95 protein-coding genes, 2 tRNA genes, 2 pseudogenes, 1 CRISPR repeat array and 1 other annotated feature (2 of these 101 running past the window's edge) are annotated in these 115,343 nt (G+C 41.4%); of the genes and pseudogenes, 19 read left to right on the forward strand and 80 right to left on the reverse strand.

Annotation, left to right across the window (positions count from 1 at the left end):
• From DWY07_RS09585 to DWY07_RS09595, 3 genes are all read right to left on the reverse strand, one after another.
• A protein-coding gene (locus DWY07_RS09585; RefSeq protein ID WP_117808663.1) for a CvpA family protein crosses the window boundary here: on the reverse strand, positions 1 to 523 show its 5' portion. 176 nt of this gene lie to the left of the window's left edge; the window shows 523 of its 699 coding nt (coding positions 1-523); the start codon lies at positions 521 to 523; the stop codon falls past the left edge of the window.
• A complete protein-coding gene (locus DWY07_RS09590; protein ID WP_117785366.1) occupies positions 520 to 1,794 on the reverse strand; it encodes a DUF5711 family protein in 1,275 nt (424 codons plus the stop codon). Before DWY07_RS09590 ends, DWY07_RS09585 begins: the two co-directional genes overlap by 4 nt.
• 70 nt (positions 1,795 to 1,864) lie before the next feature.
• Positions 1,865 to 3,127 (reverse strand): LysM peptidoglycan-binding domain-containing protein, encoded by a 1,263-nt coding sequence (locus DWY07_RS09595; RefSeq protein ID WP_173784138.1) that lies wholly within the window; start codon positions 3,125 to 3,127, stop codon positions 1,865 to 1,867.
• Positions 3,128 to 3,359: 232 nt separating this feature from the next.
• Here DWY07_RS09595 and yyaC point away from each other — a divergent pair, with 232 nt between their 5' ends.
• Entirely contained in the window at positions 3,360 to 3,935 is a 576-nt protein-coding gene (gene yyaC, locus DWY07_RS09600; protein WP_021943380.1) for a spore protease YyaC, read from the forward strand.
• Here the strand turns inward: yyaC and DWY07_RS09605 are convergent.
• Complete coding sequence (locus DWY07_RS09605; protein ID WP_117822879.1) at positions 3,914 to 5,029, reverse strand: hypothetical protein; 1,116 nt, start codon at positions 5,027 to 5,029, stop codon at positions 3,914 to 3,916. The two genes, yyaC and DWY07_RS09605, sit on opposite strands and share 22 nt — an antisense overlap.
• Before the next feature lie 271 nt (positions 5,030 to 5,300).
• Between DWY07_RS09605 and DWY07_RS09610 the strand changes: the two genes are divergently transcribed.
• Complete coding sequence (locus DWY07_RS09610) at positions 5,301 to 5,711, forward strand: CBS domain-containing protein (protein ID WP_117808666.1); 411 nt, start codon at positions 5,301 to 5,303, stop codon at positions 5,709 to 5,711.
• Between the two features lie 72 nt (positions 5,712 to 5,783).
• Here DWY07_RS09610 and DWY07_RS09615 read toward each other — a convergent pair whose 3' ends face one another.
• Positions 5,784 to 7,445 (reverse strand): 2-isopropylmalate synthase, encoded by a 1,662-nt coding sequence (locus tag DWY07_RS09615; protein ID WP_117822881.1) that lies wholly within the window; start codon positions 7,443 to 7,445, stop codon positions 5,784 to 5,786.
• Between the two features lie 108 nt (positions 7,446 to 7,553).
• Positions 7,554 to 7,792: a binding site (T-box leader), on the reverse strand.
• A gap of 135 nt (positions 7,793 to 7,927) precedes the next feature.
• Complete coding sequence (locus tag DWY07_RS13225) at positions 7,928 to 8,077, reverse strand: hypothetical protein (protein WP_021943377.1); 150 nt, start codon at positions 8,075 to 8,077, stop codon at positions 7,928 to 7,930.
• Positions 8,078 to 8,306: 229 nt separating this feature from the next.
• On the opposite strand from DWY07_RS13225, the gene DWY07_RS09620 reads away from it, so the two are divergent.
• Positions 8,307 to 8,981 (forward strand): uracil-DNA glycosylase, encoded by a 675-nt coding sequence (locus DWY07_RS09620; protein WP_021943376.1) that lies wholly within the window; start codon positions 8,307 to 8,309, stop codon positions 8,979 to 8,981.
• Positions 8,982 to 9,119: 138 nt separating this feature from the next.
• Here the strand turns inward: DWY07_RS09620 and DWY07_RS09625 are convergent, their stop codons facing one another.
• Entirely contained in the window at positions 9,120 to 9,776 is a 657-nt protein-coding gene (locus DWY07_RS09625) for an HD domain-containing protein (protein WP_021943375.1), read from the reverse strand.
• A 367-nt stretch (positions 9,777 to 10,143) separates the two neighbouring features.
• Here DWY07_RS09625 and DWY07_RS09630 point away from each other — a divergent pair, with 367 nt between their 5' ends.
• Positions 10,144 to 12,291: a Tex family protein gene (locus DWY07_RS09630; RefSeq protein WP_117822883.1), complete on the forward strand. Its 2,148-nt coding sequence runs from the start codon at positions 10,144 to 10,146 to the stop codon at positions 12,289 to 12,291.
• Between the two features lie 133 nt (positions 12,292 to 12,424).
• Positions 12,425 to 14,146 (forward strand): polysaccharide pyruvyl transferase family protein, encoded by a 1,722-nt coding sequence (locus DWY07_RS09635; RefSeq protein WP_173784140.1) that lies wholly within the window; start codon positions 12,425 to 12,427, stop codon positions 14,144 to 14,146.
• Positions 14,147 to 14,302: 156 nt separating this feature from the next.
• On the opposite strand, the gene DWY07_RS09640 is transcribed toward DWY07_RS09635, so the two are convergent.
• Positions 14,303 to 16,522, reverse strand: a complete 2,220-nt coding sequence (locus DWY07_RS09640) for a transglutaminase domain-containing protein (RefSeq protein ID WP_117822887.1) — start codon at positions 16,520 to 16,522, stop codon at positions 14,303 to 14,305.
• Positions 16,523 to 16,695: 173 nt separating this feature from the next.
• A pseudogene (locus tag DWY07_RS09645) lies at positions 16,696 to 17,387 on the reverse strand (thiamine pyrophosphate-dependent enzyme); the annotation flags it as partial.
• A gap of 281 nt (positions 17,388 to 17,668) precedes the next feature.
• Between DWY07_RS09645 and DWY07_RS13435 the strand changes: the two are divergent.
• From DWY07_RS13435 to DWY07_RS09660, 3 genes are all read left to right on the forward strand, one after another.
• Positions 17,669 to 17,989 (forward strand): LysR family transcriptional regulator substrate-binding protein, encoded by a 321-nt coding sequence (locus DWY07_RS13435; protein WP_278286971.1) that lies wholly within the window; start codon positions 17,669 to 17,671, stop codon positions 17,987 to 17,989.
• Positions 17,990 to 18,949: 960 nt separating this feature from the next.
• Entirely contained in the window at positions 18,950 to 20,041 is a 1,092-nt protein-coding gene (locus DWY07_RS09655) for a fibronectin type III domain-containing protein (RefSeq protein ID WP_117822891.1), read from the forward strand.
• A gap of 196 nt (positions 20,042 to 20,237) precedes the next feature.
• Complete coding sequence (locus DWY07_RS09660; RefSeq protein WP_181983905.1) at positions 20,238 to 21,188, forward strand: PIN domain-containing protein; 951 nt, start codon at positions 20,238 to 20,240, stop codon at positions 21,186 to 21,188.
• Between the two features lie 287 nt (positions 21,189 to 21,475).
• Positions 21,476 to 28,364: a CRISPR direct-repeat array (repeat unit 32 nt; unit sequence ATTTCAATCCACACTCCCGCGTAGGGAGTGAC).
• Positions 28,365 to 28,534: 170 nt separating this feature from the next.
• Here the strand turns inward: DWY07_RS09660 and cas2 are convergent.
• From cas2 to DWY07_RS09730, 14 genes are all read right to left on the reverse strand, one after another.
• Entirely contained in the window at positions 28,535 to 28,825 is a 291-nt protein-coding gene (gene cas2, locus DWY07_RS09665; RefSeq protein ID WP_117823225.1) for a CRISPR-associated endonuclease Cas2, read from the reverse strand.
• A gap of 10 nt (positions 28,826 to 28,835) precedes the next feature.
• On the reverse strand, positions 28,836 to 29,867 hold the full coding sequence (gene cas1c, locus DWY07_RS09670; protein ID WP_117822895.1) for a type I-C CRISPR-associated endonuclease Cas1c: 1,032 nt from the start codon (positions 29,865 to 29,867) through the stop codon (positions 28,836 to 28,838).
• Positions 29,864 to 30,529: a CRISPR-associated protein Cas4 gene (gene cas4 / locus DWY07_RS09675; RefSeq protein WP_117822897.1), complete on the reverse strand. Its 666-nt coding sequence runs from the start codon at positions 30,527 to 30,529 to the stop codon at positions 29,864 to 29,866. Before cas4 ends, cas1c begins: the two co-directional genes overlap by 4 nt.
• Positions 30,529 to 31,440 carry a type I-C CRISPR-associated protein Cas7/Csd2 gene (gene cas7c / locus DWY07_RS09680; RefSeq protein ID WP_117822899.1) on the reverse strand — a complete coding sequence of 304 codons (912 nt, stop codon included), beginning with the start codon at positions 31,438 to 31,440 and terminating at the stop codon, positions 30,529 to 30,531. The genes cas4 and cas7c overlap by 1 nt, the downstream gene beginning before the upstream one ends.
• Positions 31,441 to 33,171, reverse strand: a complete 1,731-nt coding sequence (gene cas8c, locus DWY07_RS09685) for a type I-C CRISPR-associated protein Cas8c/Csd1 (protein WP_117822901.1) — start codon at positions 33,169 to 33,171, stop codon at positions 31,441 to 31,443.
• The gene (gene cas5c, locus DWY07_RS09690) at positions 33,168 to 33,830 is read right to left on the reverse strand and encodes a type I-C CRISPR-associated protein Cas5c (protein ID WP_117822903.1); all 663 of its coding nucleotides are present in this window, start codon (positions 33,828 to 33,830) and stop codon (positions 33,168 to 33,170) included. Before cas5c ends, cas8c begins: the two co-directional genes overlap by 4 nt.
• A gap of 119 nt (positions 33,831 to 33,949) precedes the next feature.
• Entirely contained in the window at positions 33,950 to 36,091 is a 2,142-nt protein-coding gene (cas3, locus tag DWY07_RS09695) for a CRISPR-associated helicase Cas3' (protein ID WP_117822905.1), read from the reverse strand.
• A gap of 476 nt (positions 36,092 to 36,567) precedes the next feature.
• Positions 36,568 to 36,960 carry a pyridoxamine 5'-phosphate oxidase family protein gene (locus DWY07_RS09700; RefSeq protein WP_117822907.1) on the reverse strand — a complete coding sequence of 131 codons (393 nt, stop codon included), beginning with the start codon at positions 36,958 to 36,960 and terminating at the stop codon, positions 36,568 to 36,570.
• 35 nt (positions 36,961 to 36,995) lie between these two features.
• The gene (locus DWY07_RS09705; protein WP_117822909.1) at positions 36,996 to 37,616 is read right to left on the reverse strand and encodes a flavin reductase; all 621 of its coding nucleotides are present in this window, start codon (positions 37,614 to 37,616) and stop codon (positions 36,996 to 36,998) included.
• A 236-nt stretch (positions 37,617 to 37,852) separates the two neighbouring features.
• Positions 37,853 to 38,482, reverse strand: a complete 630-nt coding sequence (locus DWY07_RS09710; protein ID WP_021943636.1) for a manganese catalase family protein — start codon at positions 38,480 to 38,482, stop codon at positions 37,853 to 37,855.
• Entirely contained in the window at positions 38,483 to 38,746 is a 264-nt protein-coding gene (locus tag DWY07_RS09715; RefSeq protein WP_008401169.1) for a spore coat protein CotJB, read from the reverse strand.
• A gap of 3 nt (positions 38,747 to 38,749) precedes the next feature.
• Complete coding sequence (locus DWY07_RS13440) at positions 38,750 to 39,073, reverse strand: spore coat associated protein CotJA (RefSeq protein WP_242996187.1); 324 nt, start codon at positions 39,071 to 39,073, stop codon at positions 38,750 to 38,752.
• A gap of 148 nt (positions 39,074 to 39,221) precedes the next feature.
• Positions 39,222 to 39,539, reverse strand: a complete 318-nt coding sequence (locus DWY07_RS09725; RefSeq protein WP_117822911.1) for a type II toxin-antitoxin system RelE/ParE family toxin — start codon at positions 39,537 to 39,539, stop codon at positions 39,222 to 39,224.
• Positions 39,529 to 39,789, reverse strand: a complete 261-nt coding sequence (locus DWY07_RS09730; RefSeq protein WP_117785330.1) for a type II toxin-antitoxin system prevent-host-death family antitoxin — start codon at positions 39,787 to 39,789, stop codon at positions 39,529 to 39,531. The genes DWY07_RS09725 and DWY07_RS09730 overlap by 11 nt, the downstream gene beginning before the upstream one ends.
• Before the next feature lie 195 nt (positions 39,790 to 39,984).
• Between DWY07_RS09730 and DWY07_RS09735 the strand changes: the two genes are divergently transcribed.
• A complete protein-coding gene (locus DWY07_RS09735) occupies positions 39,985 to 40,563 on the forward strand; it encodes a nucleoside recognition domain-containing protein (protein WP_117808685.1) in 579 nt (192 codons plus the stop codon).
• Entirely contained in the window at positions 40,560 to 41,090 is a 531-nt protein-coding gene (locus tag DWY07_RS09740; protein ID WP_242996189.1) for a nucleoside recognition domain-containing protein, read from the forward strand. The genes DWY07_RS09735 and DWY07_RS09740 overlap by 4 nt, the downstream gene beginning before the upstream one ends.
• Positions 41,091 to 41,121: 31 nt before the next feature.
• On the opposite strand, the gene DWY07_RS09745 is transcribed toward DWY07_RS09740, so the two are convergent.
• Positions 41,122 to 42,927, reverse strand: coding sequence for a metallophosphoesterase (locus DWY07_RS09745; RefSeq protein WP_117822913.1), 1,806 nt, complete (start codon positions 42,925 to 42,927; stop codon positions 41,122 to 41,124).
• 260 nt (positions 42,928 to 43,187) lie between these two features.
• Between DWY07_RS09745 and DWY07_RS09750 the strand changes: the two genes are divergently transcribed.
• Positions 43,188 to 44,804 (forward strand): CTP synthase, encoded by a 1,617-nt coding sequence (locus DWY07_RS09750; RefSeq protein WP_117822915.1) that lies wholly within the window; start codon positions 43,188 to 43,190, stop codon positions 44,802 to 44,804.
• Positions 44,805 to 45,291: 487 nt separating this feature from the next.
• Here DWY07_RS09750 and DWY07_RS09755 read toward each other — a convergent pair whose 3' ends face one another.
• The 3 genes from DWY07_RS09755 to DWY07_RS09765 form a co-directional block, all read right to left on the reverse strand.
• A complete protein-coding gene (locus DWY07_RS09755) occupies positions 45,292 to 47,163 on the reverse strand; it encodes a heavy metal translocating P-type ATPase (RefSeq protein WP_117822917.1) in 1,872 nt (623 codons plus the stop codon).
• A gap of 103 nt (positions 47,164 to 47,266) precedes the next feature.
• The gene (locus DWY07_RS09760) at positions 47,267 to 47,485 is read right to left on the reverse strand and encodes a heavy-metal-associated domain-containing protein (protein WP_008401157.1); all 219 of its coding nucleotides are present in this window, start codon (positions 47,483 to 47,485) and stop codon (positions 47,267 to 47,269) included.
• Between the two features lie 24 nt (positions 47,486 to 47,509).
• Complete coding sequence (locus tag DWY07_RS09765) at positions 47,510 to 47,872, reverse strand: metalloregulator ArsR/SmtB family transcription factor (RefSeq protein ID WP_021943626.1); 363 nt, start codon at positions 47,870 to 47,872, stop codon at positions 47,510 to 47,512.
• A 302-nt stretch (positions 47,873 to 48,174) separates the two neighbouring features.
• On the opposite strand from DWY07_RS09765, the gene DWY07_RS09770 reads away from it, so the two are divergent.
• Positions 48,175 to 48,375 (forward strand): DUF378 domain-containing protein, encoded by a 201-nt coding sequence (locus DWY07_RS09770; protein WP_008401155.1) that lies wholly within the window; start codon positions 48,175 to 48,177, stop codon positions 48,373 to 48,375.
• An 855-nt stretch (positions 48,376 to 49,230) separates the two neighbouring features.
• On the opposite strand, the gene DWY07_RS09775 is transcribed toward DWY07_RS09770, so the two are convergent.
• The 5 genes from DWY07_RS09775 to DWY07_RS09795 all read right to left on the reverse strand — a co-directional run bounded on the left by DWY07_RS09775 (position 49,231) and on the right by DWY07_RS09795 (position 53,414).
• Positions 49,231 to 50,172 carry a type II CAAX endopeptidase family protein gene (locus DWY07_RS09775; protein ID WP_173783670.1) on the reverse strand — a complete coding sequence of 314 codons (942 nt, stop codon included), beginning with the start codon at positions 50,170 to 50,172 and terminating at the stop codon, positions 49,231 to 49,233.
• A gap of 69 nt (positions 50,173 to 50,241) precedes the next feature.
• Complete coding sequence (locus DWY07_RS09780) at positions 50,242 to 50,622, reverse strand: RidA family protein (protein WP_008401150.1); 381 nt, start codon at positions 50,620 to 50,622, stop codon at positions 50,242 to 50,244.
• Between the two features lie 26 nt (positions 50,623 to 50,648).
• Positions 50,649 to 51,761, reverse strand: coding sequence for a 3-dehydroquinate synthase (gene aroB / locus DWY07_RS09785; RefSeq protein WP_117785388.1), 1,113 nt, complete (start codon positions 51,759 to 51,761; stop codon positions 50,649 to 50,651).
• Between the two features lie 94 nt (positions 51,762 to 51,855).
• The gene (locus tag DWY07_RS09790) at positions 51,856 to 52,689 is read right to left on the reverse strand and encodes a S1-like domain-containing RNA-binding protein (RefSeq protein WP_021943623.1); all 834 of its coding nucleotides are present in this window, start codon (positions 52,687 to 52,689) and stop codon (positions 51,856 to 51,858) included.
• Complete coding sequence (locus DWY07_RS09795) at positions 52,686 to 53,414, reverse strand: acyl-ACP thioesterase domain-containing protein (protein ID WP_021943622.1); 729 nt, start codon at positions 53,412 to 53,414, stop codon at positions 52,686 to 52,688. Before DWY07_RS09795 ends, DWY07_RS09790 begins: the two co-directional genes overlap by 4 nt.
• Before the next feature lie 214 nt (positions 53,415 to 53,628).
• On the opposite strand from DWY07_RS09795, the gene DWY07_RS09800 reads away from it, so the two are divergent.
• Positions 53,629 to 53,701 (forward strand) — tRNA-Gln (locus tag DWY07_RS09800).
• A gap of 397 nt (positions 53,702 to 54,098) precedes the next feature.
• Here the strand turns inward: DWY07_RS09800 and DWY07_RS09805 are convergent.
• The gene (locus DWY07_RS09805; protein ID WP_117808690.1) at positions 54,099 to 54,950 is read right to left on the reverse strand and encodes an amidohydrolase family protein; all 852 of its coding nucleotides are present in this window, start codon (positions 54,948 to 54,950) and stop codon (positions 54,099 to 54,101) included.
• Positions 54,951 to 55,232: 282 nt separating this feature from the next.
• Between DWY07_RS09805 and DWY07_RS09810 the strand changes: the two genes are divergently transcribed.
• Positions 55,233 to 55,967, forward strand: coding sequence for an N-acetylmuramoyl-L-alanine amidase (locus tag DWY07_RS09810; RefSeq protein WP_117785320.1), 735 nt, complete (start codon positions 55,233 to 55,235; stop codon positions 55,965 to 55,967).
• Between the two features lie 220 nt (positions 55,968 to 56,187).
• On the opposite strand, the gene DWY07_RS09815 is transcribed toward DWY07_RS09810, so the two are convergent.
• Entirely contained in the window at positions 56,188 to 58,458 is a 2,271-nt protein-coding gene (locus DWY07_RS09815; protein WP_117822921.1) for a glycoside hydrolase family 3 C-terminal domain-containing protein, read from the reverse strand.
• A 187-nt stretch (positions 58,459 to 58,645) separates the two neighbouring features.
• The gene (locus DWY07_RS09820) at positions 58,646 to 59,587 is read right to left on the reverse strand and encodes an acyl-CoA thioester hydrolase/BAAT C-terminal domain-containing protein (protein WP_173783669.1); all 942 of its coding nucleotides are present in this window, start codon (positions 59,585 to 59,587) and stop codon (positions 58,646 to 58,648) included.
• An 809-nt stretch (positions 59,588 to 60,396) separates the two neighbouring features.
• Here DWY07_RS09820 and DWY07_RS09835 point away from each other — a divergent pair.
• Complete coding sequence (locus tag DWY07_RS09835) at positions 60,397 to 60,588, forward strand: helix-turn-helix transcriptional regulator (protein ID WP_226801040.1); 192 nt, start codon at positions 60,397 to 60,399, stop codon at positions 60,586 to 60,588.
• 67 nt (positions 60,589 to 60,655) lie between these two features.
• Here DWY07_RS09835 and DWY07_RS09840 read toward each other — a convergent pair whose 3' ends face one another.
• The 20 genes from DWY07_RS09840 to DWY07_RS09935 form a co-directional block, all read right to left on the reverse strand.
• Positions 60,656 to 61,216 (reverse strand): NUDIX hydrolase, encoded by a 561-nt coding sequence (locus tag DWY07_RS09840; RefSeq protein WP_117808696.1) that lies wholly within the window; start codon positions 61,214 to 61,216, stop codon positions 60,656 to 60,658.
• Positions 61,217 to 61,310: 94 nt separating this feature from the next.
• Positions 61,311 to 62,045: a GntR family transcriptional regulator gene (locus DWY07_RS09845; RefSeq protein ID WP_117822923.1), complete on the reverse strand. Its 735-nt coding sequence runs from the start codon at positions 62,043 to 62,045 to the stop codon at positions 61,311 to 61,313.
• The gene (locus tag DWY07_RS09850) at positions 62,035 to 62,796 is read right to left on the reverse strand and encodes a GntR family transcriptional regulator (protein ID WP_117808698.1); all 762 of its coding nucleotides are present in this window, start codon (positions 62,794 to 62,796) and stop codon (positions 62,035 to 62,037) included. Before DWY07_RS09850 ends, DWY07_RS09845 begins: the two co-directional genes overlap by 11 nt.
• Positions 62,797 to 62,919: 123 nt before the next feature.
• Positions 62,920 to 64,539: a phosphoenolpyruvate--protein phosphotransferase gene (gene ptsP / locus DWY07_RS09855; RefSeq protein WP_117822925.1), complete on the reverse strand. Its 1,620-nt coding sequence runs from the start codon at positions 64,537 to 64,539 to the stop codon at positions 62,920 to 62,922.
• Positions 64,540 to 64,567: 28 nt separating this feature from the next.
• The gene (locus DWY07_RS09860; RefSeq protein ID WP_117785315.1) at positions 64,568 to 64,825 is read right to left on the reverse strand and encodes an HPr family phosphocarrier protein; all 258 of its coding nucleotides are present in this window, start codon (positions 64,823 to 64,825) and stop codon (positions 64,568 to 64,570) included.
• An 18-nt stretch (positions 64,826 to 64,843) separates the two neighbouring features.
• Complete coding sequence (locus DWY07_RS09865; RefSeq protein ID WP_117822927.1) at positions 64,844 to 65,857, reverse strand: SIS domain-containing protein; 1,014 nt, start codon at positions 65,855 to 65,857, stop codon at positions 64,844 to 64,846.
• A gap of 27 nt (positions 65,858 to 65,884) precedes the next feature.
• Positions 65,885 to 66,313 (reverse strand): secondary thiamine-phosphate synthase enzyme YjbQ, encoded by a 429-nt coding sequence (locus tag DWY07_RS09870; protein WP_181983906.1) that lies wholly within the window; start codon positions 66,311 to 66,313, stop codon positions 65,885 to 65,887.
• Positions 66,313 to 67,173 (reverse strand): amidohydrolase family protein, encoded by an 861-nt coding sequence (locus DWY07_RS09875; protein ID WP_347465475.1) that lies wholly within the window; start codon positions 67,171 to 67,173, stop codon positions 66,313 to 66,315. Before DWY07_RS09875 ends, DWY07_RS09870 begins: the two co-directional genes overlap by 1 nt.
• A gap of 18 nt (positions 67,174 to 67,191) precedes the next feature.
• Positions 67,192 to 68,022, reverse strand: a complete 831-nt coding sequence (locus tag DWY07_RS09880; protein WP_117808702.1) for a PTS system mannose/fructose/sorbose family transporter subunit IID — start codon at positions 68,020 to 68,022, stop codon at positions 67,192 to 67,194.
• A complete protein-coding gene (locus DWY07_RS09885) occupies positions 68,012 to 68,806 on the reverse strand; it encodes a PTS sugar transporter subunit IIC (RefSeq protein WP_173783667.1) in 795 nt (264 codons plus the stop codon). The genes DWY07_RS09880 and DWY07_RS09885 overlap by 11 nt, the downstream gene beginning before the upstream one ends.
• Before the next feature lie 22 nt (positions 68,807 to 68,828).
• The gene (locus DWY07_RS09890; RefSeq protein ID WP_008401131.1) at positions 68,829 to 69,296 is read right to left on the reverse strand and encodes a PTS sugar transporter subunit IIB; all 468 of its coding nucleotides are present in this window, start codon (positions 69,294 to 69,296) and stop codon (positions 68,829 to 68,831) included.
• Between the two features lie 36 nt (positions 69,297 to 69,332).
• A complete protein-coding gene (locus tag DWY07_RS09895; RefSeq protein WP_117808704.1) occupies positions 69,333 to 69,743 on the reverse strand; it encodes a PTS mannose transporter subunit IIC in 411 nt (136 codons plus the stop codon).
• Positions 69,740 to 70,867, reverse strand: coding sequence for an SIS domain-containing protein (locus tag DWY07_RS09900; RefSeq protein ID WP_117808705.1), 1,128 nt, complete (start codon positions 70,865 to 70,867; stop codon positions 69,740 to 69,742). Before DWY07_RS09900 ends, DWY07_RS09895 begins: the two co-directional genes overlap by 4 nt.
• A gap of 210 nt (positions 70,868 to 71,077) precedes the next feature.
• Positions 71,078 to 72,181, reverse strand: a complete 1,104-nt coding sequence (locus DWY07_RS09905; protein ID WP_117808706.1) for a GGDEF domain-containing protein — start codon at positions 72,179 to 72,181, stop codon at positions 71,078 to 71,080.
• A gap of 323 nt (positions 72,182 to 72,504) precedes the next feature.
• On the reverse strand, positions 72,505 to 73,074 hold the full coding sequence (locus tag DWY07_RS09910) for an indolepyruvate oxidoreductase subunit beta (RefSeq protein ID WP_117808707.1): 570 nt from the start codon (positions 73,072 to 73,074) through the stop codon (positions 72,505 to 72,507).
• The gene (gene iorA, locus DWY07_RS09915) at positions 73,074 to 74,813 is read right to left on the reverse strand and encodes an indolepyruvate ferredoxin oxidoreductase subunit alpha (RefSeq protein ID WP_021943606.1); all 1,740 of its coding nucleotides are present in this window, start codon (positions 74,811 to 74,813) and stop codon (positions 73,074 to 73,076) included. Before iorA ends, DWY07_RS09910 begins: the two co-directional genes overlap by 1 nt.
• A 189-nt stretch (positions 74,814 to 75,002) precedes the next feature.
• Positions 75,003 to 76,838, reverse strand: coding sequence for a VWA domain-containing protein (locus DWY07_RS09920; protein ID WP_242997335.1), 1,836 nt, complete (start codon positions 76,836 to 76,838; stop codon positions 75,003 to 75,005).
• Positions 76,839 to 77,014: 176 nt separating this feature from the next.
• Positions 77,015 to 77,830, reverse strand: coding sequence for a hypothetical protein (locus DWY07_RS09925; RefSeq protein ID WP_117822932.1), 816 nt, complete (start codon positions 77,828 to 77,830; stop codon positions 77,015 to 77,017).
• On the reverse strand, positions 77,827 to 78,345 hold the full coding sequence (locus tag DWY07_RS09930) for a sigma-70 family RNA polymerase sigma factor (protein ID WP_117808709.1): 519 nt from the start codon (positions 78,343 to 78,345) through the stop codon (positions 77,827 to 77,829). The genes DWY07_RS09925 and DWY07_RS09930 overlap by 4 nt, the downstream gene beginning before the upstream one ends.
• 131 nt (positions 78,346 to 78,476) lie before the next feature.
• Positions 78,477 to 79,325 carry a hypothetical protein gene (locus DWY07_RS09935; protein ID WP_117822934.1) on the reverse strand — a complete coding sequence of 283 codons (849 nt, stop codon included), beginning with the start codon at positions 79,323 to 79,325 and terminating at the stop codon, positions 78,477 to 78,479.
• Positions 79,326 to 79,592: 267 nt separating this feature from the next.
• Between DWY07_RS09935 and DWY07_RS09940 the strand changes: the two genes are divergently transcribed.
• Together DWY07_RS09940 and DWY07_RS09945 are read left to right on the forward strand one after the other, a co-directional pair.
• Entirely contained in the window at positions 79,593 to 80,333 is a 741-nt protein-coding gene (locus DWY07_RS09940) for a GTP pyrophosphokinase family protein (protein ID WP_021943601.1), read from the forward strand.
• Positions 80,334 to 80,402: 69 nt separating this feature from the next.
• Positions 80,403 to 80,476 (forward strand) — tRNA-Arg (locus DWY07_RS09945).
• Positions 80,477 to 80,672: 196 nt separating this feature from the next.
• On the opposite strand, the gene DWY07_RS09950 is transcribed toward DWY07_RS09945, so the two are convergent.
• From DWY07_RS09950 to DWY07_RS09965, 4 genes and pseudogenes are all read right to left on the reverse strand, one after another.
• Complete coding sequence (locus DWY07_RS09950; protein ID WP_117822936.1) at positions 80,673 to 84,485, reverse strand: EAL domain-containing protein; 3,813 nt, start codon at positions 84,483 to 84,485, stop codon at positions 80,673 to 80,675.
• 237 nt (positions 84,486 to 84,722) lie between these two features.
• Complete coding sequence (locus tag DWY07_RS09955; RefSeq protein WP_117808713.1) at positions 84,723 to 86,561, reverse strand: ABC transporter ATP-binding protein; 1,839 nt, start codon at positions 86,559 to 86,561, stop codon at positions 84,723 to 84,725.
• A 38-nt stretch (positions 86,562 to 86,599) separates the two neighbouring features.
• A pseudogene (locus DWY07_RS09960) lies at positions 86,600 to 88,759 on the reverse strand (ABC transporter ATP-binding protein); the annotation flags it as partial.
• A 157-nt stretch (positions 88,760 to 88,916) separates the two neighbouring features.
• Positions 88,917 to 93,419, reverse strand: coding sequence for a chitobiase/beta-hexosaminidase C-terminal domain-containing protein (locus DWY07_RS09965; RefSeq protein ID WP_117822938.1), 4,503 nt, complete (start codon positions 93,417 to 93,419; stop codon positions 88,917 to 88,919).
• A gap of 420 nt (positions 93,420 to 93,839) precedes the next feature.
• On the opposite strand from DWY07_RS09965, the gene DWY07_RS09970 reads away from it, so the two are divergent.
• Complete coding sequence (locus tag DWY07_RS09970; protein WP_117808715.1) at positions 93,840 to 94,094, forward strand: helix-turn-helix transcriptional regulator; 255 nt, start codon at positions 93,840 to 93,842, stop codon at positions 94,092 to 94,094.
• A 78-nt stretch (positions 94,095 to 94,172) separates the two neighbouring features.
• On the opposite strand, the gene DWY07_RS09975 is transcribed toward DWY07_RS09970, so the two are convergent.
• From DWY07_RS09975 to DWY07_RS10040, 14 genes are all read right to left on the reverse strand, one after another.
• The gene (locus DWY07_RS09975; RefSeq protein ID WP_021943596.1) at positions 94,173 to 95,204 is read right to left on the reverse strand and encodes a branched-chain amino acid aminotransferase; all 1,032 of its coding nucleotides are present in this window, start codon (positions 95,202 to 95,204) and stop codon (positions 94,173 to 94,175) included.
• 101 nt (positions 95,205 to 95,305) lie between these two features.
• The gene (locus DWY07_RS09980; protein ID WP_181983907.1) at positions 95,306 to 97,099 is read right to left on the reverse strand and encodes a glycerophosphodiester phosphodiesterase family protein; all 1,794 of its coding nucleotides are present in this window, start codon (positions 97,097 to 97,099) and stop codon (positions 95,306 to 95,308) included.
• A 430-nt stretch (positions 97,100 to 97,529) separates the two neighbouring features.
• The gene (locus tag DWY07_RS09985; protein WP_021943594.1) at positions 97,530 to 98,855 is read right to left on the reverse strand and encodes a phenylacetate--CoA ligase; all 1,326 of its coding nucleotides are present in this window, start codon (positions 98,853 to 98,855) and stop codon (positions 97,530 to 97,532) included.
• A 216-nt stretch (positions 98,856 to 99,071) separates the two neighbouring features.
• The gene (gene rplA / locus DWY07_RS09990) at positions 99,072 to 99,764 is read right to left on the reverse strand and encodes a 50S ribosomal protein L1 (protein ID WP_021943593.1); all 693 of its coding nucleotides are present in this window, start codon (positions 99,762 to 99,764) and stop codon (positions 99,072 to 99,074) included.
• Positions 99,765 to 99,824: 60 nt separating this feature from the next.
• On the reverse strand, positions 99,825 to 100,250 hold the full coding sequence (gene rplK, locus DWY07_RS09995; protein WP_008401096.1) for a 50S ribosomal protein L11: 426 nt from the start codon (positions 100,248 to 100,250) through the stop codon (positions 99,825 to 99,827).
• A gap of 57 nt (positions 100,251 to 100,307) precedes the next feature.
• Entirely contained in the window at positions 100,308 to 100,832 is a 525-nt protein-coding gene (gene nusG / locus DWY07_RS10000; RefSeq protein ID WP_008401095.1) for a transcription termination/antitermination protein NusG, read from the reverse strand.
• Between the two features lie 22 nt (positions 100,833 to 100,854).
• Entirely contained in the window at positions 100,855 to 101,058 is a 204-nt protein-coding gene (gene secE, locus DWY07_RS10005; RefSeq protein ID WP_008401094.1) for a preprotein translocase subunit SecE, read from the reverse strand.
• Positions 101,059 to 101,087: 29 nt separating this feature from the next.
• Complete coding sequence (gene rpmG / locus DWY07_RS10010; protein ID WP_008401093.1) at positions 101,088 to 101,237, reverse strand: 50S ribosomal protein L33; 150 nt, start codon at positions 101,235 to 101,237, stop codon at positions 101,088 to 101,090.
• Positions 101,238 to 101,412: 175 nt separating this feature from the next.
• Positions 101,413 to 101,697, reverse strand: a complete 285-nt coding sequence (locus tag DWY07_RS10015; RefSeq protein WP_078070213.1) for a hypothetical protein — start codon at positions 101,695 to 101,697, stop codon at positions 101,413 to 101,415.
• A 35-nt stretch (positions 101,698 to 101,732) separates the two neighbouring features.
• The gene (locus DWY07_RS10020; RefSeq protein ID WP_117808720.1) at positions 101,733 to 102,209 is read right to left on the reverse strand and encodes a small multi-drug export protein; all 477 of its coding nucleotides are present in this window, start codon (positions 102,207 to 102,209) and stop codon (positions 101,733 to 101,735) included.
• The gene (locus tag DWY07_RS10025; protein WP_117822941.1) at positions 102,202 to 103,020 is read right to left on the reverse strand and encodes an enhanced serine sensitivity protein SseB; all 819 of its coding nucleotides are present in this window, start codon (positions 103,018 to 103,020) and stop codon (positions 102,202 to 102,204) included. Before DWY07_RS10025 ends, DWY07_RS10020 begins: the two co-directional genes overlap by 8 nt.
• 2 nt (positions 103,021 to 103,022) lie before the next feature.
• Positions 103,023 to 103,844, reverse strand: coding sequence for a zinc ribbon domain-containing protein (locus DWY07_RS10030; RefSeq protein WP_226801033.1), 822 nt, complete (start codon positions 103,842 to 103,844; stop codon positions 103,023 to 103,025).
• A gap of 96 nt (positions 103,845 to 103,940) precedes the next feature.
• Positions 103,941 to 105,224: an O-acetylhomoserine aminocarboxypropyltransferase/cysteine synthase family protein gene (locus DWY07_RS10035; RefSeq protein WP_117785298.1), complete on the reverse strand. Its 1,284-nt coding sequence runs from the start codon at positions 105,222 to 105,224 to the stop codon at positions 103,941 to 103,943.
• A 201-nt stretch (positions 105,225 to 105,425) separates the two neighbouring features.
• Entirely contained in the window at positions 105,426 to 105,890 is a 465-nt protein-coding gene (locus DWY07_RS10040; RefSeq protein ID WP_117785384.1) for an HD domain-containing protein, read from the reverse strand.
• Between the two features lie 391 nt (positions 105,891 to 106,281).
• Here DWY07_RS10040 and murI point away from each other — a divergent pair, with 391 nt between their 5' ends.
• The gene (murI, locus tag DWY07_RS10045) at positions 106,282 to 107,061 is read left to right on the forward strand and encodes a glutamate racemase (RefSeq protein WP_117785297.1); all 780 of its coding nucleotides are present in this window, start codon (positions 106,282 to 106,284) and stop codon (positions 107,059 to 107,061) included.
• Between the two features lie 282 nt (positions 107,062 to 107,343).
• Here murI and DWY07_RS10050 read toward each other — a convergent pair whose 3' ends face one another.
• The 7 genes from DWY07_RS10050 to DWY07_RS10080 form a co-directional block, all read right to left on the reverse strand.
• Positions 107,344 to 108,510, reverse strand: coding sequence for a DUF3810 domain-containing protein (locus DWY07_RS10050; RefSeq protein ID WP_117822945.1), 1,167 nt, complete (start codon positions 108,508 to 108,510; stop codon positions 107,344 to 107,346).
• A gap of 257 nt (positions 108,511 to 108,767) precedes the next feature.
• Positions 108,768 to 108,989, reverse strand: coding sequence for a phosphopantetheine-binding protein (locus DWY07_RS10055; RefSeq protein ID WP_008401081.1), 222 nt, complete (start codon positions 108,987 to 108,989; stop codon positions 108,768 to 108,770).
• A 4-nt stretch (positions 108,990 to 108,993) separates the two neighbouring features.
• A complete protein-coding gene (locus DWY07_RS10060) occupies positions 108,994 to 110,469 on the reverse strand; it encodes a class I adenylate-forming enzyme family protein (RefSeq protein ID WP_117822947.1) in 1,476 nt (491 codons plus the stop codon).
• 10 nt (positions 110,470 to 110,479) lie between these two features.
• The gene (locus DWY07_RS10065; protein WP_117808726.1) at positions 110,480 to 111,586 is read right to left on the reverse strand and encodes a hypothetical protein; all 1,107 of its coding nucleotides are present in this window, start codon (positions 111,584 to 111,586) and stop codon (positions 110,480 to 110,482) included.
• 17 nt (positions 111,587 to 111,603) lie between these two features.
• Entirely contained in the window at positions 111,604 to 113,193 is a 1,590-nt protein-coding gene (locus DWY07_RS10070) for an MBOAT family O-acyltransferase (protein ID WP_117808727.1), read from the reverse strand.
• A gap of 54 nt (positions 113,194 to 113,247) precedes the next feature.
• On the reverse strand, positions 113,248 to 114,669 hold the full coding sequence (locus tag DWY07_RS10075) for an SLC13 family permease (protein ID WP_117822949.1): 1,422 nt from the start codon (positions 114,667 to 114,669) through the stop codon (positions 113,248 to 113,250).
• A 125-nt stretch (positions 114,670 to 114,794) separates the two neighbouring features.
• Positions 114,795 to 115,343 carry the 3' end of a HAMP domain-containing sensor histidine kinase gene (locus DWY07_RS10080; protein WP_117822951.1) on the reverse strand. Its footprint extends 840 nt past the window's final position, so 549 of the gene's 1,389 nt are visible here — the last part of the coding sequence; its start codon lies off the right edge, out of view; its stop codon occupies positions 114,795 to 114,797.

Below are 115,343 nucleotides of genomic sequence, written 5' to 3' on the forward strand. Positions count from 1 at the left end.
CAAATATTGCACCTCCGGCTTTGTTAATGCTTTTTACGATTGGTATATAGTTTGCAACATCAAGCACCATAATCAATATATGAAGAAGAAGCAACAGCACCAGGAGTGTAAGCACATAGGAAATTCCCCGCATTACCATCGCTGTTAAAGACTTTGCAATATAACTGCATACATTATCCACCCCACTCTCCAGGAACGTTTCTCCGTTGCAGTTTGCAATCAGCCAGCCTTTCACATTATCCGGAAGGTCCAGATTTTCTATCGTATCAATCTCTTCATTTCTTGTTGCCGTCTTTGTTTCTTCCGGCAGTTCAAATTTTTCTATGATTTTCTGTTCTATGACATCATCCAGAACGGTATACTGACACAACAGTTTATTCACGCCAGGATATAATATAGCAGTAAGAAGAACTGCCAGCACAATTCCTATCGCGCTGGCAGCACTTTTAAAAAAGCCTTTTCTATATCCACGAAATACCAGTAGCAAAATAAATGCCAGAATTCCGAGAACTAACAGATTCATTTTTTCTCCTTTTCGTTCTTTAACTTTAATTTGATCACCTGGGTTTCATTTTCAAATATCGCAATATACTCCAGCTTATTTTTGGATGGCACAATATTGATCAGATTCTTATTAAAGGTCGTTGCAAACTTTCTTGCTCCATTCAGATAATAAATACTGCAGTCGAATTCCCCCGAAATGATAAGTTCATCATCTGTTGCATATATATTGGAAAATGAATTGTTATAATCCGTTTCTGCTGTCAGCTTACCACTCATATCATAGATATAGATATGGTATCTGTTGTCACTATCTTCGTTATCTGCCGTGATATAACCCAGATATTTTGTATTTGCAAATACACCAAGCATCTCACGGTTCTCCAGATTGATCTCCGCTTTTTCACTTGGTTTTTCAGACATGGCGTATACAACGATCTTATTATCACCAAAACAGACAACTGTGTCATTGTCTACAAAATCTATGTATGGAAATATGGTGTCATCAAAGGTAAAGCCACCCATCAGACGATCCGCATTCTCATTCTGTCCCACAGATCCGAAATTATAGGCTGCAAGATAATCCGGCACAGAAGTCCCGTCTACCTTCACATAACTGGTAAATAACTTGGCTCCGTCATCTGATATTGCAATATCCAGCGGATACCCACTGTTCTCGATCGATGTCTTCATCTCATATATACTCTTGCTGTCTTTATCGTAAGCATTGATATAATTTTCTTTTTCTCCCGACAGGATCACTACATAAACGCCCTGTGCTGCCACGTCGATATTGGTAATATCATAGTTCAGTGTCTGGTTACTGACCTTACCGGATTTATTAAATACATACACATCTCTGCCATTCAGATCTGCAACTGCAGCATAGTCTCCATTTACAACTACCTGCGGCATCTTCATGGAATAGCTGCAGTCCCAGACAGTATTACCACTCTGATCAATATAGGATACTCCATCTTTTGTTACCTTCAGGACATTATCACTGAACAATACATAATTGGCTATATTATCTCCGGATGTCTCGGTAGATGTCACCACGTCATATGCTCTATATTCTCTTGTGCTGATGTATCTGCGCACGGATACGATCGTTACCGCTGCAATTAATATCACAAGTAAAAGGATCAGCAGCTTTAATCTTCCTGACATTCCTGGTGTTACTTCTATTATGTTGCTGTCCGTATCCTGTGTCCTGTCCTGTTTTTCAAAACGACGTTTCCCAAAAGCAGGTTTTCTTTTTTTATTCAGTTCTTCAGTTGTTTCTTTTGTCATACTATACCTCTATATTATCTGCAATTTTAAATAAGAGTTTTTCTTTTCACATGTGGACAGTATATCATTTTTAGTTTACAGATGGAATAGCTATTTTTTCCCCCGGATAGATTGTATCTCCTTCTTTAATTCCATTTGCATTCATCAGGGCATCCACATATTCCGGAGACTTGTACATCTTGATCGAAATACTCATCAATGTATCTCCTTCTTTAATCGTATAATACTGCAGAATTCCCTCTGCCATTGTCTCCTGGGTATTTTCCTGAGTATTGTCCTGTGAAGTTGTCTGTTCCGTTGTTATCAGACTCTCTGTATCCGGTTGATCTACCTGCGTTTTGTTCTGTGCCCCATTTGATCCTGTTACTCCTGCCTTATCTGTGCCGACAGACTCTGTCTGCGTTTCCGTAACAGCCGATGTTCCGGCAGTCGTACTGTCTATATCTTTTGTATATATTGTCTGTTCTGTATTGCTGTTTGAAAATACCTGTACCCCGGAATCTCCATTTTCCAGTTCCATTTTTCGGATCGTAGATTCGATGTTCTTCATTTTATCATAGTTTCCGGATACAACAACTCCCATGGATAGTACAAATAAAGCTGCAAAAGAGGCTACTGCATACCGGACATAGGTGCGGTTCTTCTTTGGTTTTTCAGGTGTGTCACCGCGCATGGCGCGGAAATTCTTTACAAGCTCCGCATCCTTCCGTACTGCTGCGTTCTGCTTGTCCTCACAGGACATATTCTTACGGCTGATAATGTAGCTCTGCATTGCTTCATTTCTGACATAATAAATATAGTATCCACGTTGCCGCATCAGCCGGTTCTTCTCACATACATAAAAGGCATCATCACATTCCAGAGAATCCATAACAAACAGTACCTTATCTCTTCCCCGAAAATTTTCCAGATGAAGTCTGGTAATCTTGTCATTGATTTCTGTTGAAAATCCCATCCTGGATAAAAACCATCCCACAACTGACAGATTTTCAAAATATTTATTGATATCCGCATAGAGCTTGCTCCAGATATGATCATCAAATTTAATCTGTTCTACATCAAACTCCAGATTCTGTGCTTCTACCGCTCCACTGATGAACAAGGTCTCTGTATCCCCGTCTTTAAAATATTCTCCAAGCAGGATCGCACCGCGGGAGGTTGTATTTCCCGGCTCTGCAATCTTGCGAAGAAATGTCATTACATAATCTTCTATGTATATCTTCTTTTTATCCGGGGCATTTCCTATCTGTCTGATATTCTTTGGCATTCTGTAGTGACCATCATTTTTTGCATTTTTTTCTGCTGTCGCCTTGTCATATACAATCTCTATCATGATAACACTCCCCATTCTTTTATTTACTTTCGTTCTATCGAAAGTTCTCTATTTTGAGATTAATTCTGATAATAGCATTCCAGATAGCCTGTACTTATCAAATTTTGTCAACAGATCCTGCAATCCATATTTTTTCTTTTTTATTATTTCGACATTTTATTTTTCAGCTTTGTGTAAACTTTATCAATCCTGGTAATACTTTATAGTAAGATACATTTTCTGGAAGGTGTTTATGAATATCAGCAAAAAACAAACGAAACGAAAAACTGAATATTTTGATCCCAGCCGTAGCCATACCTGTAAAGCACTTGGGGATAAGATCATAGAAATGATATATGAAATGGATGGTGCTTCCAAGGATATCATCGTTATCTGCATCGGCACAGACCGCGCAACCGGAGATGCCCTTGGTCCTCTGGTCGGTGATTATATCCTGGCTCACAACACAACCTATCAGGTTGCAGGCACGCTGCAATACCCTGTCCATGCTTTAAATATCAAGGATACCATCGAACACATTTATGCGGACTTTGACAATCCTTTTGTGATTGCTGTCGATGCCTCTCTTGGCATGTCAAAGGACATGGGACTGGTCACGCTCACCAACTCCCACCTTTTTCCCGGAAAAGGCGTAAATAAAAAACTTCCGGCAATAGGCGATATGTCCATTACCGGAATTGTGAATCTGTCTGGTCATACCGGAGCAAATCTTCTCCAGAATACCAGATTATATACAGTTAAACAAATGGCAGAATACATCGGAAAGGCTTTGATCTATGCCGATCATCATCTGTCATCTCCCTTATAAACTTTGATAGCCTCAGATACTGTACTTGCTGATCCTTCTTCCATAATTGAGATCAGATCAGATAATTTCTCTTCTGTACAAAAATCCTTTCCGAGATATGTTTCATATTTGTTCGTGATCATAAGCTCGTATTCAGATATCTTCTTCTGCGTATCACCGAAATCATTTTCCAGTGTATCACGTTCGGATTTCAACCGGTCCAGTTTCTCTTTTCTGCGTCCGGTAATCTCATCCGTAATCAACTGCTTGGTTTCTTTCTCGAATGTACGAAGCGCATCCAGTTTTTCATCACTGATCACTCCACCTGCATCCTCTAATTCCTGAATCTTTTTATCATATTTACCCAATCTGTAAATACTCTCATCCTTATCCTTTGCAATTGAATTCTTGATTGCTTTTACAGCCTTCTCATTGGCTATGATCTTATCGCGGGTTCTTCTTCCCTCCCGGATCAAATCCCTATGTTTCACCTTTGTCAGGTTAAATACAATAAAATAAATAATAAACTCAGCAATTATGATCAATGCTGCAATCAACACGCACATTGCAGTATGACTTCCTGTCTTAAACTTTGTATTCATCAAAACCGCTATCACTGCTGCAGGAATTCCTCCACATGCAACCAAAAGAATTACAAACAGCTCCAGAAATTCGCTCATGCCTTTTGGGGAAAACAGACAATAATACATCTTCGTATTACAAAACGGCGGAACATGGTTCTTTTTGAATAAGGTCTTGATAGTCGCATTCAGCTGACGATTCTCCTCCCGGATATCTGCCGTCTCCTTATTGATCCTATCTTCCATTCTCTGGCTTTTCTTTTTATCCTTCTTCGTCTGCACTTGACGGATCTTGGAATTATTTACATCGATCTGTCTGTCATAGCTTGCAGCGATCTGTTCTTTTCTTTTCTTTAACGTGGCACTGATCTCATCGCCGGTCGCCCGTTCTTCCCGGACGATTGCCCGTTTATTCTTCTTCTGGAGCAGTTTGATCTCCTCCAGCTTATCTTTTAAATCTTCTAATTCGGAGATTGTATCACGTGCTTCAATCAGGTATTCCTGATCTTCATCATATACGTTATCCGCAGCCATAGTTTTCCTCCTGTCTGTAAATGTACACGCACAAGCCTGCACTATATTTATTTTAACAAATAACCCCTTATTAAACAACCAGAAGTTTTTTCTCTGGTTTCTCTGTAATCTGTCACACTTTTTTCAAACAAAATTAAGAGAATGTAAATTGCAAACCGTGTCCACTTCTTCTATAATAGAAAAAACAACTACCGGTACAACAAAAACAATACCGGCAGATATGACTTTTAAACAGCATATATTTTACATAAAGGAGGATTTAACCTGACCTATGAATATTTTATTTTTTCTGACTCCCAAGAGCGAGGTTGCATTTATAGAAAATACATTTACTTTAAGACAGATTCTTGAAAAGATGGAGATCCATCGATATTCAGCAATCCCGATTCTGTCGGGTAACGGCGAATATGTCGGAACAATCACCGAGGGTGATATTCTCTGGTTCTGCAAGAAAGCCGGATTAAACCATCTGTCCGAATCTGAAGATATCCATCTGTCCGACATTCCGAAAAAATTCGAATATGCCTCCGTATCAATCAACTCAAACATGGAAGATCTGATTGCCCGTGCAATGGCACAGAACTTTGTTCCGGTAGTCGACGACCACAACAAGTTCATCGGTATCGTAACCCGAAAAGATATTATCGGCTACTGCTATAAAAAGCTGAGCCAGACTTCATAGTCTTTTTTCAAAAAAATTAAAAAGCCATCCAACCGATACTATTATTATACCGGCTGAATGGCTTTTTATTTATTATAACACGCCTGTTCTGTTGATTGCTGAGATTAAGGCATATACAGATGCATCAATAATATCATCCTTAATGCCTGCACCCCAGGTAACTATTCCATCTTTTCCTTCCAGACCTACATAAGCGACTGCCTGTGAGTTAGAGCCAACCTGTAATGCATGCTCCTCATAGCAGATGATCTTGAAGTCAATGTCAAAATGCTTTTTAATTGCATTGCTGACAGCATCCAGACGTCCATTTCCTTTACCATGATATACTTTCTTCTCACCATATTTCATGATCGTGATCTCCGTTGAGATTCCATCGCCCTGCACAAAATGGCATTCTAACATCTGAACCGGACCTTCGATATTGACATATGTACGCTGGAAAATATCCAGTACTTCTGCAGCGGATAATTCTTTATGTGCCTTATCGGATACATCTTTAACTGTGTATCCAAGGTCTTCACGGAATTTGGCCGGAAGATCAAAGCCATACTTGGACTGAAGAATATAACCGATTCCACCCTTTCCTGACTGACTGTTGATACGGATAACATCTCCGTCGTACTTTCTTCCGATGTCTTCCGGATTCAGAGGCAGGTATGGTACTGTCCACATGCCGTCTCCCTGATCTTCTCTGTACTTCATACCCTTTGCGATCGCATCCTGATGAGATCCTGAGAATGCTGCAAAGACTAATTTACCTGTATATGGAGAACGCTCGTATACATGCATATTTGTCACGCGCTCATATAATTCTGTCAGCTTTGGAATGTCGGAGAAATCCAGTTCAGGATCTACTCCATGTGTAAACATATTCATCGCAAGTGTGATGATATCTACATTACCGGTTCTTTCACCATTTCCAAATAAAGTTCCCTCGATTCTGTCTGCACCTGCAAGAATACCAAGCTCCGCATCTGCTACGCCACAGCCACGGTCATTGTGCGGATGTAAGGACAGGATAACATTTTCTCTGTCAATCAGATGTTCGCTCATGTACTCGATCTGACTTGCATATACATGTGGCAGTGACATCTCTACGGTTGCAGGAAGGTTGATGATAACCTTACGATCCGGGGTAGGCTTCCATTCTTTAATAACTGCATTACATACTTCCAGTGCATAATCGATCTCTGTTCCGGTAAAGCTCTCCGGTGAATATTCAAATGGATAGTTCACTCCATGTTCTTCTGCCATCTGATTCAACAGTTTTGCTCCATCGACAGCAAGCTGTAAAATCTCTTCTTGGGATTTCTTAAATACCTGTGTTCTCTGTGCATAAGATGTTGAATTATACAGGTGAACGATTGCATTCTTTGCGCCGTCAATTGCTTCAAATGTCTTCTTAATAATATGTGGTCTTGCCTGTGTCAGTACCTGAATGGTTACATCATCCGGTATCATATCCTTCTCGATCAGGGTACGGCAGAACTCATATTCTGTTTCTGATGCTGCAGGGAAACCGATCTCGATCTCTTTGAAACCGATTCGTACAAGTTCCTTGAAGAACTCCAGTTTCTCATCCAGATTCATCGGAACGATCAGTGCCTGATTTCCATCTCTTAAATCTACACTACACCAGATCGGTGCCTTATCAACGTATTCCTTTTCTACCCATTTTGTAGACTTTTCCGGCGGCATATAGTAGCCTCTTTTGTAATGCTCAAAATTCTTCATGTTTAACCTCCTGTTTCTGTTTTCTGTATAAGCTCCTGTAACGGCTTTTGTTCTCCGATTCATATATTACATAAAATATGGCAATAAAAAAACCTACATCTCATCACCTATAGAGACGTAAGTTATACGCGGTACCACTCTATTTCATACATGTTGTATGCTCTCGTTACAGATACAGATAGAATCTCTTATATCCTCCTGCTATAATGGTCAGGTTCCATCCCATCCTACTTCCTTTCAGCGGGCTACTCTGAGGCGAGTTCAAATCTGTTCCACTGTTGTCTCACACCAACCGACAACTCTCTGAATGCTTCATAGATTCTACTATTCCTCTTCATCGTATTATCTGTATCGACTTTAACACAGTGTCTCGCTGTCTGTCAACCCCATTTTTACAGAAAAACTCCGTCATGAAAAGATCTGCAAAAAATATGCACGCGGCAACTGTTCTTCCTGTATCCGCGTGCATAGGATTGTCATTCCTACCATACAATATGACGTTTGTTCTTCAAGAGACAACCGCCTGATGCGATCATCAATATACCGGATGCAAGTCCAAGCACCAGAACCACTACGCCTAATGCAATATTTATTGCGCCTGAAGTTTTCATTGTCTTATATGCTTTCTCCATTTTCAGCACCCCTTCTGCAAAAATTTCATTTGAAAAGATGATACCACAAAGTCTCTCACCTGACAATGTTTCAGAGCAAAATTACACCTTAAAATTTACATTAAATATTCTTTATGTTACACTATTTTTAAAAATGAACACATATGCTATTCTTTTTATTTTCAGAATGCAGAATGTCGTCTCGAAATGAAAAACGTATCCTATACACTATAGATAAGGAGTCTGAATTATGCCAGCTATTTCAAATGACTGGGCTGCGGAACTGAAGCCCGAATATAAAAAAGAATATTATAAAGAACTGTTTAATTTTGTCGGACATGAATATGCCACAAGAGAGATCTTTCCTCCTGCCGATGATATATTCAATGCGTTCCATCTGACACCATTATCAAAGGTCAAATGTGTTATCATCGGTCAGGATCCTTACCACAACGTAGGGCAGGCGCATGGTCTGAGTTTCAGCGTAAAGCCGGGTGTCGACATCCCGCCTTCTCTTGCTAATATCTATCAGGAGCTTCACGATGACCTTGGCTGCTATATACCCAATAATGGTTATCTTGTCAAATGGGCAGAGCAGGGTGTCCTGATGTTAAATGCTGTTCTGACCGTCCGGGCGCATCAGGCAAATTCCCATCAGGGACATGGCTGGGAACAATTTACAGACGCCTGTATGGAGATCTTAAACCGCCAGGATCGTCCGATCGTATTCATCTTATGGGGATCGTATGCACAAAAAAAAGCTTCGATGTTAAACAATCCGAATCATCTGATCTTAAAAGCTCCGCATCCAAGTCCGTTATCTGTCTATCGTGGTTTCTGGGGAAGCAAGCCTTTCAGCAAAACGAACAACTTCCTGACCGAGCACGGTGTTGAACCGATCGACTGGCAGATTGAAAACATATGACAATAAATCTGCCAAGCAAATAAGCAACGTGTCTGTATAAAGACAACGCTGCTTATTTATTTGGCAGATAAACAGATATGCGCAAGAAGGGCGAATAGCTGTACGATTTCGAAAGTCCGACGGACAGAGAAATCGGTATTATTGAATTGTCTCCCGCTTCTTGTCCAGTTCTGCCTGAACAACAGCAAGTTGTTCGATAATTTTATCTTTTAACATAGATATCTCGGAAGCATAGTTCTCTCCCAGATTGTCTTTTACCTGTTCTAACCGGTCAAGGATATCGGTATAAGTCTGATTTACTTTTCTCTGGATCCATTTGCGATTGGATACAAAAAGGATAGTTCTTAGATTATGCAGTCTGTCTGCAAGTTTGATCATGACCACCTGTGCCGGGGCGTGGTCAAATAGACGTTTTGAATAGTCAGAGAAGGTCTCTCCTTCAAGTTTACTTAATAAATATACATGATCCCTGATATCCGTACCAAAGATCTTTTCAATATCTTCAAATGTACAGTCCGTATCTTCTACCGTATCATGCAATAACGCAACTACAAGTACAGTTTCATCCTCTACATGGCATTCGTCCTTTAATATATGGTAAACGCCAAGAATATGTTCATCATAATACGGCACTTTGCCATCTCTTCCAAGACGTGTCTGCCCCTGATGACATTGCCTGGCAAATGCCATTGCAGTCTTCACGCAATCTGCTTCTGCTGCTTCTGTCTGACAGCCACATTCTTCTATATAAGAAATTGTTTCATTCCTGTCTGCTGTATTTGTAAAACCCTGCATGTTCTGCTCCATTCTGTACCTTAACTGGTATTTAATATGACATAACCGGACATGTCCACCCGCACCTTGTATCTATTTCAGTATAACACAGCCGCCCATATCTTTCCAGCAAATCTGTCATTTTATAGATACTTCATTTTTTCATCTGCTTCGTTTTTCTGTCTTGTACTTTTCCATAATTTGTCTGTCTCCAAGCTTGAATCCTGCCGGAATTTCGCATATACTAGATTCTGCTTTCCCGTAATATTCAACTATATAATGTTCCAACCTGTCCGTGCGGGTTGCAACAAGCGGACTTGAACGCACAATATATATGTCATTGCCTGTTACGGTGAATGATACAAATTAAGAAAGAGGTTTCACGATTATGGATATTATTTTGAAAATCAGTCAGGAACTTATGTGCCGGCAGGAGCAGGTAGCTGCTGCCGTTAAATTGATAGATGAGGGATGCACGATCCCTTTTATTGCAAGATACAGAAAGGAAGCTACCGGTTCTTTAAACGATGAACAGCTTCGTACTCTGGATGAACGGCTCACTTATCTCAGAGGACTGGAAGACCGGAAGGAAAAGGTCCTCGCTTCGATCGAAGAACAGGGCATGCTGACCGATGAACTAAAGAAGTCAATTCTGGCTGCTGAAACACTCGTTGCAGTGGAAGATCTGTATCGTCCTTATAAACCAAAGAGAAAAACGCGTGCGACAATCGCACAGAGCAAAGGTCTTACCGGACTTGCCAACATCATCTCCCTTCAGATGACAAATAAGTCGATTCCGGAGGAAGCACTGGCTTATGTATCCGAGGAAAAAGAAGTCCACTCTGCAGAAGAAGCCATCGCCGGAGCTATGGACATTATTGCAGAATCTATTTCAGATAATGCTGAATATCGTACCGAAATCCGAAACCTTACAATGGACAAGGGTATTTTGATGACAACTGCCAAGGATCCGGAAGCAGAATCCGTATATGAAATGTATTATGATTTCAGCACACCTGTACGCAAAATGGCCGGATACCGTACACTTGCGATCAACCGTGGAGAAAAGGAAAAATTTCTCTCTGTTAAGATTGAAGCACCAGTTGATGAGATCACCGGTTATCTGATCCGTCAGGTGATCGTACGCGACAATCCAAATACAAATGACATTTTAAGGAACACTATAACTGACAGTTATGAACGTCTGATCGCACCTTCTATTGAACGTGATATCCGAGGCAGTCTGACAGAAGCTGCTGAAGATGGCGCGATCAAGGTATTTGGCAGCAACTTAAAGCAGCTCTTAATGCAGCCACCGATCAATGGTCATGTGGTTCTCGGCTGGGATCCTGCTTTCCGTACCGGATGTAAGCTGGCAGTCGTTGATGCAACCGGAAAGGTGCTCGCCACTAAGGTTATTTACCCAACTGCCCCTCAGAACAAAGTGGAAGAATCCAAGAAGATCTTAAAAGATCTGATCAAGAAATATCATATTTCCCTTATCTCAGTTGGAAACGGTACTGCTTCCCGTGAATCCGAAGCGATCATTGCAGATCTTATCCATGAGCTGGATACAAAGATTCAATATGTGATCGTAAACGAAGCCGGCGCATCCGTCTACTCTGCAAGTAAACTTGCAACAGAAGAATTCCCGAACTTTGATGTAGGCCAGCGTAGTGCTGCTTCAATCGCAAGAAGACTTCAGGATCCGCTTGCTGAGCTGGTCAAGATCGATCCAAAAGCGATCGGTGTCGGTCAGTATCAGCACGATATGAATCAAAAGAAGCTGACAGAAGCATTAGACGCTGTTGTAGAAGATTCCGTAAACCAGGTCGGTGTCGATCTAAATACCGCTTCCGCTCCTCTGATGGAACATATTTCCGGTATCAACAAAACCCTGGCAAAAAATATCGTAGAATACAGAGAAGCAAACGGCCGTTTTAAGAACAGAAAAGAACTGTTAAAGGTTGCTAAACTTGGCCCGAAAGCATTTGAACAGTGTGCCGGATTTATGAGGATCACTGGTGGTACAAATCCACTGGACGCAACCTCTGTCCACCCGGAAAGCTATGAGGTTACTGAAACACTGATCCAGCATCTCGGTTATTCCATGGATGATCTTGCATCCGGTCAGTTAAAGGGCATTACAAAAGCAGCCGGTGATATCAAAGCACTCGCAAAGGAACTGGGTGTCGGAACAGTAACCGTCACCGACCTTGTAAAAGAACTGGAAAAACCAGCCAGAGATCCAAGAAGCGAAATGCCACAGCCGATCCTTCGTGGTGATATCCTTGAAATGAAGGATCTGAAGGAAGGCATGATCTTAAAGGGAACCGTCCGCAACGTAATCGATTTTGGTGCATTTGTCGACATCGGTGTTCATCAGGATGGTCTGGTGCATATCTCCCAGATGTCCGATAAATTCATCAAGCATCCATTGGATGTCGTCAGCGTCGGTGACATCGTAACGGTTAAGGTTATGAGCGTGGATCTTGCCAAGAAACGGATCCAGCTTACAATGAAAGGAATTAACTGATCGATTTCCCACGACAAATGTCTGATTCTGTCTTTTGCGCTTGATTTATATATAATTATAAGATAAAATAAAACTATATGTGGCCTGTTAAGGTTTATAAATTATATGTAAAGTTCAGGGAGGAACTATCGTTTTGAAGATAGGGATTATTTCAATAAACACACATACGAAAGCACTTAATTTTGCGTGTCCTTTACACACATATGCTTTCCAGCAATTTTTATCAGATCATGGCATCGAAAGTACAGTCATTGACTATATGCCTATCTACAATAACAAAGAATACGATCCGGTCTATCCTCTGCATTTTTATCTGCAACATGGCTACAACAAAGCTCTGACAGAAATAATGCCGGAAGGCCTTACAAAAGATGAACAAAAGGTCTGGACACATAAGCATAACCTGAAAATACTTACGATCAATAAATTTGCCAAGTTGTACACGATATGGCCAAAGCGGTATCAGAAATTTGAGAACTTTATCAATGCTCATTATATCCGCACCAAAGAAACCTATCACCATGACGATCTGGATGATCAGAAACTGGATTTTGACTGCTACATCTGTGCTACGGATGTTATCTGGCAGTACAATCCGGATAAAGGCTTTGACCGTGGATTTTTTCTGGCTGCCGAGCCTATGAAAAACGCTCCGAAGATCGGATATGCTGTCAGTCGTGGTGTCTTTAACGGCTGGACAAAAGAACAGGAAAAAGAATTTATCGAATATACAACGCCATTCGAGGCAATCGCTGCGAGAGAGTCAAGCTTTGCCGAACACATTCATGAACTGACGGGGAAAGATGTTCCGGTTGTACTGGATCCTGTATTCTTAAAGGATAAAAAATTCTGGCACGATATTGCGATCCCGCCCAGAAATCAGGAACGCAAATATGTCCTGCTCTACGCTGTAATGGAGCGTGCGATCGACTCCATCCAGAAGGCTCTGGCATTTGCAAAGGAAAAAGGTCTGGAACTTATCATTCTGTCCTCCTATGAAAGCAATGTCCATCTGCCAAAAGAAGGCGATTACAAAGTCATCTATAATGTTGGTCCGGATGAATGGCTTGGATATATAGAACAGGCAGAATACATCTTTACAAATTCATTCCATGCCTGTGCATTCTCGATCTTATTTGAAAAGCAGTTTTATGTTGGTGCAAGACATGGCGATAAGGTTGATACAATCTTAAAAACCTTTGATTTAGAGGATCGCCGTTTTACAAAAACCTATGACAGTACAAAATCAGCAAAACCGATCGATTATAGCAAAGTTGGTCAGCTTCTGGAGGAAAAACGAAAAGCCTCCGGTGATTTCATACTGAATGCGATCCATTCTGTTGAAAAGAAATACAATCTGGCAGATACGCATTTTAAGAAGGAACCATTTAACCTGATCTATGCTTCCTCTGCTAAGAATAAAAATCTTGTCTGTCGGTTATTTACTTTTGGATTGAACAAATCGATCCGGGAAAAATCGATTGAATTTCGTCCAAATGAGAAATATGACGGCAACGCAGTTGTAAAACTGGCAAAGAATCCATTCCGTTATAAAGGCTTTACCTTCCTTGGATGGTATTGCCGTACAACTTTTCACGGTATCTACAAATGGTACTGTACGGACGGACAGTTCCACACCGCGGCCGAGATTCTATATCATGATGATATCGAATTATGTCGTTTTCAGGATCAGGAACAGACGGATGCCTTTACAAGGAATCGTTTCCTGACCGGAAATTCATTCTTCCTGCAGGCGGTATGGCAAAATAATGAAAACGGACATATTATTCCGAATATCGAGCGAAGCCTGCGTGCCTCTTTCAAAGAATATATGGTACAGGCTCGTAAAAAATAAATAATGATCCGGATTTTATCGGATAGAAACACAGGAGACCGTGTACAACTCATGCTTGTATACTGTCTCCTGTTTTAATTCGTCTTTATTTTTGTTTTTTGACTCTTTTTATTTTTTCGGCTCTTTGTCCTCGTTTATATTCTGAACAAGCCTGTGTCATCTGGCAAGATAGGTCTGTGCTGTCTGCTGATATATAACCATAGCTTTCATAACCTGTTCCAGTGTGCTTCCATATGTCTGAGCCGACAACACCGTATACGCATAACTTAAAACACCATATGTTATCGCTCCACTCTCTCCTGCTGCCAATGTATTCATCTGTGTAATGTTCTGAATATGCACGGCAGGAATTTCTATATAAAACATATTGGATCCGACGGATACCGGAGTTACTGCATTTCCATTTAAGGTAAATGTTATATCACTCAGCTCCACATCACCTGCTTTTGTAAAATAATGACGGATCAGTGTTCCTGAACGTAGCACCAAGGAGCTTCCATAATAGGAAATTCCATCCGGCATATTTCCTGCCTGCACGGACTGATAGGATGCAAGTGCAGTCAGATCCATGCTTCCTATCTGACGTTCCGTCTCCGGCAGAATTGCATTTGCCAGATCACCGGTATGATAACCAAACAATTCCTGTGCGGCAGTTCCGTAATTCAGCATTGCCTTCACGACCGGAAGTTCTGCTGTATAGGTACTACTCCGGTCTAACATATATCCCGCATAATCCTGAACCGAATACCGATATATTGTTCCACAGGCAGTTCCATCGGACAGAAATACCTGTGCCCGGATATCATCCGCCATCTCCTTTGCTGCCACATAACAGGTAAATACATAATACTGTTTTCCATTTACTGTCTGCTTCTCTGCATCCGTCACCTTCTGTTGCGTTGTGCTTCCATCCGGCATCGTAAATTTCATATATGCACCGCTGTCATTTAAAACTGTATTTGTAAACCGCAGATAAAAGCAGATTCCCGTCTCCTCCTCCAGCCGGAGCGAATATCCGGCAAGTGATGCGCTCATACCATCTAACATTGCATTACACAGATCACAGATTCCATCTCCATCCTGATCTTCATGATACAGGTCTGTACTCAGCTCCGGATAGACAAATTCATATGCGCCATTTGCATCCCAGGCACCTTCTGCTATATGACAGCTCCCGAAATCGGTCTTTGCAAAATGATCCGGCTTCGTTGCAGATCCAACCAAAAAGAAATCATAATAGGTCCGGCTGGTCTGGTCATCCCAGGTCGCATCTACTCCATACCAGATACCGTCCTCCATCTGAACCAGATTCCACATATGGGCTCCACCAGTATCTGTCACTCCGGTCACAAGCACACATGGTATTCCATATGCATCGCACAACAGCTTAAAGCCTCTGGAATATCCTGCACAGACCGTCTCCACCGTTCCATCACCATTCGTGTCACGAAATGCACTGTAAGCCGATTGATATTCACTGCTTGTCGTATTAGATTTTGCATAGGATGTACTGTTACAGATATAATCATGAATCTCTTTTATGGTCTGATATCTGGATGTACTTCCCGCGAGCTTCTTATTGATCGATTCCGTTGCCTCCGACACGATCGTATCCATCTCCGCCTTTGTTGCATTCACCGATGGTTCTTTGATATAGGTCGTAATACATGGAACTGTTACATCCTTTACCATACTGTTATTCTCATCCAGCTCAGACGAATAATATGAAATTCCATTTATTTTGTATGACATATAATAGGTTGCACCCGACAGCCAGCTAAGCTCCGGATGGTCATAGATCAGAGCAAGAAATGCCGGAGTCAGCATGTCACGTTCCCAGCTCAGCACCTGTGGATGAAAGGTATCCGGCATGACCATCTTATTATCCGATGTGATCGTAATCTTCTGATCCTTCCACACGCTGGAATAATTCAACGTGATCGTACTCGTTGTAGAGCCATCTTTATAGGCATCATATAAGCTCTTATAGATTTCTTTTGACACATCATCCAACTGATCATAATACCGGTCCGTTGCTGTCCTGTCTTCCCGAAGGTTATAAGCGGATATTCCATTTCCCATCGTGACCGCATTCACGTCACCCAGGATTTCTTCCCAGCCATACGAATCCTCTTCCGGCTCCGCAGCCAAAATCTCATCTTTATCTGTTTCTTCTTGTCGATTTTCAACCTGTGTAGATGTATCCGCTTCTTCCTCTGTCTGTTCTTCCGTTTCTGACAGAGTATCGTGCGTTTTATTCGTTGTTATCTCTGCCATTGTTGTTCCCGCTGCAAATACGGTTCCGCCGCCCGTTGCCGCCGCTACGATCATGGCAAGCCCTGCCACAAATATTTTCAGTTTCCTATATCTTCTCATAGCATCACCCCTGTATCAATCTGCTGTGCATCCAGTCTGTGCACCCTCTTGTTTTATACTGTACTCCGTACCTTTTATACTGGTTCTATTTTATCATAGATGGTAAGAGGATACTATGAGAATTTTTATTTCTAAATAGCTGCATGATGTGCTTCGCGCATTTCATACATTTATCATTCCAATTCTGCGATCATCTGTTTTAAGTGTCCCGTCAGTTTTGTATTCTCTGCATAGTCAACCGGGCAGTCAATGATACAGACTTTACCAGATGCAAATGCCTGTTCCAGAACATCCTTCAAATCTTCTGTTTTATCTACACGAAGTCCGACTGCATGCATGCTCTCTGCCATTTTTACAAAATCCGGATTTGTAAAATCTACAAAACAGTGATCGCCAAACCGGTCATCCTGTTTCCATTTGATCAAACCATAGCTGTCATCCCGCATGACCAGAACGACGATCGGAACATTCATCCGAACAGCTGTTTCAATCTCCTGACAATTCATCATGAAACCACCATCACCTGTAACAGCAAGTACCTTTCTTTCCGGATATAACATCTTCGCTGCGATCGAACCGGGAACCGCTATACCCATCGTTGCAAAACCATTTGAGATTAGACAGGTATTTGGCTCATAGCAGTTATAATGTCTGGATATCCACATCTTATGGGCTCCAACATCAGATACCAGAATATCCTCCTTACCCATAACGGATCGGATATCGCAGACGGCCGTGAATCAATATGAATGATCTTGTGGTCATCCTTCAGATTCCATTTGATCGGTGCAAACTCGACAATATCATAACCAACTGTAATAATCAGATCTGCCTTTTCTAATATCACATTCTGGTAATCCTTCTGTCTTGTCGTTATAAATGTATCGAGCAGACGCTGGGTGCAAAATTATTTGAACGAACGACACCACTGAAGCTTACCTATGCCGGAGAACGATTTCTGGACTATGCGAACCGTCTGGTTCAGGCGGAAACAGAAATGATGAGTGAATTTCAGGATATCGCAGATGAACGAAAGGGACAGATCATCTATACCTGCTGGTTACGGATGAATATCTAAAAAATTGTTTCGGACCGGACTTCAGTCACGTCAAGAGCATCCTGATCAGCACCGGAAGGATTCAGGTTCTGGAACCTTGCAATTTTCTTCTCAATAAAACCGGCAATACGATCCGGAGTGCCATGAACAGCATCTTCCAGTCTGAAAAAATGGCTGTCAAGGTTGGTGTGGAATCCAACAATCTGGAAACCTTATATAATCTGTGTATCAACCACTATGGATGCACGGTTTATCCCGGCAATTTTCTGTCTGACCGGAAGCTGACTGACAACCTCAATGTGATCCAGCTTAACTATCCAAGCGCCAGCTATACACTTGGCATCGGCTATATGAACGGGCATTATCTGTCGAATGCCGCAAAAGATCTTATCCGGCTGATGGAGGGGTGATGTGATAGCGTAACCTTGCTTATGGTGTTTGTATCGACCAAGGCATAGCATATATGACCCGCTCCGTTTTCTATAGAATGCATATGTCTAATTCGTAAATACTCCTGTGCCAACTCGCCTTTGGCTCAAACAGGCACTCGTATTTACTGACAATATGCATTCTATTACGAAAACCTCGCTAATGTCATATCATGCTATGCCTTGGTCGATACAAACACTATAAGCAAGGACTATATTTGAATGTATCTACCCATCAACCAATCTAACATTCGACTCAGACAGACACCCGTATTTACCAGCAGCGTGCATCTCATAACGAAATCCTCATTTTACGTCTTATTATAGTGGGAAGAGGGTGACAGGCTGATATGCAACGGAATATTTATTAATACTTTCGGCTTACTTCTTTGGATTATCTATCGCAGGTCGTCAATGGAATTTATAAGGGAGATTTTGATAGAATGTATAATCTGCCAGATATAGCCGCAAGCCGCCTATTTTCTTGGTTTTTTCGTCATTTTGACTGTGCTTTCGTAGTAGCGTTATAAGCCAGCCTATGGTACAATTGATATAAGCATATCAAGAAAATGGTATGTTGGAATTTAGGGTTATGGAGCCGGATATACAGGTATAGAATTAACGTTTATTTTTTATATTCCGTTTGTGTCTATGGCAATATACCTTGTAATATGACATACACGAGGCTTTCGTTATGAGATGCACGCTGGCAAATTAGAGTAAGCTACACTAACCTCAGGCTTCGCGCTAACGCTCGTCTTCACTAAGTGCTCCGCTCAGCCGAAGGTGAGTTGGCACAAGAGTATTTACAAAAAAGACATATGCATCGAATAGAAAACGAAGTGTGTCATTTATAAGGTATGTTGGCAAAGACATAAGCAGAATATAAAAATACATCTAATATAAACTGTATATATCGGACGAAGAAAGGAGTTGAAGGTTATGAACAAAAAGATTATCAGTCTCATACTCATGTTTATTATGATCGGAGAGCTCATGTTTACAAGCATGCCAGTCGTAAAAGCCAGTGACTATCTTGACGTAACAGCTACCGCTACCTCGATCACCTCGGTGAAATTGTCATGGGGAGCACAAAAAGGAGTTACACAATACAAGATCTACCGAGCGGTTGCGGATGAGGATTGGAACGCAGGCAAATACAAACTGATCGCAACCATTTCGGGTAAGAAGAAAAGCTATACCGACAAAAAAGCGAAACCGGAAAAACGTTATACTTATATGATACGTGGTTATAAAAACAAAAAGAAAGTTATCGAAACCGGTATCCCAGCCTCTGCCTATACAGGCCTTGTGTGTTCATTTGACGAATACCAGTTTGCAGAAGCCCCAAGAAGTACAAAGTCGATCACGCTGAAATTATACAGTTCAGGCGGCGTACTTCCAACCGGATATGAAATCTACCGGAAAGAAATGGGTATCGTGGGCTACAAGAAGATTGCCACAGTCAAGAAAAGTGCAGAAAGTCTGAACTACAAAGACAAGACGGTAAAAGCCGGCAAGACATACCGCTATAAGGTTAGAACTTATCTTAAGGTCGGCAAAAAGAAATATTACAGTGCATTTACGGACTACGAACAGATATCTGCAACAAACCGAAGCGGTAAATATACGTTCAAATTTGACAACAGTGTAAAATGCGCTGATAACGAAACAGTATATAAGATTACCAGCAAAGCCTATAATGACACATTGAAATTATATGACAATGCTGTACTGACGATTGAACTGGACGATGGTTCGACCATTGAAACAGGTGTTGATATCATTTCCTATCGCAAGGGTGATGGCACCTGGAAGAAATACAAAAGCAACCAGAGCCTGACTCTTAAGGCAAATGAAACACTCCGGCTCAAGGTTCGTGCTACACAAGATGTAAAGATTAAGAATCTCAAAAATGTACAGTCCTATGAACTGAATATGGATGTTACTTACAATAAAATAAGCAGTTTTCTCTGGGCTTACCCTTATGCCGGTACAGCTAAGACTGTTATGAATTCAGAAGCGATCCATTAAATAACCGCATAATATAAAGTACCTCTGCTCCATGGTGGTTATATGATACAAGACAGAATTTCTGAAATGTATTGCATATGAAACTACTATGGGGTGGAGGTGTTGTTTTTTTGCCGACATTTATGTCGACATTTTCTTGTTCAGTTCGATAAAATTATATGCTATACTTATTTTGTTCTGGTTAAACGAGGTGATCATGAGAAATATATTTTTTGTAGATAGTGAGAACGTCGGTGATTCCTGGATACAACTATTTGATTATCTGAATGACGATGACTGTATCCTTGTATTCTACACCGACAAGTCTCCTAACATGTCCTATGCAAATGTTGTCGCATTGAAACAGTCCCCTTTTGAACCTGAGTTCATCCTCTGTGAAAACGGAACTGATAATGCCTTAGATTTTCAACTTGTAACCTACCTTGGTTCGTATACAGTTAAAAATCCGGACGACAACCTCATCATTGTTTCAAAAGATAAAGGTTTTGACAGCGTGGTACATTTCTGGACGGAACGCGGATACCATGTATGCCGCAAGGCTCCCTCCATTTTCCACACACTGGCAAATGAACTATCTATACAAAAGCCAATGCTTCCTGCAATTCCAGCTTTTACTGCAGTACCGGAAAGTATTGATGATTCAGTAATAAAGGCAGAAAATCCAAAGCCGGACGTGATCGTAGAAACCACTCCTGCTACGAATCCTGGCAAAATTGCTGTTCCTGTTAAGATTGATAAACAGGCTGCTATTCCAGAAGCTGTATCTACGCCGCTGTATGATAAGGAACAGGTCGATACATTACTTTCCTGTGTCGGGAAAAGTAATCTATCCGCCATCCACAACATACTTATATCAATCTACGGTCAGGAAAAAGGAAGTTATATCTATGGTATAGTAAAGAGTTCATCCTACGAGATACCAAAGGTCAACTGGCAAAAGAAAACAAAATACCGTAAATTCTTATCGATTGTTTACTCTAATGCCGGTATTGCTCTCATTGATGATTTCTATAAAAAACTATACCCGCATAAAGCAAACCTTCGGGAAATTCACAACCTCTTCGTAACCAAGTATGGTCAGGAAAAGGGTACCGAATACTATCGCTACTATAAATCGCATGCGGAATTTCTGCAGAAGACATTCTAGCATGTAACAAAAAGGAACCAGAACAAAGTTCTCCCCCGCCACAGGAGCCGAATCGCATATAGGGGATGTGGTAAGTAAGGCTGTGGTGGGGGGAAAATAGAGTATTCAGGAACAAAATCTCTACTAATTTTTAGAATGTAACAGTCCTTATTAATGATGCGTTTTAAAAGTCTATTTTTTAGTGGAATCTCAGATTTCTTTCTATTTTTCTATGTTTGACATTTATTAAACTACACTCTCATATAGGGAGTGTAGCGTAATAATCATAGTTATAGTTTATTTGGGAGATTTCAATCCACACTTCCGCATAGGGAATGACTCTCTCTGCTCATCGACCTGATCAGCTATACCATTTCAATTCGCTCCCCCGCGAAGGGAGTGACATGAATACAACTATTCGTAAAAACTTAAGTTTAACATTTCAATCCACACTCCCGCGTAGGGAGTGACTTCACTTCTACGAAAAATCTAATACACTTCTACATTTCAATCCACACTCCCGCATAGGGAGTGACAAACTACAGCGTTATAAAACAGTTGTTCAAAAAGATTTCAATCCACACTCCCGCATAGGGAGTGACACACATCTGGCACCAACTACCGGAACAGCCACAAATTTCAATCCACACCCCCGCATAGGGAGTGACCAGATAATGCTATTTTAGAAATACATTGTACAGATTTCAATCCACACTCCCGCGTAGGGAGTGACGTCATATTCGCCGATTCCAAGAAGTTCTTCGTTATTTCAATCCACACTCCCGCGTAGGGAGTGACGGTAATCGCAGTCCCTTGATAACCAGTATTCGAAATTTCAATCCACACTCCCGCGTAGGGAGTGACGTTCGCAGGCACGCTATTTTTACTAAAATTAGCGATTTCAATCCACACTCCCGCGTAGGGAGTGACGGCGCTTACACGCATGGTAACCGTTTTCTTGCGGGATTTCAATCCACACTCCCGCGTAGGGAGTGACACTGGCATCTGATTGAATATGCAAAGAGCAAAGATTTCAATCCACACTCCCGCGTAGGGAGTGACTTATACAGCTTGCAATGCGAGGTGATACGGAATATTTCAATCCACACTCCCGCGTAGGGAGTGACTTGATGAGCTGGACCCAAACCGAGGAGATATGAATAATTTCAATCCACACTCCCGCGTAGGGAGTGACTTAACCAACGTCGTTTTTTCCTTTTTGGTAATTAATTTCAATCCACACTCCCGCGTAGGGAGTGACCCGAAGCACATAAGGAATGGAACCTTTACATCTATTTCAATCCACACTCCCGCGTAGGGAGTGACTAAGGTCGAGATCATCACCCGAAAAGATGCGCCATTTCAATCCACACTCCCGCGTAGGGAGTGACCAGGCAAGACAGGCAAAGCTGGAGCTTGATGAAAAATTTCAATCCACACTCCCGCGTAGGGAGTGACAGTACATATCAATTATAAGGCAGTACAAGACGATGATTTCAATCCACACTCCCGCGTAGGGAGTGACTTACAATATTGTATAGCAGAAGCAACTGTTGTTGATTTCAATCCACACTCCCGCGTAGGGAGTGACACTTGCAAGGGGTACGCTAGCTCAAGTTGAAAGTATTTCAATCCACACTCCCGCGTAGGGAGTGACCAGACTATAAAAGATTTAATACCACAAATCTTAATTTCAATCCACACTCCCGCGTAGGGAGTGACCGATAACAACAGTAATGCTAATTATATCAACGGAATTTCAATCCACACTCCCGCGTAGGGAGTGACCAAGACGCGCGCAGAAAACCGCTTGTGTGGAGGGATTTCAATCCACACTCCCGCGTAGGGAGTGACCCTCGGTGGGATTTTGGTGATAGCTCCGGCATAGTATTTCAATCCACACTCCCGCGTAGGGAGTGACTAGATTACCATACCCAATCGCAAATGTTAGTGGTATTTCAATCCACACTCCCGCGTAGGGAGTGACCACGCCGTGATGATTACTTTGCGATCATGTACAATTTCAATCCACACTCCCGCGTAGGGAGTGACTTTTCATTCTCCTTTTTTCTTAATGATATATAAGTATTTCAATCCACACTCCCGCGTAGGGAGTGACGGGCTGTTTATATGTTTTAATGCGTTCTTTTTCAGATTTCAATCCACACTCCCGCGTAGGGAGTGACTGTTCGATCGTAAATACAGATACAGGATTGTGGAGATTTCAATCCACACTCCCGCGTAGGGAGTGACCTGTTTACCGTGTTTGTAGTGTCGCCCTCGCCAATTTCAATCCACACTCCCGCGTAGGGAGTGACAACCTCACTTTCTTCATGTTCTAATGTTTCACGTATTTCAATCCACACTCCCGCGTAGGGAGTGACGGACTGGATAGTAATGCTTTCCAGTATTTTTCCCATTTCAATCCACACTCCCGCGTAGGGAGTGACAAGTTACCTGCTTTGTAGTATCAGCCGATACTGATTTCAATCCACACTCCCGCGTAGGGAGTGACGACCTGCTCCGTGAACGTGGACTTGAACTCAGAAATTTCAATCCACACTCCCGCGTAGGGAGTGACTTGATGTCAGCATATTTTCAATTGTATTGTAATAGTATTTCAATCCACACTCCCGCGTAGGGAGTGACTGCACCAATTCCAAGTTTGTTTGTAGCATCAGCGATTTCAATCCACACTCCCGCGTAGGGAGTGACGATTTTAACAGGTATCCTCCAAATTCCATACGTATTTCAATCCACACTCCCGCGTAGGGAGTGACGAGATCTTGAAGACGTTAATATCTTCGATCACTGATTACAATCCACACTCCCGCGTAGGGAGTGACCATTATCCTCATTTGTTACTGTGAGTATGACTTGATTTCAATCCACACTCCCGCGTAGGGAGTGACTTGATATGCAAGTAAATTTCTAAATCCATTATAGAATTTCAATCCACACTCCCGCGTAGGGAGTGACGACGATGATTACCCGGAAGATGAGACTTATATAAATTTCAATCCACACTCCCGCGTAGGGAGTGACGGTGATCGAAGCCAATCGTGGATTTTTGAAAGAATTTCAATCCACACTCCCGCGTAGGGAGTGACTCACTTCGACTGGATATGTAAGGCGTGATTTCAATTTCAATCCACACTCCCGCGTAGGGAGTGACTATCCCTCAAGGCAACAGTTGTCATATTTTCCGATTTCAATCCACACTCCCGCGTAGGGAGTGACGCGAATACAACAGAGGTCACAAGTGAGTATTTTGATATTTCAATCCACACTCCCGCGTAGGGAGTGACGATGGCTGTTGGTCAATCACGAACAGTCACAACGATTTCAATCCACACTCCCGCGTAGGGAGTGACACATATATCCAACGTCCTCTCCGTATGTATTGGATTTCAATCCACACTCCCACGTAGGGAGTGACTAAATACTTTACAGTTAAGGAAACTGAAACAGACATTTCAATCCACACTCCCGCGTAGGGAGTGACTAAATACTTTACAGTTAAGGAAACTGAAACAGACATTTCAATCCACACTCCCGCGTAGGGAGTGACATTTATGCGGATACAGATTCTATCTTTTTCATCATATTTCAATCCACACTCCCGCGTAGGGAATGACCATCTTCAAGAGCCTGTGTTGCGGTGAGGGTTTCAATTTCAATCCACACTCCCGCGTAGGGAGTGACACAAAAAAGTCTAGAATCATTGTTCGACACTATCATTTCAATCCACACTCCCGCGTAGGGAGTGACCATGTATCCGCGGATATTCGCAATTCTCCGCATATTTCAATCCACACTCCCGCGTAGGGAGTGACAGATGATACATCTGATATAGATTCAACGGAAAATATTTCAATCCACACTCCCGCGTAGGGAGTGACACGCATATTCTCCTTGTGCAGCTCTTTCTACCGTCCAATTTCAATCCACACTCCCGCGTAGGGAGTGACGATCGATATTGATGCAAACAGAAGATACCTGCAGATTTCAATCCACACTCCCGCGTAGGGAGTGACGATTTAACGACGATCCCCCTAGGGATGTTGTTTTATTTCAATCCACACTCCCGCGTAGGGAGTGACCAATGCCACATATTCTGTTCCTGCATATATTTAAATTTCAATCCACACTCCCGCGTAGGGAGTGACATACTCTGTATATGCATTGTCTTTGAGATAGAGAATTTCAATCCACACTCCCGCGTAGGGAGTGACCAAAAAATCATTTCATTTCACCACAAACAACCGATTTCAATCCACACTCCCGCGTAGGGAGTGACTCATATTTCTTTTGATTCTGAGACTTCACACTTATTTCAATCCACACTCCCGCGTAGGGAGTGACTCTACAGTGGTTGTTATGTTAGCAAATACAACAATTTCAATCCACACTCCCGCGTAGGGAGTGACGGGATACGGAATGTGTGTTTGTGACCCTGTTCGTAATTTCAATCCACACTCCCGCGTAGGGAGTGACGACAATATATTGACTTTTGCGGTCGTGATAACCATTTCAATCCACACTCCCGCGTAGGGAGTGACTTGTGACTTGTTTGGATTAAGAATCTTTGACTGCTATTTCAATCCACACTCCCGCGTAGGGAGTGACCCGCATCGAGAATATAATTTACAAGTGTATGATATTTCAATCCACACTCCCGCGTAGGGAGTGACTCCAATGATTAATAATGATGCATGGATTTCAAAAATTTCAATCCACACTCCCGCGTAGGGAGTGACAGAATTTACTGTGTTAGTTGTGTCACCCTCACCAATTTCAATCCACACTCCCGCGTAGGGAGTGACCAGAATAAAATCTGTCTAGCGCTTCAAATGACAATTTCAATCCACACTCCCGCGTAGGGAGTGACATATTGTTTGCTGGCGTTTTACGATATACAGTAATATTTCAATCCACACTCCCGCGTAGGGAGTGACGGTACTTTGCGTATTATTGTCTAAAATTTTGAGATTTCAATCCACACTCCCGCGTAGGGAGTGACATAAATCTTTTCATATTCATACCTACCTTATACGTATTTCAATCCACACTCCCGCGTAGGGAGTGACGAATAAAGCTGCATCGCAAACAGCATGCCCTGGCATTTCAATCCACACTCCCGCGTAGGGAGTGACGAAAGAAAATAATTTTGATGGTACGGACAATGATTTCAATCCACACTCCCGCGTAGGGAGTGACATATAAGAGCCGTATTCTTCGTTGTAAAATACCATTTCAATCCACACTCCCGCGTAGGGAGTGACTTAGGTGTTCGTGGATTTTATCGAACATGTCACTTATTTCAATCCACACTCCCGCGTAGGGAGTGACGCTGAAGAGTTGGGAAGTATTGACAGATTGCATATTTCAATCCACACTCCCGCGTAGGGAGTGACTAGATAATATCAACACTCAGACACTTATTACCAATTTCAATCCACACTCCCGCGTAGGGAGTGACACAATAAAAGTGACGATGAAATGGGACTTTTCTATTTCAATCCACACTCCCGCGTAGGGAGTGACAGGTGTCCACGTTGATACAATTGCCATCGGGTCTGCTATTTCAATCCACACTCCCGCGTAGGGAGTGACGCATAGTGATCAAAGATATTCCAAAAGTCACAATTTCAATCCACACTCCCGCGTAGGGAGTGACAGGGTAGGAAGGATTCTTATGTTTAATCGAGGATATTTCAATCCACACTCCCGCGTAGGGAGTGACCATTGCCGTTTTTATAATTAGCTGACTTGTGTATATTTCAATCCACACTCCCGCGTAGGGAGTGACTCTAAGCACTGACAGGATCAACGCCAGCCAGAAATTTCAATCCACACTCCCGCGTAGGGAGTGACGCTGCACAGATAATACCCACGATTGCCGTTACAAATTTCAATCCACACTCCCGCGTAGGGAGTGACAAAAATCAGACCAAGCTTGTAAACCCCATCGAAATTTCAATCCACACTCCCGCGTAGGGAGTGACGATTGTTACTCAAATAATACGGTATACGCGAGGGATTTCAATCCACACTCCCGCGTAGGGAGTGACACGATTTTCAAAAATTACCGAAATGTAATCGAGCATTTCAATCCACACTCCCGCGTAGGGAGTGACGCGGAAACTCTCCGCGTTTATAATATGAATTTATATTTCAATCCACACTCCCGCGTAGGGAGTGACCGGAGTACGACCTGTCCGGAACAAGCGTTCATGTTATTTCAATCCACACTCCCGCGTAGGGAGTGACCTATTGGTATCCACAAAGCGTTAATTGTGTATGATTTCAATCCACACTCCCGCGTAGGGAGTGACAAACAGTCAAGCAAGTAATCTGGGAAATAATCAATTTCAATCCACACTCCCGCGTAGGGAGTGACTTTTAACGCAGTATCAACCTTTTCCTTGTCTTTTATTTCAATCCACACTCCCGCGTAGGGAGTGACAGGGTGTACCTCCGCGCTTTTGTTTAGTCAAGCATATTTCAATCCACACTCCCGCGTAGGGAGTGACTAAAAAAGGCACTCCGGAGAGTGCCTAGAGGGTAATTTCAATCCACACTCCCGCGTAGGGAGTGACATCCACTGGACATTACACGCATTGTGAACGATGAGATTTCAATCCACACTCCCGCGTAGGGAGTGACTTGTACCGCATAATTTATGATAAACAAATTTGGATATTTCAATCCACACTCCCGCGTAGGGAGTGACTGAATTCGGACGCGTGTAAGATCTTTTTACTTAACATTTCAATCCACACTCCCGCGTAGGGAGTGACATAAGCTCATCCACAAGAGTTAAGGCACTCATTATTTCAATCCACACTCCCGCGTAGGGAGTGACTCTAGGCACTCTCCGGAGTGCCTTTTTTAAAAAATTTCAATCCACACTCCCGCGTAGGGAGTGACGAAGCATGGGGTTGTTTTGTTGTTAAACGCAACCGTATTTCAATCCACACTCCCGCGTAGGGAGTGACATAGATTCGCATAAAATTTTGAAAGTTTCATGGAATTTCAATCCACACTCCCGCGTAGGGAGTGACTCTCCGACTTTTTTCCTATGCTTTGTGTTTAAATTTCAATCCACACTCCCGCGTAGGGAGTGACTGTATATACATTAGATTTTCTTTCAAATCAAAAAATTTCAATCCACACTCCCGCGTAGGGAGTGACAGCAAATCTCACCAATATTCTGCCTTAAAAATTGATGAAATTTGTTAAAACTAAACATTATTTGATATTTTTTTCCTTTTTTTCAAAATACTCATTATAAAAAAGGATTTAATATCATATTATTTAGTGCGAATCCTTCAACAATTTTATGTACGCTTAACATTCGCACTTTAAACTATAAGCACTTGGTCAGCTGCGATTCCTCTATCTACTCCAAAATGCTCAATTTTTGTTTGATAATGATTTCCCAAATAATAGAATCTGATGCTATCATGTTCTGCATCGATAATATCTGTTAACGTTGCTTTCAATGTCACACTTTGTGCATTATCCAAGATACACTCGAACACAGAATTCTGAACCCTTCTTCCATAGTTAACACACTGTTTTGCCACTTTTCGAAGTCTGGTTCTTCCAGCAGCATCTTCCGTATTAACATCATATGTTATTAATACCAACATGTATCTCACCTTACTTCCATAAAAATGGTGGATATCCATCCAAATCTCCACGAAGATACCGTGCCAGCAACATGGCCTGCACATATGGAACTATTCCCCATTCCACTTTTTCTTGTAAATATGGATGTGTAATTAATTCTTTTTTACGCTTCTGCCACTCTGTTAAAATAATCTTTCTGCCATCGTTATTGATCAACACCGCCCCATTTTCCTTTTGAGTAAAATTCTTCTTTGTTATCATCTTTTTATTTATTAAAGACAATACAAAACGATCGGCAAAAACTGGACGAAGTTCTTCCATCATATCTAATGCAAGTGAAACTCTCCCAGGTCTTTCTGTATGCATATATCCAACACAAGGATCTAATCCAACACTCTCTAAGGCAGATACATACATATTAGATAACAAAGTATACACAAATGATAACATCGCATTCACCTCATCAAGTGGAGGTCTTTTGTTTCTCCCCTGAAATGTAAAGTCTTTTTTTTGCTGTAAAATTAATTCATCAAATACACCAAAATAATCACTTGCCGCTTTTCCTTCAAATCCACGCAATTCATCTTTGGCATTGCAATTTCTGACATAAGCAAGATGCTTGTGTAACCTGTCAGCTACATTGCCAACACGTTCAGCATCAATCTGCATACTATGATCTCTAACAGCTCTCTTTAATATCCATTTAGCATTATAAATCTTACCTATAATATTATTTTTTGCTATTTCAAGACTTTTGCTATCATTTTTACTACTGTCATACTGCTGTTCTCTCAGAAAAACATTTCCACGCACTTTTCCGCTAATTCTTGCAAGAAATTTACCCTGTGGCGAAATATAGACTAAAGAAATATTTCGATCCACACATGCTCCCATTAAAGCAGGACTAGTTCCACGATATCCAAAAGAAACAATTCCTTCCAAATTATGAAGTGGCAACCGTCCTATTTCTTTATTATCATCATAAATTACGATGTTCTCACCATCTAAAGCCAGATAACTATTTTCAGATGTTACATATAATGTGTTCAGTAATTTTCTCATTCATCTTCCTCCTGAAGCATTCGCTTCACATAGGTACCTACAGAAACAGTTTTACTCAGTTTGGGCAAACAAATTTCTTTTAAAGAACACGAACTACAACTTTTACTTGTTTTTACCTTGGGTGTATAATGCCGGCTAAAATAATGATGCATTTCCTGAAACATGTCTCTTACTTCTAGTCGTAGCTCATCAGTAATGTGTATAATCTCTCGCCTCTTAGTCTCTCCATAGAATAATGCACCTTCTTTAACTTTTGTCGAAAACATTTCTTCCAAACACATCGCTTGAGCAGCTAACTGCAATTGGTCTTTTTCATCAGTTTTTGGCTTTCCTTTTTTATATTCAACCGGATAGATAGAATATAAGCCTCGATGTCCATGCAATCTGACACCATCTTCACATCTGCGAAATTCAACCATATCACACTCACCAGTTATACCCATTTCCTTGGATACCACTGGTAAAGCACGAACAATAATTGTGTCTTTTCTCTTCTCTGTGAGATATGGATCATGCGCCTTTTTATGCATTAATTCCCCTATTACAGTATGTACATTTTCTTCCCATTGCTGTTCAACATGAATCAATGCCCATTGCCTTCTACAAAATTTAAAGTGCTGAATTCCTGATATAAAAAGATAATCTTCTTCAGAATATTCCATTAATTCATCCTTCTCACTTCTACTGAATCAGGAATTTCTTGCTGACAAACAGTTACATCATAATCCTGATACTTTCTTGGATACTCGACTGTATCTTTCTTTTTCACCTTTACCGCATCAAACAACTTATAAGCAGGGCAATCTCCAAGTTCTTTGCTATGCTTAAATACAATCAATTCTCTAACTGCCATATTGCCTCTTGCTGCAGAGTGATCTACCTCAAACATATTAAGAATTGCTTCCCAAAGTAACTCAAGATCATCCTCAGTAAAACCAGTCACCTTTCTAGCCAAATTTGCAGAAATATATCCTTCTGCACGATACAAGCCATAAGGAACAATCATCTTTCTTCCCATTTCAGTTGACTTGTTCTCTGCATCCTTTTCTGTAGTAATAGCTACTCTGGTAATGGTCACCTCCTGACTAATAATTGGATCAATACTTCTGGCAAATCCAATTTGTACCGGGCCTCTAACCTGACCACAGTTAAGAGCAGCCTTCACAAAAGTAGTCATAACAGCACCAAAAGTACGAATATCATAAAAATTCTGACACATATAATCCTTTAACTTGGTATCTATGAAAGGATCGTTTTTCTTAAGAGTTTTCAGCTCATTCGTAATTTTCTTATCATCTGTTTCTGTAATACCCACGTCAGCACATGCTTCCCTGTCGCTACGATTCAGTGGAACATCTTCCTTGATGTAAATCTTATATCCCTTTGAATCCTCTTTCACCGTTTCCACATAGTTTCTAATTTTTCTTTTCAAACATACATCCGTAACCAGTCCCAGACCACTTTCGGGATCAATTCTAGGCATATTGCCAGCATCCGGGTCACCATTTGGATTACCATTTTCTACATCAAATAAAACAACAAACTCATAACGATTTTTGATTACTTCACTCATTTACTTTTCCTCCACTTTTTCATATTTTTTCTGCTGCTGGTGATAATATCCCAGCATAAACTGTCCCTGTTGTTCCAACGATAAACGTTTTGGGTATTCTGAAATTTTTCCGCATAACTCTGTAATCTTTTTCTCATAATACACTTTGATACCACCATTTTCTCTTTCCAGCTTTTTAATATGACTATTCTTCAATTTCAATAATACTGGAAATACGGTAGCCGGAGTAGTACAAGCTGAATTAAAATATCGATCTCTTATTGTTGCTTTAATTCCTGGATTAGCATCCCTTTGAATAGACTCCAACACTGAAAACAGTCTCCCCAGTATATAAGCAGTATTTGTACATTCTTCATTTAATCCCACAAAATCATCTCCTCTCAAACAATGATAGTTTTGTATTAAATATGCCTTAATAATTGCCGCCTGATTCCATTTCACATCGCCAGCTTCAGCTCTAATACGAATCAGTACATTTGTGTATAAGCAAGCCGGATAACGTGTGCCTGACAAAATAGATTGCATAACTAATGCTGCCATGCTGGGTATCGGTGACTTATTATTGGATTTTTGATTTACTGTAGCATTGAGCATATCTTTTATTCCTAAATATTCCTGTTCCACCCAAATCGGCTTCACAATATTCAGCCTCCTGTAATGTGCTTTGATATTATTTAAAATATTCCCAAATGTGTTTTGATAAAAAAAGCGGACAGAAATACGAGCAGCATTAGGTGATACCGCGAGAATATTGAAGATTTGATTTGGGTCCATATCTTCTTCCTCCAAATAAACCTTTGTATCCTGCTTTAAACTATCAAACAGGTCTCTTAGCATCTTCGAGTTATCTTTCGTAGGTTTCACGGCGTTAAAAAATCCCTTTTGATATTTTTTCTTTCCATTTCCCGCCCAAAAGACCACCATGGAATCCCCCAATGAAAATGTATAATCTCTCTGCGATAATAAATAATTTAGTGCGGTAGTATAAGCAAATTCCGCATATCTTCCTACAGGAGCATTATAACTTTGTGTTTTCTCATAGGATTCAAACGATGGGGCATTGAAGGAAATTAAGGCTGCTCCACTAGATTGTGCTCCCGGAACCCCTTTGATTACCTTGTGAATTCTAGATATCTCAGTTTTCTGCCCGGTAACCATACAAATACCTTTCACCTCACTGGAAGCGACATCAAGATGATTTCTCCAGCATGTTTGGATTTCCACATCTTCCTGTACATCTTCTGCATCAAGACAAAAAATCAAGTTTGCTCCATCTGTAAGCTCTTCCCAATTATCTGCAATTGAAGGATTTTCTTTTGCTTTTTGCGGTTTCCAAGTCAAGAAGTAATTCCTAATAGCTTTAGCCACTCTTCCCTGTGCATATTTTAAAATCTCCAAGTGTAACTCTTTTGCTACCTCATAACATTCAATCACCCTCTTATCATTTCCATTTTTATCAATACCTAGGATATATTTTGCATTATCACACAGAAAGTTTGCTGCAATACCGGATGACCTTGTTACCATTTCAGGTACCCTCACCAGCGCAGGAATCCACACAGTTTTCTTTCCTCGTACTTCCTCAATTTTTCTTGACTGTATCCCTAAAACCTGTCCATCCTCCGATAAATTAATTGCATAAGACACTTTGGCATGACACCATCCTAATTCAGAAACAAGTCCCTGTTTTTCCAGATTCTCATAATATTTCACCAAGGACTGTAAAATCATCGTCTCACCTCACAATCTTTCACATCAATTACTCCATGCCTCATTACGGCTCTAAAAAACATTGGTTGAATATCTTCCAAATTACTGTAGTCCATATCATACAGCATAAAGCCAAGATCTTTTTCATCAACATCATCATACGCTGTATGAATTTTGTCGTCTTCACACAGTGCAAAATTGGCCGGAAATTCCCTACAACCAAAGTAAGGCATATGATAGCATTCACCTTTCTTTAACCTTCTTACGACAATATCCTTGAATTTTCCCGGATTATCTGAACTATTTGCTTTATCTGTCATTTCAAAATGAGCTTCAATCACATAAGCCACATCATAAAGCATCAAAGAGGCCCTCTGTACAATATCCTCCTTAGTACTAATATACAATGTTTTATTTGCACCATTATATGCCTGCAGCACATTTCTAGCCTGTATCTTACTCTTCACTTCATTTCGTCTTACACTTGTGAATTGAATTGGCTTTTGCACATAAATCTTATCAATAACCCATTTCATTCCGGGATGCCAGTAAATGCTTTCCAGAATACCTCTGGCAGCAGAGGGTGTCATTACATCATAGCTGCATCGCTCAACTTTAAACTCGGGTCTTGTAAAAAGAGCATATTCTCCCCAGACATTTACTTTAACTCCAACTCCCATTGTTTCACCTTCTTTCTATTATTATTAAATATTGTAAAATTGTTAAAATATCCCACCTCCTTTATTATTTAATAAATGCATTTATAAATTTCATTTTTTATTATCTAACATTTTCAAGACTATCCAAATAAAGCTTGTCCCAATTCCACATCTAATTTCAACCCTGTCTCATCTTGATAAATTTCGTTTCTTATCAATTTGTAAAAATCCTGTCCACCACCTTGTACAGGCTCTAATATTCCATCATAATACATCTTTTCAAACAAATTCTCACTTCTCCCGGCTGATGACCTCCGTACATTCACACAATATTGTCCCGATTTTCTCATCAAACTCTTTGTAATGCCTTTCATCTCAATCTCATTTAGAAGATCTATTGCTTCCGGTTCTTTTGGAATGAATACCAAGACTGTATTTTCTTCTATCAGATTAAATTCTCTTGCTACAGTCGCGAAATTATATTTCTCATCCCTGAATTCACTCAGAATTCTCTTCTTATCCAAGCTATCCCCCTTAATATGATATAATCTAGAGAAATACTCTGTGACAACTTCCAAATTTGATATGTCTTTTCCCTCTGCCATCAAATTCTTAGTAACATCAATCTGTTGCCGTTGACTAGGTATCGATTCCTTATCCTCCCATCTAAAGATATGCACAATACTATCTTCCTTAGCTCTTTTTCCGTTTCTGTTACAACGACCTGCTGCCTGGATTATAGAATCCACTCCGGCTAATTCTCTATATACCGACATAAAATCCAAATCAACCCCCGCTTCAATTAAGCTTGTTGAAATCAGAATGCACTTTTCTCCATTTTCAATACGACTTTTTATCTCTTCAATTACTCTCTTTCGATGTAGAGGATACATACTGGTGGAAAGATGAAACACTCCTTCCCCTTTCAGTTGATCAAATAGCCCTTGTGCTCTTTTTCTAGTATTTACAATACAAAGAGCCTGCATTTCATTCTGTAGCTTCTGTGCCATATTTTCTTCCGTTATTGTTCCAATATCCTGATATTTCACACGTTCAAAATACTGAAATTGTTCATCCATCCTCGGACATAATTCTGTAGGTATAATACTTTTTGAAAAAAATTGCAGTAAAGCAGGCTGTGTTGCCGTACATAAAACAATGCTGACACCATAATTTAATAATAGTTCTTCCATCATTGCCACGCAGGGCTTTAAATAATTTCCCGGAAGCATCTGCGCTTCATCAAAAATAATCACACTATTGGCTATGTTATGTAACTTTCTACATTTTGAAGGCTTGTTAGCATACAGTGATTCAAAAAACTGAACATTGGTTGTTACTACTACAGGCTTATCCCAGTTTTCAGCAGCCAAATGCAATGGTATGAAATCCTCTGAACTTTCATAATCTACATTACAATGGTTTTCCAGAACATTATAGTTTCCCAATATTTCTCGAAATACCTTTGCATTTTGCTCAATAATACTGGTGTATGGAATTACGTAAATAACTCGTTTCATATTGTTCTTAACAGCATGTTGTAATGCAAAGGCAAGTGATGCAATCGTCTTGCCACCTCCAGTGGGTACTGTAAGCTGATACAAACCTTTAGACAATGTTCCTTTTTTCATGCATTCTCTGAGAATTTCAGAACGTCTACCACCTATAGATTCCAAATCATAATTATCAAACCATTTTGATTTGTCTGACTTTAATCTTTCCAACAGTAATTCAACAGACTCACCAGGATCCCTATTTACCTTACCATTTTTCATGAAATCTTCCGTATTTAAGAAATCTGCATCCACGAGACAGGAATAAAGCATACGAATGAACACACTCAGTGAAAAATCAAAGTCCGTAACCTGCTTTATATCAAATGGAACTGATTTAACAACCGGTATCGTTATTTCCTTTTTATATGCACTATAATCACAAATTTTTTTCTCCAGTCGATCAATCAAAGATGATGGTAACCCCTTTCGTCCGGTGTCTGGTAATCCTGCATGATGACCAGCAATACAATAACTTATAATTGAAGATATATTTTCCCCGACTTTTGCCCCTGCTGTAGAATGGTCCACACGAACGTCCAGACCATTTTGAATTTTATCCTGAAATTCTTTAGAGTATTTACCAATGTCATGGAGCATCCCACAGCAATAACCCCAATCCCCATTTCCAAATTTAGTTGCAAAATTCTTTGCAAGCTCTGCCGTTCCTTGTAAATGTTCTTTTACAGTCTGTTTTCTTTCCTCATCGATATGTGCATAATATTCCATATTACCTCTCCATCAAATATAATTATTCATTACATTTTTAATGAATCTGTTATTCATAAATAGAACTTGCAAAATAAGAACAACTAAATTTTATCCGAATCCATCGTCAAGCTCTACATAGGTCAAACATCAGCCCTAGTAACAAGTTTTTTCATCTTATCTATTCATCTATAAATAATTTTACTGCTTTAATTAGATCAATTATACTGTATGTGATGTACAAAAAATCGTCCATCATATCAATTTCACTTCATAATTATAGGGATTTCTTATTAGAGAAAATAGAAAACTAAAAAGCCTCTATCTCAGACCCGCCCCCTTTTATTATGGAAATATTATACCTTTATTTGTCATAATGTGCAATAATATACGCATATTTTGTCAAATTTTAGAAAATACACTTTCAAATACCAATAACCTAATGCAAACGCCCCCGCTTATACAAGCGAGGGCGTTTGTCAAACCATGTAATACATTTAAAACTTCACAACTTCCGGTTCATGTGTAAATGATGAGAATGTTGCTGTGGCATTCTTAAAATAAAATACCTCGGTGTTACCATCATCTGCGGAATACATCTTCTGTAATGAAGGGTATGCATCTAGCATAGACTGTCTTGCTTCTCTGCGGTCATCTTCCACCAGTTCTCCTGCTACACGAAGCCATTCTCCATTCATAAAAGCACAGATCTCAACCTTCGAATTTGCATGGATCTGCTTTGATACATCTTTTACTTTGCCTGTCTGTATGTATAACTTGCCTTCAAAAATATGGGCAGTTCCAAATGGTCTAACTCTTGGCTGGTCACCCTCTACAGTTGCTAAATAATAAGTTTCTGCGTCCTTTAAAAATTTTGCTACTCGTTCCATAGCATTATCCTCCTGTTTATAAGCTTTTTAATAGCTTACGCCTCATACACCGGCTCAAAATCCTCTACCCCATGTCCACATATCGGACAGGTGAAATCTGCCGGCAGCTCGCTTCCTTCATATACATAATTACAGATACGGCAGCGCCAGCCTACGATCTTCTTGTCCTGGGCTTTCGGTTCTGCTTTTGGTTTTACCTTTGTCTGATAATCCGCATAAGTCAGCGGTGCATTTGCATTGATCAGCTTGGCATCTATGACTTCTGCGATAAATAACGTATGTGTGCCAAGGTCGTGCTGTTCTACTACTTTTCCGCTGATCACGGCACAGGCATTCCATCCCATATACGGAATGTCATTGCAGTCCTTTGGCATTTGCAGATCTGCGAATTTATCCACATCTCTGCCGGACTGGAACCCGAAATGTTTTATCGTCGCAAATGAGCAGGTCTGATCCAGAATACTCAAAGCAAATATCCCACTCTCTTTCAACAGATCACATGTATAATTCGTGTTTAATACAGATATCGCAACCCGAACCGGATTACCTGCCACCTGCATACATGTATTTGTGATGCAGCCATTTACCTTCTCCCCTGATCTGGTGGATAACATGAATACACCATAGGATAAATTATAGATTGCTTTTTTGTCCATATGCTTGTACCTCCCTTTTACAAAATACGATTTGTTTTTTCATCCTTGCAAGCAAATAATTTTATACCCATTATACCACAAACCGAATAAATTTATAATTCTTTTCAAGAATTATTCTCAATAATATACATTGTGAAAAAATCAGGCAGCTTGATATCCCCAATTCAGGATTGCTGCCTGATTTTTCTGCTTCTGTCACTACTATATAATAATAAACAACCGGTAGCGACTATCTCTTACTTCCCACATTTCTCCACGCATGGAGCGCTTGTGTCAAATGCTGAGTTAAATGCATAGAAGTTCTTTGTATCCATCTTGTCGCGGACAATGCCAAGGCTTTCACCGAAGCGCTGGAAATGTGCGACCTCACGTTCGCGAAGGAATTTGATCGGCTCATATACATCCGGATAGTCCTTGCAGAGACGCAGGATATTGTCATAAGTCGACCGGGCTTTCTGCTCTGCTGCCATATCTTCGAAAAGATCCGTGATCGGATCACCCTTGCTCTGGAATTCGCAGGCGTTAAATGGAATGCCGCCTGCTGCCTGCGGCCAGATTCCTAAGGTGTGATCGATGTAATATTTGTCAAATCCCGATGCCTTAATCTCCTCGATCGATAACCGGCAGGTAAGCTGGTAAATGATCGTGGCAACGATCTCCAGATGTCCCAACTCCTCTGTACCAATATCGGTAAGAATCGCTTTCACCTTATTGTCCGGCATTGCATAGCGCTGGGACAGGTATCGCATAGATGCACCCATTTCACCATCCGGTCCGCCGTATTGTGAGATTATCGCCTGCGCAAGCTGCGCATTTGTCTCTTTAATATTTACCGGAAACTGTAATCTTTTTTCATAGATCCACATTTAACAACCACACTCCCTTTCCCATGGCCAAGGTTTGTCAACCCAGTCAAAATAATTGTCGTCATTTACCTGATATCGGTTCAATGGACCATAGGCGGTCGTGTATTCGCGGACTGCCTGCTGCCGCATTGCTTTATAATTGCTGTATGCTGCCAGTGCCTTTGGACATTCCGGGTGAGTGTCCAGATACAGGGAAATGTCATCCAACGCGAAGGACACTTCTGTTATAAAGGCAAAGAGCTGCTGTTTGTTCATATTATTCATTGCCTATTTCCCCCTTACACCACAAAAGATCAGATTCAGATCCGGGAACATGGTTCCTTCGCACAGACCCTTTTTCGCATCATAGAGTTCCCCAAATTCCTGACTTGGCACATACGCCATACCAATCGGATGCGGACTGAATCTGCCACAGGTCTCTACATCCTTTCTTGTTGTTTCGCAATGATCCTGTCTGGAAGGACAGCCGCCTGTGCCCTGACAGTTTCCATTGCAGGAAGAGGCATTGCGGTTATTTGCATATTGCATCATGAGATTTGGCTGAGCAGGATATCTGCCGCCATTTCTGTTGCAGTTTCTATACTGTTCCAAATGAATATACCTCCTGAATTTGCATATTATTCATCTCTCTATACTTTATGGGGAAAATGTAAAAATGTGACATATTACAGGATGATTGAGACGAATACATATAAAAAGAGCAGTAAATCTGATAATTTTACTGCTCTTTTTATATGTATTAATTTAACAAATTTTCTATATTTCTTGCACCATACAATAACCGTCGTACTTCCATAATATCATCAATTACCACATAATAAATCACATAATTTCTTACATATATCCGGTAATATGGATATTCACGTTTTTTTCTGGAATGATATGGTTCAAACGCTACCGGATTGTTTAATCTGGCTAATATTTCTGTTTCAACATCATTTATCAGTCGCATTGCCGCTTCTTCATTTTTTAAAACCTTCGAAATATAAGTCACTGTATCCAGCAAATCCTGTTCAAAAAGTGGCAAATATCTTAACTTGTAGATTTTATCTTGCATCCATCACACTCCTTGCTTTGCTAAATACTTCTTCGTGTGAAAGTCTTTTATCTGTCGCTTTTGCCTGTCTGTCAGCTTCATCAAGTTTCATTTCAACATTCTCTGTGAGATTAGCATACTCTTCCATACTTAAAACAACCATCGCCCCATATCCATTTTTCGTTAAATATACAGGCTTTCCACTATTCACAATTGTTTCAATTTCAGGGAACTTATTTCTAAGATCTGAAACCGGTCTAATCTGTATCATTTTTATCACTCCTTTTTATTTCATGCTTCTTGTCGTTAATATATTATCATTATTTTATCGTTATTCTGATATTATTGCAATATAGAATATATAAAATTCACATTGTATGGATTTAAAAATTGATAATACTATAGCATACTTCCCCCATATTCCCGCATATATTCATTATGTAAAAGCAAAATCAAAGGGGCTTCTATGATTAATCTGATCTGGGCTGCCATGATCTTAGTCGGTATTATCACCGCACTTCTGACCGGGCATATGGAAGATGTGAATGCAGGTATCATTGATGCCGGGAGTGACGCCGTTTCACTCTGCATCACCATGCTTGGAATTGTTACGATGTGGTGTGGAATCATGAAGATCGCAGAACGCACCGGTCTGATGAAGAAATGGTCATCGAAAATGTCCCCTGTCATGAGATTCTTATTTCCGAGACTTTCCCCGGAGCATCCGGCATATGAATATATGTGTACGAACATCATTGCAAATATTGTAGGGCTTGGGTGGGCTGCAACACCGCCGGCACTAAAGGCGATGCAGGAACTGGCTAAGGACAACAAGGGAAGCAAATCTGCCAGCCGTGAGATGTGCGTCTTCCTGATCCTGAATATTTCTTCGCTGCAACTGGTCCCGGTAAATATCATTGCCTATCGTGCAACCTATGGTTCTGAACATCCTACCGCCATTATCCTGCCCGGCATCATCGCAACGGTCTGCTCCACCGCCGTCGCCGTCCTGCTGGCTGTAATTATAAATAAGAGGGGAAAATGAATATGCTGACAACAATCTCAAACAGTATCATCCCGATGGTCATATTTGCTGTTGTGTTATACGGCTGTATTAAAAAGACGAATGTCTATGAAGATTTTATTGACGGAGCATTTGACGGAATGAAGATCGTAGTCGAATTAGTTCCAACATTGATCGGCCTATTTGTGGCTGTGCGAATCCTGAATGATTCCGGTGCCCTTGGCCTGATCACAACCGCTCTGAAGCCGATTGCTTCTCTCATACATACCCCGGATTGTGTGATCCCCGTCATTATAACGAAGCTGTTCTCCTCCGGGTCTGCCACCAGTCTGATGCTAAATATCTTTAACGACTATGGACCTGATTCCAGAGAAGGACTCACCGCTGCCATTATCCTTAGCTGTACGGAATCTTTATTCTATACGATGTCTGTATATCTGATGGCTGCCAAAGTCCGCAAATCCCGATATATCATCCCCTGCGCCCTGTTGTCTCTCGGTGCAGGGATCGTCGTAAGTATCCTGCTGGCAAATATGTTAGTATCCTAGGGCACCTGTTTTTCAAGTGCCCTTTTTCTTTTTATTCTAACATCCGCATCGCTTCTTCCATCACCTGAATCTTGTAGATCGTCTGCGCTACAAGATCTTCTCTGGCATTCACATCCGACTGGATTTCTCGCCGCTTCGTGTCCTGTAACTGATATCCGGTTCTGACTTCGTGAAGCTGCTCGCCTTTTGCAGCCAACTCGCGTTCAAGCCGTTCTGCATCTGCGCGTTCTTTTCGTATTCCGTCTGCCTTATTCTGATCGATCAGTCGCGCAAATACGTAACCGATCACAAAGCAGAGCACGATCGCAAGTATTGATGTAACCAGAAAACGAACCACATCTGTACCATTCATACGCTCTGACATTTGAATGTACGCCCGTGGCATCAGGAACAATTCCATGATACAGAATATGACAAATGGAACAATGGCGGCACGGATACCGGTTCGTATCCACTTGCTTCTGTGTCTTGGTACGATCTGCGCCTGATTGTTCCGGGCAGTCAGAAGCTCCAGTTTGTTCTTCCGTTCCATTGCCCATGCTTCATTTAAGCGTTCCAGTACATCCGGACTTTCTGCCAGCCGTTCCTTTGCCTGTTCATATTCCTGAATATCCTTTGAGGTACGGAGTTTATCCATATCCTGTTTCAGATTCTCAAGCACTACCCGGATCGTTTCCTCATAAAGCCGGTCATTCATTTTCCGGCTGCTTCTGGTGTATATCTTTGATCGTTCTATAACGAGGTCAACTGCCAGCTTCGCCCCATCCTCCCGGATCGGAGAGTCAGCATCCAGTTTATCAAGCAATCGTCCAAATGCATTTCCCCGGTTTGCTTTTCTGTATTCATCATAATCCTCACGCTGATACACTTCTCCGATCAGCGCGGCAATCCGGTAAGTGGCCAGTGCCTCCTGCAAATGAAAGGTCTTCTCACATTTTTCCGGTCGTACCAGATAGATCGAATAAATATTTTCTTCTCCCTCTCTTGCAATAATACGATGCAATTCATCTGCCAGTTCTTCATCTGACATATAATTACTGACCGGATAGCGGATCGTCTTATATTCCTTTTGTGATGCAGGCACAAGCCGTACCGATACCACGCCATCTGATAACTTTCCCTGCACATAGCCATGCGGTCCGGTCTCCCTGTTATTGTCCGGTTCCAATACACCCGGATAACAAATCCTGCCATTGTACATATTTTTATAGGAAGCTTCATGTCCTAATCCGATATAATCAAATCCTGCTTTCCGGATCGTCGGATAATCGATCGGTATCGCACCATGATTTCCGGCATGAGCCAGCAGAATATTTGTCATCTCATCATCCGCCGGTGTCAGTTCATCTAAAACTGCCATCTGCGCTCCGGCACTATAATAGCCGGCACAATAAAGTACCGCATTTTTTTTCGGAAACCGGATAACATCGATCATGGCAGTTGCATTTTCATGCTTTACTCCATATATTGCAGAGCCTGCCGGAACCGGATTCCGATACTCGCTGCAGCCTGCCACATAAATATTTGACCGGAAAGAATAGCCCGTAAGTGCACTATCTGATTTCATGTAATCATGATCTCCCTGACAATAAATGACCGCCGTTTTATCAAGCGGCAGAAATATCTCATCAATCCACGCAAGATCTTCTTCTGTTGCCGGATGGTCAAAGAGATCCCCTGTGATAAATACAAAATCAGCCTGTAATTTTCCTGCATCAGAAACAACCTGTTTCAAGGTCGTTATCCCGTCCTTTTCACAGGTCTGTCCGAACAGTAATTTGTCTGCTTTTCGTCCGATATTCACATCACTGATATGGATAAACTGAATTGCTCCCATCGAGATCTCCCGTCTTCTCACTTCATTTTCCTGTCAAATGTATATTTTTAACTTTATTTTCTAAAGTTTGTAAATATTTTTCCATAATTTTATTAAGTTTGACTTCTTATATACTATCATACCATATTTTTATGCCGGATACATCCTGTTTTTCGATACGGCTGATTGACTTTTGAAAAATGCTCTCGTATAATAATGAGTGTTTTTTTAATGAGAGCGTATGTCTATGCGTTTTTAGAATATATCAGGAGGAAATTATTATGCCTATTAAGTACGTGTTTGTCACAGGCGGTGTCGTATCCGGTCTTGGTAAAGGTATCACTGCTGCCTCCCTTGGTCGTCTGCTCAAAATGAGAGGCTACAAGGTTACCAGCCAGAAATTCGATCCATACATCAACATGGATCCGGGTACTATGAACCCGATCCAGCATGGTGAAGTATTCGTAACCGATGATGGTGCGGAGACTGATCTGGATCTTGGTCATTATGAGCGTTTTATCGATGAAAGTCTGAATAAGAATTCGAATGTTACGACCGGTAAGATCTACTGGAGTATCTTACAGAAAGAACGTCACGGCGACTTCGGCGGACACACCGTACAGGTAGTTCCACATATAACAAATGAAATCAAAGAGCGCTTCTATCGGAATCCGGATGCAAAGGATACCGAGGTTGCGATCATCGAAATTGGCGGTACAGTCGGCGATATCGAGAGCCAGCCTTTCTTAGAGGCGATCCGTCAGTTCACACATGATGTCGGACATGAGAATTGCATTATGATCCACGTTACTCTGATTCCTTATCTGAAAGCTTCCGGTGAATTAAAGACAAAGCCAACGCAGGCGAGTGTTAAGAACCTGCAGGGAATGGGTATCCAGCCGGATATTCTGGTCTGCCGTTCTGATTATCCACTGGATCAGGGCTTAAAGGATAAGATTGCATTATTCTGTAATGTACCTAGCCAGAATGTCATCCAGAATCTGGATGTTGATGTATTATATGAAGTTCCTCTCGCTATGGAGAAAGAGCATCTCGCTGATGTTGTATGCAAATGCTTACATATGGATTGTCCTGCTCCGGAACCACATGCATGGAAGGAATGGAATGATATGATCACTGCCTGGAAGAATCCGGAAAAAAAGGTTCGTGTTGCTCTCGTCGGCAAATATGTCTCACTGCATGATGCATACATTTCCGTTGTTGAATCCTTAAAGCATGCCGGTGTTGCAAACGATGCCGAGGTCGAGATCAAATGGGTAGATTCCGAACTTGTAACTCCTGAAAATGTGGAAGAAACACTGGGTGACGTCGATGGAATCCTTGTTCCGGGCGGTTTTGGTGACAGAGGTATCGAAGGCATGATCACCGCAATCCAGTATGCAAGAGAGAAAAAGGTTCCTTACCTTGGTCTGTGTCTCGGTATGCAGCTCACGATCGTTGAATTTGCAAGACATGTCCTTGGTTATGCAGATGCACACAGCTCAGAATTCAATCCAAACTCTTTCCATCAGGTTATTCATATCATGCCGAATCAGCATGATGTAACAGACCTCGGTGGAACATTAAGACTTGGTTCTTACCCATGTGTACTCAGCAAAGATTCCAAATCCTATGAGCTCTATGGCACAGAATACATCCATGAGCGTCACAGACATAGATATGAAGTCAACAATGACTACCGTAAGGCTTTAACAGATAATGGTATGGAACTGGTTGGTCTCTCTCCTGACGGTCACATCGTTGAGATGATCGAGATCCCGGATCATCCTTGGTTCATCGGAACTCAGGCGCATCCGGAATTCAAGTCCAGACCAAATAAAGCGCATCCGCTTTTCAAAGGCTTTGTTGCTGCGGCACTCGCTCACGAAGAGCAGTAGTTTATGCGAACACTTTACAACTGGTGTGTTTGCATAAATCTATGAAAAAAAGAAGATCGTCTTACCTATTATTACGCAAGTCGTTTGCACTCTATTTCAACGCAACGGTACTAAGCTCCTCGCCTTTGGCGACTCACTAAGAACCGGCGTTGAAACAGGCTTGCTTCATAATAGTAAGACGGTCTTCTCTTTTTATTCAAATTCTCAATATGCAAACACACCAGTTATAAAGTATTCGCTTTCGAATTATCTTGATTTATTCATAGATCTATAGTTTGAAACGCTTTCGTCACAAGCAACAAATTAAAAATACCATATAAAAGAAATGAGACATCTATATTTTATGTAGCAGACCTATTCGAACGCCGGTTCTTAGTGAACTGCCATAGGCAGTGAGGTTAGAACCGCTGCGTGAGAATAGAACGAAAGTGTTCTGCGTAATAAAGATATAGATGTCTCATGCTTATATGGTATTTTTATTTATACATCATGGCTTCAGCGCGCGGGTTGCGTTGATGATCGCGAGGAAGGCAACACCGACATCGGCGAATACCGCTGCCCACATATTTGCAAAACCAAGGGCACCGAGTACCATAACAATGATCTTGACAGCAAGTGCAAACACAATGTTCTGCTGCACGATACGAACCGTCTTTCTGGCAATTGCATATGCTACGGCAATCTTGCCCGGATCATCATCGATCAAAACGATGTCTGCTGCTTCAATCGCAGCATCCTGACCCATAGCTCCCATTGCGATACCGACATCGGCACGCATTAAAACAGGCGCATCATTGATTCCGTCACCGGTGAAGATCAATGTACTGTCTTCATCCTTCTCGCGGAGAAGCTGTTCTACTTTATCTACCTTATCACCCGGCATCAGCTCTGCACATACAGTATCAATGCCAAGCTCTTTTGCTACACTGTCAGCAACCTCTTTCTTATCTCCGGTCAGCATAACAACATTATCAATTCCACATTTCTTGATTGATGCGATCGCATCCTTAACGCCATCCTTGATCTCATCAGCGATCGTGATACATCCCTTATATGCACCATTTTCCGCTACGAAAAGGACTGTTCCAACCTTGGATGGCTGTTTTGCTCCTGCCATGGATATCTTTCTGGAATCCAGAAGCTTCTTATTTCCGACTAACACTTCTTTTCCATCTTTTAAGACCTTGATACCCATTCCGGAAATTTCCTCATATCCATCGAGGCGGTCGATCTGTACCGTTCCCTTATATGCAGCCTTGATTGATGCTGCGATCGGATGGTTGGAGTAATATTCGCCATATGCTGCAAGCTCCAGAAGATCATCCTCACTGATTCCATTTGCGCATGTCTCTACAACCTTGAATACACCCTTTGTCAGAGTTCCGGTCTTATCAAATACGGCAATCTTTGCTTTACCCAGAAGTTCCAGATAGTTACTTCCTTTTACAAGGATACCTGCCTTGGATGCTCCGCCGATTCCACTGAAGAAACTAAGTGGAATGGAGATGACCAATGCACATGGACAGGATACTACCAGAAAGATCAGTGCACGGTGGAACCATTTACCAAATTCACCTACAAAGATCGGCGGAATGATCGCTACTGCAAGTGCAAGGAAACATACGATCGGTGTATAGTATTTTGCAAATCTGGTAATGAACTGCTCGTACTGTGCTTTTCTCGTACTTGCATTTTCCACCAGTTCCAAAATCTTCGATACGGTCGAATCGTCAAATTCCTTTGATACCTTGACACGGATCACACCGTTCTGGTTAATCACGCCACTTAACACTTCGTCACCAACAGACAGCTTTCTAGGTACGGATTCACCGGTAAGCGCTGCTGTATCTACAAATGTTTCACCTTCGATAACAGTACCATCGAGAGGAACTTTTTCACCCGGCTGCACGATGATGATATCACCGATCGCAACTGTCTCCGGTTCTACCTGAACGATCTGTCCATCTTTTTCAATATTTGCATATTCCGGCATAATGTTCATCAAATCTGTGATACTGGCTCTTGATCTGTTGACTGCATATTTCTGGAACCATTCTCCGACCTGATAGAACAGCATAACGGCTGCCGCCTCGCCAAATTCTCCGGTTCCGTATGCGCCTACAGTTGCAACTGCCATCAGGAAGTTTTCGTCAAATACATGACCCTTGCTGATATTTTTGATCGCCTTTAAAAGGACATCATATCCTGCCATCAGATATGGTACTGCGAACATCACAGCCTTTACAACTGTATCCCACACTCCATTCAAATGGATGAGCTTCTCTGCAATCTCGCATACGATAAATACCACCAGTGCAACGATGATTCGAATTAACATCTTTTTCTGCTTCTTACTCATAATCCATCACCTTTTTTCTGCTATCTGCGATAATTTTCTTATTTTATCTTCTCTTTCAGCTTATGTAAATCTGTAACGTATTAATGTTCAGATCTGCATTTTTCTAATATTCGATCGCAGCTTCCTCATCAATGCTCTTGATGATCTTTTCTGCCTGCTTTAAGATCTCGTCTAATTTGTCTTCATCTGCGTCTAATGTAAGTTTCTGTGCCATAAAGCTGATAGATGCGCTGTTAACACCCGGTAACTTGCTGATCTGCTCCTCCATCTTTGCTGCACAATTTGCGCAATCTACATCACTTAAATTATATCTCTTCTTCATAATATCCACCTTTAACCTTTCTTATTATTCAAATATATGCTCAAGTCCCATTCGCATGATCACTGCTACATGGTCATCGGCAAGCTCATAAAACATATTCTTTCCGGCTCTGCGGTTCTTGATCAGCTTCGCCTGTTTTAACACTCTTAATTGATGAGAAATGGCAGATGCATTCATTCCAAGCTCTTCTGCGATGTCACCAACACTTTTTTCGTGATCCAGGAGTGTGTATAAGATCTGAATCCTTGTAGAATCGCCAAATACCTTAAACAACTCGGCCAGATCATACAGATTCTCTTCGTCCGGCATCATCTCATTAATCTCAGCGGTAATCTCAGCTATGTCGTTCTCTTTGCATTCACATGCTTCCCTGCTGTCCGTATTCATTCTGTCCCTCCTCTCGTTGTTTTTATTGAACATCTGAATATCTGTTCATATGTTGTTTTTAATATAACATTATGTTTGCACCCTGTCAACTGATTTTTATATTTGCTTCAAATAAATTTTTGTCACCAGATTCATTATGTTATATTTTTTCATTTTATACCTTCATTCTGTGTGTACATTTTCCCTTATAATGGCAGTATATTTTTTTCATGTTCGCACAAACTAGAGATATGGAACCATTAATTTTGCGACGCCTTGCCAAAAACTAATGTCCAAATAATTAGAAATCAGAGAGGAATGCCATGAAAGTATTTAATGTTATTTGTCTTACTCTTGTGATCGTTGGGGCGATCGTTTGGGGTATCATCGGAATCTTTAATTTTAATCTTGTAGATGCTTTATTCGGAACCGGCTCCGCCTTTTCCAGAATCATCTACACACTCGTTGGTATCGCCGGACTGTACCTGATCTCCTTCTACGGTCTGATCTGCAACGAGGACTAGCCGAACGAAAAATACACCATTTACCTTTACGGGATTATCCAATTTCTGCTATTGATATCTCCACTATGATAAACTCGCTCGCTTCCTATTCGATGCATATGTCTGATTCGTAAATACTCCTGTGCCAACTCGCCTTCGGCTCAAACAGGCGCTCGTATTTACTGACAATATGCATCTCATAACGAAACTCTCGCGAACGTTTTTCATAGTGGAAACACCAACACCCGAAACTGGATAAATCCCTGTATATCGAATGGTGTATTTTTCTGTTCATCATCTTAGCTTTTTATTGTTTCTGCGGGGGGATTTTTTCTGCTGTAATCATTCCTGCTATACACAGTCCGCTCACTTTTTAAACTCGTAAACATTTGCGAACATTTTTTCACTCATTTACATATAACGACAAAACGCCCACCAAATAAATGCTATCTGGTATCTGATAGAATTATTTTGGTAGGCGTTCTAAAAAGAAATATCAGCTATCGTCATTCCGCAGTTTTATTTTTGTTGATTCTTAAGGATTCTCTGCGTTTTAATATCTGCCTGAAAAGACATTTGTGGAGTTTTCGTTATGAGATGTACATTGTCAGCGAATGCGAGTGCTTGTTTGAGTCCGAAGGACGAGTTAGCACAAGAGCATGAGCGAATCAAGTAAGCTACACTAACCTCAAACTTCGTTATCACTCGTTTTCGCTAAGTGTACTTACATGGCACGCACTAACCTCAGACTTCGCGATATCGCTCGTCTTCACTAAGTGCTCCGCACAGACATGTGCAATGAATAGAAACCGCAGCAAGTCATTTATAATAGGGTAGGTACCAGATCAGATTCATTTGGCGGGCATTTTGCCATAGTTAAAATAAAAATTCTTCGACAACGCAGCGGATCAGGCAGTAGAGGATGACCACGATCATAAGCGGGGTAAGCAGTCGAAGCTTTTTGCCATTTTCATCGTACCGATTAAAAGGTTCGGTGAATACAGCGGCGAAGCTCTCCTTTCTGCCATTTATGACTGCAAGCAGATAAATAATTCCTGCTGATATTACAGTGCCAACCAGTGCCATAGGTATATATGCCCGGATGGTGCTGAGCAGCATCGTCTGTGTTACTTCTGTATTTTCTGCCTGATCTTTTAACGCCGGAATGATATTTGCAATATGCTTTATAACAACAGAAAAACCATTGATCAGAAAATGCATGATCATTGTTGGAATAATGCTTCCGGTTGCTTCTACAACAAATCCAAAGATCAGACCGATCACAACCGCATATGCCATCTGATTAAAATTCATATGCATCAGTCCAAATAAAAAACCTGACATCAATATGGCCTTTAATCTGCCGGCTTCATGAAAGCTTCCGAACATGACACCACGATACGCCAGTTCTTCTATCACACACGGCAAAAATGCCATGAAAAAAAGCGAAGTTCCAAGTGTATTATGATCAACCAATGCTGAAGCTGCATTACTGATCTCATTTCGCACAAATAACATTGAAATTGCATTTAACAATGTAATAAGTGGCTCCATAAACAGAACCAGTGGTGGAATCAGCAGGAGTGTCAACGGATGAAATCTCCGAAACCAGATGATATCCTTTACATGCTTTCTCATGATGAACAGATATAACACTGTTGGTACAAATATCAGACTCTGACTGAATAATATGTTTTGTTTTATCGTGATGCCGGAAAACAGATCTGTAAATAACGCCAACACCGTTACGACCTCGTAAACTGCGATCAATGCTGTAAACAAACATTCAGCTCCAAAAATTTTCTTTCTTGTCTCCATATACCCTCTTATAATAATGTGGCAGATATCATTCATACATCTGCCACACCATCATTTTATAATCTTTATTTATACAACTGCTACTGCTTCGATCTCAATCAGTACGTCTTTTGGAAGTCTTGCAACTTCTACACAAGAACGTGCAGGGAAATCTTTGTTGAAATATTCTTTGTAAATATCGTTGATAATTGAGAACTGGTTCATATCCTTAATAAATACTGTAGTCTTTACAACCTTGTCACAGGATGAACCGGATGCCTCGATCAGATTCTTCAGATTTGAGATTGCCTGTTTTGCCTGAACTGTGATATCTCCTTCTACTAACTGATTCGTTGCAGGATCGATCGGAACCATTCCTGACGTAAATAAAAATCCGTTAGCAACGATTGCCTGTGAATATGGTCCGATTGCCTGTGGTGCTTTCTCTGTGCTGATTATCTTCTTATCCATTTTTATATCCTCCTGAAATTTAATGCCTACATCTCCATAATAATCTCTCTTGCCAGACTCTCCGGTATGGCTTTTGCGTACTGGTCACCATCAAATACCTCGATTGCGCCGATTCCATGCTGTAAAACGAAACGCAAATGTCCGTCTCTGACCTTCTTATCGGTATACAGCTTCTTAACCAGAGCGTCACGGTCTATATAATCCGGAATCTCCGTTGGAAGATCTGCCTGCTTCAACATGGCAACCATAGCTGCTTCATCCTCTGCTGTACAGTAGCCAAAATGTTCTGCCATCTTCACCTCTGCAACCAGACCGATCGCAACGGCCTCTCCATGCAACAGCTTATAATCACTGACTGTCTCGATGGCTCTTCCAACCGTATGTCCAAGGTTCAAAACCTCACGCAAACCGCTTTCCCGCTCGTCCTTCATAACGACCTGATATTTGATCTCGCAGTTCTTCTCCGCGATATGTCTGCATACCTCGTCCTTTACTGCAAGCACATCTTTGATATGCTCTGACAGATAATCGAAGAATTCCCTGTCTGCAAGGCAAGCATGCTTGATCGTCTCTGCAAGACCTGAAGATAACTGTCGCTGTGGAAGTGTCTTCCATGTTGCGATATCCAGATATACCTTCTGTGGCTGATTGAACAGGCCGATCAGATTTGTAGCAAGCGGCGTATCAACAGCAGTCTTGCCACCTACCGATGCATCAGCAGCCGCAAGCAGTGTGGTTGCATAATTGATAAACGGAATTCCTCTGCCGTAGGTTCCGGCTACAAATCCTGCAAGGTCTGTCACCACGCCACCGCCAACGGCGATAATGCAGCAATCTCTCCGATATCCCTTTGCAAGCATGGTATCTTCTACATACTCCTTTGTCGCTCTGGTCTTGCTCAGTTCTCCTGCCGGAAAACTTATAAGATCTGTCTTGTATCCTGCTTCTTCAAGCATCTTATAAATCTTGTCCGCATACAGCTCTTTTACATTGCTGTCTGTAACTACTACAAATTTGGATATTTTTCCAACCAGACCGGCTTTCAGATCATCGATCAGCTTCTGTTCCAGCTCATATCCAATCTCGATCTCATAGCTGTCGTCTACTACTTTTTTTAATTCAACCTTGAAATTACTCATATTCATCCTTTCATTTCCTGGTACTTTTCAGCCATATAACACGCATAGCTGTCTTTTTGTTTCTCCTGAACATTCCTGCTCATTTACGAATACATTATTTGATGATAATGTTTTTCTCTGTGATCCGGATCTTACCCTCTTTTAACAGATGTCCAACCGCACGCTTAAATGCATTCTTGCTAAGTCCGAACTCTTTCTCGATCACTTCTTTATCTGCCTTGTCATTAAATGGTAAGGTTCCTCCATAGCTTTCAATGATATTGTATACCATCTCGCTGTCATTGTTGATCTGTTCACGGATCGGCTTCTGTAAACTCAGATTGAGTTTGCCGTCTTCTCTGACATTTGCCACACGGGCTTCTACCGTCTCACCCACATTGATCCGGGAATGGATCTCCTTCATCGGGATCAGGGCTGAATAACGATTATCAACCGCAACAAAGGCTCCCAGATTCTGATTAAATTCAAATACCGTTCCACTTACGGAATCCCCTGCCTTATATGGGGACTGTGTCTCCAGATAGGCATATACCTTCATGCTGACGCACAAACGCTTGGAACGATCCTCATACATCCGGACCAGATACGACTGACCTTCCCTTACCTTGCTTGTCTGCTCTTTAAAAGGAAGCAGGATATCTTTTTCCAGTCCCCAGTCCATAAATGCACCGATGCCTGTCACATTGACACATTTTAATACTGCAAGTTCTCCCATCGTTATGATCGGATGATTTGTTGTTGCGATCAGGCGATCTGCGGAATCACGATAGATAAATACATCTAATTGATCTCCCATTCTTGTTCCCGCAGGTACCTGTTTCTTCGGAAGCAGGACTTCCTCGTCATCGTATTTTTTCTCGGCAAGGTAAATGCCGAAATCTTTCTCTTTTACAACCTCTAAATGGTTCCATTCGCCAATCTTGATCATGCTGTCTGTCTCCCCGTTCTCTTTGTTTTAAATTCTACTATACATCTGGTCTGATCTTCTTCATCTGCAAATACAAACTGTATCAGATCATCTCTTTCTGCTTTCTTTATTACGATACATTCATCTTTTACAAACTGCCGCTTATACTCGCTTCTGATCTGACAGATCATGTCATCCGAATCGATATATTCCAACGCCAGCGCAATATATGCTTCATTATTCATGTGGTTATTCGAATCAATCTGATAAGGCAGAACAACCCTTCTGTCTGTCTCTTCCATGCCTTCGATCAGCCGGATCTTTCTCGGAGCATATTCCATCGGAAGCTTTTCTGCAAGAGGATATGCTGCTCCTACTTCAGGCTCAATTCTTACAGGACGAAGCGTATCAGTATCAATATAACTCCACTGGGAAGCTGCCTGTACAATATTCGCTCCATTCTCATCCCGAATAACTATATTACGATATCCCATGGAACCTTTAAAATCATATGCCCAGGTTCCAACCCTGATCTTCTCCTGTAATACCGGATACCGCTCCACATCGATCTGCCATGAGATCAGAAACCATGCCCGGTTATGGTCCTTCAGATATTCAATTCCAATTCCTGCCTGTTCTGAATCGAAGATCGCACAATCCTGAAAGTAATTTGCTATCGTTGCCGCATTTGCTTCCTGTCTTCCATGCGTTTCGCTGTATCTTACGATCGCATCAAAACTGTACATATGTATTCTCCATTTCCTATTATAATGTCATCTCCACAAGTGCTCCCATTATACAACAGCCGGGCTATTATTTCTACCTGGATTTTCTATTTCCATTGATTTTTATTCTCAAATTTTTCGTGTTCATTGCGTATAAATAACTTTTTGTAATTTTTTTAAAAAAGTGCTTGCTTTTTTCAAACTGTTATAATATAATATCATCTGTTGACAGCAATGGGCTATCGCCAAATGGTAAGGCACTGGACTCTGACTCCAGCATTTTCAAGGTTCGAATCCTTGTAGCCCAGCTCTTAAGAACCAGATGTGATCTGGTTCTTTTTTTGTGCAATCAATCATCATGCAGAAATTGTGCTTGCAACGCAAGAGCACAAATTTCTATATGATGGTCAATGTTCATCGAGTCGTTAGACGAGAGGAACCTGATTGCACAAGAAAGGGAAAGGGACCGCCATCTTACAGGCAGTCCCTTGTATTTATGAATATTTTTTTGTGAAAAAAACAACGACTTAAATTTCGGATGTCTTAGGAGCTATCTTCTCTCCTTTTCTTATTGTAACAAAATTGTAACACATTTTTAATTTTTGCGCAATGTCTATTTTTACTAATTTATCGGAAATTTATTTTACTTTTATATATGAATCCTCTAATGCTTTCAAATATATTGTATAGTTCTCTTTATATTTTCTATTCTGCATCCGGCAGTCCCAAAAGCTGCAATGCGTTTTCTCCAAGGATCTTTTTCTTGTCTTCATCTGATAACGGAAGTGCCTGTATGTCCTTTATGGCCCGCTTCTGATCTGTCCACGGACTGTCTGTTCCAAATACGATCCGGTCTGCTCCATGTGCTCTGATCAGTTTCAGGAACATCTCCTCTGATGCCAGCTTCCAACGATGTTCAGCACCCGAAAGCCATGCAATCTCTCCATAGGAAAATGCTGTATCCATATATACATTTCTTCCGCACAGCTTCGCAAGTACCTCGTCCCAGAGATTCCAGCCACCCATATGTGCAAGAACGAGCCGCTCCGGCTGAACTTCATCTAATACTTCGCACACCATGTCCGGTGTACAATGTGTTACAGAGGGAAGCCCGATATCTACTCCGGCATGAACCACAACGACCAGACCAAGCTCTGTTGCGTAACTGATGATCCGTTTATAACGGATATCATTGAACATGGCATCCTGATAATCCGGATGCAGCTTAATTCCCTTTAATCCGGCAGACTTGATACCATTTAAAATCTCTTTATAGTTATCATTTCCGGGATGGATTCCGCCAAATGACCAGACACCACTACCCGTAAACTGGGCTGTTACTGTCTTTGCCACGGTATTGATCCGCTCCACCTGATGAGGTGCGGTTACAACAGGAAGGACAACAGAAATATCAACGCCGCTTTGCGCCATTGAATGCTGCAAGCCTGCAAGTGTACCATCTGATGCCGGCTTTGTCTTTGATCTACTTACTAACAGTTCAAGTGTCTTTGAAGCTATTTTATCCGGATATGTGTGAGTATGAAAATCTACGATCATCTTTTATTCCTTTTCTTATCTTCTCCCTGCCACCCTATATTAGGGTAACACTCATATTTTCATTTGACAATATTGAAATCTTTAGAAATTTATCGGTTTCTTTTGGTTTTTTCTATATAAATTGCTGTATTATGTCACCTGTCATTCCATCTTTCTTCGTATATTGCCCATATACACAAATATTAAATCTTTTCTATCGTATTGAAAATCCGATCATTTTAGAGTATCTTAGTTGAGAATAAACTAGAAACAGAAAGGGCTGCTCCGGCAGTTTTATACATTATGGCTGGAAAAACAAAAAAGAAACTGACCGTTACACAGATGCGGTCTGTCATAAAATTCCTGATCGGTGTCAACATCGTCCTGCTCATCGCCGTTATCGTTCTGTCCGTCCTGTTGGCGGTCAGTCGGTCAAAAAGCAGCAAGGATGCCGTCTCGATCATAAAACCGGACGGAAAATACACAGTCTGTCTGGATCCGGGACATGGCGGTTCCGATATCGGTGCAACCGGAATTAATAATATTCATGAAAAAGACGGGAATCTGAAGCTTTCCTTAAAGGTTGCAAAACTATTAAAGAAAAACGGAGTAAAAGTTGTCATGACGCGTGATGATGATTCTACCGTTTCTTCCGAAGAACGTGCTGCGATTGCAAATGACTGCGACGCAGATCTCTATCTGGCACTCCACAGGAACTACGCAGCAAATCCTGAGGCCTGTGGTGTAGAAGCATGGATCTACAGCTCCGGTTCCGAAAAGAACCATGCGATCGCAGATACCATCCTGTCCAATCTGGAAAAGGTCGGAATCTCCGATAACCGTGGTGTCCGTACCGGAACACAGTTTGACAGTGACAACGATTACATCGTTATCAAACAGACAAATATGACAAGTCTGATCATCGAGATGGGCTTTATCAGCAACGAAAATGACGTAGAGCTCTACGATGATAACATGGACGATTACGCCGCCGCGATCGCAAACGGCATAATAGAATGGCTCAACGAATATCAATAAACGCACAGATGCCGATATAAACAACCCGCCTGCGGGTACTATGAAATATCACGTTTGCCTACCTTCCTTTCATACAATTTTATATGCATATGTCTTTGCTGCAATAAAGTCATTTGCAGCTCCGACATAGCACAAAATTGTATGAAAATCAGTCGGCTGCTCTATGGATGTTTCATAGTACCGGCAGACAGTTTGTTCATATCGGCATTTTATCTATTCATTATTTTATTGTTATGGTTGTTACCGATCGAATATCAGAAACAGAACTTCCGATATAGATCGTATAACTTCCTGCTATGACCTTCCACGCATCCGTCTTCTCATCAAAATGACGAAATGCATCTGCTGTCAATTCAAATTCCGCATACTTTGTTTCTCCCGGTGCAAGTGATAACTTGCAGAAGCCCTTCAGCTCCTTCACAGGATTCTCCGGACTTACCTCCGCTTCTCCGACATACAGCTCTACCGTCTCTTTTCCGGCAAGCTTTCCGGTATTTGTTACCGGGATCTGTACCTTAAATGTCTGACCATCCGGCTCTTTTACCTGCATATCTCCATAGGAAAATGTCGTATAAGATAATCCATGGCCAAATGGGAACTGTACCGGGATCTGATATTTGTCATAATACCGATATCCGACAAATACGCCTTCTCTGTATGTTTCCGTCAATTTTGCATTCATTCTTTCATGTTCTTCTTCCGTTAAGGTTCTTCCGGGGAAATCTCCAAAAACCATCGCCGGTACTTGATCAAGAGATTTCGGCATGGTCATCACAAGTTTACCGGATGGATTTACTTCACCAAACAAGATTTCACCGAGTGCTCTGCCACCTTCCATTCCTGCATAACTCATCCATACAATCGACTTTGCATCATCAATCCATGCGCTCATATCAACCGGATTACCTGCCATCATGACAATGACCATATTCGGATTCACTTTTAAGAGCTCCGTGATCAGTTCATCCTGATGATATGGAAGCTTCAGATCCGGTCTGTCGTATCCTTCTTCATCTGTATCATGATTTAAACCGCCAACAAAGATCACATCATCATATTCTGAAGCAAGTGCAACCGCCTCTTCACGAAGTGCCTTCTGGATCTTCCGTCCTTCCGGATCATTTCCTTCATAAGCACCCTGCTCCGATGCCAGTTCATCCAGACTTACCTCCTGCCAGTTCAGTACCTGCTGTCTGTTCTTATCCGGTACATAATAACCTTCTGCATAGGTCACTTCGCAGTTACCGCCAAGCTCCATCTTAATGCCAAGCAGTGGATTGATCTCATAAAGTGCCGCAATCTCCGCACTTCCGCCACCATTTGAATGAAGCTTTGCTGCATTATGTCCGATCACCAGAAGCCGATGTGTCTTCTCAGGGGCAAGCGGCAGTCTCTGATCTTCATTCTTTAATAGTACAATTGATTCTCTGGCTGTCTCTAACACTGCATCCTGATGCGCCGAAGTATCATAACTTCCTTTCTTCCGGCTCCAGTCACGAACCGCATAGACGGCCGGCTTCTGTTCCGTGCAGCCAGCATATGTAGCCGTCTGTTCATTGTACCCACTTTGGGCTTCTACAATATCGATCATCTTGACACGGAGCATGAATCGAAGAATACTCTTTACCTTTTCATCAACTCTTTCCTCTTCGATCTCGCCATTCCTTACCGCATTTAACAATGGATCTGCCATGCAGTATTCATCGAAATTTGCATAGATCGACATCTCTACATCGATCGGGCTTTCTGCGGCAGCCTTTGTATCGTGGATGCCGCCCCAATCAGAAACAATCAGACCGTCATAATTCCATTCTTTCCGCAGTATCTCACCGAGCAGTTCATTATTTTCACAACAATGGACTCCACGGAACAGATTATAAGCACCCATAATAGATCTTACATTTGCTTTCTTTACTGCAGCTTCAAACGCAGGCAGATAGATCTCACGGAGCGTCCGTTCATCGATCTCGACATTTACCCAGTTCCGTTCTGTTTCCTGATTATTAACAGCAAAATGTTTTACACAGGCACCCACGTCAGAACTCTCGATCCCCTTGATCACCGGAACTGCCATCTCCGATATCAGAAATGGATCTTCACTGAAATACTCAAAATTTCTCCCGCAAAGCGGCGTCCGCATAACATTAACACCCGGCGCAAGTATGATATCCTTGCCACGTCCTCTGGCTTCTTCACCAAGTACCGTTCCTGATTTTTCTGCCAGCTCCCGGTTCCATGTTGCTGCAATCGCACTGTTGCTCGGACAGTATGTAACGCCATCATCATTATGTCCAGCTCTGCCCCAATTATCATTAAAAAATTCGAACCGCACCCCGGTCGGACCATCCGACATCACGATTGGGGGGATTCCAAGTCTTTCTACTGCCCCGGTGCGGAACAGACCCGCACCATGGATCATCTTTATTTTTTCTTCTAATGTCAGTTCATTTACTAACTGATTGATCTTTCTTTCATAATCTTTGTGAAACATCGTATTTTTCCTTTCTGTCCAGATATTTACAACCCTTATCTGCAAACGATACGGTTGCTGCAGGCTGTATGAACCGTTGTGTCGGCTTTCACTTCAAGTTCCGTCCCTCTGCCTGCTCAAATGCTTTATTTATAGCATCTATTCTATTCTGATTTTAATCCCTCCCCGATGCAATCGTCAATGCAAATCATTCCACACTGAAACTTTCTTTAAAAAATGATACCATCTTATTCCAGCTTTTCGCTCTTGCCTTCCGGCAACCCTCCGGATATTTGGCTTCCATTGTCATAAAGTGTGCCAACATCCGGTTCATCTTCTCTTCTCCACCAATTCCCGACAACGCTTTCTCCGGCATCGTCAGACAATGACCTGCTTCCGGATAAATCACACATTCGTATCTGTAAGGGAAATGAACCTCTTCTAACTTTCTCATGATTCTTGGAAATGCTTCATCCGACGGCCATGTATCATCATATTCCGGTGCAAGCAACAACACATCGCCCTGTATATTTTCCACCTTGATACGGCTGGCATCCGTACGGTCTTTAAAACATTCATTATAGTAAAAACGGTTCATCGCTTTCGATCCGTAATTCGGATTCTTTTTCCATGCCCGTAAGGTCGAACCTAAATGAGACAATGCCTCTGCTTGCTCATATGGTATATCTTTCCCATGATAACTGAAATATGATTTATGCTGTCTGACTACCATATGTTTGCAGCCCTCAACTACAAAATCAAATCCGGATACCGATACCACACAGGAAATATCCGGGAGCATAGACGCACACAATAACGTATATGCCGCCCCAAGAGATAAGCCTGTCATTCCGATGCCGGTAATCTCGACCGGACAGTTATTCTTTAACCAATGAACCGCCCGCTCTGCATAATCAACCGGAATAAATACCGTATCCTTTGAAAGCGGCGGCCACAGATAGAATCCAACCGATAACACACTAAATCCTTCCTCTGCGAGAAGCTTCGCGCGTGCTTCTACAAAATCCCGTTTCTCTGCACTTCCACCGACAAATATAACTGCTTTATCTGCATACTTTGTTCCCGGAAAAAAGGTTCCAAGAAATCCTTCCTTTTCTAATGTACACTGTAAATTCTGCTGTGCTTCCATGTATGTATCTCTCCCTTTCATGTTAGTTTAAACTAACAAAAGTATATCACATTAACACTAAAATACTATAGTTTTTTATAAATCTAATTAATGTTTACATAAATAAAAGGACATTCCTTGATGTCCTTTTAAAATCATCTTATATACTATTTCCAAGCAACTTCTTTCCTCAAATTTCATACTATATATGTCTATATATTTTAATATTCTTTATTCCTTTCATACTCGCAATTAGTTACATATTTATATGTAAATCCTGATACTTCATTTACACTTTTTTCATATGTAACCTTTATATTATTTGAACTAATAGTCATGGTTATATAATCATCTATCTTTATAGTACCTAGATCCTTAACTTGCTTATTAAATGAAAATTTATATTTATCTGTATGTAACATACTGGTAATTGTTGAATAATTCGTATATATGTATATTGTTCCCTCGCCCTGCAATTTTACAGTTCCATCATTCTGTGGTACACATCTTATCTGAATTGATCCATTACTATAATGAATATTACCGAAATGATGGCTATAACCATTATCGTTGCTTTTTTATTATATTTTTTCTGTTTTCACCACATTTCGGACAATATACAGCATTATCCATTACTTCTGCACCACATTTTTTACATATCACTTTTATTTCACCTCCGAATCAATCTGCTCTGTATCGTCTTCCAATGTTATATCTTCAATTTTAATCTCATAGTTTTCAGCTAACGCTTTTATTATCTTGTCCAACTGATCTGTTAAACCAGCATAGTCTATATTTAACTGTGTATAGTCTGAGCTAAATGTATATCGATTAATACTACTGTTAATAAATTAGCAACTAGAAGTGGCTTAACCCAAAGTACTGTTGAAAATATAATGTCTGGCAAAACAAAAAATCCTAAACTAAAAACTCTCCATAGACTAGCGATAGGTCTTGATATGACTGTTTCTGAATTATTAGATTTTCCTGAAATGAATAACACAGCGTTTGAAGATGAATAAATATAATAGCGAGGCAGTACATTTTATATATAAAAACATACTGCCTCGCTATTATATTTTTTATTCTCTATTCTCTGCTCCACACATAGCAGTATGCCTGTGTTCTTGCTGCAAATTTTGCTTTCTTAAGAAGTTCTCTGACTTCTGCCTTTGTATACCAGCCGGCTTCGATCTCTTCTAATGTAGAAGTACTCTTATGGAACTCTCCCCGTGCCTTTCCAACAACGCAGACATTTGTTTCATTTGAAAAACCAACCGCACTGTAGCTGGTTCCGATGAAATCATCGATCTCATATAATTCCAGCCCTGTCTCCTCACGAAGCTCACGCTTCGCACTCTCCTGCGGTGTCTCACCCGGATCGATCAGACCTGCCGGGAAGTTATATACCCATTCTCCCGGAGCAAGACGGAATTCCTTATCGATCAGTATCTTCTCGCCGGTCTCATCCGTAGCAATGATCACAACTGCATCTGCCATTTTGCCATGCAGTCCTTCAAAATCCGTAATGTCACCATTCCGGCTGATCATCTCATATACCTTCTCCTGATGATCCACTGTCTCATATGTTATATCATAGCGGGTAATAAATTTACCTTCGCATTTCTTTTCTACTTTTTTGAATTGCATTTTCAAATAACACCTTTCGAGTACTAATATTATAAACCGAAGCCGGCATAACAAGATCCATATGATCCGTAACAGAAACGCTTATGTCTTTCCTTTAAGAAACCTCAACATCAAACCGGAATTTTGTATAAGCAGGATTCAGATAACTCATGGTAAACTCTACAATATTATAATCTGCATCCGCACCCTGATAATTGATCTTATAAATCGCAGTTCCACGTTCCACCTGCAGCAGCTCTGCGAGCCGTTCATTTGCCTCACATATGACCAGCTTCTGTCCAAAATGGCATGGCATATGTCCTTTTGCTTCCATATAATCATATAAAGACACTTTGGCGAAATCAAACTCATCCAGATCATCAAAATATTTTGCCGGTACATATGTATATTCCACTGCAAATGGTATATCACCCTCTGATCGTACCCGGTAAATTCCATATATCATCTCATCATCCGAAATTCCAAGCTTATATCCCAGATATTTACTTCCTGTGATCTCACCGGTCCCGAGAAGGCGGTTTTTTACCTCCATTCCACCCTTACGAAGCGTCGCTGTGATGCCGGTATTTCCTGCTTCATTTGAATTATCCAGATCGATCTTTTTCTTATCTCTTTGTGCAACATACGTTCCAGAACCCGGTTTACAAACCAGATATCCTTCTTCTACAAGCTTACTGATCGCACGTTTTACGGTCATACGGTTCACACCATAGGCTTCCGCCATTTTTCTCTCACTTGGTATTGCTTCACCCGGCAGATATTTTTTTTCATCTATTTTCTTGATAATAGAATCCTGTAATTGAATATATAATGGCATTCTATAATCCATGGAGCACCTCCTCCATCTTTTGCTTAATGACAGGATCTTCTTTTTCAAATGCGACCCATTCTTTATTGATCACCGATTGCAGATATTCCATAACCTCACCTTTCTCGTCATATGTGATTCCCTCTTTTTTTACAAGAGCAGTCAGCTTGTCAACATTCAAGGCTTTGGCTTCATTTTCATCAGCATATACAATTCCGACTGTTAATTCCTGTTTTTTGGGAATATGATGATATTCCTGAATCAAAATATCAAATAACGAATTATCTTCCAGATCAAACCGCATCAGCTTAGGAGCCTTGCTTTCCGGTATATATGAATATTCTATGGTGATCGGAACAGCCCTGTCTTCTTCTACGACCATACGGATACGGGTAATTTTGAATAACGGAGTTCCTAACGGAAGCTTAATACTTTTATTCAGTTCCTTATCTACTTCCACACGCTCAAACGCCAACAGTCTGCTTCTTGTTTGTGCCCCCATCTTTTCCAGCTTTTCACTGAATGATCGAATTCGGTCAAGATTGGATATCATTCTTCTGTGGGCTATGTAGTTGCCGCTCCGTTCCCTGCATTCTATGATCCCTTCATCCTCTAATAATTTATATGCAGATCTGACGGTAGCTCTCTGTACCCCAAACTGTTCAGCCAGATCCCGTTCAGATGGGAGTTTATCTCCTTCTTTCAGTTTATTTTTCATAAAGTAAAATTTTAATTCATACGCAATAAACTCATCTTTATTCATCAATTTCATGGCAAACTCCCTCCTGTACTCTATTAAGTATAGCAACTTTTCCAAACGCAAACAAGCAGGAAATGTCAGTTTATAAGACCAAAAACAGACCCGTACATGTGCGGATCTGTCTCTGTATACTTTTTATAACTCTCTTATTTTTTTCCTTAACGGAAGTATCATACCCGGTGCAACTGATAACTCATCAATGTTCATCTGTAAAAACCTTTCTGTCAGACTTAGATCGGCTGCAAGTTCACCGCATATTCCAATCCACTTTCCTTCTGCATGAGCATTCTCTGCTGCCATTTGGATCATAGATAACACCGCCGGATGGTGTGAATCATAGAAGGAATCCAGATTCCGGTTCTGGCGATCAATTGCCAGAGTGTACTGCGTCAGATCATTTGTTCCGACACTAAAGAAATCCACTTCCTTTGCCAGCTCTCTGCTGATCATAACCGCAGCCGGAGTCTCAATCATTATACCGGTTTCAATCTGATCGGAAAATGCTATTCCATCTGCACGAAGTCCGGTCTTCACCTCGTCCATTATCTCTTTAATACGACGAACCTCTGATACCGAAATGATCATCGGAAACATGATCGCAATCTGGCCATACGCGGATGCTCTGAAAATAGCTCTAAGCTGGGTCTTAAATAATTCGGGTCTGGTCAGACATATCCTGATCGCACGGAGCCCCATTGCCGGATTATCCTCTTTTTCCAGATTAAAATATCCAACCTGTTTATCTGCTCCGATATCCAACGTACGGATGATCACCCTTTTTCCGGCCATCATTTCCGCTACCTGTCTATAAGCTGCAAACTGCTGTTCCTCTGTTGGATAAGTTTCATTTTCCAGATATAAGAATTCGCTTCTGAATAACCCGATACCACCGGCATCATTTCGGAGTGCCGCTCCTACATCTGATACATTGGCAATATTGGCATAAAGGTTAATCTTCTGCCCGGATCTGGTTACATTTTCTTTGCCCTTCAATGTCTCCAGAAGCTCACGCTGTTCCTGTTCGACAGCTTGCTTTTTTCTCATGGCAACAAGGATTTCTTCATCCGGATCAATATAGATCTTTCCTTCCTGACCGTCTACGATTGCAAGTCTTCCGTCATATTTCGGTGTTAATGTATCACCGATTCCTATAACAGCCGGAATATTCATGGTTCTGGCAAGAATCGCTGTATGGGAATTTGCCGAGCCTTCCACTGTAATAAATGCCAGCACCTTATCTTTATCGAGCTGAACAGTCTCGCTTGGTGCCAGATCATCTGCCGCGATGATTACCTGCTCCGTCATTTCAAATGAAGCATTCTGTTTTTTTGCAAACTGGGAAAGGAGCCTGTTCGATACATCCTTTACATCTGCTGCCCTTCCCTGCATATAGGCATCATCCATCGCTTCAAAGATTGCTGCATAATTATCAGATGTGACACCTATTGCATATTCAGCATTTACCTTTTGTGTATTTATAATATTCTCTACAGAATCATTATAATCCGGATCCTCAAGCATTAACTGATGTGCTTCAAAGATCATGGCATTTGCTTCTCCCACATCAGTAAGTGCCTTGTCATATAACTGCTGCAATTCAGAAAGTGCTTTTTCCTTTGCAGTCCGGAAGCGGCGTATTTCCGCCTCCGGATCATCGACATGACGTCGTTTTATCTGGATTTCGTTCCTTTTAAAGAATTGTATCTTCCCGATAGCAACTCCGCCAAATACACTTTTACCCTGTAATATTACCATATTGTCACCTCTTTAAAATCCGATCCTTTTACAGATGTTCCTGAACGAACGCTTTCAGGTTTGCTGCATCTTCTGCCTCGTTTTCACCTTCTACTTTTATCAGGATCTCCTGACCTTTTTTTGCTCCCAGACTCATAACTGCCATAACTCCTTTTGCGTTTACGGTTCTGGATCCAAATGTTACGGATACTGTGCTCTTACATTTTGCAGCAGCCATAACAAACTGTGAAGCCGGTCTGGCATGAAGTCCCTGCTCATCTGTAATTACATATGTGAATTCAACCATAATAACCGCCTGACCTTTTTAATATTCAAACTGACGATAGTAACGTCTGAATTCCAGACTATGTCCTGTATTCTGCTCATAATGAATAGCAAGTCGTTCTGTTAATATCGCGGTAATAATCATCGGAGAGCAGATTACACGGAACTCATCATCGATACCATCCAGAATGTAATCCTTGGTATCAATAATAACAGCTTTCTTTGTATGTTCTTTTACAAATCGTTCTACTCTTTCATCTAATGGTCGATATTCGTCCTCACCTTTTATTACAAATACCGGAACTCTGTCATCAACTAACTCCAATGGCCCATGGAAGAAATCAGCAGATGAAACAGTCTTTGTACGAACCCACTGCATCTCCTCTAAGATACACATTGTAAAGAGATAGGTCTCACCCCAAAGGACACCGGAGCCTGTAAACATTGTATATGGTTCATGTGCATATGTCTTTGCAATCTCGATCGCTCTTGGCTCAAATTTTTCTCTTGCCGCAAGGAGATCCTTAAACAGATTTTCCATCTGGTCTGCCCATCTGTCATAATGTGGAAATTCTCCTCTGTTCTTTAAGATACGGAGCATTACAAAATAGTATAATAAGTAAGAATGCTCACAGTCACCACATGCATTATAAATCGGGTCTGTCAACAGATTTGCTAAAGGAGTTGTCTCATCCTTTGTAAATCCATATACATTGATTCCCTGATCCTTACAATATTTTACTGCCTTCAAGATCTCCATAGTATTGCCTGATGCAGAAGAGGTAAATACAAGAGTCTTATCTGTAATATGTTTTTTATTTTTTACCAGAAATTCACCTGCATTTTCAAGATAGATCGGAAGATCTGTATATTTCTTGGCTACTTCTACAACCGGATACCATTCTGCCCATGTTCCACCGATACCAAGCATACATACGCTGTCATATTCCTTTGCCGTGATCCGGTCAATCAATGCCTCAACCTCTCCTCTTAATGAGTATGTCTTTGCTCCGTCCTTTAAATATTTCTCTGCGTCAAATTTTTTTAATGCCATAGTTCTTTCCTCCTATTATTTTATTTTTTATTCTCCTATGATTGTTATATAAATTGTTCTATATTGCGGTCCATCATATTCACACAGATATATGTCCTGTGCACTTCCGCTTTTCAGCTTTCCATCTATAACCGGGAATACACAATGATTTCCGGTCAGATGGGCTTTTAAATGTCCGGTCGGATTGCCTGCCATCGCACCGTAGGAATCTAATAACCTCCCATGTGCATATTCTCCATCCTCAGGAACAAGTCTTTCCATCAGATGCCCAATATCATATTCCAGGCACTCCAGTCCTTCATTAACTGCAATTCCTGTTGTCGTATGTGCTGTTATAACATATACAACACCATTTCTGATTTTGCTTTTTTCTACAACCTGCCTGATATCATCTGTAATTTTCACCAGACAGTTATATTCTTTTGTCAGCACCTCTATACTGCCATGTGTTACCATTATACCTCCAATCCCAGAAACTCAATCGCGTTCTGTCCAAATATCAGATCCTTGGTAGATTCTCTTATATCCATAGCTTCTATAGCCTTTTTCATTCTCCGCATCTCTAACCGCGGATCATCAGAGCCAAACATGATCTGATGTCTGAAGCTTCGATCGATCCAGTGCGGTCCCATATCCACTTCGAATACCTTGTGATAAAACTCCGGGGCTGTATCAAAATACAGGAATGCTGTATCCGCATATACATTTCTGTATTTGAGCATCAGCATACAAGTTTCCTGCACCCATGGCCATCCGCAATGTGCAAGACAGATTCGAAGCTTTGGATGTCTGTATGCTGTTTCTTCAAACTCAACCGGCCTCGCATATTTAGATAAGGTATCCGGCTCTACCGACATTCCGCAATGAAACACGATCGGTTTATTATACTTCTCGCATATCTGATATATCGGCTCCATGTATTCATCTCCCGGATAGAACTTCTGCTTTGACGGATGAAGCTTCAGGCCTGCCAGATGATACTCTGCAAATGCTGTTTCAAGTATCTCTGTCGCATTCGGCCTGTGAGGATCTACACTGGCAAATCCGATAAAACGATCCGGATATGTTGCTGTCAATTCCTTTACCTGGTCATTTGTTCCTAGTATGCCTCCATATTCCGTAGTCAGATCCAGTGGAAGCAAAACCGCTTTATCCACTCCGGAACAATCCATCAAGGTTAACAGTGCATCAACCGGGATCTGATCCGTCTTGTATAAGCCATACATCTTTTTTGCAAATTCATTCTGATATTCCGTTTTGCATACCGGCTCTAAAAATGCAGGATGTACATGCATATCAATTACTATTTTTTTCACCTTACTACTACCTCCTTTTTAACCAAGGAAGCCAAAGAATGCTCCTGCTATTCCAAGTACAAGCATGATCAACATAATAAGCAACGGATTAACCTTCTTCTTCAATAACCAATAAGTAACTCCAAATAGCAACAGCACCGGAAGGCCCGGGACAATGCCATTTAACAGATCCTGAATTGTACTTGCTTCTTCGCCGCTTCCAATCTGCGTTATAAAATTAATCGACGTCATATCCATCGTCATGCCGCCAACTACCATAATACCCATGATAGAGGCTACTTCCATAACTACCTTCATCAAACCGGATTCAACAATCTTTGCCATGGATTCACGACCCATTTTATATCCAAGGAATACTCCAAACCATCTGCAGAGATATGCCGGAATGTTAAAGATCAAAAGGAAGAGAATAGGTCCGAGAATGTTCCCCTGCAAGGCAAGTGAACATCCAATTCCTGTTGCGATTACCTTGATCGTGCCCCAGAACAGAGAATCGCCGATTCCTGCTATAGGTCCCATTAATGCTGTTTTTACTGCGCCAATCGAATCTGTATCAAAATCTGCATCCTGTGCATTTTCCTCTTCCATTGCGGCTGTGATACCCATCTGAAATGTTGCAAGATAATGGCTGGTCTGATATAACGTCAGATGACGCTTCATAGCAGCTGCCAGATCCTTCTTATCCGGATATAGTTTCTTTAAAACCGGATACATGGAAAAACAAAATCCTACATTTCCCATTCGTTCATAATTCCATGTATGTTCATATGTGATCTCTCTTAAAAACACCTTTGTGAGATCTTTTTTCGTAACTACCTTATCGTAGTCTGCATGTATCTTAGAACTCATCAAAATCACCTCCGTTATCTGCGGTTTCAACTACCGGTACCGCCCCCTGTTGCTTGTCTCCGAATATGCCAAATGTTACTCCGATTATCACAATAAGTACGGCAAAAATCGCAACTCCTGTTGTGGATATTCCAAGGTATGATACCAGGAAAAAGCCAAGGAAGAAAAATGGTGCAACCTTGCGATTCATCATCTGCTGTGCAAGCATTGCAAAACCAAGTGCAGGAAGCAGTGCTGCTGTTATATCCATACCGGACTGAACAAATTCAGGTATTTTACCAAGAAGTGCTGTTACTGCATCACTGCCAAAATAAAATGCAAGTGGGATGCAGACAATACCAAAAAGATTCTGAAGATATCCTGCGATCAGATAATCTCTGTTAAATGCCCGTATATTACCTTTTTCAGCATCACGGTCACATTTGTGGATCATAACAAGCATCAACGGCTGGCAGATACCGGTATTTGCCGCAAGCATTACGGTTGCGATCGGAATACCAAGTACTAAAGCTGTTTCCGCTCCGCCTCCTGACTGAATCGCAAGTGAAACACCGAGCACAGTGCCTGCGATCAGATCCGGCGGATTATATGCACCGATCGATACGGCTCCTACAAGTGCAAGTTCCATAGTTGCCCCCATAATAATACCGGCCGGAAGATTTCCCATTACCAGACCTACTAACGGTCCAAGAACGATCGGTCGCTGCAGGCAGCTTGTACCAAGCAGCCATTCTGAATAACCAAGCAGGCCGATCAGAAAAATAAGTATTGTTTTTAATATCATAATCTGTCCCTCCATTCATCCGTTAAAACAGCGATTTGCATTTAATTACTTTATCAGCCGGGATCATCTGAATAAATACATCAACGCCATCATCAACCATCTCTTTTACCAGAGCCAGCTCGGCTGCATCCATATATGCGCTTCTACCATATAATTTTGCATTTTCATGGTATGCAATGTTGCCGATATTTAATGTCTTTTCTCCTGTAGCTTCAATGATTGCTTTGGCTATTTCTACCGTTTCACAGATGATAAATAATTTATATTTATCAGTTACCCCGCTTTTCAATGCCTCTACAGCTTCCGCTGTATTTTTTACTACAACCTTTGTTCCGGATGGTTTCGCCATCTTTAGTGCGTTTAATCTCAGCGGATCATTTTTAACCGTGTCACTTACCAGTAGCAGGCAATCTGCCCCTAATGATGCTGTCCATGATACTGCTACCTGTCCATGTAAGAGACGATAATCAACACGAATTGATTTGATCATATAAACCTTCTCCTTTCTTTTCTGTTAATACACAGATTAAAAATCTTCATCATCATACGTTGTATTTACTGTATTACAATAAACCATCATATCTTTAGCCTCTGCAACCGCACTCTCAATTACAGACGCCGTATCCTGATCCTCTGCACTCAGCAGGATACCGATCACTGCAGCCAGATTCACACCGGCAACAACATGTATCCTTGGATCAGACAATAATGCGGATGCATTATTATTCACACTTCCGCCTAAAAGATCTGTCATTATCACAATCTCTGCCTCTGAATCCGCTTCAACAATTCTCTTTAATTCCGGAAGCGGATCCGGGCATTCATCTGTATAAGCATTGATACAGGTCAGATTTTCCTGTGCACCTGCCAGCATTTCAATCGTTGTCAACATTCCTTCGGCCATCTTTCCGTGTGTTGCTAAAACATATTTTCTCATCCGTTCTCCTCCCTTCTGCTCCTTTCAAGCTTTTCTTTCATAATCCTGTCATAGTCTTCTGTTTTTGGCGAAACAGCCTGTTCCATCCGGGAAAACAGCGGATGACAAGTAAAATTATTTTTTTCCTTTGTTACATGAGCCGCTATATATTGAAACAATGCAGCTGTATATAACGGTGTGATCTCTGCCGGAAGCCGGCATGGTATCCGAATCTGTCCATCTCGTTTATCGTGAACCTGATCCGTAATCATATAGCAGTGCTCCGTGATCAACAATGTTGCTTTATAAATATCATACAGTCGATCAGAGGTTTTACCACAATCTATAAAGAAAACCGAATAATCCGGAGTAAGCTGCATATCCGGTCCATGTATAAATTCTTCGCTTTCATAATATACCGTCGGAACTTTCAGAGTTTCCTGAAATTTCAACGCTCCCTCTCTGACCGTTGCCAGATTGGCTCCATCGCCGACCAGTATTGCTTTTTCCATACACAACAGATCCTGATATCGTTTTTGTACCAATTCTTTCGCCTGCATCAGGCAAAGCTCCTGCATTTCACAAGCATTCCGGATCTGGCTTACTGCAGTTTCATATTTCTGATCACTAATTTCTCTTTTTTGAAAACCTATCTCCAATATCATAAGCATGAGGAACTCGATCAAAGTAGAATATCCAAGCGTTACATAATCAATGGTTTCATTTCCAACTCCATACTCCACAAGACGATCCGTGTATCTGCTTGCACTGCCATTTTCATTCCCGGTTAACAAAACAAATGGTTGATGCTCCTTATTTAGCTCCTTCATAATTTCTATTATGTTTGTACTGCAGCCACTCTGGGATATTAAAATCGTAAACCGGTTCTTTTCTCTCTCCCGGTAAACATCCAGATATTCCACTGTACTTAATACACTGATATCGAATTTACTGTATTTTAAAAGAAACGGTCGAGCTGCATATGCTGCATTCAGGGACGATCCGGATGCGATCAGACATATATCTTCTTTGTCCTGATCCAGATACCAGTCGCATATCTTTTTGGTAAGAGACTTTCTCTTATCAAGATTATCTTTCATAATACGACCGGAAACCTGAATATAATATTCCATATCCTTCTTCATTTTCCATCTCCTTTTGTGGTTCTTTTTGTGAACCACTTTGTAAATATAATATACCACCTATCAACTGGTTTTGCAATACCAATTTTATATTTTTTTATACCAACTTGAAAATTCGCAAAAAAATAGAGAAACCGGTATACTTATAGTACCAATTTCTCTGTTTTTTTGATATCATTTTTTTAAATTACGGATTGCATCTTTTTAATTATCTTATTCACTTACAACCGTACGGTTACGTCCGGCTTCCTTCGCCTGATACAGCGAATTATCTGCCCGATTGAACCATGCCTTTGCACTCTCTCCTTTGGAATATTCCGCAACACCACAGCTACAGGTGATTCCACTGTTATTCATGAACTGGAAGTAGTAGCATCGGAATTCTGTTCTTACATCCTCTACGACATTGATCACCTTTGGCAGTTCAATGTTGCTGAACAATATAACAAATTCCTCTCCACCGTAACGGAATGCAAGACCATAGTCTTTTGATTTCTCCTTCAGCATCTTACAAAGAGCCTTGATAACCACATCACCATTGCTGTGTCCGTATGTATCATTTACATTCTTGAAATGGTCGATATCAAAGATCGCAATATATGCTTTCTCACCGGTCTCCTCGGTCTGCAGGATTTCTTTCTCCAGACTCTCCTCAAAGGAACGTCTGTTATATAATCCTGTCAGCGGATCTTTACGAAGCTCTGTCATAAGACTCATCTGACGAACTGTGAAATTGCCGATGGATTCCATCAGTTCCTTCGTATGCATATTCAGTAAGCACGTTACAAAGGTCAGTATAAATACCAATACAAATGATGTAACAACATATCCACTGAACCGCATCTGTGTCCAGTCATATAAATGATGCAGATGAATCTCATTGATGATAAGACTTGCCGATGCAAGAAGTGCGATCACGATCGTAATATTCTGATTCGCAAAGATAGCCGTGATCACGATAGCGATCGTTGGCATCAGCACCAGAATGATCGAATTGTAATGTTCAAATGCAGGTACTGCCAACACTGTAAACATCATCAGGGAAACCAGCCAGTCTGCACCATTATCGGTTAATTTATTCTTCTTTAAAGCGACCAGCGTTCCTGTCAATGCTGCTGCATATATCAGAAATGGCACTACAACATATAATGTAATATATGCTCCACCGGACATCCCGAGATCTGCCTTATCATTTCCTATATTCGTCATACACATGATCAATTCAACAACCATGAATATACACGCTAACGTCAGAAATACCTTCCATAACAACATCTGCCATTTTTTGCTGATATTAACAGTGATTGTATCGTTCATCACGAATTCTCCTTAAATAGCCCTCAGTTTTCCTTTCCCATGTGAAAACACTCACATAGATGATTTTACACTATATCCTCTGTATCGTCCACTCTTTTTTGTCAAAAATACCTAAAAAAACACATTTTACAGATGAAAACCTATACATAATGTAACATTTACCAATTTTGACGTTGGATTTTTCTCATTAATCAGGTTGATTTTCGTATCTTCCGGTTAAAGTAGTCAGCGACATTTACTATACAAACGCCAGCTGACACAAAGATACCTCCTGTCTTTTGAACAGGAGGCATCCTTGGTTTGATCTGTATCTATATTTTTTATTATAATGCATAACCAACTTCAAATGCTTTCAGATTCATCTCAACAGTCTTTGGAGGAACTGTTGCCTTGATGACCTCAACCCATTTGTCATGGTCAAAATCCATATGCTTTGCGGCAACACCGATTATGATCGTATTGAATACCTTTGGATTGCCCAGCTTCTTTGCCTCTGCCATCGCATCGATCGAGATCACCTTATGCTTCTCTGATAATGTCTCTAAGATGTGATCCGGATATTCTGCCTGACCGGTTACAACCGTGATCGGATCGATTCTCTGATCATTTGCAATAATTACGCCATCCTTCTTCAGAAAATGAGCATAACGCATAGCTTCCAGCTTCTCAAATGCGATCAGAACATCTGCATGACCTTCTTCTACAATCGGTTCCGCAACCTTCTCACCATATCTTACATATGTAACAACACTACCGCCTCTCTGGCTCATACCATGAACCTCGGAGAGCTTTACATCATAACCTGCTGCTGTCGTAATACCACCGAGGATACGGCTTGTAAGAAGAGTTCCCTGTCCACCGACACCAACTATCATAATATTCTTTACAGCCATTAGAATTCCTCCTTTTCGATCGCATCAAACTTACAACGCTTCATACACAGTCCGCAACCATTACACATGGTCTCATCGATCTGGATCGTTCCATCCGGCTGCTTGATAACTGCCGGACATCCCGGCTTTAAGCACATACCGCACTTCTTACATTTCTCCGGGATAGCTCTGCATACACCTGTTACCTTGGTTGTCTTTAAAAGAACACAAGGAGACTTGGTGATAATAACAGAGATCTCATCCTTTGCAACTTCCTCTTTGATCAGCTTCTTTAAACCGTCAATGTCAAATGCATTGATCTCATGTACACTGTCAATACCGATCGCCTTACACAATTTATAAATGTTGATCGCATATGTAGGTTCACCCTGCAAGGTCTTACCGGTCGCTGCATGATCCTGATGTCCTGTCATACCGGTTGTTGAGTTATCAAGGATGATAACGGTTCCTGTACCCTTGTTGTAAACCATGTTCATCAGAGAGTTTACACCTGTATGCATGAATGTGGAATCACCGATAACCGCAACCCAGTTCTTGATATAATCTTTTCCTTTTGCTTTTTCCATACCATGTAATGTAGAAATGGAAGATCCCATACATACGGTTGTATCAATTACGCTAAGCGGCGCAACTGCTCCCAGTGTATAGCATCCGATATCTCCTGCTGCATGGATCTTCAGTTCGTTTAATACTGAAAATACACTTCTATGCGGACATCCCGGACAAAGGATAGGTGGTCTAGGCGCAACCTTTGCAGGTTCTTCCTGCTCAACCTTCTCGCCGAGGATCTTCTCTCTTAACATATTTGCACTGTATTCACCCTGAACGGTCAGAAGCTCCTTACCTACTGCATCGATGCCCCAGGCTCTTACCTGTGTCTCGATATGAGGCTCTAACTCCTCAATAACATACAGCTTATCAACCTTTGCCGCAAAGTCTTCGATCAACTTTCTAGGAAGCGGATTTACCATACCAAGCTTTAATACGGAGGCATTTGGCATTGCTTCCTTTACGTACTGATATGGAATACCGCTGGTGATAACACCAACGCTGGTATCATTCATCTCTACACGATTGATCGGCATATCCGCACCGTCTGCTGCCATGTCCTTTAATCTCTGTTCTACAAATACATGACGAGGGATCGCATTACCCGGCATCATAACCATCTTCTTAATGTCTCTCTCGTATGGCTTATCCTCTACTTCTACTCTGTCATTTAATTCAACAACGCCCTGTGAATGTGCCAGTCTGGTTGTTGTACGGAGCATGATCGGAGTATCGTACTTCTCGCTGCATTCAAATGCATACTTTGTGAACTCCTTTGCTTCCATACTGTCAGATGGTTCAAACACCGGAATCATCGCTGTCCTTGCTACCAGTCTGGAATCCTGTTCATTCTGTGATGAATACATACCCGGATCATCGGCTGCTACTAAAACCATACCACCCTTTACACCGGTATATGCTGCTGTAAATAATGGATCTGAAGCTACATTCACACCTACATGTTTCATTGATACGATTGAACGCACACCGGCAAATGATGCTCCGATCGCAACCTCTGTTGCAACTTTTTCATTTGGAGACCATTCTGCATATATCTCAGGATATTTTACAATATTCTCACTGATCTCTGTACTTGGAGTACCCGGATATGCTGCTGATACCTTTACACCGGCTTCATATGCGCCTCTGGCGATCGCTGCATTACCGAGCATTATCTTTTTTTCACCCATTAATTTATCCTTCCTGTCATTTCTCATATTTGCCTTTTGGCAACTCTAATGCTTTATTATACAAGAATTATCAATAAAAGGGAAGTGCTTCTATACGTTTAAAAATAAAAAAGCATATATCAGAGAAAAAATACACCTTTTACGGCTTATATTTATTATGAATTTCGAGTATAAATAACCGGCCGTCTGTTAATCGCACTGCCACATCTGTGCCTTAGGTTCACGTTGAGATAACTTCTCCGTCTTCCGCACCAGTTCAAGGAATTGGCTCCGGTATAACTGATCGTTGCTTGCCTGAGCCATGTCCCTTTCATTTATCTCAACCGTGATTCCTGCTTCCGCAAGTTCTTCCGCCATCTTATACGTCGCTGTTCCTTTATATGTGCTGTCCGTAAGCAGCATTCCATATGCCGCAACCGCCGATGCAAAGCTCAGGTCATGAGACATTCCCTTTTGACCGCTTTCTGCCTTTATAACGGCTGTTTCCAGTGTGCTCTTATCTCCATCCGGCTCTTTGTAACGGATATTCACGGTTGCCAGTTCGCCGGAATAATCTGTACTCTGCTTTTTCGATGTATATTTTGTCTCTGTCTCCGGCACATCAAATTCCGAATCGACTGGAACCACCTCATAGAGTGCAGTCACCACATGACCGGCTCCGATCTCGCCGCCATCCACCATATCATCTGCAAAATCTTCTGCGGAAAGCGCCCGGTTCTCATATCCGATCTGCCGATAACCTTTCACCTGCTCCGGATTGAATTCAATCTGTAATTTGACATCCTTTGCAACCGTATATAAGGTTCCACCCATTTCATCAACCAGAACCTTCTTTGCTTCATAGACTGAATCCAGATACGAGTAATTACCGTTTCCGTGATCTGCCAGTGCTTCTAACTTGTTATCTTTCAGATTATCAGAGCCAAATCCCAGAACACTCAAGAATATACCGCTGTCCTTCTCCTCAGTGATCAATCCTACCAGATCACTCTCGCTTGTCAGCCCGACATTCAGATCCCCGTCCGTCGCAAGGATCACCCGATTATTTCCGTCTTTTATAAACTGCTGCTCTGCGATCTCATATGCCGTGATCAGTCCCGCACTTCCATTTGTGCTGCCGGATGCTTCCAGCGAATCCAGTGCCTCGCATATCGTATAGGCCTCCGAACCTGCCACGCCATTTAAAACAACCGTATCTGAACCCGCATATGTAACAATACTGATCCTGTCATTTTCATCCAGATTCTCCGCCAGCATCTTAAATGCTTTCTGTGCCAGCGGCAGTTTATTTTCCTCATACATAGAACCGGATGTATCGATCAGGAATACCAGATTGGATGCTTTCTTCTCACTCATATCGATCGCGGCCGTATTCAGTCCTACCATCATCAGCTTTGTATCTTTATTCCATGGACAATCCGCATATTCCGTATATACTGCAAACTTCTTCCCAGCCTCCGGGTCTGATACATAGTCATAATCAAAATAATTGATCATTTCTTCGACCCGGACTGCTCCTGTCGGCGGCAGCGTTCCTTCTTCGATATAACTTCTGATATTGCTGTAGGATGCTGTATCACAGTCTGCCGCAAATGTTGAAAGCGGTGAATCTTTAGTAGACACAAACCGATGTTCTTCCTGATAGTCATACTCTCTGGTATCATAACCGGATTCTCCATATCCGATTTTTACATATTCAGAATTTGATGCACTATCCATTACCGAGTTATATGTATCGGCAGCCGAAACCACACTATCACAAGCCTCTTCTTCTATACATTCCGGCACAGCCATATTTTGCTGTGACTGTCCGGATTCCGCTATATTTTCTTCAAATTCCTCTTTTATGGCTTTCTGTCTGTATCTTTCTGCGATGCTCTCCCGCTCCGTACCCGACCGGCTTTCCGTTCCCTGTCGTTCTCCATGCGTGCCTCCTGTTTCTCTCCCACTTCCGCAGCCTGCAAGGCAGCCCGCCATCATGCAGGAGATTATAACCACACTTACCATCCGTCTGATTTTTCTCATAAAAAATACCCTCCTTATCTTAGTCACTATCCGATAGCTGCATAATTTCTGCTCTGATCACCTCTGACGTTAGCAATTGTCGAATGTAAAAACGAAATTTTACAGCTATCTGTTCTATTTATGACTAAGATACGGATGGGTATCCTCTTTTTATGGATTTTTTTCTTACAGATCAACTACTGTCTGTTTAAGATCCATGCCTGTCGTTCAGAATCATATCGGAGAAGTGTACCTGTTACTTCTTCCCCTACTGAAAATGTCTCTGCTTCTTCCGGCTGCAATACGATGTCCTGACCGGTTATTAATTCCCCGGATGCATCAGATACCTGCAAGAGTTTTGCGGCATATTTTTGTACCGCATCCGGCTCTGCTGTTACAATCTCTGTGATCTGAAGTGTAACTGCTATATTACTCATTTCCTGCCATGCATCCATATCAGCTGATTCCGACACCTGAAGATCTGTACATCCCGCATTTTCCTGTGCATCTGTCTGACTCTTTGTATGGCCTGCTTCCGCCTGAACATCGGACGAATCTCCACCGGCTCCATTCATCAGTATAGCTTCTGTTGTATTCTGTGTCGGTCTGTTGGCAGTTTCATTCTGTACTGTCTCCGGTATGGAATCCGTTGTTTCATCCACATAATCTTCCGCCCGATCGGATATATTTGAATTCTCTGCTGCATCCAGCCCATCATTTGAAACATCCGTTGTCCTGCCTGCATTTATTTCTTTCGAATGTCGCTTAGAATCAGACAGCAACGGTGTCGCGATCACTGCGGCCAGAAGAACCGCTGCGATCGCAAGAACCGGAATTACATATTTTACCTTTGAGGTTTTCTTTTGTTTTTCTTCTACATCCTTTGCTTCACGGTCAAGCCCTGCTTCGATCCGATCCCACAGATCCGGTGCATCTGCATCGATCCGGTTCAGATAAGCTTCTATGAATCTGTCTTCTTCCGTCTGTCTGTTCTTATTCTGTTCATCTCTCACAGCCTGCACCTCCTTAATTTTTGTATTGCCTGATTATAGATCCATGTGATCGTTCCGATCGGTCGCCCTTTCATGTCCGCGATCTCTTTAAATGTAAATCCTCCGACTACCTTCAGATCCAGAATCTCCTGCTCCTCCGGCTTTAACGTGGCAACTGCCTGCTTCAATGTCAGGTTCTCCACTATCTGACTCTCCATCGTCTTTCCTTCGTTTCGCTCCGGCATTTCATCCACCAGCATTTCACGATCGATCTTGCGTATCCGATCGATCGCCATATTCTTTGCGATTGTCACAAGCCATCTCTTATGACCGGTTCCCTTCTTATAACTGTCTGCGATCCGATAAAGCTTGATGAAGAACTCCGATGTCACATCCTCCGCTTCCTCTCTCTGCCGGATCGTATCATAGACCACCGCAAAGATCAGCTTCAGATATTCGTCATACACTGCCCGAAGGCTCTCCCTGTCTCCCTGTGCGATCGCAGACATATATTTTCCAAATTCTCTGTCTGTCATTTGTCTCTCCCTATAACCGCTATACGTTTTTACCCCTGTTTTTTATGGAATTATTCCGATTTTCTATTACTTTTCATTCCACTTCAATTTGCTAATATTCGGTTTCGGCTTCGTATAGCCCCAATTCTCTATTATTCAAAAGGCTGTACTGCCAGCAACTCCATCACATACCCCTTCTTCCGTTCCTTCCATGCAAATGGCCAGAACAACCGCCGTTCCGCTTCAATCCGGATATCAAAATCCTTATGCATTCCGATGTCATGACGAAGCTGCAACGCACCTTCAATATCCTCCGGAACAAGCTTCTCCCACTGCTCCATAGCGGATTCATTTACAACTGCCCATTCTAACCCGAACACCATTAACTTCTCCGTCAGCATATAGATGACATCATTTGTCCGGGTAACCGCGGCTTCGTTTAATGCCCGGATCGCATTCTCGATCATCTGCAATTCTTCCTCGTCATAATTCTCCCGATACATATATAACAGGCCTGCAAATCTCGCATTCAACTGGCTGTGAAGTCCTATGCAGACGCTGTAGTCAAACCTTCGTCCGATATCCGGCAATACCCTGTGGCTGTTGTCAAATGCAACCTGTTTCAAATGCTCGATCACGATCTCTGCTTCTTCACCCTCTGCAAGCAATGCTTCAAACATTTCATAAGTCTCAAGCTCTACATTCCAGAAAGGAAGATCCACACAAATAGCATCTGTTTCCTCCAATCCATAGGCCTTACACGCCTGTGCAAGTCCCTCTGCATCCCGGTCGATCAAAACCAGCTTAAATCTCTCTGCAAGTCTTGCCAGATCGATGTCATTTGACCGTCCTGCTCCCCATATAGCAAGAACAGGCTTACGTCCTCCTTCGGCCACACAATTTTCTTCTATAAAGTCTGTCAGCTTCTGTCGGTATCCCCGCCACTCTTTATAAGCATTCGGAAGAACCTCTGATGCAATCAGCCGATCCAAATATCTCATATAATTCACTTCTTTCTCGCATTATGCCGGTATGTGCAAGCACTTTCCATCGCAATGCTCATTTTATCATATCGCCTGTCGGCTCTATGTTTTTTTCGCATTATGCCGGCTTGTGCAAGCACATCCGTCGCAATGCTCATTTTATCACGTTTTTATAGTATACTCTACCTTTAAAATGTAGTAGAATAATATGGATAATATTATTTTGTCTATTCATGCAAAGTGATAAAATAAAGATTGCCTAAAACAGAAACGGAGATTATGAATATGTCTGCTAAAGATAATAATACAAATACAAATATATACAGAAGCTATATCGATGCACTTCTATATCCGGAGCAGAATCCTTTTATAGAAGACATGAAACGATTCGAGGAGCTTATGATGATGTACTCCTGTGCGATCAAGGAAGTTCAGACCAAGCTGGATGTATTAAATACAGATTTCAGCGTTCGCTACAACCGAAATCCGATTGAATTTATCCAATCGCGCATCAAGAAACCGGTCAGTATCGCAACAAAGCTGTCTTCAAAAGGATGTCAGGTATCCGTAGAAAATATCGTATATAATTTGAATGATGTTGCGGGACTCCGTGTTATCTGTTCCTTTATCGATGACATCTACGCCGTTGCAGAGAAGCTCATCAGTCAGAATGACATTACTCTGATTGAAGCAAAAGACTATATCAGCCATCCAAAGCCAAATGGTTACCGTAGTCTTCATCTGATCATAGAAGTTCCTGTCTTCTTTGCCGACCATACGAGAAATATGCGGGTAGAAGTTCAGATCCGTACCATCGCGATGGACTTCTGGGCAAGTCTTGACCACCAGCTCCGTTATAAAAAGGATGTCGCCGATCCCGAACTTATCTCCGGTCGCTTAAAACATTGTGCTGATGTTATCTCTCAGACAGACCTCGAAATGCAGGAGATTAAAAATATGATCTACGGAGATGGTGCTCAGCCACAGATCAAATTGTGTCTTGAAAAAAATACAGAAAATTTTTAAGAAAATCTTAGATTTTGTTTGACAAATTTATAGAACTGGTATAGAATACTATCTGTTGTTGAACAACGTGTGTATGTAGCTCAGCTGGATAGAGCACTTGGCTACGGACCAAGGTGTCGGGGGTTCGAATCCTCTCATGCACGTAAACTGAAACAGGTTTGCTTCAAAAAAGCAAACCTGTTTTTTTATTCCAACACCGTCACCTACGAACAGCCTTTTTATAATTCAAAAAGCCCCGGCAAACTTTCCCTGACAGATGAAACTGCTCACAACGAAATCTTAATTCGTCATTTGTCGTGGGGCAATTCCATCTGTCAGAAATAGTCTGCCGGGAATTATTTATAATCTTGCTGCGAGAATCTGACGTTTGACCTCCTGTCCATTCAGGATAAACTCTGCACGACCGTTCTCCAGTTGTATATTCTTTTCAAGTGCTCCGATATCTGAATTGAACTCTGTAACGGCATTCGTCCCAACATCAGCATTGGAACAGTACAGCTTGGCAGACATGACCGAATTACCAAAGGCAACTGCCGACTTGCCCTGTACCACGCTTTTAACTGCTGCATATCCGATATAGATATCCGTTCTTCCTGCACGGCATCCAATGCCATAACATTCCTTTGCACGGATATTCGACGAGATATTTACATTTTCCAGACGAACCATACAGCTGTTACCAGCAATCGTTCCGATACCGGTTATAACATTACCTGCCCCCTGAATCTTTGCCGATATATTCTCAAGCTTAATATCTGCATCACCATTTACAGATCCAATGATCGTACCGTTTGATATACCGGAATAAATATCCATGTCGCAGTATTCTATAAACAATTCGGAATCACCGTTTACAGATCCGATACAGGCTCCTTCCTGACCTTTCATATCAAACTCATAATGTCCGCGTTTGATATTGATAACACCGCCAAGTCCGGAACCAATACCAATGCCCTTCATACCATTTGCATTGATGATGATTCCACCATCCTGATAGAAGTTGAGTTCGCCATGATATTCATCCAATGAATTACCAATGCCAAAGTATTTTCCCGAATTCAGATTAATCGTCAGATTACCGTCTCCTACAACCGTAAGCACTGAACTGTCCGGAACTCTGATACCTCCTGTACGTAGTTCGTTTTCTCCGGTAATCTGAAGATTTACATTACACTTCTTACCGATATCAATACACGGAATTCCGCGTTCTCCCGCAAGACTGACATTCTCAAGTATGATGGTGCCACGGAATCCATCTTCTACAGACATCAATATATTCGGCTGGAAGCCGACAGAACCCTTGATTATGATCTTTTTATTGATTCCACGCGCTTTCTTAACCTTAATGCTTGTATATTTATTAGCAGCAAGCTGTACCATGGAAACCGTATCATTATAATCCGTCTCATATTCTTTCTTATACAGTCTGGCATTCAGGCTCTGATTATATTGAACAATTTCATTCATGACACGCTCATCGATTGAACGCACAACATACGGCTGCGGCCTTGATGTATAATAGCCCTGAATCAAATCAACGCCCAGCTTAATAACCTCCCTCAGCTCCTGCGTCAATTCAATTCCCTCTGCCAACGTCAGAATATCATTATCATGCGCAAATTCTATAATATCCTTTACAAAATGCTGTTTCTGGATATCTTTGTGTATATCTGTCATGAGCATACGATCGATTTTTACAAACCGAGGCATATACCGAAGCAGATTATTTACATTGGAATAACCAGAACCGTAATCATCAATAGCAGTCTCAATATTCATCTTTGCAAAGGAGTTCTTCAGCTCCTTTAACTGATCATCCCCCATCTCTGTTTCTTCTGTAAATTCAACAACAAGCTCTCCTGCGTGCTGTTCCATAATCTCTGTTAATTTCTTCTTATCCTTACCTGTCAGCTGATACCCCGGAATACTGTTAATAAATACTTTCTTACCCTCAAAATCCTGATAGTGTTCCTCTATGTAATCAACTACATTAAAAAATGTCGCTTTTTCTATATCATATAAACGATTCAGACGATCTGCACTTTCCAACATATCAAGCGGCGAAATCCTACGCTCTGTGTCCGCACGCATCAGGGCCTCATATGCATAAACATCTCCTGTTCTGGCATTGATAATTGGTTGGAAATGATAAACAAACCGGTTATTATCCAGAATAAATTCCATCAGATGGTCATCCGCTTTCTGTTTATCCGTCAGAACACCTGCCCTTTCCTCTTTTCCCTGCTCTATGGCTTTCTTATTATTCTTCACATTGATAGTTTCATTGATCAGATGATCCAGGGCTTCCGAACCGGAGATCATATCGCAGCGGATACCCGTGCAGATTTCAAGCTCATATGCCTCTTTACACAATTCATTATACTGTTTTATCTTATCCGACAGACGTTTGATAAACGCCTCTCCACATGTTTCATCGGATGCTTCAACCGGGAACGCAACAACAAATTCATCATTACTGATACGGGCACATATAGCATCATCATCCTGACTTTCCGATATCAACTGTGCCAATTTCAAAATAGCAGCATCCCCTGCTTTTCTTCCATAGCCTGCATTGATATCCTTTAATTTATTAATATCAATCGCGATCACTGCTATTGATTTACCATCAAATGTCGCATTCTCGCAAAGTTCATTTCCCTTCTGTAAGAAGCCCTTATAATTATACAAACCGGTCATTGCATCACGAATCTGTGTTGCTTCCATCTGGCGCAGCAACTCCCGCAGACCATTCTGACGATAAAATGCTTCCATACTCTGCATAATACTCTTTAACCAGTTTCTGTAAACCTCTGTAAACTGTGCTTCTATATCTGTAAAACCAATAACTGCATAACCAAAGCTTCGGTTATCAAAATACAATGGTGTAAAGAAAAATGTCTCCGGATATTCTCTTTGCTCAGATAGTTCCGGTATCATCTCTTTCATTTCAAATATATCATCAAAGCTGATACGATTGTCTGTGTGTTCACTCGGTCCACATTTTATGATACGATATATCTTATCCGTATAGCCGTTAGAGCGCAGTGCATCCTCACTGGTCATAACCTCCGATGAATTCCAGTAATCATTCATGCATATACTAAGTGAATGGAATGGCCGCACCTGATATACATGCTGAAATATCGTATTGAAAAAACCTCTGTGATCCCGTTCAGATAACAAATCCTCCATAAACTTGTTATAATAAGAAGAGTATCCCGTCTTCGCATGATCCGTATTCCAGAAATTCTCTTTTTCATCAAAATGTTTTTCCGACTGTATTTTTCCTTCGCATCCGCAGCTTGTCCCCTGAAAGATCACAGATTCTGATTCAAATTCCGGTATCGGTTCTTTCTCAAAGGATGCATGGATATACTTCGCACAATATCTGCCGCATTCTCTGGCCGGAATATCAGCGGATGTTAACTTGCATTTCAGGTTTTTCCCTTCTTCGGTAGAATCGTAACCGATCACTGCTACCTGCTCCGGTACATGAATATGATTACTGAATAATTCCGCCGCTATCCCGATCGCCATACAGTCATTTGCACATGCGATCGCCTCCGGAAGTTTCTCTCTGGAATCCAATATCAGCTTCACAACCTCTTTGCCGGAATCATACCAGTAATTGCCATAATAAATATTATTCGGATCAACCGGAATTCCATGCTCCGTCAGACTGTCTCTATATGCCTGTTCTCTCTGTATGGAATGAACATGATTCTTCCACCCATCTAAAAACATAATATCGGAATAATGATGAACCTCGATCAAATGATCGATCAATTTCTTATATGGTTTATAATGATTTATCTTTACAGTCGGGAAATAACGACTGTCCTTATCTACGAAAAGAACAACTCCTGAGAATACCTCGTGAATTTTGTCTTCTAACCGGGTTGCTATATCGGTTGCCTGAATGGTATCCGGAAGAACAATGATCGCATCAAATGCATCCCATTGAATCAGATTATAAATATTCGAATCCCCAATCTGTCTATACAGCGTATCCTGAAATCTTAAGTACATGGAAAATACACATATATCATATCCATAGACATATGCCTCCTCCATTAATCCTTTCATAAACAGACTCTGTGAATTCTCTTCTGCCTGTGCGATAATAACTCCAATTTTTCTGCGCTCCATATATGCTCCCCTCTAAAATACAAAATCCTTTTTCAGTTTAGCATAATTAAGCAGAAAAGTATATAAAAATGACTAAAAAAAGTTTACACCGCGTTATTTTCTGTGCATTTTATACAATTTCGACATAGTATCACATAAAAAAATATTATTTGTCATATTATAAATAACAGTCCTGTAAAGAAAAACAGGACTGTTCTGTACTTGTTCATATTCTGTTTTTATATCTTATATACTGCACTAAGATACCTGTTCAAACTGTGAATTATATAGCTCTGCATAAAATCCGTTCTGTGCCATCAGTTCCTCATGGTTACCCTGTTCAATGATATCGCCATCCTTCATGACCAGGATGATATCTGCATTTTTGATCGTTGATAATCGGTGCGCAATAACAAAGCTTGTTCTGCCCTTCATCAGATTATCCATTGCACGCTGAATGCTGTGTTCTGTTCTGGTATCAACGGAAGAGGTCGCTTCATCCAGGATCAGAACCGGATTATTTGCAAGGATTGCTCTTGCAATCGTAAGAAGCTGTTTCTGTCCCTGTGAAATATTCGTCACTTCTTCATTTAACTCCATCTGATAACCACCCGGAAGTGCCGAGATAAATCGATGTGCATGAGCTGCCTTTGCTGCCGCAATTACTTCCTCATCCGTCGCATCCAGTCTTCCATAACGAATATTCTCCATGATCGTCCCCTTAAACAGCCATGTTTCCTGAAGAACCATACCGAGAGCATCACGAAGCTCTCTTCGATTATATTCTTTAACATTGTGACCATCTAACAGGATGGCTCCTTCATTTACATCATAGAACCGCATCAGCAGCTTAACCATAGTGGTCTTACCTGCTCCGGTCGGACCAACGATCGCTACCTGTTTGCCCGGATCAACATGAACACTGAAATCATGAATAATGATCTTCTCAGGATCGTATCCGAACTTTACATGACGGAAATCTACTTCACCCTTTATATCCTCGACAGAAGCAGGATGCTCAACAACCTGAACCTCCTCTTCTTCCTCTAACAGTTCAAATACACGTTCCGCCGCTGCTGCCATCTGCTGCATCATATTTGTAACCTGTGCTACCTGCTGGATCGGCTGTGTAAAATTCTTTACATACTGGATAAATGCCTGAATATCACCGATCGTGATCGTGCCACGAATGGCAAGCGCCGCACCCGAAATAGCTACGCCTACATATCCGAGGTTGCCGACAAACATCATAACCGGCTGCATCAGACCGGAAAAGAACTGGGCTTTCCATGCGGATTTGTATAAGACTTCATTTGTCTCATGAAATTCCTTTAAGGTTGTTTCCTCTTTGTTAAATGCTTTGATTACCGTATGCCCGCCATAAACTTCTTCAACCTGTCCATTGATATGTCCGACATACTCCTGCTGCTGTTTGAAGAAACGCTGTGACTTCTTAATGATAATACCCATTAATGCCACACTGATCGGCAGGATAATAATTGCGATCATCGTCATAAGCGGGCTGATCGTAAGCATCATGATAAATACACCGATAACAGTCGATACCGAAGTAATAAGCTGTGTGATACTCTGATTTAATCCGTTTCCCATCGTATCAATATCATTTGTAATACGAGATAATACCTCACCATAGGTTCTGGATTCAAAATACTTAAGTGGCATACGGTTGATCTTCTCAGATACATCCTTACGCATCTTATAACATAACTTCTGGGTCACACCTGTCATGATGATACCCTGTGTAAAGTTAAATAATACACTTAACAGATACAGTCCCAGACAGAACAGGAGAATCTTACCGATATAGGTGAAATCGATTCCGCCGATTCCATTTATCTTCCGCATAATGCCTTCTGATAACGCTGTCGTTGCCTTACCAAGTACCTTCGGGCAGACAACATTGAATACTGTACTGAACACCGCAATGACCATGACCACGATCACTGCCGGCAGATATTTTCTTGAATAACGAACCAGCTTCGATATGGTTCCTTTAAAATCCTTTGCTTTCTCGCCGCCTCCCATTCCAGGAGGTCCCATATGTCGTCCACCACGTCTTGGTCTGTTTTCTTCCATGTCTGTTGCCTTCCTTTCCTGAGTTCTTACGCTATGCTCGCCGCAATCTCTTTTTCAGATAACTGCGAACGGGCGATCTGTTCATATACCGGACAATTCTCCATCAGTTCTTTGTGTGTACCCTTGCCTACGATCTTTCCCTCATCCAGTACCAGTATCTGGTCTGCATGCAAGATCGTGCTGACACGCTGGGCAACGATAAATACCGTACTGTCTGTCATGTCTTCACGAAGTGCTTTTCTGACTGCTACATCCGTCTTGAAATCAAGAGCGGAGAAGCTGTCATCAAATATATAGATCTTTGCATTCCGGGCTACTGCTCTGGCAATCGCCAGTCTCTGCTTCTGACCGCCGGAAACATTTGTACCACCCTGCGAAATGCTGCTGTCATACTGTTTATCCTTTTCCTCGATGAAATCTGTTGCCTGTGCGATCGCTGCCGCTTTCTTCATCTGTTCATCGCTTGCATCCTCTGCACCAAACCGGATATTAGATGCGATCGTGCCGGAGAACAGCACACCCTTCTGCGGCACATAACCGATATTCTCCCGAAGACTCTCAATTGATACATCCCGGATATCCGTTCCGTCGATCGTGATCTTACCACCTGTGACATCATAGAATCTTGGCATAAGCTGCACCAGGGAAGATTTACCACAGCCGGTACTTCCTATGATCGCTGTCGTCTCGCCCGGTCTTGCTTCAAAATCAAGATCTGTCAGAACATCTTCATCCGCTCCCGGATATGCGAAGCTTACATGTTCGTAACGGACAACACCCTTTACAGCTTCTAACTTCTTACAATCCGGCTTGTCACAGATCGTACTCTCTGTATCAATAACTTCCTTGATTCGGTCTGCTGCCACGCCTGCCCTTGGAAGCATAACGGATAACATACCGATCATTAAGAAGGACATAATGATCATCATCGTATAAGTAATAAACGCTGTCATGGATCCAACCTGAAGCTCACCCGAATCGATTCTGTGAGCCGCAACCCACTCGATCAGGATCGTAACCGCATACATAATAAACATCAGAACCGGCATCATAAATGTCATTACACGGTTTACAAATAATGATGTCTTTGTCAGATCCTTATTCGCCTTATCAAAACGTTCTTCTTCGAACTTCTCTCTGCCAAATGCCCGGATAACCGGAATACCGGTCAGGATCTCTCTGGACACAAGATTAACACGGTCAACCAGATCCTGCATGATCTTGAACTTTGGAAGTGCAATCGCCATTAACACTCCGAGAACAACCAGGATGCCTGCTACCGCAACTACGATCACCCATCCCATGCTGGCGCCGCTCTCTACAACCTTTATGATACCGCCAACTGCCAGAACCGGTGCATATAAAACCATACGGAGCAGCATAACCGTAACCATCTGGATCTGTTGAACGTCATTTGTCGAACGCGTGATCAGGGATGCAGTCGAGAACCGGTTGATCTCTGCATCCGAGAATGAAATAACCCGTTTGAAAATGCTTTCTCGCAGATCACAGCCCACACCTGCAGCTACTCTTGCGGCTACCAGACCGGTAAGTATCGCCGATGCAACCATTAACAATGTCATAAGAATCATCTCTACACCGACACGTTTCAGATAGGACATCTGGATATCCTTATAATTATAATCCATACTGTCATAACAGGTTCTTGTACAGGTAATGGCAGATGACATCATCATATCATCCCCCATACTGTCACGCATGGAATCGATCATCTGCTTCATCTGCGTTCCCATCTGACTCCACATCTCAGGCGGCAGCTCGTCCAATGTCATACCGCTTGCTGCAAGCATCTGCTTTAACTGATTATCTTCATCCGAATCCACCATCGTATATGGATAATAATACATCATCATCGGCTCCATACACGCCTGATCGATCTCATCTATATGATCCTTGCCGTCATCTGTCATATGGTATATGCCATCATCCGACTGCTCATAATACTTTTCCCACACCGTCACATCATCTTCATCCATAAACCCTTTAATAATGGTATACGCTTTTTCCGGAATCTGCAACGGACTACAATGATCAATGCCGTAATTCTGGATACCGGTATCGATCAGCTTCGACGTATAATCCGGCAATGCCAGATCACAATATGCCTGAACGATCAATAACAGAACAATGATCAGAACCGATTTCCAATATGGCTTCAAATTCTTAATTATCTGCATAGTTTCACCTCTCTATAATTTTCGCATGTAGAGGTATTCTATCACTACCTATATAAAAGTCAATTAAATTCCCATAAAAAATGAATGAAAAAAGACCCGCCTGCCAACTTGGACAGACGAGTCTCCTTGTATATTTAATACATTATATATTGGGGCTTTATTTTACTGTAATCTTCAGTTTCTTACGGGCACCATTCTGAGCAAGTGCATATACATAACATGTACCTTTCTTCTTACCCTTGATTCTGCCTCCCTGTGAAACAGTTGCGATCTTGCTATTTGTTGAGATCCAACGAACCTTCTCACAGTGAACTTTCAGTTTCTTATTCTTAGCCATCTTGACTGTTGCATCAAGATAAACGGATTTGCGCTTTTTAACTGTAACCTTTGAAACCGTCTTACCCTTTGTGTTCTTTACAGTAACACCGATCGGGTTGTTGTACTTGTATTTCTTTGTTGCAGTTATTGTATGTAACTGGAAGGACTTGCCGATCATTCTCTTTTCTATCTTTCCAGTCTTGGAATTTCTTACATTCTTATAAGCAATAACCTTAAATTTATAGAATGTATTCTTCTTGAACTTCTTACCGCCTGCAAGCTTTGTAAGTGTATAGCTAATGTTCTTCTTACCCTTTAACTTACTTGCAGAAACAGTCTTGATCTTCTTATATTTGTAAATCTTATTCTTCTTATTGCAATAGTTACCGTAGATGATGTATCCATCAGCCTCTTTCAGACGTTCCCAACGTAAGGTCACCTTGCTTGTTGTAGCAGAAGCTCTGCCTGTAAGCTGTCCCTTGGTATACTTGTCTACCTTATCGCTTGAAACCCACTTATCGGCTTCTTTTGTACCTGGCTTTGGTCCCGGCTGTGTTACTTCTTCTTTCCTAACGGTTACTTTTCCATCTGAAAGACGGATTACAACAAACTGTACTGCATCACTGTCTTCCATACCATTCTTAACTGCGATTGCTGTGATCGTAGTTGCAGAATCCTTTTTAATTGTGAATGGCTTTGTATACTTTGTACCATACTTGGTTGTTGGGTAACTTCCATTTGTTGTATAGTAGATCGTTGCACCTGCTGTCTTTGTTGCAAGGGTAAATGTATTGTTATCCTTAGAACGTGTTCCTGTTGGTGCTGCAACCTGTCCCTTAACAGGATTTACAGGTGTAGACGGAATCAGTTTGCTTACTTCTGCCGATACCACATCACTGTTTAACTTACCCGGAAGAGTTGCAATTGCCTTAATTGTCTTACCGGCAACAGAAGCCGCATCAATCGGTCCTGTATACTTCTTGCCATTCTTCTTGCTTGGTGTGCTTCCATCTGTTGTGTAGTAGATCGTTGCACCCTTTACTGCTGAAACAGTAATTGTCTTTTTGTCACTGCTTGCTGCGATCGTTGGCTTCTGGGTCTTCAGATCTGCTACCTTGACAGTTGCAATATCACTGTCCTTCATGTTATCTTTTACACCAATAACCTTGATCGTATCAATCGTCTTTCCATTCTTATCTGTTGCAGGAATTGGGCCTGTATATTTGGTTCCGTTCTTCTTGCTTGGTGTTGATCCATCTGTTGTGTAGTAAATATCTGCATCCTTCGGATCTGCTGTGATGATCAGTGATGTACCATCATCGGAAGCCTTAACGGATGGCTTTCCAACCTGAGCTTCATCCCCTCCAAATGGTTTGCCAGGCTCCAATGATTCTACCGCATATTCCCGAACATCACTGTCTTTCATGTTAGCCTTAACACCAACCGCCTTTACTGTTTTAATCTGCTTACCATCTGCTCCTAGTACAGAAAATGGTCCTATATATTTCTTACCGTGTGTCTTGCTTGGAGTTGTTCCGTCTGTTGTATAATAGATATCTGCACCCTCTGTAGTTGTAGAAAGGATTACTGCACTCTTATCATCTGTCAGTTTTGCAGTTGGCTTATCAACCTGTTTGATTACGATCACTGGTGGATCCAGCTGCTCCTTCACTGTGAAGTACGCAATATAGCTGTCCTTCATTCCAGATTTTACAGCGATCATGGTAATCTTCTTTCCTACATTATCCTTAACTGACAATGCTCCTGTATACTTGGTTCCATTCTTGCTGCCTGGATCACTTCCATCTGTTGTGTAATAAATGGTTGCACCTGCTGTCTTTGTAGCAAGAGTAAATGTCTTCTTGTCCGATGACACTGTTACGGTCGGTGTTTCTACACGTTTCAGATTTTCATCGGATGTATTAACAGGCTTTGAAACAGATGTCGGCTCACTTGCATAATTTGTGTATAAACCTTCATCAATACCCACCGTTGTAAGATCATCCACATTGATTTCTTCTGCAACAATATAAACTTTATATTTGTCAAAAATATTTTCTGTTGTTATTCCAGCCTTGCCAATCTTGTTAACAACTGCTGCAAGATCAAGTTTTGTTGTGCCTGACAATGTAGCTGCTGCTACATCCTCCAGCTTTCCATATGCCAAGATATTTGCATTCTTTGCATTATAATTCTTATCTGTTACAAGATATGAAAGCTGATTTACACTCTTCTTATTGGTTCCACTGATCTTATACGGAATTGTAACCACATTACCAGACATGGAAGGAGTCTCTGTAACTGCTGTTGTCATTCCATCATCTAAAAGTGTCAGCTTATATTCTGCACCATAAGTTCCAGCCTTGCCTGCTACAAGATTCGTAAACAGAACTGCATCCTTGTTGATGTTCATAGCTGGTGATGTTCTACATTGAAAATCGTATACATTGTCCAATTGTCCATCTGATGTAACATAACTTCCCACTATATGATAATTAATCGGAGTATAAGTACTTCTTAAATTATAACCGGTTCCCTTTACTCTCTGCATAGAAGCCTGGATCGTATCCGGATATCCATAGCTGGTATTCGTAGTCTCTCCCACACTCAATGCAAAAACCTTGGTATCCTTCAACTGTGTTTTATCCTCATATGATAATTTACCGGCAAGTCCTGCACCATCTGTTGCAGATACGCCTGTCTTTGTACTGGATGCAATTGTGCTCTTTTCTACCGATGTAAATGTCTCCAGGAAACCGATACTGTCATCATTCATCCATTCATTCTTAAATACATTATTATTTGTATCTTCACTATTATATTTGTGGTTAATGGTTGAATCATATTCAAGCAGATAACTGTTGCCAGTATTAAAATCCGCTCCGGAATCTGTATCAAGTACACGGAACTTTAATGGTTCGCCCTTATAAGAACCAAACCAGACATAATTTCCTTTCCATTTTTCTGTTGGATTTGGCTTTGGATCCGGATCAATGATCGGACCGTCTGGATCTACATCTGGTTCATTTTCCGCTTTTGGAATAGATACCTGAACAGGCTTACTTGCATAATCTGTAAACAGGCTCTCATCAATATCAGATGTCGATGCTATATCCTTTCTTATTGTTTCAACAACCAGATAAATTTTATAATTGTTTACTAAACGATCAACGGTACAGCTATTTCCAATCTTCGCTGCTATAGATGCAAGATTTAATCTTACATCTCCTGCCATAGATGCTGTTGCTGCTTTTCCATATGCAAGCACTTTTACACCTGATGCGTTATATGCTTTGTCTGTTACCAGATATGATATCTGATTTCCCGCTTCTCCTGCCACGGAATATGGCACTGTTACAACATTACCGGTTCGATCAACAGAACCTCCTACAGAAAGCTCCATTGACGAATCCAGTATTGTAAACTTATATGCTGCTCCATATTGACCGGCTGTACCGGATACCAGTGATGTAAATAATACATTATTTTTATTCAAGTTAAACGCCGGTGTAGATGCCAGTGGTCCCTGGAAGCAAAGTTCAACACCATCTTTTACCTGAACACCCATTGCACCTGAGCGTCCGGAATTCTTAGCAGTAGATCTTATAAAATATCCATACAGTGTTTTATTCACATTCTGTTCTCTCTGCTTTGCCTTGTTCGCTGTATCAGGATATCCATAATGTGTATTTCTGTATTCGGAAGCATCAAGCGCAAACACCTTGTCCTTATTTAACGGTGTATATATATATTCAGAACCGCCTGCAGCAAAATTTAAGCCGCCATCACTGCTGTTTTTTGATGCTTTTGTACTTGCCAGGATTCCATTCAATTCAACTGAAGAAAATTCATTTAAAAAATAAGGCATCTCTTTATTTGTAATGGAACAGGTCATTTTTTTATAACCGGTTTCATTCATCCATTTAACTAATGAACTGTCAGCATAGGAATACTGCTCTGTAGATGTCGTCTTACCTGCAAAAGTATAGGAGTATACCTGCGGTCCGACCACTTTATCTGTCTGAAGCAGCATACTGGAAGCACCAGTAGAAAATGAATACCGGCTTTCTGTATCTAATACACGATACTTGATCGGTTCCCCATCATACTTACCATAGTACACATAACTTCCCTTCCAGGAAGCTGTTGTACTCAACTTGTCACCATTATGAGATCCATATGGATTTCCAATTCCAGCTATACCAAGACCTGTAATCGTTTTTTCGGTTTCAGTTGTCGCAGCGTCAACTTTTGAAAGTGGGCTTATGACCGGCAATAAACTAATCGCCATTGCCGCACTTAGCGCCAATGCTGTTCCACGTTTGAAAAAATCCTTTTTCATAGTTTACCTCCATTCTTCATTCTGAACTGTTCCTTCCTTTTTTTACAGTTCATTTTCCGGATACCATCCCTTATGGCATCCTTTTTCTTTGTTATTTATTTTGTGACATTTCACAATATAGAAGTATATATTGTCGTATATTAAATATCAAGATTAAAAGCAATTTTCATGGCATTTTCGTATAAATGTACATAAAACATACGCATTTTATTGTTTTTAAGGGCATTTTTGTACCATATGGCTAATTACAAACTTAATATTTATGTAAATTTCCGTCTTTATCCGACTTAATAATTAACCTGAAAACGGAAACCGGATATTTTCAAATGGCATATGTCGTATAACTAATATCATATGTAATATTACGTCTAATTTATATTTTATAAAAATTTACATAAAATACATAGTTGAGGTGATTATATGAGCAAACACGCTGAAGCGACTCATAATGATAAACGATATATAGAACTGGGGTATAATATTTCGTATTATCGCAAACATAAGGGCTATACCCAGGAACAGCTTGCAGAAAAACTGGACATTTCAAGACAACATCTGGGCGCCGTCGAAGCCCCTAACATCGTTCGATCCGTTTCGCTGGATCTGCTGTTTAATATTGCAGATGCGCTTGAGGTAGACGTTCGTGAGCTTCTGGATTTTCATGGAAATGCCTAAAAAAAGATATGACGCAAATCCCACCAGAGGAATTTACGCCATATCTTTTTTCTTTCTTTATAGAAACTATTCTAATAATTAGTCTACTTTGATCTCTTTGATCCATCCTTCCGGAGCTTCGATCCTACCCATCTGGATACCTGTTAATGTATCATAGAGCTTCTGGATAACCGGTCCCATCTTCTCCATTCCACTTGGGAAGCAGATCTCTTTGCCATGATCAACAATCTTACCTACTGGTGAGATAACGGCTGCTGTACCACACAGACCACACTCTGCAAAATCTTTTACCTCATCGAAGTATACTTCTCTGTGCTCTACTTTCAGTCCGAGGTACTTCTCAGCAACTACCATAAGTGAACGTCTTGTGATTGATGGAAGGATACTGTTTGACTTAGGGGTTACAACTGTTCCATCCTTTGTTACGAAGATGAAGTTTGCTCCACCTGTCTCTTCTACCTTTGTTCTGGTTGCTGCATCTAAGTACATGTTCTCATCATAACCTTCCTGATGAGCTGTAACAATTGCATGAAGGCTCATTGCATAGTTCAAACCAGCCTTGATATGACCCGTTCCATGAGGTGCTGCACGGTCAAAATCTGAAACCTTGATCGTAATTGGCTTTGCACCGCCCTTAAAATAAGGACCTACTGGTGTACAGAACATTCTGAACTGATACTCATCTGCCGGCTTAACACCGATTACAGGATTTGAACCAAACATATATGGTCTGATGTAAAGAGTTGCACCTGAACCATAAGGTGGAACATAAGCAGCATTTGCTCTTACTGTCTCTTCTACTGCCTTTACAAATCTATCTTCCGGGAATGCAGGCATCTCAAGTCTCTTTGCTGAATCTGCCATTCTGCTTGCGTTCAGATCAGGACGGAAACATACGATTCTGCCATCTTCTGTTGTATATGCCTTTAATCCTTCAAATACTGTCTGGGCATACTGAAGAACACCTGCGCACTCACTTAATACAACGTTCGCATCATCTGTTAATGTTCCTTCATCCCATGCACCATTCTTATAATTTGATACATATCTTTTATCCGTTTTGATATAACCAAAACCGATACTTGACCAGTCAATATTTTTCTTCTCCATAACTATTCATCCTTTCAGTTTCTATTTCGTAAAAAAAATAATATTCATAGCTTCTGTTATAGCACATTCTTTTCTCAATTTCTATAGTATTGATAATTTTTTTACTGTTCAAATATATATTTTACCATATCTGATATGGCATTACTGTCCTTATGCTTTAAGGTTCTCTTTGCAAGCTGTACGCGGTCCGTGATGATATTATCCACACCAATTGCCATCATGCGACGCATCTCGCTGCTGGTATTTACCGTCCATGCGCAGACCATAATACCTTTTTTATGTGCTCCGGTTACCACCTGTCTGGTCAGATATCTGGCATCAATGCTTAACACATCCATTGCTTCATAATTTGTCCGGTTACTGTAACCAAAGCTGTATATATATCCTGTCACAATATCCGGATCATCCTTCTTGATCCGCACAAGGGACCGCTGCTTAAAAGATGTAACAATGCATTGTTCTTCCATGTTATTCTCTTTGAGCACCTGAGCAACCTTTGCTTCCAGTTCTCCGTCATTCCGGACCGTTTTCAGTTCTATGTTCATCATGACCTTGCCTTTACAGGTATCGATTGCTTCCTGTAAGGTCGGAATCTTTGTTCCGGCATATTCATCTGAAAATTCTGCTCCGGCATCCAATTGCTGCAGCTCCTCATAAGTAGTATCACATACCAGCTTATCAACGCCTGTCGTCCGCTCGGTTGATGGGTCATGCATCAGCACAAGTTTCCCATCTGAAGTCATCCGGACATCCATTTCCACATAATCTGCCCCTTCTTCGATTGCCTTTTCAAATGCAGGAATCGTATTCTCCGGAGCTTCACTGCTAGAACCTCTGTGTGCGGTGATCAACGTTGCCCCAAGGGAAGCGTATGTCGGTGTCGTACCTGCAGACAAAAATCTGACATTCAGATATATTGCCAATACACAGGCAACAGCAACCATACTGACCAGTACATAATGGGTCTGCTTGTTAAGATCAGCATTATCTACATAATACATAAGCATCTTTGGTCGTGCGAGCTGTAATGCTGCAGAAATGTTGAACATACCACAGATAAAAAGCAGCAACCCTCCGACAACGATGTTTATACGATTATACACTTCATAAAACAGTATCAGAACATTGTCGCCATCAGATTTTGCCTTGATAACAAGAACACTTACCAGAATAAATACTGCATATAGTACCGCACAGAATAATGCAATAAACAATTCCCATAACATCTGGAACATAAAATGATGAAATCTTTCCCGTCGTGTCAGCCGGGTCTGCTCTTTTGCTTTCGATGCATCGACATTTCCAAGGATCAGCAACCGAATATATGGAATCTTTACGGACATAACCCAGATACAGATCAGATAGATCACTGCAAATCCGATCCAAAATGCTTTCTTTCCAGTTCCCCGAATACACAATTTCAACAGGTATTTTGTGACTGTATTATTATTTAACGCCATCAGAAACGGCGGCATGTATACTGCAAATGAAAATGGAAGCATATAGAAAATACGCACAATCTTCCTTTTTCCAAAAAAACGGAAGAAATGCTTCTCGACCTGTACCAGATATTCAATCAAGCCATGTCTGCTGTGCCGGAGTGATGCATCAAACAATACAATATACATCGTAAGGTTCAACAGCATGAACACCATGAGCAGTACAATAAGAAGCAATATATAAATAATAGATCCCGGCTTGATCAGGACATCCAGGAAGTTCTCTTTCGTAATCGAACTGTATCCGGACAATTTGATCGCCAGATAGAATCCACGAAATACAACCGGAACCAGAATAAACGACGAAACCAGTAGAAAAGCAAGCTGACATAGTACCACCTTTATTTTATTATGTGCCAGAAAATATCTGATCCGGAGCATATATTCCGCTTTCATATCTGTCTGCCTCCTGGTTGTCTGTTTCATTTCATAGCTTATATTATAGGCACAACCGAAGCTATCTGCAAGTCTTCTCTGCCACAATAATCTGACAACCGAACACATCCGGCTTCTGACGATATATAAAAACCGGGGAAATGTTCTACACAATTAATCGTACTTACCGTAACGCACTATACAAAAAGGCACCCACAATAAATTTTAATATCTCAGAATATTATTTGCGCTATAATATGACATTCGCAAGGATTTCGTTATGAGCTGCATATTGTCAGTAAATACGGGTGCCTGTCTGAGTCCGAAGGACGAGTTGGCACAGGAGCATTTACGAAACAGACATATGCAGCGAATAGAAATCCCCGTGAGTCATTTATAGTGTAAATAATATTCAAGATATAAAATTTATCGTGGATGCCGCCACATTCGTTTAGAAGCCGGTGTTTCGGTTATCGGTGATACGCTTTGCCTTGCCCTCGGAACGAGCAATAGACTTCGGCGGAAGCAGTTCTACCTTGGCACTGATCAGCAGAGTCTGCTTGATCTGTGTCTTGATATATGCAGCCAGCTTCTCAAGCTTATCCGCATCGTTTATATCAACATCATCCTTTAATTCCACCTGAACAGTAAGCTTATCCTGTGAATTCACACGATCAACTACCAGCATATAATGTGCAGATGCTTCTTTCACACCCATCAGTACAGCTTCAATCTGACTTGGGAATACATTGACGCCACGAACAACAAGCATATCATCGGTACGTCCTGTGATACGGCTCATCTTAACTGTTGTTCTTCCACAAGCACATGTTCCGTGATGTAAAGTACAGATATCATGTGTTCTGTAACGGATCATAGGCGCACCTGTCTTGGTCAGTGTAGTAAATACCAGTTCACCCGGTGTATCATCCGGAAGCGGTTCTTCTGTTACCGGATCGATGATCTCTGCAAGCACATGATCTTCATTGATATGCATACCATGCTTTTCCATGCATTCAAATGCAACACCGGGACCACCGATCTCCGTAAGTCCATAGATATCGAGTGCATCAAAATCAAGCAGATCTTCCAGATGCTGTCTCATTTCCTCTGTCCATGGCTCTGCACCAAAACAACCGGATTTCAGTTTTAATTCTTCCGGCTTGATTCCCATTTCATGGATGGTTTCTGCCAGATATGTTGCATAAGATGGTGTACAGCAAAGCATCGTAGCACCAAGCTCTTTCATCATTATAATCTGTCTCTGTGTATTACCGGATGACATTGGAATTACTGTAGCCCCAATCTCTGTTGCACCCTGATGTGCCCCCAGTCCGCCAGTAAATAAACCATAACCATAAGCAATCTGAATGATATCATCCTTTGTACCGCCTGCAGCAGTCAGTGCTCTGGCAACCATCTCTGTCCATACCTTAATATCATTTTCCGTATATCCTGATACGATCGGCTTTCCGGTTGTTCCTGAAGAACCCTGAATACGTACAATATCTTTAAGATCTGCAGCAAATAGTCCATATGGGAAATTATCTCTCAAATCGGTTTTCTGCGTAAATGGAAGCTTTACGATATCTTCAATTCCATTAATATCTTCCGGTTTTACTCCGGCTTCATCCATTCTCTTTCTGTAAGCCGGAACATTATTATATTCCAACTCTACGGTAGCTCTCAGTCTCTCTCCCTGAAGCTTTTTTCTTTCATCAAAATCCATACATTCCATTGCATCGTTATAGATGTAATGAATCTTCTTCTGTCTCATATGTGACTATCCTCCATGTCTGATCTTGGCTTTACTTTTTCGCTTTTATGTTTTTCCACACTAAAGCGTTTACCCATAAAAATTTTAGCTGAGCAGCCTGTATATGTCAAGGAAGTTTTTACCTTCCCTTAAAGATTTTCCATATAGTGCAAAACGACCACCACACAGGCGCGTCCTGCATGATGGTCGTTCTGTCAATATATTGGTATATAAGATTTACGCAAATCTTGTTGTGTTAATCTTTACACCAGGACCCATTGTTGAAGCAATTACAACGCTCTTAAGGTACTGTCCCTTAGCAGCTGATGGCTTTGCTTTTACAATAGCATCCATTAAGGTCTGGAAGTTTTCGTCTAACTGTTCCTCTGTAAAGGAAGCTTTTCCCACTGGCACATGGATAATATTGGCTTTATCAAGTCTGTACTCTATCTTACCAGCTTTGATATCATTAACTGCTTTTGTTACGTCCATTGTAACTGTACCAGCCTTAGGGTTTGGCATTAAGCCCTTAGGTCCAAGTACACGACCAAGACGTCCAACAACACCCATCATATCAGGTGTAGCTACAACAACATCGAAATCTAACCATCCGTCTTTCTGGATCTTTGGAACTAATTCCTCACCACCTGCGTAATCAGCACCGGCAGCAAGAGCTTCGTCTACCTTATCTCCCTTAGCGAATACGAGAACCTTAACTGTCTTACCTGTTCCATGAGGTAATACAACTGCACCACGTACCTGCTGATCTGCATGACGTCCATCAACGCCCAGTCTTAAGTGAGCTTCGATTGTCTCATCAAATTTAGCTGTAGCCATCTTCTTTACCAAAGCAACTGCCTCTTCGAATTCGTAAACGGCTGTTTTGTCATAGAGCTTGCTTGCATCTATATATTTCTTACTCTTCTTCATTATAAACCTCCTGTGGTCTTATCGGGAGCGACCCTCCCACCAAAATGTTTTTATTCTTAATTACTCTTCAACTGTAACGCCCATTGAACGAGCTGTTCCAGCGATCATGCTCATAGCAGTTTCAAGGCTTGCAGCATTTAAATCTTTCATCTTAAGTTCGGCAATTTCCTGAACCTTAGCCTTTGAGATAGTTGCAACCTTTGTCTTCTTTGAGTTAGCTGAACCGGATTTGATATTACAAGCCTTCTTGATCAGAAGTGCTGCAGGAGGAGTCTTAGTGATAAAGCTAAAGCTCTTATCCTGATAAACTGTAATAACAACAGGAATGATCATATCTCCTTCGTTAGCAGTTCTAGCATTGAATTCTTTTGTAAATGCAACGATATTAACACCATGCTGACCAAGAGCCGGTCCAACAGGTGGTGCAGGTGTTGCCTTTCCTGCAGGAATCTGTAATTTGATATATCCTTCTACTTTCTTCGCCATCTTAGCGCACCTCCAAAAATATTGTGGTAATAACGGGGGATACCCTTCCACTCACTCTTACAATTTCTTGATATCAGCGAATGCAATCTCTACAGATGTTGCACGGCCAAATATTTCTACATCGATGGTAATGGTCTGTTTACTTGGGTTAATTGCCTTAATACTACCCACGGTACCTTCCCAGGCACCTGCTGTAACCTCAACCATATCGCCTACTTCCGCATCGATCACGATTGTCTCCTTGTTGATTCCAAGGTACTTCATCTCATCATCTGATAACGGAACCGGTTTTGATCCCGGTCCTACGAATCCTGTAACACCTCTTGTATTACGAACTACATACCATGTAGCATCGTTCATAATCATATTGAGCAGGACATAGCCGGGAAACAGTTTTCTGGTAACAGCTTTCTGTACACCGTTCTTAACCTCAATGGATTCTTCTACGGGTACAGATACTTCTAATATCTGGTCCTGTAATTTTCTGTTTTCAATTGTTTTCTCAATATCAGCTTTAACCTTATTTTCATAACCTGAGTAGGTATGGACTACATACCATTTTGCGCTTTCTGCATCTGCCATATAATTCACCAACCTTTACTCATTATATTATGAAATTCAAGCCTATTTGTATAAGCCAGTCAACGACTGCAATAATAGCTCCGAGGATTACCGTTGAAACGATTACTACGGCTGACTGCTTAAACAGGGTTGTTCTGTCAAGCCATGTGATTTTCTTGAATTCACCCTTTAGTTCCTGGGTCCAGCTTTTCTTGAGAGCTGTTGATTTTTCTTCACTTTTTGCCATTAAACCAATCCTCCTTCACTGGTCCGGAACTATTTTGTTTCCTTGTGTACTGTATGCTTCTTGCAGAATCTGCAGTACTTCTTTGTTTCCATTCTGTCTGGATGCGTTTTCTTATCCTTTGTCATATTGTAATTACGCTGTTTACAATCCTGACATGCCAATGTTATTTTAACGCGCACTTCCATCTACCTCCATTACTTATTTTAAGGCATAAAAAAAAGACCTCTTTCATCGCACGATTAACAATAACACAAGTATACAGTGCAAGTCAAGAAATCTTTTTCTGTTTTTAGACATATTCTCTATTTTTTAATTTTATAAAGAAATATGCCGCATTTATTGGATTGTCTGTATTTACCCCTTCAGATCCTTTAAGGTATGGAATAATTCCATATCCGATTCTGTCAGTTTTACATTTGTACAGATCTGCTTTCCCTCCGGATCCGTGATCTTTACTTCTATAATATAGTCTTCTTTGATCCCGCTTGCCATCGCAGCCTGTAAAAACATCGGAAACTTCGGATGATTGGATGCAAATTTCTCCCATGCGGATTTTATCTTAAAAATTGATGCCGGATTTACCATATCTATCTCCTTATACGCCTGCAAGTTTTGCAGCTTCTCTCGTCCTGCAGACATATCTCTTATTAAAATATTATTCCATATTTATGATATCAGAATAATGCTGCAATCGCGCCAAGCAGTCCGTAGCTTACAACTCCCACGATCAGTCCTGCAAGTACAACACCACCCATAACGGCAAGTGCACTCTTCTTCCAGTCAAGATCTAAGAAGCTGGCTGCCAGAGTACCCGTCCAGGCTCCTGTACCCGGAAGTGGAACCCCGACAAACAACATCAGTGCGATATAGACTCCGCCGCCTGTTTTCTCAAGCAGCTTCTGTCCGCCTTTTTCGCCCTTCTGAATACACCATGTAAAAAATTTCCCTATATATTTCTTATCTTTTCCCCACATCAGAACCCGTCTGGCGAACCAGTAGATCACCGGAACCGGAAGCATGTTGCCGATCATACAGATGATCAGTGCACGAAATGTCGGTATTCCGAATACCGCTGCATATGGAATCGCACCTCGCAGTTCCACGATCGGAACCATAGATATCAGAAACATGATCAGATATTTTTTAAACATTATTATCTCCTACAATTTCTTTTTTATAGAATGGCTCTGTATTCTCTGTAACCTTTTTTCCAAGTCCGTTATCTGTTCCTGTAAGTGCGATTGGAATACCAAACGCAAGCGGTTTTATCTTTGGAAGAAGGGAATCAAATAAATCTTCTTCATCACCTTCAAAATCAATTGTGATCAGATACTCTTCATCTGAATTTTCTTTTTCCATCATCTGGATATAAGCTGCCTTTACATTTGGACGTTCAGCCAGGAATTTCTTTGCTTCATCCAACATATCAACCGGCATATATTTCGGACTTCTTAAACGGATCTTTGTATTTGCCGGAATTGTATGCTTCTTGATATTCGTATTCTTATGCTCCTCAAGCACACTCTTTCTGCTCTCATCCACTGTCTTTATAAGTGCATCCGGAACCTGCATACCAACTGTGTAGGGATCGATCACGATTCCCTGGATCTGGCCATTGGAATTCAGAACCAGTGGGGCAACCTCTTTATAAGTAAGTGCCATCTTCTCAACTTCTACTTCCTTGATCGCATGCTCGAATTCTTCGTCATTTGTAAAACATGGGAAGAAGTTCTTTCCTGTATTATCTGTGATAACACGGAAATTTACTCTGAATTTTCCATCTCCCATGATCCTTCCCTGATCATCTTTTACCGGTTTTGGATCCAGTGTTGCAGGCAGGATAAATCTCGCCTGTAACAGCTTCTCGATGAAATTCTTCAGATTCTGCTGATTGTTCTCTGCTTTAAATATTTCAATCGCCTCTAACAACGCTTCATTCTTTATCTTATTGCCATTTTCCATGCTTATTTTGCACCTTTCTCCTTTAAACTATCCTTATATTCTTTATATGCAGCTTCTGCTTTCTTACTTTCTTCGCTTCGCTTGGATGCTACCATCTCCGGCATAACATCGACCATTGGTTCCCCAATATACTCTGTCAGCTTCTTAAGGAATTCTCTTCCTCCTTTATAGGTTGCTACCGGAATTGCAACAACTCCCTGCGATGTCATCATTACATACCCTCTTACCACATGATAAAATGGTTTATGCTCATTCGCCTGCTCTCTGATATCTGCAATTGCATAACGCTTCCACCTTCCCGGTATCTTGCAGCAATACAGATATTCCTTATCCAGCTTTGCCGCTGATCCAACAATGCATCTGCACATCATACCGATCAATAATCCCAGAGCAATTGCTGCCAGAAGCAAAATCCTTCCGGTTCCCTTGAATACACTGTCAAATCCCAGAAGTGCTACAACAATAAATAATACGATAGCTGTACCAACAATAAATGCCAGATACCCAACTGTAGTGTATGCCTGATACTGTCCATTCTTATTTTTTTTGCATTTCGAATAATAACTGAACGGTGAATCAATAAGACCAAGGTCAGCTCCACACAACGGACAGTATTTCTGATTCAGTGTCGCATTTGCAGGAATTGACTTCCCACAGTGCGGGCAACGGAAAAACATCTGATTGATAATACCAGACAACAGCAGCATGATAACAAACAGTCCCCATCCGTATATGATCTTTCCAACAAATGTAAATATAAACAGTCCCAGAGTACCGATCATGGGCATAATTACAATACAACCCTTGGCAATTCTTAACTTCATTTCTTCCTCCATCCACAGCAGGATATTTCCTTTGCTATTTTCTATAACAGTTCTGCTGTGGCTATCTTCTTTCTATATTTCAGACCGGTTCAGATCCTAGATCTGCGCAAATGCCTGTTCCAGATCTGCGATCAGATCTTCCGCATCTTCCAGTCCACATGAATAACGGACAAGATCAGGATATACACCGCATGCTGTCAGTTCTTCATCATTCATCTGCCTGTGTGTTGCACTTGCCGGATGCAGACAACAGGTTCTCGCATCCGCTACATGTGTCTCAATCGAACCGAGTTTTAAGTGCTTCATGAATTCTTCCGCTGCTTTTCTTCCACCCTTTACACCGAAGCTTACAACGCCACAGGAGCCGTTTGGCAGATATTTTTCTGCAAGTGCATGATATTTGTCATTTTCCAGCCCGCAGTAATTCACATAAGTAACCTTATCATTCTGTTCCAGATATTTTGCAACTGCGAGTGCATTCTCACAATGACGCTTTACTCTGACATGCAGACTCTCCAGTCCGAGATTCAGGATAAATGCACTCTGCGGAGACTGTACAGAACCGAAATCACGCATCAGCTGTGCAGTTGCCTTTGTGATAAATGCGCCCTCTTTTCCGAACTTCTCTGCATATGTAATTCCATGATAACTGTCATCCGGTGTGGTAAGTCCCGGGAATTTGTCTGCGTATTTCATCCAGTCGAACTTTCCGGCATCTACGATGCATCCACCGACAGCTGCTCCATGTCCGTCCATGTATTTGGTTGTGGAATGAGTTACGATATCTGCTCCCCATTCGATCGGACGACAGTTGATCGGAGTCGGGAATGTATTATCTACAATAAGCGGTACTCCCTGCTCATGCGCTACCTTTGCAAACTTCTCAATATCTAATACGGTCAGAGCCGGATTTGCAATGATCTCACCAAATAATGCCTTGGTATTCGGACGGAACGCTGCACGGATCTCATCTTCAGATGCGTCCGGATCAACAAATGTGAAATCGATTCCCATCTTCTTCATCGTTACCGCAAATAAGTTATAGGTTCCACCATAGATGGAATTTGATGCTACAACATGGTCACCACAATTTGCAATATTAAATACTGCATAGAAGTTTGCTGACTGACCGGAACCGGTAAGCATCGCCGCTGCACCGCCCTCTAACTGACAGATCTTCTTTGCGACCAGATCATTTGTCGGATTCTGAAGTCTGGAATAAAAATATCCATCTGCCTCCAGATCGAATAATTTACCCATATCTTCACTTGTTGCATATTTGAATGTTGTACTCTGATAGATTGGAACCTGACGTGGTTCTCCGTTTCCCGGTTCATAACCTCCCTGTACACATGTTGTATTAATCTTGTATTTACTCATTACATCCTCCTGATAACTATATCTTCTGTGTTTTATGATCTATTCCAAGTTTCTGTATTCATATCCATTATTATTTCCAGTATAAATACCTGTCTTTTCATGTACCATTTAGCACATCAATTCATTATATAAAATTTATCCCGTTCCTGCAAGCACATGTACTCCTACAAAAATTAAAAATCCGTTAAGATTTCCTTATTTTTACGAAAGTGCAAAAATCTCCTTACATAGCTTTCTTCCCGACTGTGTCCGGAAGATCTTCTCATAAGCAGACCGGACTGCTTTGATATGCTCTTTATCCTCATACAGGTTCACAAGGAAATCTGCCTCTACCAGTATCTGATAATCCATTCCGTCAATATTGGAATAGGTATGGTGATGTCCGACCAGATAACATACCCGCTCAATAAAGGCGGCATCATCTGTCAATGGAATAAGCAGTTTTTCTGCTTCCGGCGGGCCTTCCTTTTCCTGTGTCTTTCCTGTATTATATCCATATTTCTTTTCTGAGTTCTTTATGCCTATATCATGCACAAGTGCAGCGACTTCCAGGATCTCCAGTTCTTCTCCTGTGACTCCTTCCATCTCCCCAATCAACTTGGCAAAAGAATGAACCTTCAGAAAATGATGGATCCGTCTGGCATCTCCCGCATAATATTCGATCATCTTCTCTTTTACCCGAGATTTCAGCTCCCGGCTTGCAGGAATCGTATCTTCTACATTCTGCTGCAATCTCTCACTCTGCTCTGCTTCTGTACTCTGTTTCTGCTCGGTTTCCATTTCTTTCCTCCTGACTGTCTGCCGACCGTTTTAGTATATTTATTTAACCTGATCTATTTCTGTCTTATTTTCTTTTGTTTTTATCTGTACTCACATCCCCGATTATATATGGTTGCTACAGAATACGCAACTTTTTTCCTGTACGCCCTGTTTATCCAATATTTATGTCTTATCGTCTTCTGCAGATTGTTTTGTATTGTTTTCACTTATAGGTTGTCTTTTCTTTTCATATAGTAGTATAATTTTCAAGTGCAGGTTTTTTTAGGAGGTTTTACAAATGAAAGATAATTCCCGTCCAATCGGCGTATTTGATTCCGGTATTGGCGGTATCAGTGTTTTAAAAGAAATCGTTTCACTGATGCCGGAGGAAAATTATATATATTATGGTGATTCCGCGAATGCTCCATATGGCACACGCCAGATCACTGACATTCAGCATCTAAGCCGGAACTGTGTGGAATTCCTGCTTGAACATGGCGCGAAAGCGATTGTGATCGCATGCAATACTGCAACCAGTGCTGCTGCTGCCATGCTTCGTGCAGACTATCCGGACATCCCTGTGATCGGCATTGAGCCGGCATTAAAACCAGCCGTTCTCTGGAAGGAACATGACCGGATCGCAGTTATGGCTACCCCTATGACATTAAAACAGGATAAGTTTCTATCGCTTATGCATACATACGAAGACCGATCCGTAATCTACCGTGTACCATGTCCAAAGCTGGTTGGCTTTGTGGAAAACGGAGATCTGGACAGTCCGGAGCTTCATGATTATCTGCAGGAGATTCTCTCGCCTTATCTGGAAAAGGGAATCGATGCGATCGTGCTTGGCTGTACGCACTATCCGTTTGTGGAAAAAATGATTCGAACCGTTGTCGGTCCGGATATCAAGATTTTTGTCGGGAGCCACGGAACTGCCGTAGAACTGCGTCGCCGCCTGATCGCCGCAGGCTTAAAGTCAGAATCTGCTGAACAGGGTACAGTCGAGATCTATAACAGTTGTACGACCGATGGGAACGCACATGTTGCCCTCTGCAGGAAGCTGCTGGCATTATAATGTACCGTACGGAAGAAGCTGGAGGCTATCATTCATTTCGCAAATCACTCTCGTTCTATTTCGCAAAAAGATTAACAGGTATCCGGTCTTATATACCCTTTATTTCACAGAACGCTCGCGCTCTATTTTTCACGTAACGGTACTAACCTCACTGCCTTTAGCAGTTCGCTAAGGACCGACGTGAAAAAAGGTCTGTTACATAAAGGTATATAAAACCGGATACCTGTTAATCTTTTTCTATGATCCTGTTAGAGATTGCTGAATTTTTATGAGCATACACATTTAATACAAGTCTCCATCGTAGTATCGTAATAACAGTCCGGTCACGCGGTCATAAGCTGCGAAACCGTCTGAGACACCGTTCAGGTTCAGGCTTGTTTCAGTGAAGGTATTGGATGCCTGATTGACGGTATCCGTCGATAGAATGGCCTTATCCTCTACCTTTTTCCAAGTCTCCGGGAGCAGAAAGATGTCGTCGGAAAGCACCTGTTCGGAAATTCTCTCATTTGCCAGATACTGTTCTGCATCCTCCCCGATAGCCTCATAATAGGCATTATCTACATAGGACAATACACTCAGATACCCGGAATAAATAAAGAATGGATCTTCGCTGTCGATACAGGCAAGATAAGATATAAAGTTTGCCTCATCCTCATAGATATACCCATGCAGATGCGCCAGCTCATGGCAATAGGTTGCCGGATAATTTGTGATATACATATTTGCATTACAGTTTGCTTCCATCGAAAACGGGAAATAATACCCCGCCATATAACTCTGGCTCATCAGCCCGGAAAACATCATATGCTTGACATCCGGATAGTAACCGGACAACCGTGGATACCGGCCGGACAGTTTCTGAAGAGCATTTCGCGCCTGTTCCTGCATATCTCCATCATATGTTATGTATCCGTTTTCATCCCGCTCTACTTTAGTGCTATATTCGTTACACTGCTTTACGATATAATTGCGAAGTGCCTGCAATTCTTCTACCTTATACTGCCGTTCCTCTGTTTCCTCATTTACAGGAAGCGAGGAACAGTGATAATAGATCGTACAGTTTCCGGTCATAATAAGACAGATCGCAACCGTTATATATGCAATAACAAGGTCATAGATCCTGCAAAATCTCCGATATCCCTTATGCTTTCTTATAAAGATCAACAGAATATTCAGGATCAGAAATGCAAGGATCAGCAGGATTGCCGTAACGATCATAAGCTCCCCGATTGAAAAGGAAAACAGATTGCCAAATCTTGCAAATACTGCAACGATAACCGGATTCACATGTTCCGCATACCAGTCGCACCAGTTTTCCCATCCCGTCTTTCCACTGATCCACGGAGCAGCCCACGCTGCTGCATTTATCACTATAACCAGAATTATCCCTGTAAAAAGAAAGGTTCTGTGAATATGCCTTTTTTTCTTCTTTTCCTCTATTACATTCATAATTTTATTCTTCCTGCCAGATAGTGTATTTTTCTGATATGCAGCCTGTCAGATTCTCATACATACAACATCCTTTTCTTTTTTCTATCCATTCAGTATATCATCCCGCTCTGCTTTTTACGACACACTTCACAGATTTATAACAAAAACGCCCTCATAGTTTGACATCTTCTCTGTCTGACGGCAGACCTGTCATTCTTTGAGGGCATTCTGTTTCCTGCTATACTTTTTACTATCGGCACATATTTACGATAAAATCATTTCAGGTCTTCTACCAGTTCGTACAAAGCTTCTGCGGAATTGAAATTATCAGATGTGATCTCATCACTTGGAATGATAACATCGTATTTATCTGCAATCTCTGCAATGATCGTTATGATATCCAGAGATTCCAGTATTCCATCATCTACCAGTGCATCTTCATTTTCAAAGTCAACATTCGGTTTGATCTTCTTTAACATTGCAATAAAATCATTCATAGTTTTATTCTCCTTTATTCTTTGATTCTGCTATCTTTTTTATTTCTTTTCGAAGAAGCGAGCCTTTAAATGTCTTCGGAACTTTCTCGATATAGAATATCTTCTGCGGTAACTTATAGCTTTCAACCTGTTGCTGCATATAGCTCTGGAATGCAGTTTCGTCAAATCCATCCTCTTGCACGATCAGCATAACCGGCAATTCTCCGGTGATCGGATCCTGAACGGAACTGTAAGCACAATCTGCCACACCCGGATACCGGATTGCAACAGTCTCTACCTCTGCCGGCGAGATCTTGCTTCCACCATAGTTGATAACATCATCTGCCCGTCCAACCAGAATAATACTGCCATCTTCATCCATATAGCCAAGATCATTTGTCATAACATATCCATCCACTACCGTTTTCGCAGTAAGCTCCGGATCATTGTAATAGCCCTCCATAACAATCGGACCACCCCAGGCCAGTAAAGCAGGCTGTTTCTCAGATCCATTCTCTATAACATTCCCTTCTTCATCTATAAACCGCACTAGAGAATTGACGGTCGGATATCCGATACAACCATTCTTATTCTGACGGCTGAATTCCAGAATACAGGAGCAGCCAGCTTCCGACGATCCATAAAAATTATAAAGTCTTGTACGTGGAAGATACCGGAGCAGCTTTTCCTTGTCCGTTTCCGGAAGCGGGGCTGATCCCACCTGTATATAATCGATCTGATCGGCATATCCTGCAATCCTGTCATCTGACAAATGAAAGATCATTCCAAGTGTTGCCGGAGAAATTGCCATCGATGTTGCATGGTACTGCTCAAGCATCTTCCAGAGATTGCCTATCATAGCCATACCATTCATCAGACAGACAGTTCCGCCATTAATCATATCCGACTGATACCGTCTTATACCAAAGGAATGATTGAGTGGCATCGGTATGATCTCCACATTCCCCGGTTTCATCTGCGTTCCTTTCATAACATTTCCAGCAATCGCCACATCATTCTTATGATGCATGACAACACCCTTTGAGCTGCCGGTCGTACCCGTTGTGAACAACAGCATTGAACGTGAGTCTGCATTTGGAAGCGGAACATCCAGTTCTTCTGTATTCTCCATCTGTTCCATCAGCTTCTTCGGGGATAACCAGCGAAGTCCATCTGACTCTTTGTTTGAGATCAGCCATTCTGCATCCACCTTATCCCTGATTTCCTGCATACGCTCCGGTGAAGTAGATCGCTCAACAGGAATCACAAGCGCCTGCATATACTGCAAGGCTGAAAACAAAACCATATATTCAATATTCTGTGTGCATCGTAAAATAACATGTGCATTCTTTTTTATACCATTCTGAAGCAGGGCATTTGCCATCTTTCTGATTGCCGTCCAATACTCCGCATATGTCAGATGTTTTTTTAACTCACAGACAGCCAGCGTATCCGGTTGTGTCTCTGCATATTTTTTTATATAATGAAGCACGGTTTCCATATCGATCCTGTTATTTCTCCTTTTTCTTTGTAATCTTTTTTACATTTTTCTTCCATTTTTCCATAAATTTCCGGTCTTCCTCATCCCATACCTTACAGGCATCTTCCCAGCTTACCTTCTGATCCTCAGTCAGAGTTTCCTGCAACTGATACTTCTCCTTCAGATATGCCCCAAGAAAGCTTGTCACCTTTTTTGATCCTGCTATATTCGTATGCTTTGGATTATAGAAATCCGTTTTAAAATCAATATCCATCTCATCAACATACTGATTTAGATCCAGGCAGTCATAGCCCTGTTCCTCACAATAGGCATCCACAGCCAGCTGCTCCCGGATCTGACTCTCATCCGGTACATACGGTGTCGCTATAAACAGCACCTTTTTCCCCAGTTCCTTTGCCTTTTTCTCGATTGCATCCAGAGTATCCTTAGACGCCTGTGACAGTTCAAGGCTCTGATCCGTTGTATAATCCGGTTTTTTGTTTTTGAGATTCGTGATCGTTGATTTTGGTCTTGCAAATTTATCATCACTGGATGGATTGTTCAGACGATTGATCATAAATTCCCGGTCAAATTCCAGCAGGTTATTATGATATTTTAATATCTGAAACATCATTTCTGCTTTCTTCACACAGCTTCCACCATGTATAGACTGAATTGCCTGCAACCTTGTTATGGATGGATTCATGCCGGATATAAGCAGTTCAAACCAATAGTCCCGTTCTTCCTGGCTGTGATCATCATTTGTATTTCTGGCGATCATGGTTCTGACCTCGATAACAAACACGTCCACGTTCTGACTTTTTACCGCTTCTTCCATAATATATGGTGCCATATTCAGATCCTGGATCGAGCTAGCCAGCATAGCCGAGGTAAAATCCTGTTCCTCATATGCCTGTGGCGGATTCCAATAACGGAATATCGCACTGGATCCGATCATCAATACATTGACCGTATCCTTTTCTTCCGCGTAATACTCTGCCCATGCCTCTGCGTCACTCTCATCCGGTCTGGCAAACTGTCCGACCTTCGATATAGAATATAACAATATGACAAAAAACAGTAGGATTGAAATTACTTTTTTTATGATTGCCAAAACCTTTTTCTTTCCTGTTTTCATGTTTTGTTCTCCTACCCTTAAAACTGTTCATAGATGAATGCGATCTGACTGCCGGAACCATATACACCAAACGTCAATACACATAAAATTCCAACGATCAGAACCAGCCAGCGCAGCCAGAGATTCTGACGTAGCAGCCAGCTTCTGATATCCTCTTTGATCCCCATCTGCTCCCGGATCTCCTGTGCAACTGATACACATAACAGGATCAGACAACCAATCAGGATCAGTCCCCATTCCCGCTGGGACAAAGCAAATGTATTTATAATGTCATAAAATGTACCACGGTCAACCACACAGGAAGCTATCATATGGAAGGAAGCACGAATTCCACTTCCCATAAAAATGATACGTCCGATCACGCATAATAAAAATGTCCGAAGCATCCGGAATATATTCCAGCTTATACAGTTTGTCCGTATATTCAGTTTCTCTGTTAATTTAGCAACCGGCTGCTCAAATAATGTCGATAAGCAGATCAGAATTCCGTGAAACAGTCCCCAGCCGATATAATTCCACTTTGCCCCATGCCAGAGTCCGGTCAGAATCCATACGCACAGGATTGGTACACAAGAGGCAAATCCGGTTCCTATGGCATTTCCCAGATATTTCCGCACCTTGGTATTCCATTTCAACAGGATCTTTGAAGTCGATACCGGATAGAATACATATTCTCTGAAGAACGCTCCGAGTGAAATATGCCATCTTCTCCAGAACTCCGGCAACGTCTGGGAAAAATATGGCCGCCTGAAATTTTCTCCAAGCGTAATGCCAAAGCACTCCGACGCACCACGTACGATATCCATGCATCCGGAGAAATCACAGTAAATCTGGATGGAATACATAACCGCCGCCAGAAAGAAGATCATACCTTCATACTGATCAGAATGTTTAAATACTTCTGTCACAAATGGACTGATACGGTCTGCCATCACCATTTTCTTAAGTGCTCCCCACAGAATCAACCATGTACCTTTTATCACCGTATCATAATCAAACTTATGCTTTTCCCATAGTTGATGCGCAACCAGTTCATATCGCGCAATCGGTCCCTGCGTAATATGTGGAAAATATAATACATACGACAGATATTTCAGAAAATTCTTCTGTGCATGGATCCTTCCGTTATAGACATCAACCAGATAAGAGATCATCATAAAGGAATAAAAAGAAACTCCAAGCGGTGCAGGGAAATGCCAATCCGGAATCCGCTGTATCGCTTCGTATGGAAGAAAACGTTTGATGTTCTCGATGGCAAATCCTGTCACCTTGAATACAATAAGCGCACCTATTACGATCAGCAATGCCAGCACCAGATATTTCTTTCGTTTCTTTTTCTGTGCTGTTTTTATCTTTCTTGCAGCTCTCTTATCTGCATCCAGAAGCAGCCGGTCCTGTTCCTCCAGATTTTTCTCCATCAACATTGTCAACGGATATACCAGAAATGCAGTTCCAACTACGATCAGCAGATCATCAATCCCACTATAAGCATAGAAAACCACACTTGCGGCAAGGAGCACCCACCACTGGATTTTCTTTGGTACTATATAATATATTAAAACTGTAAATGCTAAGAATACTATAAATATGTATGATACGACAGACATGCCTTCTCTCCATTTCTTTCTCTTTGTTTCACGCCTGTTTCTGTATGGCTTTTTTTACACCGTACTGAATGCGCTCCAGTATTTTAATAACAATGTGCAAATTATCGACATTACAAGAATAATGATAAGGGAAATCTTCCAGCCTTCCCGGAACATATACTTTGGTTCCAGTCCATATCCCACCGGAATCGCACGGATCGACGTTGGCAGCATATAAGACAGGTTCACACCAATGGATGCTACATATATATACGGAATCGGATTCAGCCCACATCCCTGTGTGATTGAGATCACAAGTGGAATCGCAACCGCTGCCGTAGCTGTATTTGAGGTCACATCCGACAACAGTAGTGTTGCAGTCAGAATGATCAGGATCGTTACAAAACCACCCTTCATATCAAGGGAAGAAATCACTTCTCCAAGTGCTTTTGCAACACCTGTTGCATTGATCAGGCTTCCAAGTGCCAGACCTCCGGCAAATATATACATCAGATCCCAGACGATCTTTCCCTGCACCTGTTTCCAGACCATGATCCGTTTTCCCTCTTTATTTGTAAAAAGAAAGGCGATGATCGCACAGATGATAAATACATATGCAGGCTTTAATCCCGGCAATATATCCTGATAAAGCTGTCTGGTAAATGCCAGACCTGTTGCCACTACAAACAGCACAAGTGCGGATTTTTCTTCAAAGCTCATCTTTGGAAGCTTCCGGTACTGTTCCGCAAAATATTCACTGGAACCACCTAACAGATCTGTCTTCTTTACATCACGAAGAATAAATACTACATTGATCAGCATTAGGATCAGCATAACCGGAAGGAACCGGATAACCCAGGAGGAATACATATATTCTTTTCCGGTCAACTGCTGGATATATTCCACCGTTACCAGATTCATAGCACCACCAAGTGGAGATGCCAGACCACCAAGTCCTGTCGCATAGGCGATCGTCAGCAGGATCTTCGATGCCGTCTTGCTGTTTTTCACGTCATCCATTCCAATATATTTCAGCATAGAAACTGCGATCGGCGTGATCGTTGCGCATACTACTGCATTCGGAAGCACCGCAGATAATACCATTGACAACGCAAACCAGAACACAAGCTGCATTCTAAGACTGTTTCCGATCAGACGCAGAAACGTGATTGCAATTCGTTTGTCCAGTCCTGTATTTTCCCATAATACTGTTATGATCGAAGCTCCAAGCAATAGCAGAATCGTTTCGTCCGCATAATTCGATATTATGGCCTTCATCTCCGCCATAGGAACTACTGCATTGATCGCAATCGGCAAAAACGCCGTTACTGCATAATCTACCGGACCTGTTACCCACCAGTATGCCATCCAGAATACCGTTCCAACTGCTGCCCGTTCTGCAAATGTCGGCAGGACTGCACGCGGTAAAAGAAAGCATGCCAACAGGAATAGAACCGGTCCAAGTAACAAATGAATCAATCGTTTATAATTTCTCATAGAATCCTCCACTCAAGTCCTACTCGATATATTGTTCTTTCTACATAAAAAAAGAACCCTAATATCGGATTATAAAAATCCAATATTAAAGCTCTATTAAAAATTCGACATTCTTCTATTTATTTTTAAGGTTTTGGAATAAAAAATGTGAAAATACTTCCTTTATTCTTTGTACTTTCAACATAAATCCCTCCCCCATATAACTCAGCAATCTTCATTGCCTGTGAAAGTCCCAGACCAAAACCTTCCGCATTACGATCTTTTTCTTCCCGATAAAAGCTTTCAAATATTTTGGATATATTTTCTTTCTCTATTCCACAGCCTTCATCCTGAATACGAATATACGACTTTCCGTCTTTCTCTCCACAGGACACATAGATTTTAGTTCCTTCATTACTATACTTTACAGCATTTGAAAGCAAGTTATTTATAACAATATAGATAAGATTCATATTTGCATGTATGATCGTCGGCTGAAAGGAATATTCAAATGTAATCTGTTTCGTATCAATATATGCTATATCATCACATGCAGATTCAATTACATCCCGAACATCAATATCTTCCATACTGAATGTTGTCCCCTTTCTATCTATTGCAGTCATTTGAAGCAATTGATCAACCAGATTCTTCATACGGTTTGTCTGTCGCTCAAATACCTCTATACTTTTTAT

This window comes from Clostridium sp. AF23-6LB (assembly GCF_003461085.1).
GTDB classification, from domain to species: Bacteria; Bacillota; Clostridia; order Lachnospirales; family Lachnospiraceae; genus Coprococcus; species Coprococcus ammoniilyticus.

Excerpts from the sequence above, each read along its gene's own strand:
- DWY07_RS09590 (WP_117785366.1), bottom strand. The coding sequence starts at position 1,794 with ATGACAAAAGAAACAACTGAAGAACTGAATAAAAAAAGAAAACCTGCT.
- DWY07_RS09595 (WP_173784138.1), bottom strand. The coding sequence starts at position 3,127 with ATGATAGAGATTGTATATGACAAGGCGACAGCAGAAAAAAATGCAAAA.
- yyaC (WP_021943380.1), top strand. The coding sequence starts at position 3,360 with ATGAATATCAGCAAAAAACAAACGAAACGAAAAACTGAATATTTTGAT.
- DWY07_RS09605 (WP_117822879.1), bottom strand. The coding sequence starts at position 5,029 with ATGGCTGCGGATAACGTATATGATGAAGATCAGGAATACCTGATTGAA.
- DWY07_RS09610 (WP_117808666.1), top strand. The coding sequence starts at position 5,301 with ATGAATATTTTATTTTTTCTGACTCCCAAGAGCGAGGTTGCATTTATA.
- DWY07_RS09615 (WP_117822881.1), bottom strand. The coding sequence starts at position 7,445 with ATGAAGAATTTTGAGCATTACAAAAGAGGCTACTATATGCCGCCGGAA.
- DWY07_RS13225 (WP_021943377.1), bottom strand. The coding sequence starts at position 8,077 with ATGGAGAAAGCATATAAGACAATGAAAACTTCAGGCGCAATAAATATT.
- DWY07_RS09620 (WP_021943376.1), top strand. The coding sequence starts at position 8,307 with ATGCCAGCTATTTCAAATGACTGGGCTGCGGAACTGAAGCCCGAATAT.
- DWY07_RS09625 (WP_021943375.1), bottom strand. The coding sequence starts at position 9,776 with ATGCAGGGTTTTACAAATACAGCAGACAGGAATGAAACAATTTCTTAT.
- DWY07_RS09630 (WP_117822883.1), top strand. The coding sequence starts at position 10,144 with ATGGATATTATTTTGAAAATCAGTCAGGAACTTATGTGCCGGCAGGAG.
- DWY07_RS09640 (WP_117822887.1), bottom strand. The coding sequence starts at position 16,522 with ATGAGAAGATATAGGAAACTGAAAATATTTGTGGCAGGGCTTGCCATG.
- DWY07_RS09655 (WP_117822891.1), top strand. The coding sequence starts at position 18,950 with ATGAACAAAAAGATTATCAGTCTCATACTCATGTTTATTATGATCGGA.
- DWY07_RS09660 (WP_181983905.1), top strand. The coding sequence starts at position 20,238 with ATGAGAAATATATTTTTTGTAGATAGTGAGAACGTCGGTGATTCCTGG.
- cas2 (WP_117823225.1), bottom strand. The coding sequence starts at position 28,825 with ATGTTGGTATTAATAACATATGATGTTAATACGGAAGATGCTGCTGGA.
- cas1c (WP_117822895.1), bottom strand. The coding sequence starts at position 29,867 with ATGAGAAAATTACTGAACACATTATATGTAACATCTGAAAATAGTTAT.
- cas4 (WP_117822897.1), bottom strand. The coding sequence starts at position 30,529 with ATGGAATATTCTGAAGAAGATTATCTTTTTATATCAGGAATTCAGCAC.
- cas7c (WP_117822899.1), bottom strand. The coding sequence starts at position 31,440 with ATGAGTGAAGTAATCAAAAATCGTTATGAGTTTGTTGTTTTATTTGAT.
- cas8c (WP_117822901.1), bottom strand. The coding sequence starts at position 33,171 with ATGATTTTACAGTCCTTGGTGAAATATTATGAGAATCTGGAAAAACAG.
- cas5c (WP_117822903.1), bottom strand. The coding sequence starts at position 33,830 with ATGGGAGTTGGAGTTAAAGTAAATGTCTGGGGAGAATATGCTCTTTTT.
- cas3 (WP_117822905.1), bottom strand. The coding sequence starts at position 36,091 with ATGGAATATTATGCACATATCGATGAGGAAAGAAAACAGACTGTAAAA.
- DWY07_RS09700 (WP_117822907.1), bottom strand. The coding sequence starts at position 36,960 with ATGGAACGAGTAGCAAAATTTTTAAAGGACGCAGAAACTTATTATTTA.
- DWY07_RS09705 (WP_117822909.1), bottom strand. The coding sequence starts at position 37,616 with ATGGACAAAAAAGCAATCTATAATTTATCCTATGGTGTATTCATGTTA.
- DWY07_RS09710 (WP_021943636.1), bottom strand. The coding sequence starts at position 38,482 with ATGTGGATCTATGAAAAAAGATTACAGTTTCCGGTAAATATTAAAGAG.
- DWY07_RS09715 (WP_008401169.1), bottom strand. The coding sequence starts at position 38,746 with ATGAATAATATGAACAAACAGCAGCTCTTTGCCTTTATAACAGAAGTG.
- DWY07_RS09725 (WP_117822911.1), bottom strand. The coding sequence starts at position 39,539 with ATGCAAGATAAAATCTACAAGTTAAGATATTTGCCACTTTTTGAACAG.
- DWY07_RS09730 (WP_117785330.1), bottom strand. The coding sequence starts at position 39,789 with ATGATACAGATTAGACCGGTTTCAGATCTTAGAAATAAGTTCCCTGAA.
- DWY07_RS09735 (WP_117808685.1), top strand. The coding sequence starts at position 39,985 with ATGATTAATCTGATCTGGGCTGCCATGATCTTAGTCGGTATTATCACC.
- DWY07_RS09740 (WP_242996189.1), top strand. The coding sequence starts at position 40,560 with ATGAATATGCTGACAACAATCTCAAACAGTATCATCCCGATGGTCATA.
- DWY07_RS09745 (WP_117822913.1), bottom strand. The coding sequence starts at position 42,927 with ATGGGAGCAATTCAGTTTATCCATATCAGTGATGTGAATATCGGACGA.
- DWY07_RS09750 (WP_117822915.1), top strand. The coding sequence starts at position 43,188 with ATGCCTATTAAGTACGTGTTTGTCACAGGCGGTGTCGTATCCGGTCTT.
- DWY07_RS09755 (WP_117822917.1), bottom strand. The coding sequence starts at position 47,163 with ATGAGTAAGAAGCAGAAAAAGATGTTAATTCGAATCATCGTTGCACTG.
- DWY07_RS09760 (WP_008401157.1), bottom strand. The coding sequence starts at position 47,485 with ATGAAGAAGAGATATAATTTAAGTGATGTAGATTGCGCAAATTGTGCA.
- DWY07_RS09765 (WP_021943626.1), bottom strand. The coding sequence starts at position 47,872 with ATGAATACGGACAGCAGGGAAGCATGTGAATGCAAAGAGAACGACATA.
- DWY07_RS09770 (WP_008401155.1), top strand. The coding sequence starts at position 48,175 with ATGAAAGTATTTAATGTTATTTGTCTTACTCTTGTGATCGTTGGGGCG.
- DWY07_RS09775 (WP_173783670.1), bottom strand. The coding sequence starts at position 50,172 with ATGGAGACAAGAAAGAAAATTTTTGGAGCTGAATGTTTGTTTACAGCA.
- DWY07_RS09780 (WP_008401150.1), bottom strand. The coding sequence starts at position 50,622 with ATGGATAAGAAGATAATCAGCACAGAGAAAGCACCACAGGCAATCGGA.
- aroB (WP_117785388.1), bottom strand. The coding sequence starts at position 51,761 with ATGAGTAATTTCAAGGTTGAATTAAAAAAAGTAGTAGACGACAGCTAT.
- DWY07_RS09790 (WP_021943623.1), bottom strand. The coding sequence starts at position 52,689 with ATGATCAAGATTGGCGAATGGAACCATTTAGAGGTTGTAAAAGAGAAA.
- DWY07_RS09795 (WP_021943622.1), bottom strand. The coding sequence starts at position 53,414 with ATGTACAGTTTTGATGCGATCGTAAGATACAGCGAAACGCATGGAAGA.
- DWY07_RS09805 (WP_117808690.1), bottom strand. The coding sequence starts at position 54,950 with ATGATCGTAGATTTTCATACTCACACATATCCGGATAAAATAGCTTCA.
- DWY07_RS09810 (WP_117785320.1), top strand. The coding sequence starts at position 55,233 with ATGGCTGGAAAAACAAAAAAGAAACTGACCGTTACACAGATGCGGTCT.
- DWY07_RS09815 (WP_117822921.1), bottom strand. The coding sequence starts at position 58,458 with ATGTTTCACAAAGATTATGAAAGAAAGATCAATCAGTTAGTAAATGAA.
- DWY07_RS09820 (WP_173783669.1), bottom strand. The coding sequence starts at position 59,587 with ATGGAAGCACAGCAGAATTTACAGTGTACATTAGAAAAGGAAGGATTT.
- DWY07_RS09840 (WP_117808696.1), bottom strand. The coding sequence starts at position 61,216 with ATGCAATTCAAAAAAGTAGAAAAGAAATGCGAAGGTAAATTTATTACC.
- DWY07_RS09845 (WP_117822923.1), bottom strand. The coding sequence starts at position 62,045 with ATGGATTATAGAATGCCATTATATATTCAATTACAGGATTCTATTATC.
- DWY07_RS09850 (WP_117808698.1), bottom strand. The coding sequence starts at position 62,796 with ATGAAATTGATGAATAAAGATGAGTTTATTGCGTATGAATTAAAATTT.
- ptsP (WP_117822925.1), bottom strand. The coding sequence starts at position 64,539 with ATGGTAATATTACAGGGTAAAAGTGTATTTGGCGGAGTTGCTATCGGG.
- DWY07_RS09860 (WP_117785315.1), bottom strand. The coding sequence starts at position 64,825 with ATGGTTGAATTCACATATGTAATTACAGATGAGCAGGGACTTCATGCC.
- DWY07_RS09865 (WP_117822927.1), bottom strand. The coding sequence starts at position 65,857 with ATGGCATTAAAAAAATTTGACGCAGAGAAATATTTAAAGGACGGAGCA.
- DWY07_RS09870 (WP_181983906.1), bottom strand. The coding sequence starts at position 66,313 with ATGGTAACACATGGCAGTATAGAGGTGCTGACAAAAGAATATAACTGT.
- DWY07_RS09880 (WP_117808702.1), bottom strand. The coding sequence starts at position 68,022 with ATGAGTTCTAAGATACATGCAGACTACGATAAGGTAGTTACGAAAAAA.
- DWY07_RS09885 (WP_173783667.1), bottom strand. The coding sequence starts at position 68,806 with ATGATATTAAAAACAATACTTATTTTTCTGATCGGCCTGCTTGGTTAT.
- DWY07_RS09890 (WP_008401131.1), bottom strand. The coding sequence starts at position 69,296 with ATGATCAAATCAATTCGTGTTGATTATCGTCTCTTACATGGACAGGTA.
- DWY07_RS09895 (WP_117808704.1), bottom strand. The coding sequence starts at position 69,743 with ATGAGAAAATATGTTTTAGCAACACACGGAAAGATGGCCGAAGGAATG.
- DWY07_RS09900 (WP_117808705.1), bottom strand. The coding sequence starts at position 70,867 with ATGAAGAAGGATATGGAATATTATATTCAGGTTTCCGGTCGTATTATG.
- DWY07_RS09905 (WP_117808706.1), bottom strand. The coding sequence starts at position 72,181 with ATGAACGATACAATCACTGTTAATATCAGCAAAAAATGGCAGATGTTG.
- DWY07_RS09910 (WP_117808707.1), bottom strand. The coding sequence starts at position 73,074 with ATGGCTGTAAAGAATATTATGATAGTTGGTGTCGGTGGACAGGGAACT.
- iorA (WP_021943606.1), bottom strand. The coding sequence starts at position 74,813 with ATGGGTGAAAAAAAGATAATGCTCGGTAATGCAGCGATCGCCAGAGGC.
- DWY07_RS09920 (WP_242997335.1), bottom strand. The coding sequence starts at position 76,838 with ATGAGAAAAATCAGACGGATGGTAAGTGTGGTTATAATCTCCTGCATG.
- DWY07_RS09930 (WP_117808709.1), bottom strand. The coding sequence starts at position 78,345 with ATGACAGACAGAGAATTTGGAAAATATATGTCTGCGATCGCACAGGGA.
- DWY07_RS09935 (WP_117822934.1), bottom strand. The coding sequence starts at position 79,325 with ATGAGATATTTGGATCGGCTGATTGCATCAGAGGTTCTTCCGAATGCT.
- DWY07_RS09940 (WP_021943601.1), top strand. The coding sequence starts at position 79,593 with ATGTCTGCTAAAGATAATAATACAAATACAAATATATACAGAAGCTAT.
- DWY07_RS09950 (WP_117822936.1), bottom strand. The coding sequence starts at position 84,485 with ATGGAGCGCAGAAAAATTGGAGTTATTATCGCACAGGCAGAAGAGAAT.
- DWY07_RS09955 (WP_117808713.1), bottom strand. The coding sequence starts at position 86,561 with ATGGAAGAAAACAGACCAAGACGTGGTGGACGACATATGGGACCTCCT.
- DWY07_RS09965 (WP_117822938.1), bottom strand. The coding sequence starts at position 93,419 with ATGAAAAAGGATTTTTTCAAACGTGGAACAGCATTGGCGCTAAGTGCG.
- DWY07_RS09970 (WP_117808715.1), top strand. The coding sequence starts at position 93,840 with ATGAGCAAACACGCTGAAGCGACTCATAATGATAAACGATATATAGAA.
- DWY07_RS09975 (WP_021943596.1), bottom strand. The coding sequence starts at position 95,204 with ATGGAGAAGAAAAATATTGACTGGTCAAGTATCGGTTTTGGTTATATC.
- DWY07_RS09980 (WP_181983907.1), bottom strand. The coding sequence starts at position 97,099 with ATGAAAGCGGAATATATGCTCCGGATCAGATATTTTCTGGCACATAAT.
- DWY07_RS09985 (WP_021943594.1), bottom strand. The coding sequence starts at position 98,855 with ATGAGACAGAAGAAGATTCATTACATCTATAACGATGCAATGGAATGT.
- rplA (WP_021943593.1), bottom strand. The coding sequence starts at position 99,764 with ATGAAGAAGAGTAAGAAATATATAGATGCAAGCAAGCTCTATGACAAA.
- rplK (WP_008401096.1), bottom strand. The coding sequence starts at position 100,250 with ATGGCGAAGAAAGTAGAAGGATATATCAAATTACAGATTCCTGCAGGA.
- nusG (WP_008401095.1), bottom strand. The coding sequence starts at position 100,832 with ATGGCAGATGCAGAAAGCGCAAAATGGTATGTAGTCCATACCTACTCA.
- secE (WP_008401094.1), bottom strand. The coding sequence starts at position 101,058 with ATGGCAAAAAGTGAAGAAAAATCAACAGCTCTCAAGAAAAGCTGGACC.
- DWY07_RS10015 (WP_078070213.1), bottom strand. The coding sequence starts at position 101,697 with ATGTCTGCAGGACGAGAGAAGCTGCAAAACTTGCAGGCGTATAAGGAG.
- DWY07_RS10020 (WP_117808720.1), bottom strand. The coding sequence starts at position 102,209 with ATGTTTAAAAAATATCTGATCATGTTTCTGATATCTATGGTTCCGATC.
- DWY07_RS10025 (WP_117822941.1), bottom strand. The coding sequence starts at position 103,020 with ATGGAAAATGGCAATAAGATAAAGAATGAAGCGTTGTTAGAGGCGATT.
- DWY07_RS10030 (WP_226801033.1), bottom strand. The coding sequence starts at position 103,844 with ATGAAGTTAAGAATTGCCAAGGGTTGTATTGTAATTATGCCCATGATC.
- DWY07_RS10035 (WP_117785298.1), bottom strand. The coding sequence starts at position 105,224 with ATGAGTAAATACAAGATTAATACAACATGTGTACAGGGAGGTTATGAA.
- DWY07_RS10040 (WP_117785384.1), bottom strand. The coding sequence starts at position 105,890 with ATGATCGAATATTATGCGGGAGATGCCAGACGGATCCATCATTTTCTG.
- murI (WP_117785297.1), top strand. The coding sequence starts at position 106,282 with ATGAAAGATAATTCCCGTCCAATCGGCGTATTTGATTCCGGTATTGGC.
- DWY07_RS10050 (WP_117822945.1), bottom strand. The coding sequence starts at position 108,510 with ATGAATGTAATAGAGGAAAAGAAGAAAAAAAGGCATATTCACAGAACC.
- DWY07_RS10055 (WP_008401081.1), bottom strand. The coding sequence starts at position 108,989 with ATGAATGATTTTATTGCAATGTTAAAGAAGATCAAACCGAATGTTGAC.
- DWY07_RS10060 (WP_117822947.1), bottom strand. The coding sequence starts at position 110,469 with ATGGAAACCGTGCTTCATTATATAAAAAAATATGCAGAGACACAACCG.
- DWY07_RS10065 (WP_117808726.1), bottom strand. The coding sequence starts at position 111,586 with ATGAAAACAGGAAAGAAAAAGGTTTTGGCAATCATAAAAAAAGTAATT.
- DWY07_RS10070 (WP_117808727.1), bottom strand. The coding sequence starts at position 113,193 with ATGTCTGTCGTATCATACATATTTATAGTATTCTTAGCATTTACAGTT.
- DWY07_RS10075 (WP_117822949.1), bottom strand. The coding sequence starts at position 114,669 with ATGAGAAATTATAAACGATTGATTCATTTGTTACTTGGACCGGTTCTA.